110 protein-coding genes, 1 pseudogene and 2 other annotated features (1 of these 113 running past the window's edge) are annotated in these 115,343 nt (G+C 43.9%); of the genes and pseudogenes, 46 read left to right on the top strand and 65 right to left on the bottom strand.

Annotation, left to right across the window (positions count from 1 at the left end; translation table 11 throughout):
• The 3 genes in view from BMY75_RS00555 to BMY75_RS00545 are tightly spaced (each overlapping or abutting the next) and all read right to left on the bottom strand, a layout consistent with a single transcriptional unit that may run on beyond the window.
• Positions 1 to 216, bottom strand: partial view of a PaaI family thioesterase gene (locus BMY75_RS00555; RefSeq protein ID WP_074828090.1) — the 5' portion only. The gene continues 177 nt to the left of window position 1, outside the view; only the first 216 of its 393 coding nucleotides appear in the window; it begins with the start codon at positions 214 to 216; the stop codon falls past the left edge of the window.
• Positions 213 to 1,040: a nitroreductase family protein gene (locus BMY75_RS00550; protein WP_074828087.1), complete on the bottom strand. Its 828-nt coding sequence runs from the start codon at positions 1,038 to 1,040 to the stop codon at positions 213 to 215. Before BMY75_RS00550 ends, BMY75_RS00555 begins: the two co-directional genes overlap by 4 nt.
• On the bottom strand, positions 1,037 to 1,951 hold the full coding sequence (locus BMY75_RS00545) for a glycoside hydrolase family 5 protein (protein WP_139199652.1): 915 nt from the start codon (positions 1,949 to 1,951) through the stop codon (positions 1,037 to 1,039). The genes BMY75_RS00550 and BMY75_RS00545 overlap by 4 nt, the downstream gene beginning before the upstream one ends.
• A gap of 261 nt (positions 1,952 to 2,212) precedes the next feature.
• Here BMY75_RS00545 and BMY75_RS00540 point away from each other — a divergent pair, with 261 nt between their 5' ends.
• The 3 genes from BMY75_RS00540 (at position 2,213) to glgA (ending at position 5,172) form a co-directional block, all read left to right on the top strand.
• Positions 2,213 to 2,536, top strand: a complete 324-nt coding sequence (locus BMY75_RS00540) for a TfoX/Sxy family protein (protein ID WP_074828083.1) — start codon at positions 2,213 to 2,215, stop codon at positions 2,534 to 2,536.
• Complete coding sequence (locus BMY75_RS00535; protein WP_074828080.1) at positions 2,533 to 3,594, top strand: hypothetical protein; 1,062 nt, start codon at positions 2,533 to 2,535, stop codon at positions 3,592 to 3,594. Before BMY75_RS00540 ends, BMY75_RS00535 begins: the two co-directional genes overlap by 4 nt.
• Before the next feature lie 135 nt (positions 3,595 to 3,729).
• Positions 3,730 to 5,172, top strand: a complete 1,443-nt coding sequence (glgA, locus tag BMY75_RS00530; RefSeq protein ID WP_074828078.1) for a glycogen synthase GlgA — start codon at positions 3,730 to 3,732, stop codon at positions 5,170 to 5,172.
• A gap of 52 nt (positions 5,173 to 5,224) precedes the next feature.
• Here glgA and BMY75_RS00525 read toward each other — a convergent pair whose 3' ends face one another.
• Positions 5,225 to 6,271 carry a TraB/GumN family protein gene (locus tag BMY75_RS00525; RefSeq protein ID WP_074828076.1) on the bottom strand — a complete coding sequence of 349 codons (1,047 nt, stop codon included), beginning with the start codon at positions 6,269 to 6,271 and terminating at the stop codon, positions 5,225 to 5,227.
• A 205-nt stretch (positions 6,272 to 6,476) separates the two neighbouring features.
• On the bottom strand, positions 6,477 to 7,796 hold the full coding sequence (locus BMY75_RS00520) for an aspartate kinase (protein WP_074828073.1): 1,320 nt from the start codon (positions 7,794 to 7,796) through the stop codon (positions 6,477 to 6,479).
• Positions 7,797 to 8,036: 240 nt separating this feature from the next.
• Here BMY75_RS00520 and BMY75_RS00515 point away from each other — a divergent pair, with 240 nt between their 5' ends.
• A complete protein-coding gene (locus BMY75_RS00515) occupies positions 8,037 to 8,477 on the top strand; it encodes a zinc ribbon domain-containing protein (RefSeq protein WP_074828072.1) in 441 nt (146 codons plus the stop codon).
• 41 nt (positions 8,478 to 8,518) lie between these two features.
• Here the strand turns inward: BMY75_RS00515 and nrdG are convergent, their stop codons facing one another.
• The 4 genes from nrdG to nrdD form a co-directional block, all read right to left on the bottom strand.
• Entirely contained in the window at positions 8,519 to 9,043 is a 525-nt protein-coding gene (gene nrdG, locus BMY75_RS00510) for an anaerobic ribonucleoside-triphosphate reductase activating protein (RefSeq protein ID WP_074828069.1), read from the bottom strand.
• 4 nt (positions 9,044 to 9,047) lie between these two features.
• A complete protein-coding gene (locus BMY75_RS00505; RefSeq protein ID WP_074828067.1) occupies positions 9,048 to 9,365 on the bottom strand; it encodes a DUF6881 domain-containing protein in 318 nt (105 codons plus the stop codon).
• A 107-nt stretch (positions 9,366 to 9,472) separates the two neighbouring features.
• The gene (locus BMY75_RS00500) at positions 9,473 to 9,913 is read right to left on the bottom strand and encodes a GNAT family N-acetyltransferase (RefSeq protein WP_074828064.1); all 441 of its coding nucleotides are present in this window, start codon (positions 9,911 to 9,913) and stop codon (positions 9,473 to 9,475) included.
• A gap of 31 nt (positions 9,914 to 9,944) precedes the next feature.
• Complete coding sequence (gene nrdD / locus BMY75_RS00495) at positions 9,945 to 12,116, bottom strand: anaerobic ribonucleoside-triphosphate reductase (protein WP_074828062.1); 2,172 nt, start codon at positions 12,114 to 12,116, stop codon at positions 9,945 to 9,947.
• Positions 12,117 to 12,291: 175 nt separating this feature from the next.
• On the opposite strand from nrdD, the gene BMY75_RS00490 reads away from it, so the two are divergent.
• From BMY75_RS00490 to BMY75_RS00465, 6 genes are all read left to right on the top strand, one after another.
• Entirely contained in the window at positions 12,292 to 12,939 is a 648-nt protein-coding gene (locus tag BMY75_RS00490) for a Crp/Fnr family transcriptional regulator (RefSeq protein WP_074828061.1), read from the top strand.
• A gap of 127 nt (positions 12,940 to 13,066) precedes the next feature.
• Positions 13,067 to 14,338, top strand: coding sequence for a hypothetical protein (locus BMY75_RS00485; RefSeq protein WP_074828057.1), 1,272 nt, complete (start codon positions 13,067 to 13,069; stop codon positions 14,336 to 14,338).
• A 339-nt stretch (positions 14,339 to 14,677) separates the two neighbouring features.
• On the top strand, positions 14,678 to 15,679 hold the full coding sequence (locus BMY75_RS00480; protein WP_074828056.1) for a LacI family DNA-binding transcriptional regulator: 1,002 nt from the start codon (positions 14,678 to 14,680) through the stop codon (positions 15,677 to 15,679).
• Positions 15,680 to 15,730: 51 nt separating this feature from the next.
• Positions 15,731 to 16,099, top strand: a complete 369-nt coding sequence (locus BMY75_RS00475; protein WP_074828053.1) for a C-GCAxxG-C-C family protein — start codon at positions 15,731 to 15,733, stop codon at positions 16,097 to 16,099.
• A gap of 250 nt (positions 16,100 to 16,349) precedes the next feature.
• Positions 16,350 to 18,113 carry a 1-deoxy-D-xylulose-5-phosphate synthase gene (locus tag BMY75_RS00470; RefSeq protein WP_074828051.1) on the top strand — a complete coding sequence of 588 codons (1,764 nt, stop codon included), beginning with the start codon at positions 16,350 to 16,352 and terminating at the stop codon, positions 18,111 to 18,113.
• Positions 18,114 to 18,132: 19 nt separating this feature from the next.
• Entirely contained in the window at positions 18,133 to 18,966 is an 834-nt protein-coding gene (locus BMY75_RS00465) for a sugar phosphate isomerase/epimerase family protein (protein ID WP_074828048.1), read from the top strand.
• Positions 18,967 to 19,035: 69 nt separating this feature from the next.
• Here the strand turns inward: BMY75_RS00465 and BMY75_RS00460 are convergent, their stop codons facing one another.
• Positions 19,036 to 19,935: an alpha-hydroxy-acid oxidizing protein gene (locus BMY75_RS00460; protein WP_074828046.1), complete on the bottom strand. Its 900-nt coding sequence runs from the start codon at positions 19,933 to 19,935 to the stop codon at positions 19,036 to 19,038.
• Between the two features lie 284 nt (positions 19,936 to 20,219).
• Here BMY75_RS00460 and BMY75_RS00455 point away from each other — a divergent pair, with 284 nt between their 5' ends.
• Positions 20,220 to 20,744, top strand: a complete 525-nt coding sequence (locus tag BMY75_RS00455) for an RNA polymerase sigma factor (protein WP_074828042.1) — start codon at positions 20,220 to 20,222, stop codon at positions 20,742 to 20,744.
• A complete protein-coding gene (locus BMY75_RS00450) occupies positions 20,741 to 22,345 on the top strand; it encodes a PASTA domain-containing protein (RefSeq protein WP_074828039.1) in 1,605 nt (534 codons plus the stop codon). Before BMY75_RS00455 ends, BMY75_RS00450 begins: the two co-directional genes overlap by 4 nt.
• Before the next feature lie 63 nt (positions 22,346 to 22,408).
• Here BMY75_RS00450 and BMY75_RS00445 read toward each other — a convergent pair whose 3' ends face one another.
• From BMY75_RS00445 to BMY75_RS00430, 4 genes are all read right to left on the bottom strand, one after another.
• The gene (locus tag BMY75_RS00445; RefSeq protein WP_074828037.1) at positions 22,409 to 23,149 is read right to left on the bottom strand and encodes an alpha/beta hydrolase; all 741 of its coding nucleotides are present in this window, start codon (positions 23,147 to 23,149) and stop codon (positions 22,409 to 22,411) included.
• Positions 23,150 to 23,472: 323 nt separating this feature from the next.
• Positions 23,473 to 24,234 (bottom strand): class I SAM-dependent methyltransferase, encoded by a 762-nt coding sequence (locus BMY75_RS00440; protein ID WP_170844226.1) that lies wholly within the window; start codon positions 24,232 to 24,234, stop codon positions 23,473 to 23,475.
• Between the two features lie 105 nt (positions 24,235 to 24,339).
• Complete coding sequence (locus tag BMY75_RS00435; protein WP_074828035.1) at positions 24,340 to 25,443, bottom strand: SLC13 family permease; 1,104 nt, start codon at positions 25,441 to 25,443, stop codon at positions 24,340 to 24,342.
• A gap of 181 nt (positions 25,444 to 25,624) precedes the next feature.
• The gene (locus BMY75_RS00430) at positions 25,625 to 25,855 is read right to left on the bottom strand and encodes an HPr family phosphocarrier protein (RefSeq protein WP_024856564.1); all 231 of its coding nucleotides are present in this window, start codon (positions 25,853 to 25,855) and stop codon (positions 25,625 to 25,627) included.
• Between the two features lie 229 nt (positions 25,856 to 26,084).
• On the opposite strand from BMY75_RS00430, the gene mtaB reads away from it, so the two are divergent.
• From mtaB to BMY75_RS00395, 6 genes are all read left to right on the top strand, one after another.
• Complete coding sequence (mtaB, locus tag BMY75_RS00425; protein ID WP_074828032.1) at positions 26,085 to 27,392, top strand: tRNA (N(6)-L-threonylcarbamoyladenosine(37)-C(2))-methylthiotransferase MtaB; 1,308 nt, start codon at positions 26,085 to 26,087, stop codon at positions 27,390 to 27,392.
• Between the two features lie 529 nt (positions 27,393 to 27,921).
• On the top strand, positions 27,922 to 28,158 hold the full coding sequence (locus tag BMY75_RS00420) for a hypothetical protein (protein WP_074828030.1): 237 nt from the start codon (positions 27,922 to 27,924) through the stop codon (positions 28,156 to 28,158).
• Between the two features lie 1,097 nt (positions 28,159 to 29,255).
• On the top strand, positions 29,256 to 30,908 hold the full coding sequence (locus BMY75_RS00410) for a spermidine synthase (RefSeq protein WP_074828023.1): 1,653 nt from the start codon (positions 29,256 to 29,258) through the stop codon (positions 30,906 to 30,908).
• 73 nt (positions 30,909 to 30,981) lie between these two features.
• Positions 30,982 to 32,034, top strand: a complete 1,053-nt coding sequence (locus BMY75_RS00405) for a bifunctional glycosyltransferase family 2/GtrA family protein (protein WP_074828020.1) — start codon at positions 30,982 to 30,984, stop codon at positions 32,032 to 32,034.
• Entirely contained in the window at positions 32,021 to 33,172 is a 1,152-nt protein-coding gene (locus tag BMY75_RS00400) for a phosphodiester glycosidase family protein (protein WP_074828016.1), read from the top strand. The genes BMY75_RS00405 and BMY75_RS00400 overlap by 14 nt, the downstream gene beginning before the upstream one ends.
• A 3-nt stretch (positions 33,173 to 33,175) precedes the next feature.
• Positions 33,176 to 33,400, top strand: coding sequence for a hypothetical protein (locus BMY75_RS00395; protein WP_074828013.1), 225 nt, complete (start codon positions 33,176 to 33,178; stop codon positions 33,398 to 33,400).
• Between the two features lie 42 nt (positions 33,401 to 33,442).
• Here BMY75_RS00395 and glgB read toward each other — a convergent pair whose 3' ends face one another.
• Positions 33,443 to 35,218 (bottom strand): 1,4-alpha-glucan branching protein GlgB, encoded by a 1,776-nt coding sequence (gene glgB / locus BMY75_RS00390; protein WP_074828010.1) that lies wholly within the window; start codon positions 35,216 to 35,218, stop codon positions 33,443 to 33,445.
• Positions 35,219 to 35,322: 104 nt separating this feature from the next.
• Between glgB and BMY75_RS00385 the strand changes: the two genes are divergently transcribed.
• Positions 35,323 to 35,883, top strand: coding sequence for a TetR/AcrR family transcriptional regulator C-terminal domain-containing protein (locus BMY75_RS00385; protein WP_074828009.1), 561 nt, complete (start codon positions 35,323 to 35,325; stop codon positions 35,881 to 35,883).
• A 41-nt stretch (positions 35,884 to 35,924) separates the two neighbouring features.
• On the opposite strand, the gene galT is transcribed toward BMY75_RS00385, so the two are convergent.
• Positions 35,925 to 37,421 carry a UDP-glucose--hexose-1-phosphate uridylyltransferase gene (galT, locus tag BMY75_RS00380; protein ID WP_074828007.1) on the bottom strand — a complete coding sequence of 499 codons (1,497 nt, stop codon included), beginning with the start codon at positions 37,419 to 37,421 and terminating at the stop codon, positions 35,925 to 35,927.
• A 209-nt stretch (positions 37,422 to 37,630) separates the two neighbouring features.
• Positions 37,631 to 37,869: a binding site (T-box leader), on the top strand.
• Between the two features lie 97 nt (positions 37,870 to 37,966).
• Between galT and BMY75_RS00375 the strand changes: the two genes are divergently transcribed.
• Positions 37,967 to 39,631, top strand: coding sequence for a 2-isopropylmalate synthase (locus BMY75_RS00375; RefSeq protein WP_074828004.1), 1,665 nt, complete (start codon positions 37,967 to 37,969; stop codon positions 39,629 to 39,631).
• Positions 39,632 to 39,756: 125 nt separating this feature from the next.
• Here the strand turns inward: BMY75_RS00375 and BMY75_RS00370 are convergent, their stop codons facing one another.
• The 17 genes from BMY75_RS00370 to BMY75_RS00295 all read right to left on the bottom strand — a co-directional run bounded on the left by BMY75_RS00370 (position 39,757) and on the right by BMY75_RS00295 (position 55,031).
• The gene (locus BMY75_RS00370; RefSeq protein WP_074828001.1) at positions 39,757 to 40,272 is read right to left on the bottom strand and encodes a zinc ribbon domain-containing protein; all 516 of its coding nucleotides are present in this window, start codon (positions 40,270 to 40,272) and stop codon (positions 39,757 to 39,759) included.
• Positions 40,273 to 40,527: 255 nt separating this feature from the next.
• On the bottom strand, positions 40,528 to 41,172 hold the full coding sequence (locus tag BMY75_RS00365) for a hypothetical protein (RefSeq protein ID WP_074827998.1): 645 nt from the start codon (positions 41,170 to 41,172) through the stop codon (positions 40,528 to 40,530).
• Between the two features lie 174 nt (positions 41,173 to 41,346).
• Entirely contained in the window at positions 41,347 to 41,433 is an 87-nt protein-coding gene (gene spoVM, locus BMY75_RS18765) for a stage V sporulation protein SpoVM (protein ID WP_139199666.1), read from the bottom strand.
• 56 nt (positions 41,434 to 41,489) lie between these two features.
• Positions 41,490 to 42,116 carry a thiamine diphosphokinase gene (locus tag BMY75_RS00360; protein ID WP_074827994.1) on the bottom strand — a complete coding sequence of 209 codons (627 nt, stop codon included), beginning with the start codon at positions 42,114 to 42,116 and terminating at the stop codon, positions 41,490 to 41,492.
• Positions 42,109 to 42,990 carry a ribosome small subunit-dependent GTPase A gene (gene rsgA / locus BMY75_RS00355; RefSeq protein ID WP_074827991.1) on the bottom strand — a complete coding sequence of 294 codons (882 nt, stop codon included), beginning with the start codon at positions 42,988 to 42,990 and terminating at the stop codon, positions 42,109 to 42,111. The genes BMY75_RS00360 and rsgA overlap by 8 nt, the downstream gene beginning before the upstream one ends.
• Positions 42,991 to 43,002: 12 nt before the next feature.
• Complete coding sequence (gene pknB, locus BMY75_RS00350; RefSeq protein WP_074827987.1) at positions 43,003 to 45,210, bottom strand: Stk1 family PASTA domain-containing Ser/Thr kinase; 2,208 nt, start codon at positions 45,208 to 45,210, stop codon at positions 43,003 to 43,005.
• A gap of 36 nt (positions 45,211 to 45,246) precedes the next feature.
• On the bottom strand, positions 45,247 to 45,975 hold the full coding sequence (locus BMY75_RS00345; protein ID WP_074827984.1) for a Stp1/IreP family PP2C-type Ser/Thr phosphatase: 729 nt from the start codon (positions 45,973 to 45,975) through the stop codon (positions 45,247 to 45,249).
• Positions 45,976 to 45,993: 18 nt separating this feature from the next.
• A complete protein-coding gene (gene rlmN, locus BMY75_RS00340; protein ID WP_074827982.1) occupies positions 45,994 to 47,040 on the bottom strand; it encodes a dual-specificity RNA methyltransferase RlmN in 1,047 nt (348 codons plus the stop codon).
• A 4-nt stretch (positions 47,041 to 47,044) separates the two neighbouring features.
• On the bottom strand, positions 47,045 to 48,340 hold the full coding sequence (rsmB, locus tag BMY75_RS00335; protein WP_074827977.1) for a 16S rRNA (cytosine(967)-C(5))-methyltransferase RsmB: 1,296 nt from the start codon (positions 48,338 to 48,340) through the stop codon (positions 47,045 to 47,047).
• A gap of 36 nt (positions 48,341 to 48,376) precedes the next feature.
• A complete protein-coding gene (gene fmt, locus BMY75_RS00330; protein ID WP_074827974.1) occupies positions 48,377 to 49,309 on the bottom strand; it encodes a methionyl-tRNA formyltransferase in 933 nt (310 codons plus the stop codon).
• Positions 49,306 to 49,773: a peptide deformylase gene (def, locus tag BMY75_RS00325; RefSeq protein WP_074827968.1), complete on the bottom strand. Its 468-nt coding sequence runs from the start codon at positions 49,771 to 49,773 to the stop codon at positions 49,306 to 49,308. Before def ends, fmt begins: the two co-directional genes overlap by 4 nt.
• Before the next feature lie 15 nt (positions 49,774 to 49,788).
• On the bottom strand, positions 49,789 to 52,242 hold the full coding sequence (gene priA / locus BMY75_RS00320) for a replication restart helicase PriA (protein WP_074827965.1): 2,454 nt from the start codon (positions 52,240 to 52,242) through the stop codon (positions 49,789 to 49,791).
• Between the two features lie 18 nt (positions 52,243 to 52,260).
• Positions 52,261 to 52,467, bottom strand: coding sequence for a DNA-directed RNA polymerase subunit omega (gene rpoZ, locus BMY75_RS00315; RefSeq protein ID WP_074827962.1), 207 nt, complete (start codon positions 52,465 to 52,467; stop codon positions 52,261 to 52,263).
• Positions 52,460 to 53,110 carry a guanylate kinase gene (gene gmk, locus BMY75_RS00310; RefSeq protein ID WP_139199650.1) on the bottom strand — a complete coding sequence of 217 codons (651 nt, stop codon included), beginning with the start codon at positions 53,108 to 53,110 and terminating at the stop codon, positions 52,460 to 52,462. Before gmk ends, rpoZ begins: the two co-directional genes overlap by 8 nt.
• Positions 53,103 to 53,357, bottom strand: a complete 255-nt coding sequence (locus tag BMY75_RS00305) for a DUF370 domain-containing protein (protein WP_074827958.1) — start codon at positions 53,355 to 53,357, stop codon at positions 53,103 to 53,105. The genes gmk and BMY75_RS00305 overlap by 8 nt, the downstream gene beginning before the upstream one ends.
• A 12-nt stretch (positions 53,358 to 53,369) precedes the next feature.
• Positions 53,370 to 54,257 carry a YicC/YloC family endoribonuclease gene (locus BMY75_RS00300; protein ID WP_074827955.1) on the bottom strand — a complete coding sequence of 296 codons (888 nt, stop codon included), beginning with the start codon at positions 54,255 to 54,257 and terminating at the stop codon, positions 53,370 to 53,372.
• A 114-nt stretch (positions 54,258 to 54,371) separates the two neighbouring features.
• Positions 54,372 to 55,031: an HAD family hydrolase gene (locus BMY75_RS00295; RefSeq protein ID WP_074827952.1), complete on the bottom strand. Its 660-nt coding sequence runs from the start codon at positions 55,029 to 55,031 to the stop codon at positions 54,372 to 54,374.
• Between the two features lie 200 nt (positions 55,032 to 55,231).
• Here BMY75_RS00295 and BMY75_RS00290 point away from each other — a divergent pair, with 200 nt between their 5' ends.
• From BMY75_RS00290 to BMY75_RS00270, 5 genes are read left to right on the top strand one after another with little or no spacing between them, the layout of a single operon-like run.
• Complete coding sequence (locus BMY75_RS00290) at positions 55,232 to 55,837, top strand: HD domain-containing protein (RefSeq protein ID WP_074827948.1); 606 nt, start codon at positions 55,232 to 55,234, stop codon at positions 55,835 to 55,837.
• The gene (locus tag BMY75_RS00285) at positions 55,837 to 56,286 is read left to right on the top strand and encodes a YaiI/YqxD family protein (RefSeq protein WP_074827945.1); all 450 of its coding nucleotides are present in this window, start codon (positions 55,837 to 55,839) and stop codon (positions 56,284 to 56,286) included. Before BMY75_RS00290 ends, BMY75_RS00285 begins: the two co-directional genes overlap by 1 nt.
• A gap of 4 nt (positions 56,287 to 56,290) precedes the next feature.
• A complete protein-coding gene (locus BMY75_RS00280; protein WP_074827940.1) occupies positions 56,291 to 56,845 on the top strand; it encodes an immunity 42 family protein in 555 nt (184 codons plus the stop codon).
• Complete coding sequence (locus BMY75_RS00275) at positions 56,802 to 59,063, top strand: glycoside hydrolase family 3 C-terminal domain-containing protein (protein WP_170844225.1); 2,262 nt, start codon at positions 56,802 to 56,804, stop codon at positions 59,061 to 59,063. Before BMY75_RS00280 ends, BMY75_RS00275 begins: the two co-directional genes overlap by 44 nt.
• Positions 59,064 to 59,066: 3 nt before the next feature.
• The gene (locus BMY75_RS00270; RefSeq protein WP_074827934.1) at positions 59,067 to 59,936 is read left to right on the top strand and encodes a ComEA family DNA-binding protein; all 870 of its coding nucleotides are present in this window, start codon (positions 59,067 to 59,069) and stop codon (positions 59,934 to 59,936) included.
• A gap of 84 nt (positions 59,937 to 60,020) precedes the next feature.
• Here the strand turns inward: BMY75_RS00270 and BMY75_RS00265 are convergent, their stop codons facing one another.
• Positions 60,021 to 60,905, bottom strand: a complete 885-nt coding sequence (locus BMY75_RS00265) for a fibronectin type III domain-containing protein (RefSeq protein WP_074827931.1) — start codon at positions 60,903 to 60,905, stop codon at positions 60,021 to 60,023.
• A 435-nt stretch (positions 60,906 to 61,340) separates the two neighbouring features.
• Between BMY75_RS00265 and BMY75_RS00260 the strand changes: the two genes are divergently transcribed.
• Positions 61,341 to 62,258 carry a S1 RNA-binding domain-containing protein gene (locus BMY75_RS00260; protein WP_074827928.1) on the top strand — a complete coding sequence of 306 codons (918 nt, stop codon included), beginning with the start codon at positions 61,341 to 61,343 and terminating at the stop codon, positions 62,256 to 62,258.
• Positions 62,259 to 62,306: 48 nt separating this feature from the next.
• On the opposite strand, the gene BMY75_RS00255 is transcribed toward BMY75_RS00260, so the two are convergent.
• The 7 genes from BMY75_RS00255 to BMY75_RS00225 form a co-directional block, all read right to left on the bottom strand.
• Entirely contained in the window at positions 62,307 to 63,404 is a 1,098-nt protein-coding gene (locus tag BMY75_RS00255; protein ID WP_074827925.1) for a zinc metalloprotease, read from the bottom strand.
• Positions 63,404 to 64,672, bottom strand: coding sequence for a replication-associated recombination protein A (locus BMY75_RS00250; RefSeq protein ID WP_170844224.1), 1,269 nt, complete (start codon positions 64,670 to 64,672; stop codon positions 63,404 to 63,406). Before BMY75_RS00250 ends, BMY75_RS00255 begins: the two co-directional genes overlap by 1 nt.
• Before the next feature lie 11 nt (positions 64,673 to 64,683).
• On the bottom strand, positions 64,684 to 64,974 hold the full coding sequence (locus tag BMY75_RS00245; RefSeq protein ID WP_074827923.1) for a hypothetical protein: 291 nt from the start codon (positions 64,972 to 64,974) through the stop codon (positions 64,684 to 64,686).
• Positions 64,975 to 65,160: 186 nt separating this feature from the next.
• A complete protein-coding gene (locus tag BMY75_RS00240; protein WP_074827920.1) occupies positions 65,161 to 65,709 on the bottom strand; it encodes a hypothetical protein in 549 nt (182 codons plus the stop codon).
• A gap of 52 nt (positions 65,710 to 65,761) precedes the next feature.
• Positions 65,762 to 67,711, bottom strand: coding sequence for a fructose-1,6-bisphosphatase (locus BMY75_RS00235; RefSeq protein ID WP_074827916.1), 1,950 nt, complete (start codon positions 67,709 to 67,711; stop codon positions 65,762 to 65,764).
• Positions 67,712 to 67,745: 34 nt separating this feature from the next.
• On the bottom strand, positions 67,746 to 68,036 hold the full coding sequence (locus BMY75_RS00230; RefSeq protein WP_074827913.1) for a hypothetical protein: 291 nt from the start codon (positions 68,034 to 68,036) through the stop codon (positions 67,746 to 67,748).
• 136 nt (positions 68,037 to 68,172) lie between these two features.
• Complete coding sequence (locus BMY75_RS00225) at positions 68,173 to 68,730, bottom strand: flavin reductase family protein (RefSeq protein WP_074827910.1); 558 nt, start codon at positions 68,728 to 68,730, stop codon at positions 68,173 to 68,175.
• A 292-nt stretch (positions 68,731 to 69,022) separates the two neighbouring features.
• Between BMY75_RS00225 and BMY75_RS00220 the strand changes: the two genes are divergently transcribed.
• The 7 genes from BMY75_RS00220 to BMY75_RS00190 all read left to right on the top strand — a co-directional run bounded on the left by BMY75_RS00220 (position 69,023) and on the right by BMY75_RS00190 (position 74,880).
• The gene (locus BMY75_RS00220; protein ID WP_074827907.1) at positions 69,023 to 70,048 is read left to right on the top strand and encodes a glycoside hydrolase family 5 protein; all 1,026 of its coding nucleotides are present in this window, start codon (positions 69,023 to 69,025) and stop codon (positions 70,046 to 70,048) included.
• Between the two features lie 165 nt (positions 70,049 to 70,213).
• Positions 70,214 to 71,128, top strand: coding sequence for a ribonuclease Z (locus BMY75_RS00215; protein WP_074827903.1), 915 nt, complete (start codon positions 70,214 to 70,216; stop codon positions 71,126 to 71,128).
• A 23-nt stretch (positions 71,129 to 71,151) separates the two neighbouring features.
• Complete coding sequence (locus tag BMY75_RS00210; protein WP_170844223.1) at positions 71,152 to 71,526, top strand: Imm6 family immunity protein; 375 nt, start codon at positions 71,152 to 71,154, stop codon at positions 71,524 to 71,526.
• A gap of 368 nt (positions 71,527 to 71,894) precedes the next feature.
• Positions 71,895 to 73,508, top strand: a complete 1,614-nt coding sequence (gene pckA / locus BMY75_RS00205) for a phosphoenolpyruvate carboxykinase (ATP) (RefSeq protein ID WP_074827897.1) — start codon at positions 71,895 to 71,897, stop codon at positions 73,506 to 73,508.
• 71 nt (positions 73,509 to 73,579) lie between these two features.
• Entirely contained in the window at positions 73,580 to 74,017 is a 438-nt protein-coding gene (locus BMY75_RS00200) for an Imm7 family immunity protein (RefSeq protein WP_074828948.1), read from the top strand.
• Positions 74,014 to 74,499 carry a hypothetical protein gene (locus BMY75_RS00195; RefSeq protein ID WP_074827895.1) on the top strand — a complete coding sequence of 162 codons (486 nt, stop codon included), beginning with the start codon at positions 74,014 to 74,016 and terminating at the stop codon, positions 74,497 to 74,499. Before BMY75_RS00200 ends, BMY75_RS00195 begins: the two co-directional genes overlap by 4 nt.
• A 33-nt stretch (positions 74,500 to 74,532) precedes the next feature.
• On the top strand, positions 74,533 to 74,880 hold the full coding sequence (locus tag BMY75_RS00190; protein ID WP_074827892.1) for an arsenate reductase family protein: 348 nt from the start codon (positions 74,533 to 74,535) through the stop codon (positions 74,878 to 74,880).
• A gap of 42 nt (positions 74,881 to 74,922) precedes the next feature.
• Here the strand turns inward: BMY75_RS00190 and BMY75_RS00185 are convergent, their stop codons facing one another.
• The 3 genes from BMY75_RS00185 to thrH all read right to left on the bottom strand — a co-directional run bounded on the left by BMY75_RS00185 (position 74,923) and on the right by thrH (position 78,594).
• On the bottom strand, positions 74,923 to 75,567 hold the full coding sequence (locus tag BMY75_RS00185; RefSeq protein WP_074827888.1) for a M15 family metallopeptidase: 645 nt from the start codon (positions 75,565 to 75,567) through the stop codon (positions 74,923 to 74,925).
• A 194-nt stretch (positions 75,568 to 75,761) separates the two neighbouring features.
• Entirely contained in the window at positions 75,762 to 77,816 is a 2,055-nt protein-coding gene (locus tag BMY75_RS00180) for a polysaccharide biosynthesis protein (RefSeq protein WP_074827885.1), read from the bottom strand.
• A 172-nt stretch (positions 77,817 to 77,988) separates the two neighbouring features.
• On the bottom strand, positions 77,989 to 78,594 hold the full coding sequence (gene thrH, locus BMY75_RS00175) for a bifunctional phosphoserine phosphatase/homoserine phosphotransferase ThrH (RefSeq protein ID WP_074827882.1): 606 nt from the start codon (positions 78,592 to 78,594) through the stop codon (positions 77,989 to 77,991).
• 330 nt (positions 78,595 to 78,924) lie between these two features.
• Between thrH and BMY75_RS00170 the strand changes: the two genes are divergently transcribed.
• The 3 genes from BMY75_RS00170 (at position 78,925) to BMY75_RS00160 (ending at position 81,502) form a co-directional block, all read left to right on the top strand.
• Positions 78,925 to 80,079 carry a ribose-phosphate pyrophosphokinase gene (locus tag BMY75_RS00170; RefSeq protein WP_074828944.1) on the top strand — a complete coding sequence of 385 codons (1,155 nt, stop codon included), beginning with the start codon at positions 78,925 to 78,927 and terminating at the stop codon, positions 80,077 to 80,079.
• Positions 80,080 to 80,178: 99 nt separating this feature from the next.
• Positions 80,179 to 80,790 (top strand): DUF3267 domain-containing protein, encoded by a 612-nt coding sequence (locus BMY75_RS00165; protein WP_074827878.1) that lies wholly within the window; start codon positions 80,179 to 80,181, stop codon positions 80,788 to 80,790.
• A 1-nt stretch (position 80,791) separates the two neighbouring features.
• Positions 80,792 to 81,502 (top strand): IspD/TarI family cytidylyltransferase, encoded by a 711-nt coding sequence (locus tag BMY75_RS00160; protein WP_074827875.1) that lies wholly within the window; start codon positions 80,792 to 80,794, stop codon positions 81,500 to 81,502.
• Positions 81,503 to 81,560: 58 nt separating this feature from the next.
• Here BMY75_RS00160 and BMY75_RS00155 read toward each other — a convergent pair whose 3' ends face one another.
• The 14 genes from BMY75_RS00155 to BMY75_RS00090 all read right to left on the bottom strand — a co-directional run bounded on the left by BMY75_RS00155 (position 81,561) and on the right by BMY75_RS00090 (position 98,754).
• Positions 81,561 to 82,238 carry a TIGR00266 family protein gene (locus BMY75_RS00155; RefSeq protein ID WP_074827872.1) on the bottom strand — a complete coding sequence of 226 codons (678 nt, stop codon included), beginning with the start codon at positions 82,236 to 82,238 and terminating at the stop codon, positions 81,561 to 81,563.
• A gap of 27 nt (positions 82,239 to 82,265) precedes the next feature.
• Positions 82,266 to 82,934: an HAD family hydrolase gene (locus BMY75_RS00150; protein ID WP_074827869.1), complete on the bottom strand. Its 669-nt coding sequence runs from the start codon at positions 82,932 to 82,934 to the stop codon at positions 82,266 to 82,268.
• 8 nt (positions 82,935 to 82,942) lie between these two features.
• A complete protein-coding gene (locus tag BMY75_RS00145; RefSeq protein WP_074827865.1) occupies positions 82,943 to 83,314 on the bottom strand; it encodes an Imm41 family immunity protein in 372 nt (123 codons plus the stop codon).
• Positions 83,314 to 84,429, bottom strand: a complete 1,116-nt coding sequence (locus BMY75_RS00140; protein ID WP_074827862.1) for a THUMP domain-containing class I SAM-dependent RNA methyltransferase — start codon at positions 84,427 to 84,429, stop codon at positions 83,314 to 83,316. Before BMY75_RS00140 ends, BMY75_RS00145 begins: the two co-directional genes overlap by 1 nt.
• A 76-nt stretch (positions 84,430 to 84,505) precedes the next feature.
• On the bottom strand, positions 84,506 to 86,635 hold the full coding sequence (locus BMY75_RS00135) for a transglycosylase domain-containing protein (protein ID WP_242940137.1): 2,130 nt from the start codon (positions 86,633 to 86,635) through the stop codon (positions 84,506 to 84,508).
• A gap of 312 nt (positions 86,636 to 86,947) precedes the next feature.
• Positions 86,948 to 88,915, bottom strand: a complete 1,968-nt coding sequence (locus tag BMY75_RS00130) for a bifunctional 4-hydroxy-3-methylbut-2-enyl diphosphate reductase/30S ribosomal protein S1 (protein ID WP_347499919.1) — start codon at positions 88,913 to 88,915, stop codon at positions 86,948 to 86,950.
• Positions 88,915 to 90,279: a (d)CMP kinase gene (gene cmk, locus BMY75_RS18685; protein WP_074827852.1), complete on the bottom strand. Its 1,365-nt coding sequence runs from the start codon at positions 90,277 to 90,279 to the stop codon at positions 88,915 to 88,917. Before cmk ends, BMY75_RS00130 begins: the two co-directional genes overlap by 1 nt.
• A gap of 55 nt (positions 90,280 to 90,334) precedes the next feature.
• A complete protein-coding gene (locus BMY75_RS00120) occupies positions 90,335 to 91,588 on the bottom strand; it encodes a BaiN/RdsA family NAD(P)/FAD-dependent oxidoreductase (RefSeq protein WP_074827849.1) in 1,254 nt (417 codons plus the stop codon).
• Positions 91,569 to 92,465: a MurR/RpiR family transcriptional regulator gene (locus BMY75_RS00115; protein ID WP_074827846.1), complete on the bottom strand. Its 897-nt coding sequence runs from the start codon at positions 92,463 to 92,465 to the stop codon at positions 91,569 to 91,571. The genes BMY75_RS00120 and BMY75_RS00115 overlap by 20 nt, the downstream gene beginning before the upstream one ends.
• 58 nt (positions 92,466 to 92,523) lie before the next feature.
• Positions 92,524 to 92,748: a DUF3006 domain-containing protein gene (locus tag BMY75_RS00110; RefSeq protein ID WP_074827843.1), complete on the bottom strand. Its 225-nt coding sequence runs from the start codon at positions 92,746 to 92,748 to the stop codon at positions 92,524 to 92,526.
• On the bottom strand, positions 92,745 to 93,719 hold the full coding sequence (locus BMY75_RS00105; protein ID WP_074827839.1) for a ComEC/Rec2 family competence protein: 975 nt from the start codon (positions 93,717 to 93,719) through the stop codon (positions 92,745 to 92,747). Before BMY75_RS00105 ends, BMY75_RS00110 begins: the two co-directional genes overlap by 4 nt.
• 11 nt (positions 93,720 to 93,730) lie before the next feature.
• On the bottom strand, positions 93,731 to 96,361 hold the full coding sequence (locus BMY75_RS00100; RefSeq protein ID WP_074827837.1) for a DNA translocase FtsK: 2,631 nt from the start codon (positions 96,359 to 96,361) through the stop codon (positions 93,731 to 93,733).
• A 125-nt stretch (positions 96,362 to 96,486) separates the two neighbouring features.
• Positions 96,487 to 97,371: an undecaprenyl-diphosphate phosphatase gene (locus tag BMY75_RS00095; RefSeq protein ID WP_074827834.1), complete on the bottom strand. Its 885-nt coding sequence runs from the start codon at positions 97,369 to 97,371 to the stop codon at positions 96,487 to 96,489.
• 249 nt (positions 97,372 to 97,620) lie between these two features.
• Positions 97,621 to 98,754 carry a hypothetical protein gene (locus tag BMY75_RS00090; protein WP_074827830.1) on the bottom strand — a complete coding sequence of 378 codons (1,134 nt, stop codon included), beginning with the start codon at positions 98,752 to 98,754 and terminating at the stop codon, positions 97,621 to 97,623.
• Positions 98,755 to 99,087: 333 nt separating this feature from the next.
• On the opposite strand from BMY75_RS00090, the gene BMY75_RS00085 reads away from it, so the two are divergent.
• A complete protein-coding gene (locus BMY75_RS00085; RefSeq protein WP_074827827.1) occupies positions 99,088 to 100,380 on the top strand; it encodes an adenylosuccinate synthase in 1,293 nt (430 codons plus the stop codon).
• An 85-nt stretch (positions 100,381 to 100,465) separates the two neighbouring features.
• Here BMY75_RS00085 and BMY75_RS00080 read toward each other — a convergent pair whose 3' ends face one another.
• The 7 genes from BMY75_RS00080 to BMY75_RS00050 all read right to left on the bottom strand — a co-directional run bounded on the left by BMY75_RS00080 (position 100,466) and on the right by BMY75_RS00050 (position 106,863).
• Positions 100,466 to 101,437, bottom strand: a complete 972-nt coding sequence (locus BMY75_RS00080) for a glycoside hydrolase family 113 (protein ID WP_074827824.1) — start codon at positions 101,435 to 101,437, stop codon at positions 100,466 to 100,468.
• A gap of 21 nt (positions 101,438 to 101,458) precedes the next feature.
• The gene (locus tag BMY75_RS00075; RefSeq protein WP_074827822.1) at positions 101,459 to 102,280 is read right to left on the bottom strand and encodes a methyltransferase domain-containing protein; all 822 of its coding nucleotides are present in this window, start codon (positions 102,278 to 102,280) and stop codon (positions 101,459 to 101,461) included.
• Positions 102,281 to 102,292: 12 nt separating this feature from the next.
• The gene (locus BMY75_RS00070) at positions 102,293 to 102,832 is read right to left on the bottom strand and encodes an HD domain-containing protein (RefSeq protein WP_081350411.1); all 540 of its coding nucleotides are present in this window, start codon (positions 102,830 to 102,832) and stop codon (positions 102,293 to 102,295) included.
• Between the two features lie 115 nt (positions 102,833 to 102,947).
• Entirely contained in the window at positions 102,948 to 104,168 is a 1,221-nt protein-coding gene (gene tyrS / locus BMY75_RS00065; protein ID WP_074827819.1) for a tyrosine--tRNA ligase, read from the bottom strand.
• Between the two features lie 20 nt (positions 104,169 to 104,188).
• A complete protein-coding gene (locus BMY75_RS00060) occupies positions 104,189 to 104,686 on the bottom strand; it encodes a hypothetical protein (RefSeq protein WP_074827816.1) in 498 nt (165 codons plus the stop codon).
• A gap of 78 nt (positions 104,687 to 104,764) precedes the next feature.
• Positions 104,765 to 105,649, bottom strand: coding sequence for an SPL family radical SAM protein (locus BMY75_RS00055; RefSeq protein ID WP_074827810.1), 885 nt, complete (start codon positions 105,647 to 105,649; stop codon positions 104,765 to 104,767).
• A gap of 68 nt (positions 105,650 to 105,717) precedes the next feature.
• Positions 105,718 to 105,931, bottom strand: a binding site (T-box leader).
• 113 nt (positions 105,932 to 106,044) lie between these two features.
• Positions 106,045 to 106,863 carry an Mrp/NBP35 family ATP-binding protein gene (locus BMY75_RS00050; RefSeq protein WP_074827807.1) on the bottom strand — a complete coding sequence of 273 codons (819 nt, stop codon included), beginning with the start codon at positions 106,861 to 106,863 and terminating at the stop codon, positions 106,045 to 106,047.
• Positions 106,864 to 107,136: 273 nt separating this feature from the next.
• Between BMY75_RS00050 and metE the strand changes: the two genes are divergently transcribed.
• From metE to BMY75_RS00005, 9 genes and pseudogenes are all read left to right on the top strand, one after another.
• Entirely contained in the window at positions 107,137 to 109,410 is a 2,274-nt protein-coding gene (gene metE, locus BMY75_RS00045) for a 5-methyltetrahydropteroyltriglutamate--homocysteine S-methyltransferase (protein ID WP_074827803.1), read from the top strand.
• 278 nt (positions 109,411 to 109,688) lie between these two features.
• Complete coding sequence (locus BMY75_RS00040) at positions 109,689 to 110,252, top strand: RNA polymerase sigma factor (protein WP_074827800.1); 564 nt, start codon at positions 109,689 to 109,691, stop codon at positions 110,250 to 110,252.
• On the top strand, positions 110,245 to 111,216 hold the full coding sequence (locus BMY75_RS00035) for a hypothetical protein (RefSeq protein ID WP_074827790.1): 972 nt from the start codon (positions 110,245 to 110,247) through the stop codon (positions 111,214 to 111,216). The genes BMY75_RS00040 and BMY75_RS00035 overlap by 8 nt, the downstream gene beginning before the upstream one ends.
• A gap of 13 nt (positions 111,217 to 111,229) precedes the next feature.
• Positions 111,230 to 111,922, top strand: coding sequence for a hypothetical protein (locus BMY75_RS00030; protein ID WP_074827788.1), 693 nt, complete (start codon positions 111,230 to 111,232; stop codon positions 111,920 to 111,922).
• Between the two features lie 62 nt (positions 111,923 to 111,984).
• Positions 111,985 to 113,652 carry a vWA domain-containing protein gene (locus tag BMY75_RS00025; protein WP_074827785.1) on the top strand — a complete coding sequence of 556 codons (1,668 nt, stop codon included), beginning with the start codon at positions 111,985 to 111,987 and terminating at the stop codon, positions 113,650 to 113,652.
• A 74-nt stretch (positions 113,653 to 113,726) separates the two neighbouring features.
• Positions 113,727 to 114,194 carry a hypothetical protein gene (locus tag BMY75_RS00020; protein WP_074827781.1) on the top strand — a complete coding sequence of 156 codons (468 nt, stop codon included), beginning with the start codon at positions 113,727 to 113,729 and terminating at the stop codon, positions 114,192 to 114,194.
• Positions 114,195 to 114,359: 165 nt separating this feature from the next.
• The gene (locus tag BMY75_RS00015) at positions 114,360 to 114,806 is read left to right on the top strand and encodes a MarR family transcriptional regulator (RefSeq protein WP_074827778.1); all 447 of its coding nucleotides are present in this window, start codon (positions 114,360 to 114,362) and stop codon (positions 114,804 to 114,806) included.
• Positions 114,803 to 115,000, top strand: a complete 198-nt coding sequence (locus tag BMY75_RS00010) for a DUF6472 family protein (RefSeq protein WP_074827775.1) — start codon at positions 114,803 to 114,805, stop codon at positions 114,998 to 115,000. Before BMY75_RS00015 ends, BMY75_RS00010 begins: the two co-directional genes overlap by 4 nt.
• Positions 115,001 to 115,117: 117 nt before the next feature.
• Positions 115,118 to 115,343, top strand: a pseudogene (locus BMY75_RS00005) (IS256 family transposase); the annotation flags it as partial.

Here is a 115,343-nt window from a genome sequence, read left to right as displayed (position 1 = left end):
ACCAGGTTCCTGCCAGTTCGATGCCACTGCAAATGCAAAATCTGCAATAGTGAAATAAACTCCACCCATCACGCCGCCGACAGCGTTTCTATGACGCTCTGTCAGGGTAAGGCTTATCTTTGCGTATCTGTCGCCGACTTCTTCGATATATGCGCCTGTATCATAGGCGTAGAGGTCGTGGCTGAAAAACTCTCTTATCTCTTCAATTGTCTTCATTCTTCGCTCCATTTTTCTATCAAAAAGCTTGCTATATATTCAAGTCTGCCCGCATCAAGGTTAGGATCTTCGATACTGAAATGTGTTTCAATGCCGTTAGCTTCGGCACAAAGTCCGAAATGACACAGCGCTATGCCCATGTCTATCTTCTGCATATCCCAGCCTGTACTGTCGATATAACCCATATCATGTTTCAGGTAAAAATGCGCACCTATCTCGTTGATTATCACGCGCCAAGGCTGTCTGTTGACTGCCGATGGTGCCAGTCGTACCGCTTCGAGGATCTCCGAAAGCTCGGGATATCTTGCCTCGCTCAGCGGCACATTTATACTGCCATCGAAAAATAGTTCCTCGAACTTTTTGCGGCTGTCCGCCCTGATACCTTTTCTCATCATGATCTCTCTAAGTGAACGCTTTTCCGCAGGTTTGCCTATGGGGCTGACACAGGGCATGACTTCATTTGAATCCAGTTCCATTGCGTCCTCAAAAGCCTTTCTGTCCATAGTACCGCCTATCCAGGTGGTACCAAGCCCAAGGGACTGTATATACAGTATCAGTTCTTCAAAGAAATATCCGAATGCTTCTTCCGCGTGTTCCGCACGGTCTATTTTACCGGCTATGAAAGTCTCAGAACCCACTATAACAGGGCTTGAAAGTCCGTGCATACCTTTATCCAGTATGCGCACATCGACTTCCTGACCGTATGGAGTTTTTATCCCGCGGGCGTACCTCAGTATATCATCGCGTACAAGGGGAGTTATCTCATCGCTGTCAAAAGTCCTGACACTTTTGCGTTCGCTTATCAGCCCAAAAACATTGTTCATTTGTTATTCTCCTCTTCTGCAAAGGTGTTGAACCAGCTTTTGATCATCTTGCCGGATTTTTTCAGATCCTCATCTGTCCAGCCGGAAAGCTTGGTGCAATCCTTCGCAAACACGCCGCAGGTATCGCCACTGTTTGACAAACACCAGCTTATGCAGCTAATACCCAGTCTGTCGATAACTTCGCGCCATGCTTCGGATTCTTCAATGTCTATATCGCCCTTGCCGCTTGCCTCACACAGGTTGAATTCGTTGATGAATACAGGAAGTCCTGCTTCAACACAGCGTTCAAGACGGCTTCGCAGAGTACCCTTATGGGTCGCCGCATAGAAGTGCAAAGAATACATCACATTATCCCATTTGAAAGGCTTATCCAGAGCGCAGTGTATATCCTGTGACCAGTTAGGCGTACCTGTGATTATCAGCGCATCGGGGGAGTTCTGTCTTATCAGAGGTATTATCCTGTCAGCATACTCCGTAACTCTTTCCCAGGTGCCGCTGTTGTTGGGTTCGTTGCAGATCTCGTATATGACATTGTTCTTATCGGCAAATCGCTTTGACATATCGCCGAAAAATTCCTCAGCCTGATCTATATACTTCATTGGATCCTGATCACTGAGAACATGCCAGTCAACAATAACATACATATCCAGCTTTTCAGCGATGTTGACACCTTTTTCAACCAGTTCCTTGAGATGCTGCTTGTTACCGTCTTTGCAGTATCCGCGGAATTCGTCGGTATACATGGTTATCCTCACACAGTTTGTGCGCCATTCTTTTTTCAGCGCCGCAAAGGATTCTTCACATACATATTCGGGGTACCATGCAATACCGTGGGTAGATAATCCAAAAAGCCTGATTGGCTTCTCGCCGTCTGTCAGTTTACCATTTATAACTTTAAGTTTATTCAACATAGTATCCGCTCCTTAGAGTGCATCATGCTATAATTGTGTACAAATCTTTTTTTATATTATACACAATTAATGTAGACTTTTTAGTCCAATATTATTAATTTAATATTACATTTGCGAATATATTAAACTGCATAGCCCAAATAAGAAACGGCATACCCAACAATTTACTTTTCGACATCTTTACATTTGAATAAAATTATGATATAATAATTAATATGATATGAACGTGCCGTAATAAATCCAGAGAAAAGAGTGATATGTATGCCATCGACCAAAGAATACCTCGAATATGTACTTGAACAGCTTTCCGAGACCGAAGAAATAACGTACCGTACGATGATGGGAGAGTTCATTTTGTATTGCAAAGGCAAAGTTGTCGGGGGAATATACGATAACAGACTGCTGATTAAACCCACCGATTCTGCCAAAAAGTTTCTTCCAAACGGAGTTTATGAACTTCCATATGAGGGTGCTAAAGAAATGCTACTTGTTGATCTAATTGAAGACAAACAACGCCTGAAAGAACTTTTTGAAGCAGTAGCAGACGACCTGCCTGCTACGAAAAGAAAGGTGAAAAAGCAATGAGAGACCTTGACATCAGGGACATAACAGAGCACAGCTATCATGACGGTACGGTAAGCAGTGCAAGATGTGCGCTGTGGGGGACTTTTCCCGAAGAAGAAACAGAAAAATCCGGGTTAAAAACCTTTAATTTTATTTTTTCGCCTCGTCCCGAAACAGATACAGGCGCGTATCTTCCGCAGTTTGAGAACTACGACATACTTCATATCTCTGTCACCGAAAATGATAGCGGATACGAGTTTACCCTCGACTGCTCAAAGTACGTAAACGGAGAAACAGATTTCCGTCATCTGCATTTTACCTGTGAAAAAATAACGGCTTGCCTTTGTACCTTTGAGGATTTTTCATATAAGAATATTTACAATGAAAGCACTTATCCCGAGGGCAGGGAATATCTCGATGAAAAGTATTTTATCTGCACAGATGAATATGATATGGGCGACGGAATAACCGTTCGATATGAAATCTACGGCGAACAAAGTGAGAGTAAAAACAAATACGTCGGCGCACGTATTGCAAACTGCACCTATTTCAAAAACGGTGTAAAGATTTTTGAACATCTCACCGACAGACACCATCTTCACCCTTTCAAATCGGTAATACATCATTCCAACGGACATAGCTATATCCCTTTTCATACCGATCTTTACGGCATCAGCTTTTTTGAAATCGAAACAGGCAGACGCTATGACTATATCCCAGATGGACAGGAACATGATATTTCTTTTGACGGCGGTGAATCCTTCATTGTATGCGATATATTCTATGACAGCGAAAGCAATCTTCTCGCCTGTGACGGCTGTTACTGGGCTTGTCCAAATGAGATATTCGTTATGGACTTTTCCGACCCCATTCACTACGACCCACGAATGATAAGAATGCATGGCGAGATACCGATGGACTATAACGAATATGACGATATCAATTTTGTACGCTGGGAAGAGGAAAGTCTTATCCTGAAAGGCGAAGATGGCAATGAATACACCGTCACAAAGGCTCGTCTCAGGGAAATGTTAGCCGAAAAACGAAGTCGTTTTCCAATTGAAGATCTTGATAATTAATTATAAAAAAATCAAATTATACTATTGACGATAACGACAAACCATGTTATAATTAACCTAGACAGATTGTCTATTTTCTCAAATTCATGAAATTTTCTACTTTAAGTAAATCATATAAAGGAAGGAATAAATGCTATGAAAAAAGTTCTTTTTGCAGCTTCGGAAGTGGTTCCTTTTATCAAGACAGGCGGTCTGGCAGACGTTGTAGGTTCTCTGCCCAAATGCTTTGATAAAAAGTATTTTGATGTTCGTGTTATACTGCCAAAATATGCCTGCATGGCACAGAAATGGAAAGACCAACTGGAGTATATCACAAACTTCTATATGGATTTTGCAGGTCAGAGCAGATATGTAGGTCTGCTGAAAATGGTATATGAGGGAGTTACTTTCTACTTCATTGACAACGAGTACTATTTCAGCGGCGAAAAGCCTTATGGCGACTGGCACTGGGATATAGAGAAATTCATGTATTTTGACAGAGCAGTTCTTTCCGCACTGCCAATACTTGATTTCAGACCCGATGTTATCCACTGCCACGACTGGCAGACAGGTCTTATACCCGTTTATCTACACGATTCTTTCTGGGGCGGTGAATTTTTCCGCGGCATAAAGACCGTTATGACTATCCACAACCTTAAATTTCAGGGTAATGACAACGCCGCAAGATTCATGGCACTGTCAGGTCTGTCCTCCTATTACATGACCTATGACAAGCTTCTCAAGGACGTTGACGGCAATATGCTCAAAGGCGGTCTTGTCTATGCTGATGCTATAACCACGGTTTCCGATTCCTATGCAGAGGAGATCAAGACCCAGTTCTATGGCGAAGGACTTGACGGTCTTATGAGAGCAAGAAAGAATGATCTCCGCGGTATTGTAAACGGTATCGACTATGCAGAATATGATCCCGCCACCGACAAGATGATAAACTGCAACTACGACATCAACAGCGTATTTGAGAAGAAGATAATGAATAAGCGCGCTTTACAGTCCGAGCTTGGTCTTACCTGCGATGACAACAAATTCATGATAGGCATCGTCAGTCGACTTACCGACCAGAAAGGCTTTGACCTTATCGCTTACATGATGGAAAAGCTTTGCCAGCAAGACATTCAGATAGTTGTCCTCGGAACAGGCGACCAGAAGTATGAGGAAATGTTCAGATACTTCGCGTGGAAATATCCCGATAAGGTTTCCGCGAATATGTATTACAGCGAAGCCATGAGCCATAAGATATATGCGGCAAGTGATGCGTTCCTGATGCCCTCGCTGTTTGAGCCCTGCGGTCTTTCACAGCTGATGTCTTTGAGATATGGCACACTGCCGATCGTCCGCGAAACAGGCGGACTCCGTGACACCGTTCAGCCTTACAACCAGTTTGAGAAATCAGGCACTGGATTCAGCTTTACCAATTACAACGCCCATGAAATGTACAACACAGTCATGTTCGCACATTACATTTACGTTGACAGACGCGATGAATGGAACAGCATAATCCGTCAGGCTATGTCCAAGGATTTCTCCTGGCAGGCTTCCGCCAAAAAGTATCAGGATATGTACGACTGGCTCATCGGATAATATGACAAAAACAACGGCACTGCATTGGTTTGCAGTGCCGTTTATAATTATATCAGTCGTTCTTATATTCAACTCGTTCAACGGTATAGCCGTCTTTTTCAAGCTGTGAGATAATCCCCTCATCGCCAACGTAATGAGCAGCACCCACGACAAACAACACATTTTTGTCGCCTTTCAGGAAATTCTCAACTGCTTCTGTCATGACTTTGTTTCTGTTTTTATAGATCTTGTTCTCGTATTCTTCGATGGCAGCCGCATTCTTATCATCGGTCTCTATCTCCTCATTTGACGCTGTTTCAATATATTCAAGATCGCCAATCGCCCAGGCTTCGTGTAGTTCTTCAAGCGCTTTCAGATCGTCCTCGATAGTACTGTTTTCACGGGATTCAAACAGCATACTGTACACATCGTCTGAAAGCTCGGCGAAAAGATCAAACTGGAATTCCAGCCCCTCAACTTCATAGATCTCTTTATTGTCGCTGTGAGCTTTTATCAGCAGATATTTATCAAGACCCATATCACCCGAAAGATCACTCTTTGCCAGTGAGAGATTCTCCACCACGGTATACACAGCCCATGGTCTCATATTCGAGTAGGAAGAAATATCCAGCGAGTAAAGATCAAGATACTTTTCGAGAGCCTTATATCCCTTTTCTGAGATATGATTTGAAAGTTTATCGTTTGTATCATCGTAATACATTGCCGCCAGCATCGCCGACTGGAAAGTTATTGAACCCGATTCAGTCAGATCAGCTTCAACTGCGAGAATATCAGACTTATTATAAGCTTCTAACATTTGCTTCGGCATTGGATAATCGCTGTCTTTCAGAGCGTGCATAGAGCCTGTCAGGGTTATCTCTGCGCCATTTTCACCTTTTACTGTCCAAATGGCGGGAGTAATATCCGATTCACCTGTTGTGTCCAAGTCGGGCTCTTCTTCAGGAGCTTCTGTAATTGTCGGTAGTGTTACTGTTTCCGCGGCAGAAGCATCTGCCTTTTTAGATGAATCATCGTTCTTAGTACCGCAGCTGCCGAACATCACAGCAGTCATAACAGCGGCGCAGAGTACTGCAAGTTTACGATTTCTGTTTGTATACATTGTCATCTTTCCTTTTATATCTTAAATTTAAAACGATCCGTACACCCAAAGCGTTTTCCGGGTATACTTCCTATATACTGATTATACAACATATGGTTTCCTTAGTCAACCGTTTTATCTGATAATAAAATGAAAAAACAGTCCGTACAAAAATTTCTGTACGGACTGTGATCTATAAAGATCTATACTTCCTTAAAGGTTTTTATCAAAGTTTAGTCTCAACGAAGATATCGTAGATGGACTTAACAGCAGTCTCGAAATCGCTCTCGCTTACACCGATGATAACATTCAGCTCGCTGGAGCCCTGGTCGATCATCTTAACGTTTACGTGAGAGTGTGCAAGTGCGGAGAATATTCTGCCTGCAGTACCTCTGTTAGCCTTCATAGCTCTGCCCACAACTGCGATAAGTGCCAGATCTGTCTCGATCTCGATCATATCGGGATGGCAGTTTCTGTGGAGACCTGCAAGTATCTCCTGCTCCTTGTCAGCAAACTCTTCCTGAGTAACGATAACAGACATAGTATCGATACCTGAAGGCATATGCTCAAAGCTTACGCCGTTCTTCTCGAATACTTCAAGAACTCTTCTGCCGAAGCCCAGCTCAGCGTTCATCATATCCTTTTCGATATTGATAACGGTGAAGCCCTTCTTACCTGCGATACCTGTGATTGTGTATGCGGGCTTCTGAGAAGTGGACTCAACGATCAGAGTGCCGGGAGCCTCGGGAGCATTGGTGTTCTTGATGTTTATAGCGATACCTGCTTTTCTTACAGGGAAGATAGCGTCCTCATGGAACACGCTTGCACCCATGTAGGAAAGCTCTCTGAGCTCCTTATATGTGATGGTGGTGATAGGAGCGGGATCCTTTACGATCCTGGGGTCTGTTGTCAGGAATCCTGAGGTATCAGTCCAGTTCTCATAGAGGTCTGCATTAACAGCAGCAGCTACGATAGAACCTGTTATATCAGAACCGCCTCTGGAGAATGTCTTAATGGTATCGTTGGGCATAGAGCCGTAGAAACCGGGTATAACAGCGTTGTCAAGACCTTCTATCCTCTCGGAAAGAACCTTATTTGTGCGCTTTGCATCAAACTGTCCTCTGTCGTCAAAGAAAATGACATCAGCAGCATCGATGAAATTGTAACCCAGATAATTAGCAAGTACCATACCGTTCAGGAACTCACCTCTGGAAGCAGCGTAGTCTCTGCCTGCCTTACCGATGAAGCAAGCCTTGATAACGTTAAACTCGTTATCCAGATTCATATCAAGACCCAGCTCACTGATGATACCGTTGTATCTTTCCTTTATAGCCTCAAACTCCTTGGTGAAATCCTTGCCCTTAGCAGCAAGATCATAGCAGCCGTAGAGCATATCTGTAACCTTGGTGTCAGCAGAAAATCTCTTTCCGGGAGCGGAGGGAACTACAAATCTTCTTGAATCCTCTGCAGTGATGATATCCTTAACCTTCTTGAACTGTTCAGCGCTTGCCAGTGAGCTTCCGCCGAATTTTACTACCTTAGTCATTAATGTTCAGACCCCTTCTTACTTAAAATAAACTATATCATGCATTTTAGCACCTTAAAAAGTATATCTAATTTCTCTTAAATAGTCAATAGTCAAACATACAAACTTTACCAACGATTCCAATGTGCGTTTGTGAAATACGCTTGTATTTCTCTGGCGGACAAGCACAACATACGCAACAGATAGTTGCTTGATTTGATCGGACTTTGGTGTTATAATGTATTCAAAGGAGATGATACCATGGAAACAAAAACCATCATACATGAACTTCGCACAAAACAAGGACTCTCTCAGGAAGAACTTGCAGAAAAAGTATTCGTAACCCGACAGGCTGTATCCCGCTGGGAAAAAGGTGAAACCGTCCCTAATACGGAAACACTGAAACTTCTCTCAAAGCTTTTTGATGTTTCTATAAACACTATCCTTGGTTCACCGCGCACACTTATCTGCCAGTGCTGCGGAATGCCTCTTGAAGATACAAGCATCAGCAGGGAAGTGGATGGCACATTCAACGAGGAATACTGCAAGTGGTGCTACACCGACGGTAAATTTATTTACTCCTCATTAGACGAACTTACGGAGTTTCTCGTTGGTCATATCTCCAACGAAAAATTCCCGCCCGAACAGGCAAGAGAATACTTGTCTCAGGCTCTGCCAAAGCTCAAACACTGGCAAAACTGAAACATCCCGTGAACATTATGCGTGTTCACGGGATTATATTTTTAATCGAAATCAATCAGAACTGTTTCAGAACCTGACAGTGTCTTTTTCAGGTCGACTATACGCTGATTATCCGAACCGCGGAAAGCCAGCGAGATATTTCTCCTTGCCAGAATGAACTCACCATCAACAAGTACATCTATCATGGAAAGCATCTCATCGGTACATTCACAGCGCCAGTGGCTTTCGGCAAGCAAATGCTTTTCAAGCACACAGCCCGTGTAGCACCATATGCTTTTAGTCGGAAATTTCTCCCTCACTCTGCGCAGAAATGGCACCAAAGCCCGCTGATTATCTGGCTCCATTGGCTCACCGCCAAGCAGTGTAAGACCGTCGATATAGTCGGGAGAAAGCATTTCAAGAAGTTCGTTTTCTGTTTCGGCATTAAAAAGCTTTCCGTAGCCGAAATCCCATGTCATTTTATTGAAACAGCCCTCACAGCAGTGGGTACACCCCGATACGAACAGGCTCACCCTTACACCGATGCCGTCGGCTATATCGCAGTTTTTTATCTCACCGTAGTTCATAGTCTCACCTTGTTTCCTTACGATGAAAGCCTATGTCACCATCATACCTGTCGGCGTGATACACAGCTTCAAATTCCTCTTTTGTGATGTACTTCGCATAAAATTCGGGCTCCGTGTTTATCTCATCGGGTGTGGGTATGGGCGCCTCTGTAACGAACTCAAAGCCTTCCTCGATAACAGGAGCAACTCTTCTGTCGGCGTATACCTCAGTCATCCTTGTGGCGTATCTTTCGTTCTCGATATCCACTTCGTAGAAAAATACAATAGGGTCATTATCATAACTGTGTTCCCAATACCACTTGATATACTCAAATCTGTTCATACTCTTTTACAGGTGAAGCACCCTGTCCCTTATCTCCTGAATCCTGCCTTGATTCTGGTATTGTGTTTCTGTCAATCATAGTTACGACCACTCATTCTGCCAAATAATCACTTACATTCAAGCCGAAGTTCTTCCATACCAAGTTCAATAAGCCCGGTGGGTACGAATCCAACCGATCGGTACAGCCGGGATGCCACCGAATTGCCGGGGACTACACCCGTATATACAGAATCAACATCGAATTTGTCTTTCAGGAATTTTATCCCAAGGACAAGCGCCTGTCTGCCATAGCCCTTATGCTGATGTTTTTTATCAATGAGGAATTTCCACAGGGTATAATAGTGCTTGACCTCGTAGTAACCCATCATTATAAATCCAACTATCTCATCATCGCTGTACACTGCAAATGGGTATGCATTATCACTGTAGACATAAGCTTGTGCCAAAGATTCCGCCACAGTCGAAACAAAGCTTTTCTGGTCTTCATTAACTTCCAGAGCCAGCACATCATCAATATTGTTCTTGTCAACCGGTCGTAACTCTACCATACTTATCTCCTGTATACCTATATTTATTTTATCACAGATGAAGAACCCTGTCGCGGATCTCCTGTGTTCTGCCCTGATTCCAGTACTGAGTTCCTATATAACCGCAGGTACGCCTTGCAACATTCATCTTGTTCTGGTCGCGGTTGTGACACTGAGGACATTCCCAGATAAGCTTGCCGTCATCTTCAACTATCTGAATCTCGCCGTCAAATCCGCACACCTGACAGTAGTCACTCTTGGTGTTCAGCTCGGCATACATTATATTGTCGTAGATGAATCTGATAACTTTCAGCACTGCGGGAATATTCTTCTGCATATTGGGAACTTCAACATAGCTTATAGCACCACCGGGGGAGAGATGCTGGAACTCGCTCTCGAATTTCAGTTTGGTGAAAGCATCTATCTCCTCGGTAACATGAACATGATAGCTGTTTGTGATGTAGCTCTTGTCGGTTATACCCTCAACTATGCCGAACCTTTTCTGTAAGCATCTTGCAAACTTGTAAGTAGTAGATTCAAGGGGAGTGCCGTATATTGAGAAATCGATATTCTCCTTTTCTTTCCAAACTTTGCAGGCATCGTTCATGTGCTGCATTATCTCAAGTGCGAAAGGCTTTGCTTCAGGATCAGTGTGGCTCTTGCCTGTCATGTATTTCACGCACTCATAAAGTCCCGCGTACCCAAGAGAAATGGTGGAATATCCGCCGAACAACAGCTTGTCGATGGTCTCGCCCTTTTTAAGCCTTGCAAGCGCACCATACTGCCAGAGAATCGGTGCAGCATCGGAAAGAGTACCTTTCAGACGTTCATGTCTGCACATCAGCGCCCTGTAACAGAGTTCCAGCCTGTCGTCGAATATCTTCCAGAAGTTCTCCATATTCTTAGAGCTTGAAAGTGCTATATCAACGAGGTTTATAGTAACAACGCCTTGATTGAAGCGTCCGTAATACTTGGGTTTGCCGTTTTCATCAAGATATGGTGTCAGGAAGCTTCTGCATCCCATGCAGGTGTAGCAGTGACCGTCGCCGTTTTTATCGACTTTCAGCTTCTTCATGACTTTCTCGGAGATATAGTCGGGCACCATGCGCTTTGCAGTGCATTTTGCAGCAAGCTTTGTCAGGTAGAAATAAGGTGTTCCTTCGTCGATGTTGTCCTCTTCAAGAACATAGATAAGCTTCGGGAAAGCAGGAGTTACCCAAACGCCCGATTCGTTCTTAACACCCTCGGCACGCTGTTTCAGAGTTTCCTCGATTATCATAGCCAGGTCTTTCTTTTCCTGCTCGTTCTTTGCTTCGTTCAGATACATGAACACGGTAACGAAAGGAGCCTGTCCGTTGGTAGTCAGCAGAGTTACCACCTGATACTGTATGGTCTGGACACCTCTGGTTATCTCTCTGCGGAGCCTTTCTTCGGTTATCATTTCAAGCTTTTCCTGAGTTGGTGTAACCCCAAGCTTCGCCATCTCAACTTCAAGTTCCTTGCGTATCTTCACTCTTGAGATCTGCACAAAAGGCGCAAGATGAGCAAGGCTTATGCTCTGTCCGCCATACTGGTTTGAAGCTACCTGTGCAATTATCTGTGTGGCGATATTGCAGGCAGTTGAAAAGCTGTGGGGCTTCTCAATAAGGGTCTCGCTTATAACAGTGCCATTCTGAAGCATATCTTCCAGATTTACGAGATCGCAGTTGTGCATATGCTGTGCGTAGTAATCAGTATCATGGAAATGGATTATACCCGCTTCATGAGCTTCAACGATATCGTGGGGCAGCAGAAGTCTTTTTGTAAGGTCACGGCTGACTTCGCCCGCCATGTAGTCACGCTGAACACTGTTTACAGCAGGGTTCTTGTTGGAGTTTTCCTGCTTTACTTCCTCATTTGCGCACTCGATAAGGCTGAGTATCTTGTTATCGGTGGTGTTGGTCTTTCTCACCAGAGAACGGGTATAGCGGTATCTTACATATCTTCTCGCCAGTTCAAAAGCACCTTTAGCCATAAGCTGGTTTTCCACCATATCCTGTATCTCTTCAACAGTTACTGCTCTGCCAAGCTTGTTGCATTTGTACTCAACGTAATCGGTGACATCGGCGATCTCTTCATCGCTTATCCTGCCTTTTTCACCTGCTGCATTTGCTTTTTTAATGGCGTTTACTATCTTAGCCGAATCGAAAACTTCCTCGGCGCCGTTCCTTTTGATTATCTTCATTTTATATCTTCCTCCGGGATATAGTTACAATGTAAAAATATCAATCTATAATATCGGTAATTTTGATTATACTACAAAAAAATGTGAATGTCTGTTGCAAAAGCAACATTTTTGTGATATAATACAAGATATAGTATCTCTTTTGAAATTTCATCACATTATGGAGTGAACAAGAATGAGTGAAACATTGACAGGATACGGCTTTGCAGCTGATAAAGAGGGAAGTATCGCCGAATGCATTGGCGCACATACCCACAATTATTCAAAGGGGGAGATGATACTAAGGAATCTCAGCGATACTTTTTCCGAAACAGCAATAGTCAACGCAGGCACAGTACTTATTGTCAATATCAGCAGTGACGGTCAGAAAAGCATACTGGATATCTGCCAAAAGGGCGATGCATTCGGATGCGGAGTTTTCCAAAAGATAGGACTCGATGCCTGCTGTGCCATAGCAGGGAGCGTCTGCAGCGTGTCATATATAAGTTATGACAGACTTCTCGACGGGTGTGAGAAAAAATGCAGCAGACACGGTGTATTCATAGATAGTATAATAGGTGGTGCAGCACGAAGATATGCCGCCCACATGGATATCCTCAGCCGCCGCACCATACGAGAAAAACTCATCGCCGCTTTCTGCTTTTTTCTCGATACCCAAAAACGCTCACAACAGAAACTTCCGGTGTCGCTTTCAGAACTTGCGGATTACCTCTGCTGCGACAGAAGCGCTATGATGCGTGAAATAAAGCGCCTTAACGATGATTGCATACTGCGCTCCCACGGCAGCAGGATAACGCTTCTTTCCGATATATCGATACTGTGAACATATCAACTTTTTCAGACTTATACAAAATCTTTCATTCAGCTCTTGACTTATACGGATAAATGTTGTATAATGTATAAGTTAAAGTCTGTTTTCATAAAAAAGCAGGAAAGGATCTGGAATTAAAATGAATAAATTCAAAAAGGTACTGGCTGCAATTTCAGCAGCAGCTATGATGTTTACTATGTCGGGATGTTCCGATACAAGATACGTTATGACATACAATGGCGGAGAAAAAGTCAATGCAGGTGTTTACATCTACAATCTGTATTCTGAGATGTCCTACGAACTTACGATGTCTTACTATTCAACAGGTCAGGCTATCATAGACCTTGACAGCGACAGAGATGGTAAGAAGCTTCGTGATTATCTGGTTGAACAGGCAAGAAAAGACACCAAGGAATGCGTAGCTATAACACACAAGTTCAATGAGCTCGGTCTTGAGCTTACCGATGAAGAACTTCAAAGCATAAACGACAATATTAAGAGCATCTGGGATGCAAGCGGCGACCTGATGGAGGAAGAGGGTATTTCCAAGGAATCCGTCAGGACAGTTCTGAAAGCTCAGACAATGCGTACAAGACTCTTCGATTACTACTACGCAGCAGACGGCAAGGAAGCTGTGACCGATGATGATCTGAAGAAGTACGTTGAAGATAACTACGTAAGATATAAGGCTATAAGGATCTCAAAATCTTACGCCGAGGACGCTGAAGAGGCTGAAAAGGAGAACAAGGAAAACGAAGCTACTCGTGATGAATTCCTTGCAAAAGCCGAAGGTCTCTCATACGACGAGTTCGATGCTCTGATCAAAGAGTACAACGAATACGCACAGGCAAAGCTTGATGCTGAAACTTCCGCTGAGGAAGACAGCGCTGCCGAAGAAGATAATATTGTAGGTCCTATGCCTTCAGATGATACTGCAGCTGCAGTTGATGCACCCGAAGACGAAAGCACAGCTGAGGATGCAGGTCTTGAAGAAACTGAGGCTTCTGATGAATCTGCTGAAACTGTTGAGGCAGATGATCTCGCCACCGACAGTGAGGACGATGCAGAAAATTCCAACGATACAATGTATGATCTCGGACAGGAAGATGCTAAAGAATCCGATACAGGAAAGCTTGCAGCTTTCATCAACGGTCTGGAGATCGGCAAGGCAGCAGCTTATGATGACGACGGCTTCTACTATATAGTAATTAAAGGCGACGTTACCGAAAACAGTGCAAAATATGCTACTGATAATCGTGAAACTCTTGTTAACAATATGAAAGGCGACGAGTTCCAGGGTAAGATCGACAGTTGGGTAGAAGAGATAGACATCAAAGAAAACGCAGATGCAATAAAGAAATACACCGCTCAGGTAGTATACGACAAGCAGAACGATTTCTACAATAAATAAGATATATACATATCACCGGTATCAACATGATATCGGTGATTTTTTCATCTGCGATAGAATTGCCAAATATCATTTTTATAAATTTGATAATGTCAATAATTTATCAATCACGATACTTTGAAATATTTACCATAGAATCATTATATAACGAATAATTTTTAACAATTTCATTAACCATGCAAATACGCCGTTTTGCCGCTTATTTCCGCCTTACAATACAACTTGCCAATCAGAATTTACATTAATTTTATCAAATTTGAAGAAAACTCTTGACAAATTGACGAAAATTGTTTATAATAAAGTTAATATTAAGTTATAACAATCAAAGGAGTGATAACAATGAAAAAACCTGTTACCCTGATAGATATCGCTAAAGCCTGCAACACCAGCAACGTTACCGTTTCAAAGGCGCTTGCTGATAAGAGCGGTGTTAGTGATGAGCTGAGAGCTAAGATCAAACAGGTGGCTGAAGAAATGGGCTATGTGCCCTCTAAGACTGTGACCTCGCGCAAGAAGAGCAATATCGGTGTCCTCATACCAGAAAAGTATGTGGGACTCAGCGGCTCTTTCTACTGGACACTGTACAACAGCCTTGTACAAAGATTGAAGAGAGAGAACCTGTACTGCGTCATCGAGAATCTTGAGTACAAGGACGAGGAGAATCTGGTACTGCCTAATATCGTAACCGACAGAAAGATATCTGCCCTTATCTCGCTGGGTGAGATTTCCCACGTATATGCTCAGAATCTTTCCGAGAATGTTGAGCATCTTATTCTGCTGGACTACTATGTTCCCGGTCTTAAGGTTGACTCCATAGTTACCAACGGCTACAACGGCGGATACAAGCTTGCAAACTATCTCATAAGCCTTGGTCACAGACGTATCGGCTTTATCGGCTCAAAGAAAGCTACATCCAGCATATTCGACAGATACATGGGCTACCTCAAAGCACTTATCGAGCATGATCTTGAGATACGTGACGATTGGATAATCGATGACAGGGACAAGTATTCCGATCCTATCGACCTTGTATTCCCGAAGGATATGCCTACTGCTTTTGTCTGCAACTGTGATGAAGTCGCTTTCCAGACCATCAAGCAGCTGCGTGAGCACGGTTATTCCGTTCCCGAGGACGTATCTGTTGTTGGCTACGATAACTATCTTATATCGGAAGTCAGCGACCCGACCATAACTACCATCAGCATAGATGCAGAGTATATGGCTGAGCTTACTGTAAATACGCTGATACAGCGTCTAAATGACCCCAGCACCATATACCGTATGCGTACCATCGAGGGCGACCTTGTTATAAAGAACTCGGTACTGCCACTGAACAGATAATGAACTTAAGACCGCAGACAACACTCTGCGGTCTTTGCATGGAGGAAAGAGATGAATAAAAAAAGTGATCTGGCAATAGAGAACCACAAAAACGGTCAGAGCTGTTCAAGCGCTGTTCTTTGTGCTTTCATCGATGATGCAGGAATGACCGTTGATGAAGCCTGGAATGCTGCTATGCGCTATGCAGGAGGCAAAATGGACAAATGCGGAGCTGTGCTCGCAGCCGAGCTCGTTCTTAAAAGGAAATACGGTGAAGAGATAGCTTCAAAGAAAATAGCTGAACTTGAAAAGCGATTCATGGAAATGAACTCATCGCTGATGTGCCGCGAACTTAAGGGAATCGGTACAGGCAATGTACTAAGGACCTGCCGCGGCTGTGTAACTGATGCAGCTGTTATACTTGAAGATCTGCTGAAATAATTCACGATCCGACTTATAGAGCGATTAACGGCAGCTTGATAATGTCTATACTTTCACGGAAGATACTTCGTTATGAGGTATCTTCCTGTTTTTATAATGAGATTTCTTATATAGACATATAAGGTCGGCTTCTATAGGTTTATACAATTTTTCTGAAAATATGTTATAGTTTTGGAATGAGGGATTGTGCTACAATATTACAGCAGAAGGACAGATAATTATGGAATTATGAAAAGAGAGGTATTTGCATATGTACGAGATCCTTGACAGGGTAAACTCTCCCGAGGACGTTAAAAAGCTGGATATCAACGAGCTGAAAGGACTTGCGCAGGACATAAGAGACGCTATGATGAACCGTCTTTCCAAGCGCGGCGGTCATTTTGGTCCTAACTTCGGTATAGTTGAAACGACAATAGCTATGCACTATGTTTTTGATTCACCGAAGGATAAAATCGTTTTTGACGTTTCTCACCAGTGCTACCCCCACAAGATACTCACTGGAAGAAAGCTGGGCTACATATCCGATGAACATTTCGGTGATGTATCGGGCTACACAAATCCCGAGGAAAGCGCACATGATTTCTTCAACATCGGTCACACCTCAACATCTGTGAGCCTGGCGGCAGGTCTTGCAAAGGGCAGAGACCTCACAGGCGGCAAGGAGAATATCATCGCTGTTATCGGCGATGGTTCCCTCAGCGGCGGTGAAGCTCTGGAGGGTATCGACTTCGCAGGGGAGATGGACAGCAACTTTATCATCGTTGTAAATGATAATGATATGTCCATTGCGGAGAACCACGGAGGTATGTACAAGAACCTGAAAGCTTTGCGTGATGGCAACGGCAAGGCTGAAACAAATCTGTTCACAGCTATGGGTCTTGACTATGTTTTCGTGGCTGACGGCAACGATATCGAACAGCTTATAGAAGCCTTTAAGGGTGTTAAGGATTCCACAAAGCCTGTTGTAGTGCATATCGTCACCAAGAAAGGCAAGGGTTATCCCATCGCAGAAAACAACAAGGAAAACTGGCACTGGTCTATGCCATTTGACCCCGAAACAGGAAAATCTACCGTAAACTGGGGCAATGGAGAGAACTATGGTTCACTGACAGCTGATTATCTTACCAAAAAGATGGATAAGGACAAGTCGGTGTGTGCAATTACAGCGGCAACTCCAATGGTGTTCGGATTTGACGAGAAGCTGCGTGAGAAGTACAAAAATCAGTTTTTCGATGTTGGCATAGCAGAGGAAACTGCCACCGCACTGGCTTCGGGTATTGCCAGAAACGGTGGAAAACCTGTGTTCGGCGTGAACAGCACCTTTATGCAGAGAACTTACGACCAGATAATGCAGGACGTTTGTCTTAACAGTTCGCCTGTGACATTCCTTGTGTTCTCGGCTTCGGTGTACGGCATGAGTGATGTTACGCATATCGGTATCTACGATATACCCATGATATCCAATATCCCGGGGCTTGTATACCTTGCACCTACCTGTGCAGAGGAATACATTGCAATGCTTGACTGGTTCCTCGAGCAGAATACCTATCCTGTGGCTATACGTGTTCCCGGAAACGGAGTTGTTCATACTGACAGGGAAATACCCACTGATTACAGCGAGCTGAACAAGTCAGAGATGGTCAAACAAGGTGAAAAAGCAGCTGTTATCGCTGTGGGCGGTTTCTATCAGATAGGTGAAAAGACAGTTGAGATACTGGCAGAGCAGGGGATCAATGCTGCGCTGATAAATCCCAGATTCGTAACAGGGCTTGATATACCGATGCTGGATACCCTCAAGGAGAAGTGCAAAGTGGTCATCACACTTGAGGATGGTTCTCTCGACGGCGGTTTCGGTCAGAAGATCGCTGCATATTTCGGCGGCAGCGATGTTAATGTCAGATGCTACGGACTTGGCAAGGAGTTCTACGACAGATACAATGCCAGTGAGCTTCTTGACAATCTTGGTATAACCCCGGAGAAGATAGCTTCTGACATCATCGGAATGCTGAAATAATCTTACAGGAGGCATAGTCATGAGACTTGGTACATCATCCCCGCTAAGACACTCATCTGCTGAGGAATGGGCAAAAAATCTCTGTGCGTTAGGGTGTTCGGCAGTGGTTTTTCCCATCCGGAGCAATGAGCCAATCGACCGTATCGACGAATACAAAAATGCGGCAGAGAAGTACGGTCTTATGATAGCTGAGGTGGGGATATGGAGAAATGCTCTCGCCGCCGATGAGCAGGAGAGACGCAAAAATCTCGACTACTGTATAGAGCAGTTAAGGCTGGCAGACTATCTCGGGGCAAGGTGTGCTGTGAATGTGGCAGGAGCTTTCGGTGAACGCTGGGACGGCGGATACAAAGCTAATTTCACCGATGAAGCATGGAAGAAAACGGTATCAATGGTGCAGTACATAATTGATACTGCGAATGTACGCAACACATACTTCACCCTTGAACCCATGCCGTGGATGATACCCACAAGTCCCAAAGAATATCTGCGTCTTATTGAAATGGTAGACCGTAACAGGTTCGCTGTACATCTTGATGCTGTAAATATGATCAATTCGGCAGATCGGTATTTCGGCATGGAAGAATTCATCAACGAATGTGCAGAGCTTCTGGGCGGGCGCATAAGAAGCTGTCATGTAAAGGACATTCACCTGAAGCAGGAGTATACTCTTCAGCTTGAAGAATGCGCTCCCGGTCTGGGAGAATTCCCGCTAAGATACTACGCCGAGGCGATGAACAAGCTGGACAGTGATATGCCGATGATACTTGAACATCTCAATACGGACGAGGAATATCTGAAATATCTTGCCTATTTAAAGGGGCAGTTAAATGGGCTTTACAAGGTATTATGATATCATATTTTTGAACTTATGAAAGATAAGAACGACCTCTTTGGTTTGAATCCAAAGAGGTCATTTTGTTTATCGTGTAAACCTAAGCGCCGAGTCGTCGATATCGCTGACTTTGGAAAATCCTGTGAAGCTCATGACGTATCTCAGTTCGTCCCTAATATGACCGAAGCAGGATTTTACGCCCTCTGTTCCATCTTTTTCAAGATAGGGGAGCATCCCTCTGCCAACCGCAGCAGCATCAGCACCAAGGGCAATTGCCTTGTATACATCCGAACCGCTGGCGATACCACAGTCAACTATTATACGAACATCTCTGCCTTTGAGGGCTTCTTTTATTTCGGGAAGTATCATCATAGGCGGTACCGCATAGGGAAGTCTGCCGTGATGGTGGCTGACTATTATAGCCTTTACTCCGATATCAGCACACAGCAAAGCATCACGTACACTAAGCACACCCTTTACAATAAAAGGGAGCTTTGAAGCCTCAACATAAGAACGCAGCATATCCGCACTTTGGGCAGTCATTTTTTCGCCCATGCAGATATCATAGCCGTTCATGCCAAAAATGTGGTCGATATCCATTCCTATGCCGAAAGCACCGTTAAATTCCGCAAACTGCATCTGGTCGCGCACCTTGCCATTATCAGCGTATGGCTTGACTATACGCACGGTTTTCGCACCTGTGGCAACTATCTTTTCAAACATATCATTCTCAACCATGCCAACGAAATTCAGCACGTTGAGTTCCTTAGCTGCAAGAGAATACTCTTCAAGACCTGTCAGACTTCGTCCGCCGAAATTATTCAGGTGCGAAAATGCAGGCATGAAGATCGGCATAGAAAACCGCTCTCCCAGAAATTCCGTTTCGGTATCCGCCGCCACAGAACCTACAAGCCTTTCCTCAAAAAGTATGGAATCCATGTACCTTTTATTTATTATGTTTGCATCATCTGTTCTATTGTATCCCATGTTATCACTCCTTATTATATTTTAATACAGCTCTTATTTCACAAGTATATTATATCACCGCTGTTTTGGCTATTGTATAACTTTTGCCCGTGAAAATAGAACAAATCTCCACAAGTTGAGAATTGACAATATTTCCATGGATATGGTATAATCTAAAAGTCAGACTTTTCAGTCTGAATCCTATTCACAAAACGTTTACATTATTATTTTTTACGATCATGTTACTTTTCCGTTTTTAGTTTCGACTGTATATATTGAAACGTTTCAATAGTGAGGTATTCATAATGAATGACAATGAACTTCTGATCTTGCTGCAGTCCGATCACGAGCGAGGACTTGAACAGACTGTCAGGCAATACAGCGCCTACGTATATAAGATCGCCTGCACACGCCTTTCGGACGTATGTACAAGCGAAGATATCGAAGAAGCTGTCAGCGATATTTTTCTCGCATTTTACAATGTTGGACTGAACAACGACTTTAACTTCCGCTCAGTACAGGCTATCCTTGGTGTTATCGCAAAGCGGCATTGTATCGATGTATTCCGCAAAAAAAGCAAAAGCGTTGATACAGTAGATTATGATGAACTTGAAAACTGTATCGCCGCTGAAAAAGACGAAAGCAGGGAACTGCTTGAAGCTGTAAAAGAACTGGGCGAACCTGACAGCACAATATTTATACGTAAGTACTACTTCGGTCAGAAGAACATTGACATTGCCAAAGAGCTGGGCATGAGCAAAGGCATGATAAACATGAGAATATCCCGCGGACTGAAAAAACTAAAAAAGATATTGGAGGGTAGAGAATGATGAAGAACAGATTGAAGAACTTACGCGATCGAGCTTCGGAAAGCGACGCTGATATCCTTCGTGACGACTTCGCCGATTTCGGCAAAGATGCTCAGATACCTGATGATGCCCGAGAAAGGATTCTCTCCTCCGTAATGGGAAAGGCAGGATTCAAAATGAACAATACAAACGGTGTCATAAAAGGACATAAGAATATCACAGAAAACAAAACGGATAGCAATATATCCGCATCTAACGGTAAGTTGAGAATACACCGCGGAGATGCGATAGCAGCTTGTATCGCGGTACTTGCGGCAGGTACAGTGTCAGCTACAATGCTTTTCGGAAAGCAGATCAATACCACAAGTCCTTCTTCGTCGGAGGTAAATACCTCACAAGAGGAGGATATCGGCTCTTTAATTTTACCGAGTTTTGTTGGTAAAAACATCGAACAGGTTGAGATTGATTGGGGCGATAAACTCAATATCGAAGTTGAATACGGGTATACTATGGAGCACGAAGAAGGTATTATCTTCTGGCAAAGCCAGGACCCGGGTAAAATTGTTGAGGAAGGTTACACTATTACACTTAAAGTAAGTCTTGGAGTGCAGACGGCAGTTATCCCCGATGTTTCAGGCAAATCATCTGCAGATGCAGAGATCGAACTGAGAGAAGCAGGCTTTACAGTTCTTCTGAGATGCAAGTACGATGATAACGTTCCCGAGGGCATAGCCATATGCACAGAGCCTTCAGCAGGTAATGAATTTGCTGTTGAAGATATGGTCACACTTTATGTCAGCAAGGGTCCGCTGGATACTCAGGTCAAGGTACCTAACGTTGTTGGTCTGACTAAAGAGAAGGCTATCACGATCCTTAAGGAAAACAAGTTGAAAGCAAAAGTTGAGGATATGCCTCATGACGGTGATAAGGGCAAGGTAATCGACCAGTCTCTCGAACCAGACAGAAGAGTTGATAGAGACACCGAGGTCATCATTTATGTATCCACAGGCGAGACCGATCCCGTTGATCTTACTATAAGTCTCCCTATGCCCAAGGGTCTGACCGGAGAATACACAGTAAATGGCTATATAGACGGAAATATACGTTATACAAAGATGATCTCTGATGCATCTAAAGTTGCCGGCAGTTCGATACAGCTGGATGTTTCCGGCAAGAAGACAGAGAGATTAAAAGTTACGCTAAAAAACGAAGCAACCGGAGAATCGATCGACTATGCTGAATTTGTTGTAGATTATGATAAAAAGACAGCCGATCTGGTAGGTGAACTGAATAAAGACCTGCAGTATGATAAAAATAACCTGGTTGATATGACGATCAGTATCCCTATGCCCGAAGATCTGAGCGGTAAATACACGATCAAGGGACTGGTAGACGGAAAGACACGCTATACACAGGCTATCTCCGATGCCAAAGCTGTCGCAGGCGGTGCGATAAATATGGATATCTCCGGCAAAGATACCGAAACTCTCACAATTTCCTTAACAAATGAGAGTACAGGTAAATCAGTAAACTACGCTGTATTCAACATAAACTACAATAAGAAGACCGCTGAACTTAATGGTGCTTTTAATAAAGACGGTCTCCTTGCCACAATGAAGTGATAAAAAAATTCCAACCAAAATAGAAAATGCTGTGTTATCCAATAGGTAACACAGCATTTTTATTTATGCTTTTATAGAACGTAATATCTCATCCGCGATAACTGCTCGGAGTTCAGGCGGGAACCAGTGTACGTGCCCGCTGAAAACTTTGAGTTCGCAGTTCTCATAGCATTTCACAAGTTTCAGCGAGTATTCGGGATCAACCACAGGGTCTGCACCGCCGTGCCATATCTTTACAGATTTCTTGAATTCCGCTGCTTTTGCAAAAACGTCGTATCTCGGCACACCATCGTAATAAGCTCTTGTAAGCTTCACACCCATGAAATCGAATTCGCCCTGTATTGTGCTTTCATCTCTGCTAAGCCAGTCGTGTGGAATAACAAATGCAGGATAAACAAGGAACAATCCTGCGATATCGGGGATATCAGGTGCAGTCAAAGCCGAAACGAATCCTCCCTGACTTTCGCCGTACAGATAAATATCGCCTGTCTGCGGAAGACTTTTCACATACCCGATAACAGCCCTTAGATCATTCTGCTCAGTCAGAACGCTCATATCCGTGGTCTTGCCTGTGCTTCTACCCTTGTTGCCGCCGCCGTTAAAATCGTAGCAGAGAGCATATATACCGTTTTCCGCCAGCTTTTCTGCTATATCGTGAAGCTCTTCGGCGCATGAATTGAAACCGTGGCTCATTATCACACAGGGATATCTGCCATCAATTGCGGGAATAAACTCATCGATGATAATATTGCCTTGTTCTGTCGGCAGGGAAGTTGTGATCATCGTGAAATCAGTACTTTTCATATATGTCCTCCGAAAAAGCGATCTTTTGATCATAAAAGACCATAAGTTTTCAATAACGAGATTATTATATCATGATATGGTTTTTGTGTCAAGAAAAAAGCCGCGCTCTCTCACAAGCACGGCTTTGCCGAAAGGACGGCACAAACAAAAAAGAGGTGTATTATTATGAATGTCAACAAACGGAACACAAGCTTTTCCGTTTGTGTATATATTATAGCACATCTAATTTTGTTTGTGGGGAAAAATTGCGTACAGTTGATATAAATATTTTAGCCTTTTATTAAAATATTATCTAATCCAAATTATTATACATACAGCCATCTTTATTTTTTCACGCTATGAATAAGCATCTGAAAATTCTCTTTTCCAGCAGGTATATCGCTGTATCCCGCAAATGTACCCGTAACTTCCATGCCGCGGATGCACATGATATCTTTTATCTCTGTTATGGTGTAGACCCTTGTAGGATCGCCCTCTGGGATATCGGGCACTTTAAGAACCTCACCGTAGGCAATATCACAGTTACCGAAAAGCATTATCCTCTTCTCTCTGTCCCAGTCAAATTCGGAAAGAGAGAGAGTATTACTGCCGCTGTCCCATAACCTGACAGGGAAGTGAGCATCAGCATAATCTCCGCAGACAAGATCGCATACATGATGACCGCCTTGTTTCAGAGCAGCTGCTATCCTATCGAATATTTTCAGATTCTCTTCATCGTTTTCAAGATAACCGATAGCGCCGTCTGCGAGATTAAGCACCACATCGAATTCCTCTTTGTAAGCGATATCCCTGATATCACAGCATATGAACTCCGCATTTTTAAGACCCATTTCCCTAGCCGATTTTTTAGCGTCCTCAATATAGATCTCCGTGATATCCGCACCGACCACACTGAATCCGCGGCGTGCAAATTCCAGCGAATGTCTGCCAAAACCACAGGCAAGATCGAGTATACGCTCATTACCTTTCAGCCCGCATAGTTTGATGATATATTCAACTTCACTGGCAGTATTCTCTACCCAGGACATATTTTTGATATCAAGTCCCCAGTTGTATTTGTACCAATCCGATTTTTTTGCTTTCATGTTGTTCTCCTTTCAGATCTTTGATTCTAAATCATATCATACCTCAAAAAGTATTGGCTGTCAATACAAAACGGCATTTCCTTATTTTGGAAATACCGTCTTTGTTTATATAAGTGTTATCAGCATCTGAAGCAGCAGAAGAGTTATCAGCATACCGAAATTAATTACCGAGAAAACTGCAATATATCTCACCGAATCTGCGCCCTCGGTCTTTCTGTAAAACTGAAAAGAAATAAGGCTTGCCAGTGAAGCTATAAGCGTTCCAAGTCCGCCGATATTAACCCCAAGCATAAGCTGTGTGCCGCTTCCTGTAAATCCCGAAAGCATCATTGTCGCAGGAACATTGCTAATTACCTGTGAAAGAGCCGCCGAAACAAGAAGTTCTCTGCCTTTCATTATCCCGGAAAAGAAATCGTTCACCGCACCTACCCTTGCAATATTTCCCACGAAAATAAAGAAGCACAGGAATGTGGCAAGCAGTGAGTAATCCACCTTGATAAGCAGTTTACGGTTGAGTATCAGCGCGCATACAACCGCAGAAATAAGGCAGATGTAGTCGGGTATTACTCTGAAAACCGACAGTAGACAAACTGCAAACAGCACCAGATAACCCCATAGCGGAACAGCAGGGAAGTTCTCCGTTTCTGTGCTCTTTGGGTGAGTGCATTTATCTTTCGGCAAAAGCAGTGTCAATAGCATAAGTATCGCAAAGCTCGCAATGCCAGCAGGCGCCATGGTTTTTACAAACATCAGAGCTGTCATATCGTAGTACGCGTAGATAAAAAGATTCTGCGGATTGCCGACAGGTGTGAGCATGCTTCCCAGATTAGCCGCTGCCGTTTCAAGCACAATAGTCATTATTAGGCTTTTTTTGTCAACTCCATTCATGGCTATCAGCGTCAGCGGGATAAATGTCAGCAGTGCAACATCGTTTGTCACAAGCATCGAAGTGAAAAAGCATATCAGCACGAATATCTGCCCCAGCCTGCGAACCGTACCCGCCTTTTCGAGCAGTACGTCCGTGATCCGCTCAAATATCCCGATACTCCTCAGCCCTGCGACAGCAGTCATCAGCGAGAAAAGCTGTATCAGCACAGCACGGTTGACGTAGCCCGCATATCCCGCATCGGGCGGGATGATGAACATAGTCACAAGAGCCGCCAAAAAAGCCGCTACCAGTACAGGCTGTGACTTCATAAATTTTACCATCAAATCTATCCTTCTTTTAATACAGATTAAAGCTTAATCATTATACCACTGCCAGATATTTTGCTCAATGCTTAAAATATCAAGTTTTGTGGAATATATTTTTAACGGACAAAAATCACCACACATAAAAAACGGCAAACCGTCTGGTCTGCCGTTTAATATTCACTAAATGATCCTGATATTATTCAACGATGAACTTCTTGATCTCTGCGAAGAACTTGTCAGCATCTTCAGTGTGAGCTGTCAGCTGAATGGGGTTAGACAGATCAAGACTGAATATACCCATGATAGACTTAGCGTCTACTGCATATCTGCCGGAAGTAAGGTCAACGTCGAAGTCATACATCATAACGATGCCTACAAATTCCTTAACAGCCTGAATGGAATCAAGTGAGATCTTAACCTTTTTCATATTGGTTCCTCCTTACACAATTCTAACTTAAATATCCACGTAGCTTCTTGCTACATTTATAATTATAATCATATTTTCCCAAATGTCAAGGCTTATTTGCAAAAAAAAATAAAATATGGTACAATAGTCAATAGATGTAGTTCACAAAAGCTTCAATTGTGTGACTTTCACAATACAGAGCTGAATATTTTGTACATATCCTACATATTTTGAGGAGAGAATTTATTATATGAAAATATATTACTATACCTTCGGCTGTAAGGTAAATCAGTATGAAACGGAACATATCCGCGAGAAATTTGAGCAGGAAGGTCATGAAACCGTCAGGGATATTGCATCGGCTAACGTATGTGTGATAAACAGCTGCACCGTCACCGAACAGGCTGACCAGAAATGTCTGCAAATGTTAAGGCGGATACGCAAAACATCTCCGCGGGCTGTAACTGTACTTGCAGGCTGTTTTCCTCAGGCATTCAGGGAAAAAGCCGAGGGCCTTGCAGAGTGCGATATAATCGTCGGCACGGAAAACAAGGGAAGTATCCCCGAACTAACCGACAGATTTATGAAAACAGGGGAGCGTATCATAAGCATAAGCGAACATACCAAAGGTGAAAAGATCGACAGCATGACCAACAAATGCAGCGGTGAAAAAACTCGCTCCTACATTAAAATTCAGGACGGATGCGACTGCTACTGTACCTACTGCATCATCCCGTATGCCAGGGGACACGTTCGCTCAAAACCGCTGAAAGACGTGGTCAGCGAAGCTGAACAGAACATCGCCGCAGGACACAAGGAACTGATACTGACAGGTATAAATCTCTGTTTCTACGGAAAAGATCTCCCCGAAAGACCCACCCTGACCGACGTGATAGAGAGCATATGTTCGTTAAAAGGGGAGTTCCGAGTTAGGCTTGGTTCTATCGAACCCGAGATGATACTTGAAGACGATATCAAAAGGCTTGCGGAACTTGATAAACTGTGTCCGCATTTTCATCTGTCACTTCAAAGCGGAAGCGACAGCATTCTGAAAGCCATGAATAGACGCTATGATTCTGCAGAATATACAGCACTTTGCAAATTGCTGAGAGAATATTTCCCGAACTGCGCCATAACCACCGATATAATGGTGGGATTCCCGGGAGAGGACGACAAAGCCTTTGAAGAATCACTTTCATTCGCAGAAGAGATAGCTTTTGCAGATGCACATATTTTCCCGTATTCACGCAGAGCAGGAACAAAGGCGAATGATATGCCAAACCAAGTTCCTCAGCACATAAAGCATGAACGAGCAAAACGTATGTCAGAGGTCTGTACGAAAACCAAAGCGGAGTATCTGTCTAGCTGTGTCGGAAAGGTGTTTGATGTTCTGTTTGAGCGAGAGACAGAAGCTGAATGGCACAGCGGTCACGCGCCGAATTATGTCATGATAAAAGTTCACAGGGATAATTCCGAAGAAACATGGCGCAGACGGATAAGAAAAGTTCGTGTGATTTCAACGGACGGTGAGTTCTGTTATGGTGAGATCGTCCGGTAATAGAAATGACAGGATCAGTTTTGTGAGTTGAAACGGCTAACCAGCAGATCGATCGATGGGAAAGGGATAAAGTATATCCGAATATGTGTATACACAAAACCGCACTAAATAAAAACCATACGCAAAATTTAGTGCGATAAGACGCAGAATGTTCATGCGCTCCATTCGGGGCGCATTTTCATAGCTCCTTTACGCACTAGCCTGCGGCTTTTATGCCGCGAAAGTCCCTTGACATGGGTGCGGGCGGTCTAGGCTTGTAGCCGCAGGCAGGCGTGCCCTGCCTGTGCCTGTTGAATAGACTGCCCGCTCGGGTCCCATGTCAAGGGAACGTGGAATAAATGCCGCAGGCGGTTGTTGTGTGTCTCGGCTTGCTTGAATCGCCTGTGAAGCTCTAAAATAAGCTCCGCACGGCTCGCGGGGCGTTAGTCCATCCGATTACTTGAACGGTCAGACAAGCCCTCAGAGCTTCACAGACGGTTTAAGCGAATCGAATTGTTTAGCACTCGTTTACAACAGGAAAGGAATTATTATGGCTAACGATATAAAGTGCAATACCGATTTTTCTAAGTATCATTCGGCTGTTGCAAGTGAAATGATAATGATGTTGCTTGGTATGGATTATTTACCGACAAAGGTATATGAGCATTTGTCTAATGCTCTGGTTGTCCTTGATGATTCAGTAGGCGAGGGCTTTTCGTATCGTGTCATTAAGGATGAAAATGGTGATGTTGATTACGAAGTTGAAGATATATATTCAAATGGCTGACGGTCAAGGCAGTTAGCCACATAAGCGCCGCAAAAGAAAGGGGACATTCTTTGGGCGCACGTTCAGCGGTTCGGCAGCGCCCCGCTTGCACCCCGCAAGCGGGGCGCTCCGACCGCGAACGTGTGCAAAAAGTGGCAACTCTGGGCGGCGGGTGGCTATTACTTGATATTAGCCACATAAAACAATCACTTTGAAAACAGATATATAAAACCAAAGGAAAGGCAGACCACAAAACGCAAGCAAATACGCGCTGAAAGGGGAATATACATGGGTATATCCAAATGCATGAATTGCTTGTGCAAGTTCTGCACAAGGCTAGATTGTTTATATCAGTCAAAGCGGTTCTATGATCCGTGTTACATTCGTTGCGGATACAAGCTCGGACAAAGTCCTCGCTTAGTGTGCAACGAGTTTCACAACGTAGCACGGGTAAAGATATACCGTGTGACCCGAAAGGGGTCAACGGTCGAAAATATGCTTCGTAAGATGTCAGCCGCCGACTTGATTACATTACTTGGTGGTGGTCTGAATGCGGCTAAAGGAGGTGCGCCGAATAATAGAAAGTGATGAGATAATGGACTTGCTTGTGTACGCTCAATGTCTGCTTAGAAGTAATGACGAATATTTCACGCTCCGAGGGCGTACACTCATAGACACGGAGTTAAACATGATAATGCATGAGGTTATTGACCTAGTTGCAGAAAATGGGGGACACCCCATTGACAAAAAAATAAAAAGATGATATGATTGTAAACGAGCCGAACATAAAACCGCACTAAATAAAAATTTAGTGCGGTTAAGGGGAGCGGATAATTTCCAAAAAGGATAATTATAATTATATGCGTCAGATTATTATACAACCAACAAACCGTAACCCATAGATGTTTTCGGTTTGTTTTTATGTTATATCTGAGTTTTTCTGCCATTGACATCATACGATATTTTAAAGTCTCTGTTATTATCATTCACGATCTACTGTCATTCCACATAATCCGCTTGTAATAATCATTTTATTTATAAAAATTCAATTGACTTGATGCGAAAAATATGTTACTATATTTTGTATGCAGTAAATTTTTATTTACGGAGTGTCATTTATGAAAAACAAATCAGATAACAATAAAACTAAAACGCCGGGTATTCTTAAAAGCAAGCTATACCTTTATCTTACGGAGTTTTTTGCAGGAATGTCAGTTATGGCGGTTGAACTGGGTGCAAGCAGACTGTTGGCACCGTATTTCAGCTCTTCTCAGATAGTATGGACTATCATCATCGGTACTATCATGATCGCTATGGCGCTGGGTAACTATTTTGGCGGAAAAAGTGCCGATAAAGATCCTGACCCAGACAAGCTTTATAAACGGATACTATTTTCGTCAGTATGGATAGCAGCTATACCCTTTATCGGTAAAATGGTAATACTTGGAATATCTGCATTGCTGGTGGTCACGGTAAGTACGAATTTTCTGATATGGGCAGCATTTCTGGCTTGTATGGTGATATTTGTTTACCCGCTTTTTCTTCTTGGTACGGTAACACCATCCCTGGTAAAATACACCACCGACAGCCTTGAGGACAACGGCAAAACTGTTGGCACACTGGGCGCTTTCAATACTGTCGGCAGTATAATCGGTACTTTCGCTCCGACATTCATCACAATACCCACAGTCGGTACAGCTGTTACATTCCTGATCTTTTCGGGAATACTGCTTCTTCTTGGTATCGTATATTTCTTTTCCTGCAAGCGCGGATATATCCGTGTTGCCATATGCACTGTGCTTTTTATAGCTTTCTGTGTTACGGGAACTGTTCTCGGCTTTGCATTCTGGGAGAAATCACTGACATATGAAGGCGAATCCGTTTACAATTATCTTCAGGTAAAAGAGGATGAAAAACAAGCATCTTTATCGACAAACGTGCTTTTCGGTGTACAGTCGATCTACATGAAAGACGGCGGTCTTTCAGGACTTTACTATGATACAGCCATGGCAGCTCCCCTTATGAGCGATGGTGGTGATGTAACTGAAAAGAATATGCTGGTACTTGGCATGGGTACAGGTACATATGCCAAACAGTGCAGAGCTTTTTTTCCGGGAATCAAAGTCGATGGCGTTGAGATAGATGATAAGATAACCGATCTTGCCCATAAATATTTCGAACTTGACAGCGATATAAAAGTTACTACCTACGATGGCAGAGCTTTTCTAAACTCCCTGAAAGGTGCTAACAGAAAAGACCCTGATTCAGCTGTAAAATACGATGTCATCATGGTTGACGCTTATCAGGATATCACAATACCGTTCCAGATGTCATCAGTTGAATTTTTCACGCTAGTAAAAGAAAGCCTTGCACCGGGTGGTGTTATGGTCGTAAACATGAATATGCATTCGGACAAAGAAGGCAGTATCAATGAATACCTCTGCGATACCATAGCTTCCGTTTTCGGTAATGTGTACACGGTTAAGGTAGATGGTACCACAAACCGCGAGCTTTTCGCTTCAGAACTTACAGGTATGCCCGACAGACTTTACTCGTCTTCACAAAAGCTTGAAGACCCCGATCTTAAAAATCTCATGGAAGATGTTTACATGAATATGGAGAGATACGAGGGTGGCGAGCTTATCCTGACTGATGACAAAGCTCCCGTTGAACTGCTGGGTATGCAGGTCATTGACGATTTGATCTCCGAGGAACTGACATACTATAAAAAGCAGTTCAAGGAAAACGGTATCAAAGGTCTGATAGAATAAGATCAAATATTTAAGTATAATTTAGTTTTGCAGATTATAATTATCGTAAAAGAACAATAAGGAACTGATAAGAATGGATATTGACAGCATTTATATCGTCATACCTGCCTACGAACCAGATGAAAAGCTGATAGGTCTTGTTGATGAGCTTGCAGCGAAAAATACCTATAAGCTGATAGTGGTCGATGACGGCAGCAGTGCCGATAAAAAAGAGATATTTGAGAGCGTTAAAAACAAAGCTCAACTGCTTATACACGAATTCAACCGCGGAAAAGGCGCCGCCCTGAGGACGGCTTTCACATATATCAAGGAAAATTGCAAATGCAGTTACTTTGTTATTACAGCCGATGCTGACGGTCAGCACAAACCCGCAGATATCATGAGGATATCCGAGGCTCTGAAAGAACATCCAGACAAGCTGGTAATGGGCTGCAGACGTTTCAAAGGGGATATTCCACTGCGAAGCCGTTTCGGAAATAACTTAACAAAAGCCGTTTTCAAATTCGCCGCAGGCGTTGGTGTCAGCGATACTCAGACAGGTCTGCGCGGTTTTTCAAGCAGGCTTACTGAATTTATGCTGGGGCTTTCGGGCGACAGATACGAGTACGAGATGAATATGCTTCTGGAAGCCGCAAGGGACGGAATCGGCTTTTATGAAGTGCCGATCGAAACGGTGTACCTTGACGAAAACAAGAGCTCCCATTTCAATCCTATAAAAGATTCACTAAGGATATACAAGGATATTCTCAAATTTTCCTGCTCTTCCCTGCTGAGTTTCTGCGTGGATTACGTTCTGTATTCCGTGATATTCGCATTTAGCGGAAGCATTAAACTTTCAAATATTATCGCAAGAGTGTTCAGCTCCATATTCAATTTCATGCTGAATAAAAAGGTGGTTTTCAAAAACAAGGATAATCTCTATAAAACAGCACTGAAATACTTTGCGCTTGCTACGGTTATACTTGCTGTGAACACTTTCCTGCTGGAGAATATTGTAAAATACGTTATCAAAAACGAGTACATCGCAAAGATGATAGTTGAAGTCCTGCTGTTTTTATTCAGCTGGAGCGCACAGCGCAGTTTTGTCTTTAAAAAGAAAGGTCTGACTACTGATGAGCAAAAATAAAAGAATGCCTGTCTGGGGAATGATAGTCACAGATACGCTGCTTGTCTGCGCAGCTGTCGGGACGTTCATGCTTTTTGATTATGTTATGCCCCATAGCGCAAACACCAAGGGCACGGTCGTTGCGGAAGTTGACAGCTCTAACAAAACAAGCTTCGCCCTGCCTAAATCCGAAAAAAATAGCGACGAGACGGAAGCATCCGCAGTAAGCAACGACAGTGAAGATGATAACAGCAGTGTATCGGAGGACAGCAACTCCCCTGCTGACAGCGTTACTGAGGACAGCAGTCTTCCGGAAAAAAAGAAAAAGGAACATCACGAACACACAAAGGAAAACTGGTATGATAACACCGATACCGACGAATACACCGCCGACAAGAACCTGGTGGATACCGTGCTGAACGCTGATGTTCAGTCGGAGAGAGTTGTCACCTATGAGGGTGACGATGCAGTCATCTATATCGACAAAAAATGGTTTGGCGAGGGCGATGATAAGATAACTTATTATTCAGCTGATATCTATGTATCAAGCGTCGATGTTCTGAAAACAGGTCTTGCAAAGGACACATACGGCAAGAACATCAAAGATTCTATTTTCAATATGGCATCAGAGAACAATGCTGTATTCGCTGTAAACGGCGATTTCTATGGCAATTCCGAGGAAGGCATAGTTGTCCGCAACGGCATAAAGTACCGCGATAACCTTAACGATGTTGACATCTGCGTACTGTTCACAAACGGTGAGATGAAGACCTATACTTATGAGGAATTCGACACTGAGGCAGTGCTTGCTCAAGGCGTATGGCAGGCATGGTGCTTCGGACCTATGCTTCTGGACGGCAACGGCGGCGTACTTGATAGCTTCAATACAACCACCTATCTGAACAGTGCGAATCCCCGTTCAGCAATTGGCTACATCGAACCGGGGCACTATAAAATAGTCACCGTTGACGGCAGAGACCCGGGATATTCCAAGGGCGCAACCCTAAGCGAGCTTGCGGCAATAATGGCTGACGAGGGCTGTACCACCGCATATAATCTGGACGGCGGATGCTCGGCTATGATGGTCTATGATGGCGAACTTGTAAATATCCCCGACAGAGGCAGAGAGATAAGCGATATAATCTACATCGGAGGTTAAGCAATGAAACGACTTGTCAGGATACTACCCCATGCAACTATCGTCATGGTGGGAATGTTCATGTTTTTCTGGGTGCTGGATATCCTCAACCCGACGATGAATCTCATCAACCGAAAGGCTTCAAATAAACTGATGATAATAATGCTGGTGCTGGCGCTTATCACTTCTATAATGGAAATATACCACGAGCGCAGATACGACAGACTTAAAACTAAAGACGATACATGATAAAAACTCGGTGCAGATGATCTGTACCGAGTTTTGTGTTAGCTACTTCTGTTTGATTATAGCACAGCTCAGTGGTGCAAGACGGAGATTCAGCGAGAAATTAAATGCTCTCATATCGCCGTTCAGGCAGTTTGATCCGGCATAGATATCCTTATCGGAATTGAGGATCTCGATGTAGTCGCCGTTCTGCTCAACTCTGAGAGTGTAATTCTGCATTAGCCCCGAGAAATTGAAAACGAAGTATATTCCCTTGCCGAAATTATCACGCCTGATAAATGCGTAGATAGACTGATTGCTGTTGTTGGCATCACACCAGCGGAAATGCCCAGAATTATAGTCGTTTTCGTAAAGGGCGGGCTCATTCAGATAAATGTGATGAAGCTCCTTTACATAATGATGCACCGAATCATGTGAGGGATAAGTCAGCAGGTTCCAGCCAAGCTCTTTATTGGGTCGCCATTCCATATATTCGGCAATCTCATTACCCATGAAATTAAGCTTTTTTCCGGGGTGTCCGAACTGAAAAGTATACAAGCATTTTATGGTGGCTATCTTTTCCTCATGACTTCCGAAACACTTATCCAGCATTGTCTGCTTGCCGTGAACCACCTCGTCATGAGAATAAGGAAGGATGAAAAGATCATTGTAGAAATAGCTCATTGAGAATGTCATTTTGTTGTGATGAGCGCGGCGCTCATAAGGAGGAGTTTTTATGTAGTTTATGGTATCGTGCATAAATCCGAGATCCCACTTGTAATCAAAACCAAGTCCGCCGAATTCCACCGGTGCGGTTACTTTTGTGTAATCTGTGGAATCCTCAGCGAAAAGCATAACATCGGGATGACGTTTCTGTATCGCGTAATTGGTGTTTTTAAGGAACCATATCCCTGTATCATTGAGAGGTTCATCACGCCTGCCGTGCTTGAAGATAAGGTTAGCCACCGCATCATACCGCAGACCGTCAACGTGGTATTTCTCGATCCAGAAATTTATGGACGACTTAACAAAGCTGAGTACATGAGGCTTGCTATAATCGAAAAGCGCCGTACCCCATTCCGAGAACCTGTCCTCTTCCCTGTCGGATTCAAAAAGAAAACCGCCGTCATAAATATGTAGGGCAAAAAAATCAGTGACGAAATGCACGGGAACAAAATCAAGTATAACACCAATATTCGCCTGATGACAAGCGTCAATAAAACGCATGAGTCCCGCAGGGTCGCCGTAGCGGGAAGTTGCCGAATAATAACCCGTTACCTGATAGCCCCAGGAACCATCATACGGGTGTTCCGTCAGAGGCATGATCTCAATGTGGGTGTAACCCATATCCTTTACATAGGGTATCAGGAGTTCAGCCATTTCATCATATGTGTAAAAACGGTCGTCATTCTCGCTGTCGAATTTTGTGCGCCATGAACCGAAGTGCATCTCGTAGATATTCATGGGCTTGTCATAGCATTTATCCCGCTTTGACATCCACTGTCCGTCATGCCATTCGTGACAGTTGATATCATAAATAATAGAAGCGTTCTTAGGTCTGACCTCACTGTAAAACGCAAAGGGGTCTGAGCGGTAATGCTTCTGAAGCGCCTGAGTTGTGATGATGAACTGATAGATATCCCCCGCGTTGGCTGGATGAACAGTCTCCCAAACACCGCAGTCAAGACGCGTCATCTCATATTCACCGCCGTTTAGCATCAGTGTGACATTCCTTGCGTTAGGGGCATAGGTGGCAAAACGTACTCCCCCATCGACAAAATGTGCACCGAAATATTCATAAGCTGTAAGGCTCTGACCTTCTAAAAATTCATTGATAATCATTAATAATGCACGACCTTAAAAATAATTTACTAAAATTACTTGAATTTTTTTTGATTTGTGATATAATTATATTGTTGAATTATATGCACGAAAGGATACAGCAGATGTCAACATCAACTATAACAAAATCAGCGCTGTGCAACGCACTAAAAGAGCTTTGCACGCAAAAGGATTACGAAAAGATCTCCATTTCAGAGATCACAGGTTTTTGCGGAATGAACAGACAGTCCTTCTATTATCATTTTCAGGATAAGGAAGAGCTTTTGTCATATATATACTACAACGAGCTTTTCAAGAACATAACCAGAGGTGTCAACTACGATAACTGGTATGAACGTCTTGAGGGGTTCCTTGAAAATATGCAGAAAGATAAAAAATTCTACTCGAACACACTGCGCAGCAATGAAAAGACCTTTGAAAAATATCTTTATCAGAGTATGCACCGTTTGTTCCTGAGATTTTTCTATCACGCGGTAGCAAACACCCGCAAACGCAGTGATAAAGCTAAATTCTTTGCGGATTTCTATTCCCACGGTTTCTGCGGAATGATAATTGATTGGGCGGCGCAGGGAATGAAGATATCCCCTCACACAGTCATGTTACAGATGAAAGAACTGGCATTCGAGAACGTCAGCATCGGTAAGGGATTTATCGAAAATCTTTGATATCACAGGCACGGCAGATAATTTCTGCCGTGCTTTTTATGTTATCTATCATTTACGTAATCCACAAACCTGTCAAAGGCTTTTGCGCCTGACTCGTCACGTTTGAAAACACCTGCGTGTTCAAGCACCTTTGCAAAGACTTTTCCAATCTCGTCCTTTAGTATGCCGTCAACATTTTCTGCGGTGAAGCTGTACTTTTCGCGCAAACCATCAGCCCAATCGGCGTGCTTTGACAGTGTTTCATCACTACGGATATCGTCACCGCTAACAAGAGCTTCGGAAAGCTTTTCCATCTCACATTTAAGACGTGACGGCAGTACCGCAAGACCCATTACCTCAATAAGACCAATATTCTCTTTTTTGATATGATGGAGCTCAGCATGAGGATGATAAACACCGAGAGGGTGCTCATCGGTGGTGATATTGTTCCTTAGCACAAGATCCATCTCGTATCTGCCGTCCCGCATACGTGCAATGGGGGTTATTGTATTGTGAGGTTCACCATCTGTCTTCGCATAGATGAAAGCTTCTTCATCGGTGTATCCGCGCCACAAGGTAAGTATCTTATCAGCAAGCTCAACAAGGGCTTCCCTGTCTGCACTGTTCAGTCTTATCACCGACATTGCCCACTTTACTATACCCGCATCAACGTTCTCAAAGCTCTTGAATTCAAGCTTGCGTTCCACCTCTGCCCTAGCCATAGGAAACTCGTAATGTCCACCCTGAAAATGTTCATGAGAAAGTATTGATCCACCAACGATTGGCAGATCTGCATTTGAACCGACAAAATAATGTGGATACTGCTCAACGAAATCAAGCAGCTTATTGAAAGCCGAGCGGTCAATAACCATTGGTGTGTGCGCCTTGTTGAAGAGGATACAATGCTCGTTGTAATAAACGTAAGGTGAATACTGCAAGCCCCAGTCAGCGCCGTCAATGGTCACACCAATGACGCGGTGATTCTGTCTTGCAGGAGAATTTAGCCTGCCTGCATAACCCACATTCTCGTAGCACAGCAGACACTTCGGGTAGCCCGACTGCTTCGCCAGCTTTGCAGCTGCAATAGCCTTCGGGTCTTTTTCGGGTTTGGAAAGATTGATAGTGATATCCAGTTCACCGTACTCGGTTGAAGTCTTCCACTTAACATCCCTGATGATTCGGTATCTTCTGATATAATCGGTATCCTGAGAGAATTTGTAGAACCAGTCGGTAGCAGACTGTGCAGACACAGCTTTCTTCTCGGCGAATATCCTCTCCACCTCGGAGGGACGAGGCGTGATAAGACCCATCAGCTTTGTATCAAAAAGGTCTCTGTGGACAACAGTATCTTCGCACATACCTTTTTCACAGGCATAATCAAGCAGTTCTGACAAAGTGCTTTCAAGGTCGATGTCCTTGTGATCTCCCTGCGGCTCATCGTATTCTTCCAGCGCCAGAGCTTCAAGCAGACGGTTAGTCGCCCAGACCTTATCCGCAGGCTCGATAAGTCCCTTTTCAAGACCGTAAGTAACCAGCTTTTTAATGCTTTCATTTATCATATTATCACTCCTGTCCCATATCCATCGGTTCTTACCAATATACTTATATTAAAATTATTATATTATAAAACTTGCCTAAAGTCAATAAAAAAATGTGAAATAACAAAAATTAATACAGTTTTCAGGATCAGATATTAAAAAACTGTTAAATACATAAATTAACCCTTGACAAAGTTGGATAAATATAATATAATTATTTCATGATATAAACAATGGCGTTGAGAGGAAAAAAGACGCTTTGCGGAACTTTCAGAGAGCTGCCGTTTGGTGAAAGGCAGCAGTTCGATAGCGCGATAACTCGTCCTTGAGCCGGTATGGTGAACATTCAGTAGCTGTGCCCGGGATTCTCCCGTTACAGAGAGGCGCATTAGTTGATGCGGCAGAGGTGTACAGTGTGAGCTGTGCATGAATCGGAGTGGTAACACGGGTAATTATGCTCGTCTCTTGTTTTTACAGAGACGGGCTTGTTTTATTTTGTAAAGGCTGAGATACCCGTGAGCCCGTAAATTAGCTAATATCAATATTATTATATAGGAGGAATTTTGATGAAAAACGCAGAAAAGTATGCAAGAGGATATTATATGCCTCCCGTAAAATGTATGAAATGGGCTGAAAAAGATTATATCGATCATGCCCCCGCATGGTGCTCGGTTGACCTGAGAGACGGCAATCAGGCGCTTATAATACCCATGAGCCTTGAAGAAAAACTGGAGTTCTTCAAAAAGCTGGTAGATATCGGCTTCAAGGAGATAGAGATAGGCTTCCCTGCCGCATCTGAGACAGAATATGAATTCTGCCGCACACTTATCGAGAAAAATATGATACCTGATGATGTTACCATACAGGTACTTACACAGTCAAGAGAACACATAATCAAGAAGACTTTTGAGGCTATCGACGGCGCAAAGCACGCAGTCGTTCACCTTTACAACTCCACCTCTGTTGCTCAGAGAGAGCAGGTCTTCCGCAAATCCAAGGAAGAGATCATCAAGATCGCTACCACAGGTGCAGAGCTCTGCAAAGAGTATAAGAAGCACGCTAAGGGTCATATCACCTTTGAGTACTCCCCCGAGAGCTTCACAGGCACCGAACCTGAGTTTGCTGCGGAGATATGCAACGCTGTTATCGATATCTGGGAGCCTGATGCAGATAACAAGGTCATCATCAACCTCCCTGTTACCGTTGAGATGTCTCTGCCCCACGTATACGCTCAGCAGGTAGAGTATATGTGTGATGTTCTTCACAACAGAGAGAACCTGATAATCTCTCTCCACCCCCACAACGACAGAGGCACAGGCATCGCTGATACCGAGCTCGGTCTGCTTGCAGGCGGTGACAGAGTTGAGGGTACCTGCTTCGGAAACGGTGAAAGAACAGGTAACGTTGATATCGTAACACTCGCGCTGAATATGTACACCCACGGCGTTGAGCCAAACCTCGATTTCTCAGATCTTCCCTCCCTCATCGAACTTTATGAGAGAGTTACTAGAATGAAGGTTTACGACAGACAGCCTTACTCCGGTTCGCTGGTATACGCTGCATTCTCAGGCTCGCATCAGGACGCTATCGCAAAGGGAATGAAGTGGCGTGATGAGATAGACAACAAACACTGGACTTGTCCTTACCTCCCCATCGACCCCCACGATGTTGGCAGAGAATACGAGGGCGACGTTATCCGTATCAACTCACAGTCCGGTAAGGGCGGCATAGGCTATATCCTTGAACAGCAGTACGGCTATGATCTCCCCAAGGCTATGAGAGAAGACTTCGGCTACAAGGTAAAGGATATCTCCGATAAGGCTCACAAGGAGCTCAGCAGAAGCGAAGTTCATCAGATATTCAAAGAGACTTACCTCAATATCAACGCCCCGATAGATATTCTCGAAGCTCACTACACTCAGAAAGCAGACGAGCTCATCGGTGCTAAGGTAAAAGCAGTAATCAACGGCAAGACCGTTGAATGCGATGCTGACGGCAACGGCAGACTTGACGCTGTGGCAAACGCTCTGACCGCTGAGATCGGCATGGAGATAAATGTTGATACCTATACCGAGCACGCACTTGAAAGAAAGACGACTTCCGAGGCTTGTTCCTATGTAGGCATCAACGTTAACGGAAAAATCTTCTGGGGTGTTGGCAGACATTCTGATATCATCGTATCTTCTGTAAGAGCACTGGTATCTGCTATCAACAATGCTATGAAGAAGTAATTTATACACAAATAGAAAGCTCCTGCGTAAATCAATGTGCAGGAGTTTTTTTATACTATAGAAATATATCCGTAAGATACAAAAAGAGCGGTCAGATGACCGCTCTAGTGAATTATCAGATCAAATTAGTCCATCTTAGCGCCGCAGCCTGTGCAGAAAGCGTTGCCAGCGGGAACCTTAGCACCACACTGTGTGCAGAATCTTTCAGCGCCTGCAGGTGCTACAGCAGGAGCAGCAGGCTGAGGAATGCTCTGTGCGGGCTGACCAAACTGAGACTGTGCAACATTCTGAGCAGGAGCACCAGCGGTCTTCAGGGACTTCAGAGCATTGGGATTCTCATTCAGTGCGTTAAGCAGTTCAAGAACCTTGCAGCCGATGTAGATAACAGCTACTATCCAGAACAGAACCTGTAAGAAAGTGATGAAACCTGTACCGCTCGACTTGGTTGCAGCAGATGCAGCACCCTTATCGCCCAATAAAGCCAGATTAACTAAATCAGATGCTGTCAGAGCGTTCTTGCTTGCCTTGTAAGCCTGGAAACCACTGTTGCCTGCAATTGTAAGGAACAGCGCAAACAGTACGTTTACAGCAGGTCCAACAACCTTATAAAGTCCGTTCATAAATCCTTTGATCGAGTTCATTGTCTTTACCTCCAAAGATAAATATTCTGTAATATAATTATACTAATTTTTATAATGTTTGTCAATACTAAAAGTTGTTATTTTTAAATTTTTTGCATATATTTGTCAGATGTTATAAGAGAGACAATCATTAACTCGTTATCTCTGCATTCTTCAACAATTATTTCATAACCGTATGTTTTATTTTTTAGCAAAAACGTAAAAGGATCACAAGTTTCAAAAGTTCTCCAATGTCGACGACGGATTTTTTTGCTCTTATTCGACTTTTACTTTTCTGACGATAACAGGCAGCCAGTCAACAGGTTCTCCCCTGCCCTGAATCGATTCAGCCATTCGCTTGGTTTCTTCATAAGAATTTTCGATAAGACAATAGCTGTTGAATTTTACTCCGCTGATATCCTTTTGCAGACTGTTACACAGGAAAGAATGAAAATTATAAAAGTCCCAGCCAATAATATCACAGCCTATCGTTTCATCTGTATTTACCGCGCCAATTACACTATCCAAAATAAAACTATCGTCCAGATATTCCCGAAACTCCTTTTCGGCACAAACAGATATCAGGATATATTTTTCACTGTCAAAATATTCTTTGTAAAAATGCAGGGCATCTTCACGGCGCAAAAATCTGCCATCGCTGAAAAAGAGGTTCTTCTCCATAAGCGCATTAATCTCGGCACTCATTCTGATGTAGGTTTCCATGTCGGGAAATTGCTTGATGTACGCCTTATCGTCCCCGTGAGGCTTCCAGCCATGGCACAAAGCGTACTGAGGTTCATGGTTACACAGACAATCACTTGCTGAAATAAACTTATCCGAATCAAAGCCGAGATAGTCGGAACATTCGGTGTATTCGCAAATATAGTAGCCTATCGTGAATAGTTCGATATTATCATGCATACTGTTAACCTCCAAATCAAATTAATTCTATAAGCAAGATTATAGCATATATCACCTGTGCCGTCAACCATCGAACAGTTTAGAGTACAAAAGAAAACGGCTGCTCAGATCGTCTCTGCGCAGCCGAATTTTTATTAACTTCTTTCATACTGCCAAGATATTAAAGCAGTATTTTTACATACTATCCTCTTTACTGATGCCGAAGATCATTTTCAGCAGCCCCGAAAGCAGGCGGGGACTTTTCACTACTACGACTTTCATAAGTATTACCTCCCTATAGCTTGGTAATACATACTATTCGGCAAGAGGGGTTTTGGTTACAGTCTTGATTGTATCACAAGCAGTCTGCCCTCAGTAAACGAGATTTTCGCAGCAGGGGGAATGATCTCATTTGAAACACCCAGCGTGACCGAATCGGTAAGGGTGCAGTCCTGTACAGAATACTTTGCACCGCTAATCGCAAGCCCCTTGACTTCTCGGGAATAGGCAAACAGTGAAAGCGAGAAACCCTCTTTATAAGGAACAGAAAACTCACCGGGCATATGGAATGATAGAATATCATTATCACCAACGATAGTACCGCTCGCGCCTTTCTCGGCTATCAGGGCAAGGCAGGCAATATTGCCAATCATGTGATCGATCCTGCCGCCGCAGGCACCATAGATCACTATTTTCTTTGCACCAATTTCCAATGCCTTATTAACTGCCAGCATCAGATCGGTATCATCTTTCTCAGGTGGAAAGCACATTACCTTGTCACCTTTCGGCGTGTAGTTCAAAGAATCGAAATCCCCGAGAACAATATCGGCTTCAACAGCTAGAGACTCTGCCAAGGCAAATCCCTTGTCAGCGCAAATAATAAATGCATTTTCAAGCAGGGATTTATCCACAGTTTCGGCTTTAACAGGGTCGCCGCCCGCAAAGATAACACAGGTATCAGTCATTTTTATACTCCCATTCCTTTAGCTGTTTGGCGTCCTCATACATTTGCAGATAGCTGTCAAATCTCGACTGAGGTATCTTCCCTTCTTTAACAGCTTCTATAACCGCACAGCCTTTTTCCTTGGTGTGACTGCAATCGGGGAAACGACATTTATCGGTGTATTCAGAGAACTCGATAAAGCAATCCGCCAGCTTGTCCTTAAAAATAATATCGTACCTGTTGGTATCAAATGAGGAAAATCCGGGAGTATCTGCGATAAATCCGCCGCCCTCCAGCTTATACAGCTGGACATGACGGGTAGTATGTCTGCCTCTGCCAAGTTTTTTGCTTATCTCACCTGTGGCAAGACCAAGCTCCGGATACATATTATTTAGCAGAGATGATTTTCCAACGCCGGTATTGCCTGTAAATGCAGAAAGCTTGCCTTGCAGAGCAGCCCTGACTTCGGCACTTCCCTCGCCTGTTACATTATCACATTCAAAAACATCAATGCCCACGCTGCGGTATACAGCTGCTAGTTCCTCACTCGAACGCTTATCAACTTTGGTAAATACCACAACGGGTTTTATCTTCTTGAATTCTGCAATAGCGATGAATTTATCCAGTAGAAGCGTATTAGGCTTGGGCTCCACAGTAGATGATACAAACACCAGCAGATCAAGATTAGCCAGAGGCGGTCTTATCAGCTCGGAGCGTCTTGGCATTATCTCTTCGATAACACAGCCGTCCTTATCCTCTGAAATGATAACATTATCGCCGCACATCGGGGATATTTTTTTCTTTCTGAAAATACCGCGTGCTTTACATTCAAATATGCCGTCGGAGGCATCTACAGTGTAGAGACCTCCGATTGCTTTCGTTATAATACCTGTCATATATTCTTAAACTTAATATCCGCCGTTCTCATTGTTCTGATCATCAGACTGTGAGCTGTCATCAGTAGGCTGAGGAACGGGAGCATCAGTCTGAGTAGGCTCTGTAACATCAGGCTGTGACGAGCTATCCTCAGGCTTGGAAGTACTTTCTTCCTTGGTAGAAGGAGTGATCGCCAGCAGACCGTCCTTATTCAGCGAACCATTGAGTTCAGCAGTCTTTTTATCGTAGTTTACATTGAATACTGCGTAGTTTACAGACTTGCCTGTTTCTTCGTTTCTGATGGAAACTGTGATAGTCTCGGTTTTCTTACCGGAGATATCCATAGTTATCGCACCGCCCGCAACAGTTTCACCGTTGGAGATGGACTGTGTATAACGTACATTACCGTTTACGAAGCCCTGAAGCGAGTATGCACCATGCAGACCCTCAGGCATCGGGATACTGATAGTCAGATCAACTGGATCAGTCTCACCTGTGGAGACATAAATAGTGATCTCGGTGTCTCTCTCAACTCTTCTGTCAGGTTCAACAGACTGGTCGATTACCTTGCCCTTATCGCCGTCATGAGGCATATCCTCAACTTTTGCTTTCAGCTTGTTCTCTTTGAGGATCGTGATAGCCTTCTCCTTGGTCAGACCAACAACGTTAGGTACCTTTACCTGAGTATCCAGCGGACCCTTGCTGACGTAAAGTGTAACTGCACCTTCGAGAGCAAATTCAGTACCAGCTGCGGGCTCAGTGCCGATTGCTATACCCTCGGGAACATTATCATCGTACTTACTTCTCAGAACGACGGTAAACTGCGCAGCTCTCAGTTCGCTCTCAGCAACTGCTGATTCATTACCAGAAACATCGGGGATAACTGCCATCTGCTTGCCGCGGCTTACCTTCAGGGTGATGGTGAAACCTTCCTTAACGGTCTTACCTGCGGTCTGGCTCTGCCAGAAGATGATACCCTCTTCATATTCAAGATTATATTCATTTTCAATTTCGATCTTAAGCTTATCGCCAAAGTCCTGCTGTACCAGAACTATATTCTTACCAATAAAGTTAGGCAGTGTAACTGTACTTGTATGAATACCTGTACCATTGCCGTCCTTTGTGAAGGTCTTGATAACTGTCCAGCCGATTATAAAGGCGGCTACGATAACTACCGCAACTGTAACTGCCAGAAGTATCGGCACTACGTACGAGCGCTTCTTCTGGGGCTCATAGTAATCGTCGTCATCATCGTCATCATAATCGTCGTCATCGTAATCATCATCATAATCGTCATCATAATCGTTATAATTATCATCAATGACAGGCTTTCTGTTCTGATTATTGACAGGATAGAAACCTACATTATCAGCGATAGGAGCGGAACCCTGCTTATAGCCAAATACTACAGACTGGTTGAGCTTGAAGGTATCTATATCCCTTATCATCTCAGCTGCCGACTGATAACGCTGAGCTGGCTGCTTTTCCATAGCATGATAAACGATCTCTTCCAGTGCCTCTGGAATAGAAGGCATTATCTCTCTGGGAGGAACAGCCATCTCCTGCATATGTTTAAGAGCAACATTCACAGCAGTATCACCGTCAAAAGGCTTTCTGCCTGTAAGCATCTCATAAAGCATAACACCTACAGAATAGATATCCGATCTTTCATCGGTCATATCACCCTGAGCCTGCTCGGGAGATATATAGTGCACAGAGCCTATTGCCTTATCCGAAAGGGTCTTGCCGTCGATCCTGGAAAATCTAGCAATGCCGAAGTCCATGACCTTTATCGTGCCGTCGGTGAACAGCATAATATTCTGCGGCTTGATATCTCTGTGAACGATGCCCTTGTCATGAGCGTGCTGCAAAGCTCTCAGTATCTGTGTGATGAAGTGCAGTGCATCTTTCCATTTCAGTACACCCTGCTGTTCGATAAACTCTTTCAGTGTGATACCGTCGATGTATTCCATTACGATGAACTGTATCTCATCAGTGAATCCCACATCGTATATCTTAACGATATTTGGGTGAGACAGCACTGCGATAGCCTTGCTCTCATTCCTGAACCTCCTCAGGAACTCCTCATCGCCCGAAAACTCGGGTTTAAGGATCTTTACAGCCACAGGACGATCTTCCATTACGTCCTGTGCCTTATAGACATCAGCCATTCCGCCTACGCCTATAAGCTCGGTAATTTCATATCTGCCATCCAGCTTCTTACCGATATTAGAATCCATTTTATTCAACTCCTAAATATTATTTTATTGTCTCGATCAGTTGGCTACAATTGCAGCGGTTATATTATCTTTGCCGCCGCATTCGTTTGAATGGTCAATGAGCTTTGTTACTGCCTCATCGAGATTGTTCCCGAAAACAGTGCAGTATATAAGTTCATCGCTGCAATATCCAGACAAACCGTCGGAACAAAGCACAACAGCAAAATTCCCCTCTTCATAGCGTTCAAAATAATCGACCTCGACATCAGGTTCAACGCCCACTGCCCTGGTGATCACATTTCTCATGGGATGGTTCTTGGCATCATCTTCGGTTATCTGACCGCTTTGTCTCAGCACTTCCACATAAGTATGATCTGTAGTGATCTGTTCAATGCCGTCATTAGTCAGCAGATAACCGCGGCTGTCACCAACATTGACAACAAAAATATTCTTGTCAATGACCAAAGCAGCCACGCAGGTAGTACCCATCCCGTTTTTATCTATATCCTCTATGCTTTTTTCATACACGCAGGTATTAGCGTAATGAACGGCATTGAGCAAAAGATTTCTGATAGAATTAAAGTTCATATCGGGTCTGAAATTCTCTTTGACCCTTTCGATAAAACTGTCAACAGCAAGCTGACTTGCCACTGCACCAGAAGCTGCACCGCCCATACCGTCACAAACAGCAGCGATGCACATATTATCGCCAAGAACCTCGACTCTTACTCTATCCTGATTCTCTTCTCTCTTTTGACCTATATCCGTACCAAATGCCAGAAACATACAGCTCACCGCCTTTCATCATATTTCATATTCCCGCCTCAGCTGACCGCAGGCAGCATCGATATCAGAACCGAGAGTCCTGCGCACCGTCGCGTTAAGACCGAGAGCTTCAAGCCGCTTACGGAAACGTTCAGCAGCCTTTCTATCTGACCTGTAATCGCGTTCCTTTATCTTGTTAACGGGAATGATATTCACATGGCACACAAAATTTTTAAGCAGCGCGGCTAGTTCTTCAGCATCGGACTGCTTATCATTGTGGCCGTCAATAAGCGCATATTCAAAAGATATCCTTCTGCCCGTGACCTTGAAATAATATCTGCAGGCAGTCAGGAGTTCGTTTATATCATACTTATTGTTAACGGGCATTATCTCACTTCTGCTTTTATTGTTTGAAGCATGGAGAGAGATGGACAGCGTTATGCCGAGTTTCAACTCGGCAAGTTCGTAGATCCTCGGTACTATACCGCAGGTGGAAACAGAAACGTGTCTCAGGGACATATTAGTTCCCTGCTCACAGGAAAGCACTTTCAGGAAATTCACGACATTATCAAAATTGTCCATAGGCTCGCCGATACCCATGAGCACAGCGCCCGTTATCTTCCTGCCGCTGTCCCTTGCCGCTTCATATATCTGAAGCAATATCTCCGAGGACGAAAGATCTCTCTTGTACCCCGCGATAGTCGAAGCGCAGAATCTGCACCCCATCTTACAGCCTACCTGCGTTGAAACGCAGACAGTATTGCCGTAGTTGTACTCCATGATAACAGTCTCGACATGGTTGCCGTCAGGAAGCCTATAAAGATATTTTACAGTATTATCGGTATTACTTTCAAGTCTTTTTACGATAAATAGTGATTTTAAACAAAATATTTTTTCTAGCTTTTCCCTCAATTGTACAGATAGATTAGTCATTTTAACAAAACTATCGACCCTTTTGACATGAAGCCATTCAAATATCTGTCTTGCTCGGAATTTCTTTTCTCCCGCAAGAAGTATCTGCTCTTCAAGTTCCTCTGGAAGCAGACCCAAAATATCTATCTTACCATTTTCGGCGTAAGCGACCATACATTCACCTCCGACGCCTTAATTTAGCGATGAAAAAGCCATCCGAACCGTACATATCGGGAGTTATGGTCTGCATAAATGCATCACCTTCCTCGGCAGGCTCGAAATCATCATGAGAAGCAAGGAAATTCTTCACAACCTCGTCGTTTTCTGCTCTTGATACCGTACAGGTCGAATAAACAAGAAAGCCATTAACCTTTACATATCTCGAAACAGTGTCAAGTATCTCTGCTTGAATAACAGGAAGTCTTTCAAATTCCGACGGTTCTTTGTACTTGATCTCGGGCTTTCGCCTTATAACACCAAGTCCCGAGCAGGGAGCATCAACAAGCACTCTGTCTGCCTGGGGGAGATCAGGATTGAAGATCTTTGCATTGTTTACCTCAGCGGTAACACACGAAAGACCAAGTCTTTCAGCACCCGAACGTATAAGTTTTACCCTGTTAGGGTGAAGATCAAAAGCAAGTACCCTGCCCTCGTTGTTCATCATCTCGGCAATGGTGAAAGTCTTTCCGCCGGGTGCTGAACACAGATCGAGAACAGTGTCCCCGGGCTGAGGATCAAGAGTATTACAGCAAAGCTGACTTGCCAGATCCTGAACATGTAATCTTCCATGTTTATAAGCCTCGGTCTTTTCGATAGCGCCTGCATTTGCCACATTCACAGCATATTCAAGCATTTTTGAACGTTCAAATGTAATGCCATCTGCAAGAAGCATATCCAGAGTTTGATCGATGTCACCCGACAAGTTGTTTAGCCTTACGGTAGTAGGAGCCTGTCCCAGTGAAGTCTTTAAAAGTGACAAGCATTTTTCCTTGCCATATTCAGTCATCCATTTGCCGACCAGCCATTTCGGGCAGGAATACTCTAATGAAAGCCTGTCGATCTCGTTATCCGTCTTAGGCAGAGCCATTTCACGTCTGATGAATTCTCTCAACAGACCGTTAGTAAAACCAGCAGATGCAGGATTTCTGCACTTTTTTGCCAATTCAACAGATTCGTCCACAGCTGCATTATCGGGGACAGAATCCATGTATTTCAGCTGATAAAGTCCACAGCGCAGGATATTCCTGAGAGTGAAGTTCAGCTTGTTCTTTGGATTCTTAGAAAGATCTGCGATGATAGCATCAAGAGTCAGACGTCTTTCAAGCACACCGTAAAACAATGCTGCTATGAATTTTTTGTCCCGCTTGTCAAAATCACTTCTGCTGAGTGATTCGTCCAGCAGGATATTGGAGTATGAATTGTTCTCATCAAGCTTTGTTAAAAGCCTGACAGTATACCACCTAGTATTTCCCAAATTATATATCCTCCAACCGACAAGTTATAACTCTTGTCATATTCCCAGTACAGTTCCTTCAGCTATGGGCTTACCTCTGAGGTAATCAGCCGTTGCCATTCTCTTTGAGCCTTCTGCCTGTATCTCAGTAAATCTTATCAATCCTTCGCCGCAAGCAACCGTCAAATCCTTAGCCTTTACAACCATTCCTGCGGGCTTATCGGAATTTCCATCAACTATCTCCGAGTGATAAACTTTCAGCCTTTTGCCGTTTATTAGGGTGGTCGCACAAGGCCAATCAGAAAGACCGCAGATCTGCTTGTGGACTTCTCTTGCAGTCTTAGTAAAATCTATGGGAGAAAGCTCCTTTGTAAGCATAGGCGCATAGGAAGCTTCTTCCTCATTCTGTGGAACAGGTGTAACCTCGCCCTTTTCAAGCTTTTCAATGGTCTCAACGATCAGATCAGCACCCATATCTGCCAGTCTGTCAAAAAGCTCGGCTGCAGTTTCGTTTTCGCCGATTTCGGTCTCGCATTTCAGCAGCATATCTCCTGTATCAAGACCCTCGCCCATCAGCATTGTTGTGATGCCCGTGGTCTTTTCATCATTCAGCACCGCCCACTGTATCGGACCGGCACCGCGGTATTTAGGCAGAAGCGATCCATGGACGTTGACACAGCCGAACCTCGGGATATCAAGCACCGATTTCGGCAGTATCTTTCCGTATGCCGCAACAACTATACATTCGGGTGCAAGGTCTTCCAGTATCTTGATGAATTCCTCACCGTCGTTTTTAAGGCTGTTGGGCTGATATACAGGGATATTCTTTTCAAGCGCAAACTCCTTAACAGGAGGAGGAACCAGTTTGTAACCTCTTCCCTTAGGCTTGTCAGGCTGACAGAACACCGCCTGAACCTCATGACCCGCTTCATACAGCGCTTTCAGTGAAGGCACCGCGAAATCCGGCGTACCCATGAAAACTATTTTCATTTCTCATCTACCTCAACAAATTCTTCAACAACTTCGGTAAACAGATGACCATCAAGATGAGCGGTCTCGTGGCATACAGCCTGAGCAAAAAGCTCGCTGACTTCCATTTCATACCACTCGCCGTTTCTATTCTGTGCCTTGAATTTAACGCTCATAGGTCTGGTAACATAGCCCCACTCACCGGGACAGGACAGACAACCCTCAAGTACTCTCTGTGTCTCCTCTGACTTCCAGATTATCTCGGGGTTTATCAGCTCATAAACATTGCCGTCGCCAACATCGATTATGCAGAAGCGTCTGAGGATAGCGACCTGCGGTGCAGCAAGACCGACACCGTTCGCCTTAGCGAGGGTCTCCTTCATATCGTCCAGCCATGTCCACAGCTTTTCATCGAACTTCTCCACAGGTCGGCAGACCTTATGCAGAGTTTCATCGCTTTTGTTCAGTATATTCCTGACAGCCATTTCACACTTTCCTTTCTAAAGACCGATATCACCGTTGATATCGGCATATATGCGGACTTCTCTGAAGTCCTTGTTATCATTGAAGTCTTTCAGCACAGCTGCTATCATCTGCCTGAAACACTTGGTATTTTTAGATTTAAGTATCAGCCTGTACCTGAACCTGCCGTTAATAACTTCAAGCGTACATGGTGCAGGACCTATCGCACGCAACGGGAAATCCACCTTATTTGCCCTGAGGTATTCAGCTATGAACGCGGTAACATGGTCAGCCGCGGCTATCGCTCTGCTTTCCATAACAGCTGAAAATCCTATAACGCAGATATCACAGCAAGGCGGATAGATCAGCGATTGTCTCAGCGCTATCTCCTCGGCATAGAATTCATCGTAATTCTGTTCCGCCGCAAGATTTAGCACATAATGATCCGGTACAAAAGTCTGTATATAAGCAGACCCGGGCTTGCTGCCTCGCCCGCTTCTTCCCGCCACCTGAGTAAGCAGAGAGAATGTTCTCTCATAGCTTCTGAAATCTCCCGTAAACAGAGCTTTATCAAGGGAAATGACACCCACTAGCGTAACATTCGGGAAGTTCAGCCCCTTAGCGATCATCTGAGTACCAAGCATGATATCATACTCGTGGTTCTCAAATGCCTTGAATTTTTCCTCATAGGCGTATCGCGATGAAGTTGTATCCGCGTCCATACGCAGAATCCTTACATCGGGATATATCCTCGCGAGTTCATCTTCCACTCTCTGAGTACCCACTCCGCTTGACTTCAGCTTATCTGAACCACAGGATGGACACACCGCGAGATTATCCATAGTGTAACCGCAGTAATGGCACATAAACCTGTCATTCTTTTTGTGGTAAGTCAGAGGGATATTGCACTTGGGACACACCACAGGCTGTCTGCAGCTTGCACAGCTGACGTAAGTAGTGAAACCTCGCCTGTTCAGCAGAAGTATCGCCTGTTCATCCCTTTGCAGAGTTTCCGTCAGCTTGTCGGCTAACTTTCGGCTTATAAGACTGTCGTTGCCTTCGGCTGACTCAGTCTGCATATCGATTATCTCGACCTTTGGGAGTGCGGCATCGCTGTACCTGTGGGCAAGGGTGAAAAGATGGAATCTTCCTTTTTGCGCGTGATAAAAAGTTTCCAGCGATGGTGTCGCGGAAGCCATCAGCAGAAGTGCACCGTTATGTCCGCAGCGCTGAATAGCCACATCTCTGGCATGATAACGAGGATTGGAGTCCGATTTATAGGACTGTTCCCCCTCCTCGTCCATTATTATCACACCAATATTCCCGGCAGGGGCAAACACAGCGCTCCTTGTGCCGATAATTATCCTTGCTTCTCCGCGCTTTATACGCTTGAATTCGTCCATGCGCTGTCCTAGCGACAGCGATGAATGCAACAGCGCGATATTCTCGCCAAAAAGCACCTTGAATCTCGCCAGCATCTGTGGTGTAAGCGATATCTCAGGGACGAGCATTATCGCAGTTTTTCCCATTTTTATAACGCTGTCTATGACCCTGATGAAAACAGAAGTCTTGCCGCTGCCGGTAACGCCGTAAAGCAGCGCACCTGCCGGCTTTCCTGCACGTATAAGGGACATTATGCCGTTATACGCCATATTCTGCTCATCATTCAGGATAATATCCTCGGGGCTTTCTCTGTCACCCAGTTCACCAACCGCATTGCGCATGACTTCCTGCTCATAAACCCGCAGGACTTCCTTTTCGCAAAGCCTTTTGATGATGGTTGAAGTACAGCCAGTCATATAGCAAAGCTCTTTTACCGATGCTGAGCCGCTTTCTTCAAGAAGCTCAACGACTTTTTTCTGCTTCGGGGTGAGGTCGGCATTTTCATAACCATCATTGAGCACAGCCATTTTAACGCTGTCATCACCGACTTTTCTCTTGAAGCTTGGCACTTCCTCAATATAGCCTTTGTCAATCAGACTATCCAAGGGCTTTTTTCGCTGAGGATTCGCTTTCAAGTCAAAATACTTGTCGATTTCCGAAGCATCGTCACTGCTTTCAAGAAATCCGACAATTTCGGCTTCCTCTGCACTAAGGCTCTCTGTGTCGATATAAGTATTCACAAGTGCGAAATGCATATCGACCTTGTATGAGAACCCCGTAGGTACAGCACTTTTGAAAGCGTCATAATAGGTGCAGAAAGTATTCTCTTTCAGCCAGAAAATGATCTTCATCATCTCATCGGTAACAAGGCTCTCTTTGTCAATGACCGAGATAACAGGCTTCAGCTTATGTCTGTTATCATCGTCATGACCCAGCCTTGTAACAAGACCAATGACCCTGTTATTGCCGCGGCCAAAGGATACCAGCACCCTCATTCCCGCTTTTAGCACCTGTCTGTATCTTTCGGGAACGAGGTAACTGTATTCGTTGTCAAAGCTGTAAGCCGCATGGCTCAGCGCCACATACGCAACAGTCTCCCTTTCTCCCATTTCAACAGACCTCCGCTATCAGTTTTTCAGTGATGCGTCCTCAATTATCTTGTATTCTGCAGCCGCAAGTTCATCAACTGCGGTCTTTACAGGCTTTTCTTCAAGAATTTTCTCATTCTTGCTAGCCTCGTCTGTGATCTCTCTTGCACGTTTTGCAACAGCTATCACCAGTGAATAATAGCTCTCATTGTTTTTAAGAATCTGACATACTGCCGGTCTAAGCATTTTCAAGCACCTCTCGTATCATATTTTTAATCTCTTCATTTTTGGGACTGAACCTTACAGCAGGTTCTTTCTCTCCCCTTATACCATCAATGACAGCCTTGAAGTCTTCAAGTGCGGCATCAAGGTCGTCATTCATTATCACATAATCATATTTGTCGGACTTCTCTATCTCGCCCGCTGCCTGAGCAACTCGCTTTTCGATAGTTTCCTCGTCCTCAGTCGCCCTCTTGTGAAGTCTTCTTCTGAGTTCACTTATAGACGGCGGCAGAATAAACAGCGAGGACACCTCCGGTCTTATTGCCTTTACCTTAAAAGCACCCTGTGTTTCTATTTCAAGGATAACGTCCTTGCCTGCTGCAAGATTTTCCTCAACAGGCTTTCTTGGGGTTCCGTAATAGGTCTGATTATATTTTGCATATTCAAGAAAATTGTCCTCAGCTATCATCTTCTCAAACTCTTCGGTAGTGATGTAATGATAACTCTCTCCCGGTACTTCTCCGGGTCGTGGACCTCTCGTTGTACAGGAAACGGAGTAGAAAACTTCGTTTTTCTTGAAAGCCTTCTCCATTATCGTACCCTTGCCGCAGCCCGAGGGAGCTGAAACTATTATCAGCTTGGGTTCTCTTTTTTCCATCTTATCCATCTTCTTCAACCTCCTCTTCGGCAGCCCTGCCGCATACTGTTTCGGGGGATACTGCCGACAGCACCACATGGTCACTGTCCATAATTACGACAGCACGTGTCTTTCTGCCGTAGGTCGCATCTATCAGTGTGCCTTTGTCACGGGATTCCTGTATCAGCCTTTTAATCGGCGCGGAATCGGGCGCTACGATCGCAATCACTCTCGATGCTGAGACCATATTCCCATAACCTATGTTTATCAGCTGCATGAGATCACCAACTTATTCGATATTCTGTATCTGCTCCCTGATCTTTTCGATTTCAGCTTTGAGATCGACCACTTTCTTTGTGATAGTCAGATCGTTTGCCTTAGAACCGATGGTGTTGACTTCCCTGTTAACTTCCTGAACAAGGAAATCCAGCTTTCTGCCCACAGGTTCATCGGAAGCGATCAGATCCCTGAACTGGGAGATATGGCTCCTCAGTCTTACAGTCTCCTCATCGATGGCAACCTTGTCAGCGAATATAGCGACCTCTGTGAGTATTCTCTGCTCATCGATATTGTCAGCACCTGTGCCTTTGAGGGTATCCTTGATCTTCTCATAAAGCCTTTCGCTGTAGCTCTGTGCTACCGATGGCTGATGCTCTTCGATCTCGCCCACTGTCTTTTCGATATAATCAAGACGGGAGCTTACATCTTCATACATCTTTTTGCCCTCAGTCTCGCGCATCTCAACGAATCTGTCAAGTGCTATCTGAGCAACACCCTTTACCTGAGCCCATATAACCTCCTCGTCCTCGGTCTTTTTGACGACGGTGAAGATATCGGGCAGCTTCATGATGTTTGCAAGAGTAAGGTCATCGCTGAGGTTGAGTTCATCGGCAGCACCTCTCAGTGCATCGAGATAACCCTTAGCCACTGACTTGTTCAGCTCGATCTCAGCATCTGTGCCCTCCTGATTATATATAGACACAGAAACCTCCACCTTGCCCCTGGATATACCGCTTTTCAGAAAAGCTTTGAGCTTTTCATCAAGATATCCGTAAGCGCGGGGAGTCCTGGAGGTAAACTCATAGTATCTGTGATTTACCGAACGAATCTCAACAATGATCTCTCTGCCCTCGGCAACAATATGTTCTCTGCCGAAGCCTGTCATACTTTTTACCATTATCAGCTTTCCTTTCCGTAAACATGAATTATTTCAAAGCTTAATATTCAAACTTTATTATAGCATTTCCCGCCCAAATAAGCAAGGTTTTTTAACAATATTTTATGATTATTTTTACACTGAATTCATAATATTAGGGAGTGCTTCTGAAAGAGAGCTGCCAATGGCTATATTCGGGTAGCGCATGAAGGTCTCCTTATCGGTAGGACCTGTGGTCACAGCAGCGAAATCAACTCCTGCATTTACTGCTGTCTCGGCATCGATATAGCTGTCACCTACATAGAGGACTTCATCTTTGTCCACCCCCAGAAGTTCCATCGCTTTTATGATGCCCTGCGGGTCGGGCTTGGGTGCGGTCACGTCCTCCAGACCAACAATGACATCGTATGGATGAATACCAAGCTGTACTTCAAAGGATTCAACTATCCTGTAACGCATCTTGGTGGAGACGATAGCTGTCTTTATGTTATTTGCACGAAGTTTCTCAAGTATCGGTAAAGTGTCCTCGTAAAAATATGTATGCGCCGACATGACATCATTTGCCTTTTCCACATAGACTTTTCTCATTTCATCACGCTTGGGATTCATAGGAGTATCGGTAAGGATATCGAAAGCATCCTGCAAGGTAAGCCCGATGGTATTGTATATCGCCCTGTCATCCGGAACTTCATAGCCGAAATATTTCAGCGTATGCCTGAAACATTCAAGTATGCCCTTGGAAGAATCTGCCAGCGTAAGGTCAAAGTCGAAAATATAAGCCTTGTAATCTTTCATATCAGCACCTCTTTCGGATAGATTGCCGTTTTATCAGCTTTACAAAAACGGACATAAAAATACTTATTATATCATAACACATATCGATATAAAAAACATCATCACTTGTGAAAAAATTTGCAAAAAGTCTTTTCAAGAGTATAAAAATGTGATATAATAGAAACAGTAAATTGTAGATTTTTCACAACGGAGGTTTAACTATGACAAATCCAGAAGAAAACAAGGCAAGATTTGTTGAGATATACAACGCAAACATCACAAGAAAGGGCGCAGACAAGCTTTTAGCATATCTTCTCAGCGAGAACAGCGACTTTTTCACTGCACCTGCATCGACCAGATATCACAGCGCCTATGAGGGCGGTCTCTGCGAACACAGCCTGAATGTTTACGACTGCCTGAAAGATTATCTTGAAAGAACAAGGGTCAAGGACATTTACGGCATGGACTTCCCCGCTGAAAGCATCGCGATAGTGGCACTGCTGCACGATATCTGCAAAGTAAATCTTTACAGGATCAGCACCCGCAACAAGAAAAACGATGTTACAGGTCAGTGGGAGAAAGTGCCATACTATGAGTATCATGATACCCTGCCCTACGGTCACGGCGAAAAATCCGTGTATATCGTCAGCAGCTACATGAGACTCACCCGAGAGGAAGCTATGGCGATACGCTGGCACATGGGCTTTTCGGGAGAAGAGAACGTAAACACCATCGGTCAGGCGCTGGGAATGTTCCCGCTGGCTGTAGCTGCACATATCGCAGACATGGAAGCGACTTTCTACATAGAGGGCGAGGAAAACAACTGATGCGTATCTTCATCGATGCGGACGGCTGTCCTGTGGTGAAGCTGACACTGGATATTGCAAAAAAGCATGATATCCCCGTGACGATAGTATGCGATACCGCACATAATTTTTCAGGACGGGATGCTGAAGTTATAACCGTCAGTAAAGGTGCTGATAGCGCCGACTTCGCACTTGTTAACCTCATGGCAAAGAACGATATCGCCGTTACACAGGATTACGGTCTGGCGGCAATGTGCCTTGCCAAAAAAGCATTTGCCATCAATCAGAACGGACTTATCTATGACAGCGATAATATCGACACCCTGCTAATGTCCAGACATATCGCCAAAAAGCTTAAAAGAAGCGGCAAGCATCTGAAAGGTCCCGCAAAGCGAAGTGCTGACAATGACAAGGATTTCGCGGCAGCACTTGAAAAGCTTATCGCAGACGTAAACGGAAAGGACGTATAGGCAAATGTTCATAGGTGATGTAAAATATCCCTGCAATTTCGGATTTATGGTAGAGTATATCCCCGAATGGAGCGACAGCAGTTTCAAGAACGGTCTGATGTTCATGATGATGAACGATGAACTCTATCCCAAAAACGTCAGGACCACTACTTTCAACTCTGAACTTCCCGATTTGCTTTCTGAAAACTCGGCTATGAAAAAACCTGTGATCGATAAAAAGCTTTATCACACGGAAAGTGAAAAGCTTTTTGAAATAATGGCAGACAAAACTTATGGAAAAGAACGTGACGCTTGGTATGACGGTACGTTTCAGATACCCTTTCACGAAATAAACGATGACAGATGGAGCGTTTTTATAATATCGGACGGAGATAATATCAAGCTGATGTCGGGAGAATGGCGGGACGGAGATATACATTTTCACGATGAACTAGAGATACCATCAAAAAAATATTTTGAAACGATAAAAGCACTTGAAGAGTTTTACAATACACTAAGCTCAGGAAACGGAGGTCATGAAAATGAACATCAAGAAAATACTGAAAGAACTGACACTTGAAGAGAAAGCAAGTCTTTGCTCGGGAGCTGATTTCTGGCACACAAAGGCTGTTGAAAGGCTGGCAATACCTCAGATAATGGTTTCGGACGGTCCTCACGGTTTACGAAAAAACGATGAGGATTCTGCTAACCCGCAGGAAGCCATAAAAGCAGTATGCTTCCCCACAGCAAGCGCTCTGGCTTGTTCATTCGACAGAAATCTGCTAACAGCCATGGGCAAAGCACTGGGCGAGGAATGTCAGGCTGAAAAAGTTTCCGTTATACTGGGACCCGGCTGTAACATCAAGCGTTCACCCCTTTGCGGCAGAAATTTCGAGTATTTTTCCGAAGATCCTTATCTCGCTTCCGAAATGGCGGCAGCGCAGATAAAGGGTGTTCAGAGCAAGGGTGTGGGAACTTCGCTGAAACATTTCGCGGCGAACAATCAGGAAACACGCAGAATGACCGTAAACGAAAGGATAGATGAAAGAACTCTCCGCGAGATATACCTTGCCGCCTTTGAGGGTGCTGTCAAACAGGCTTCGCCGTGGACTGTCATGTGTTCCTACAACCGTATCAACGGATATCATTCATCACAGAACAAATGGCTTCTGACAGATGTGCTGAGAAACGACTGGGGTTACGACGGTCTTGTAATGAGTGACTGGGGCGCTGTTGATGACAGAGTTGAGGGCATCAAAGCAGGACTTGACCTTGAAATGCCAGCAAGTTTCGGCAAGAATGACAAGATGATAGTTGATTCAGTAAATAATGGAAAACTAAACATGAAAGCCCTTGACAAATGCGTTGAACGTGTTCTTAAACTGGTGGATAAAGCAGAAGATAGCCGCAATACATGTGAATGGGACATGGAAGCACATCACGAACTTGCTGCCAAGATTGCGGAACAGTGTGCTGTTCTTCTCAAAAACGATGATGATATTCTTCCTCTCAACAAAGAGGAAAAGATATGCTTCATCGGTGAGTTTGCTGATAAGCCAAGATATCAGGGCGGAGGAAGTTCACATATAAATTCTTTCAAAGTAACTTCCGCGCTTGAAGCCGCAAAGGATTTCTGCAAAGTTGAATACGCCCAGGGTTATATCACAACAGAAGACAAGACCGACCCGAAACTTCTTGAACAGGCAGTGGAATGTGCGAAATATAACGACAAGGTGGTAATTTTTGCAGGACTGCCCGAAAGCTTTGAATCTGAGGGCTTTGACAGGTCGCATATGAGAATGCCGGAGTGTCAGCTTGAACTGATAAGAGAAGTCAGCAAGGTCAACAAAAATATCGTTGTTGTTCTGCATAACGGTTCACCGGTTGAGCTGCCTTTCTTTGATGACATCAAGGGTCTGCTGGAAGTCTATCTCGGCGGACAGGCCATCGGCAAAGCTGCCTGCGACTTGCTTTTTGGTAAAGCAGTACCCAGTGGCAAGCTTGCTGAAAGCTGGTGCATGAAGCTGGAAGATAATCCATCATACCTGAATTTTCCCGGCGTGGGCGATGAGATAAATTACAGCGAGGGGATATTCGTTGGATACAGATACTACGACAAAAAGAAGATGGAAGTGCGCTTCCCATTTGGTTACGGACTTTCATACACACAATTCGAGTACAGCGACCTTGTTATCTCAGAAAACGAGATCAGCGATGATCAGACACTGACCGTCAGCTGTAATATCACAAACAAAGGCAAAATGACTGGCATGGAAGTAGTTCAGCTTTATGTAGGCGACAAAGAATCGTCGGTATCAAGACCTGTAAAAGAACTCAAAGGCTTTGAAAAAGTCAGCCTGAGACCGGGCGAGACAAAGAAAGTATTTTTCAGCCTTGACAAGAGGGCTTTCGCTTATTACGAAACAGCGATTAATGACTGGTTCGTTGAATACGGCGAGTTCGAGATAATGATAGGCTCTTCATCAAGAGATATAAGACTTTCGGGCTCGGTATACGTCAACAGCAAATCCAAGCTGCCTGTTCAGTTCACTTTTAACAGCACGGTAGGCGATGTTCTTTCATGCAGTGAAGGTCGCGAGGTATTCGGCGGATTTATTGAAAAAATATGCTGCAGTATGTTTGATTCTGCTGTAAGCGGTATCGGAATGGACATGGCAATGGCGATGATACGAGAAGCACCGCTGAGAGGCATAATCACAAACGACAGCAGACCTGAGATAAACAGAGTTTGGCTGCAGGAAATGCTTGACAAACTGAATGCAATGTTAGAGGAGTAAACAATGAATAACGATATGCGTGAAAAGGCAAAGAAATACGGTATCTATGCAGTGCTGGCAGCAGCACTGCTGATATCAGCTGCCGTTTCCGCAGTTATTGATAAAAAAGACAGCAAGAGAGTTATCATTTACAGCACATCTGAAACCGAAAACAATATGGCGGAAGATGAAAGCAGCAAGGCAAAATCCGAGAAGAGCAAAAAAGTCACAACGAAAAAGACTTCAAAAGTGACCGAAGCAAAGACCACAAAACAGACTACTTCCAAAACCTCAAAAACATCCAAGGTCAGCACTTCAAAAACTCATAAAGAAACCACCGACAAAAGGGCGGATATAAACTTCCCTATCGATATCAACCTTGTGACATTCGATGAACTGATGGCGATCAACGGAGTAGGTGAAAGCACCGCTTACGCGATACTTGATCTGAGAGACAGGCTCGGTTTGATAACCTACATGGAACAGCTCCTTGAAATTTCAGGAATTGGTGAGAGTAAGCTTGCTATGCTTTCGGAGTATCTTTATGTTAACGATGCAGATTATTCTCCGCCGCCCGAAACAGTTACTGAAGTACACACTACCATCCCATCTGAAACTCCACCACCAGAGGAGAATGACAGAAAATCTCCCGAAGATACCGCATCTTCCGTAGAATCAGAACCCAACGATGAACGAAAACCGGTCAACATAAACGAAGTAGATAAGGAAGAACTGATGCAATGTCTGCTGATAGATGAAGAGCTTGCTGAAAGTATCCTTGAGATACGCGAACAGCTGGGCGGAAAGTACGAAAACTCTCTTCAGCTTTTGTATGTAAAGGGCATCAGCAAGAATATGCTCTCGGAGATCAAAGAATATATATTACTTGAATAAACATAGATCCCGCGGATACAGCTTATCCGCGGGATCTTTTGCGCACAAAAAACGTTCCCGATAACGGGAACGTCAGAATCAATATTAGCCCCAGTAGGTTCTCCAGATGGAAAAATAACCCCACGGGATTTTAAAAGAGTATGCGATCTTACTGCTGTTGGTGTAGTAGCTTCTGTTGCACCAGTAGTAAACGCTGTAATCGTTCTTTATGCCCTTGTAGGAAGTAGTTCCGTAAACAGCACCCCAGACAGCTACCTTGCACTTATCGGCAACGTTGCTGTAATTGCAGCCGTCTCTTGTAAGACCGTAGTCCGACATAAATCCGCCGCTCTGGTAGATAATTGACTGGATATTGCTGTAATTCTTGTAGAAAGGAGTCCACAGGGGGTCGTTGCAGTACTTAGCAGAAACAAAGCGGTTAACAACGCAGTCGGATACATAAACGATGGGTTTATCCCACATACTGTCATTTATTCTGCCAACCTCGTGGTAAACTATACGGCACATAGCCTCCCAGCCTGCTTTATCGTAGTTCATACGCGCAGTGCGGATAGTCTGTACAGGCGAGAAAGAAGAATAGGTGTTACCCGAATAAATAGCTCTTACTTTGAATTTATACTCAGTGGCGCGGGAGAGCTTTTTAACAGATACAACGTTGTTGGTTGTAGTGCAGTATCTTGTCCAGCTCTTGTACTTTCCACCCTTGATATAAACCTGATATCTGTTTGCTCCCTTGGTCTTGCCCCAGTGGAGAGTTATGGTATCTATCTGTTTGTTGTACGGATGAGTGTAAGAAGACTCATAGGTCTTTTCGGCTGCAAACTTAGGAACTGCTGCATTAGCTGAAGTCAAAGCCGAAGCCCTGACACCTGACATATCAGTCATAACGAACACGATAGCAAGCGTCATCACGATAACTGCTATTTTCTTCAAATTCACCATTAACTTGTTTCTGTTAATAATACTCATTTCCAAATCTGACACGGCTTACCGAGGTATTATCTTTATCCCGTCGGAAAACCTGCCGTTTCACATCCTTTCTTTATTTTAGTCCAGCTTACGCAAGTAAATCGATCGTTTGTTGTCCCGAAGAAAACCCAAAATCAAAAGCTGTCTGAAATATCTGAATTTATGTAACGATTTGTAATCGTAAACACCGCATTTCACACCAAAAATTACGATTTGATTACAAACAATGCACATAGTTTATCACATTGTTGAAAATTTGTCAAGCGCCCGACAAAAAATACTATGATTTTGCACAAATCCCCAAAAGATAGTATGATTAATTTAGGACGTTTTGCATAGTATATTACAGCAAATCAAGATTTTGTATAACAGACTGATAAAGACATCAACAGATAGTGACCCCAAAAAAGTCACAAGAGAAAGAGGTGCAAAGAAATGATGAAATACTTACCCGAGGGCAGGATGTTCAACTCCCCGGAAAACAGGTTCTATCTTCAAAATGCAGAAAACATGGCAGAGGCTATGACGCGCGGACTGATACTGGAAGGACACGCTGTGATGTGTACCACAGAACACGATCTTGTGGTGGAGCTTCCCTTCGGAAAAGGCATCATCCCTCGGACAGAGGGCGCCCTTGGTATAGCCGAAGGAACTACGAGAGATATCGCCTTGCTTTCAAGGGTAAACAAGACGGTTTGCTTTAAAGTGATCGACATTGTAACAGATGAAAACGGCGTGACTGCAGTCCTATCCCGCCGTGCGGCGCAGGAAGAATGTCTGGAAAAATACATATCAAAACTTCAGTGCGGCGACGTTATCCCTGCAAAGATCACACACCTTGAACCATTCGGGGCTTTTGTAGACATCGGCTGCGGCATACCGTCACTTATACCTATTGATGCAATATCTGTATCGCGAATATCCCACCCCAATGACAGATTTTTCAATGGACAGGATATTTATGCAGCAGTTAAGAATATCTCAGGAGACAGGATATGCCTGACACACAAAGAACTGCTCGGCACATGGCAGCAGAATGCTCAGCTGTTTTCCGCAGGTGAGACTGTGGGCGGAGTTATACGCTCTGTGGAAGATTACGGCATCTTCATCGAGCTTGCGCCGAACCTAGCAGGTCTTGCAGAACTCAAGGATGGTGTCGCCGCAGGACAGGCGGCAAGTGTATATATAAAAGCCTTGATACCCGAAAAAATGAAAGTCAAGCTGATAATAGTTGACGTTTTTGAAAACCTATGTTTTCCGAGTAAAATCAATTATTTCATTAGTTCAGGCAGACTTGAAAGATGGGAATATTCAACCAAGGAATGTAGCAGAAAACTGGTTTCGGTTTTCTAAACGCCAAAAGAAATGCGGAGAAATAATTTTTTCTCCGCATTAGTAATGTCAGTAATTTTCCTTGATATACTCCATCAGAGCCATTTCGGCTTTTGCTTCACCGGGATTCAAATAATCCTCGCTCATTGTAGCTGCCAAGTTGTATTCCTTGTCAGCGTTGATCTTATCCTTCTTATATATATAATAGTATACGTACATAAGACGGTGTCTGCCTATCATCGTCTTACCAGAAACAGTGATGTATTTTTTTAGTTCATCATCATAGAGTCCATCTATCTCCTTAGGGGAAGCACCTGTAAGTATCAGACAGCATAGCAGTTCACAGGAGCTCTCAAGCCTTATGAGATTTACCGTCTTTTCATTATCTAAGATCGCCTTGAATCGGGATTTAGCAGACTCAAATTCTCTTCGTTCCAAATCCCTTGTACCGTTTATAGCTTCGATACTCGAAGCTATGATTGATCCGTTTGGATCGTCGCCATCAAACAAGCTATCGGGCATAGAGTCAAGTGTTTCACCTTGATATTGTCTTCCGTTAATGATAAGAGCATTCAGCGTTAATCTGCGAGCCGTCAGAGAACGTATCTGTTCCATGATATGCGAGCCATCGTTTGGAAGTCCAACAGCTTTCAGAGGTATCAGATTCAAAACTCCAAGAAATATTGATATTACTGCTGCCCCTTTGAAGATGGTATAAAGTATCATACTTGTAGTGTTCAGAAAAATCAAACTGTATAGTCCCGCAGTGATAAGATTAAAGAGGCCTCCACCTGCGTGATACCAAAAGTAAGGTATGTCCTCATCTTTTTCCACCATATCATGTGTAAGCAGGCACTGTCCAGCTGTTCCTGGGATCGAATATTTTCTTACAACAAACTTTCCGTTCTGCCTTAAAATGGTAAAACTCCCAATTCTGAAAGATACAAATTTGTAGCCTGTCAACAGCCCCATCACAAGATGTCCGCTCTCATGGATAATTATACTGATAAAATACCATACGATGAGGGCAGCTACAAATAACAGCATATAGCGTCCACCAGGCTTTTTGCCGCCGCCCGATGACATGATAATACCCGCAGCCGCACCAATCAGTGCGCCTATTACCATCATGAGCAGATTATTCTTTTTATTCTTTTTCGATTTCATTATTTCTCCTTGATCTTCTGCCAGTACAGCTTAGCTGCCTGCTCTGCCTTATTTTCGCCGTAATTGTAGTACACACGGTCTTTAAGCGCATCGGGGAGATACTGCTGTTTTACCCAGTGGTCGGGATAATCATGTGGGTAGAGATAGTGCTGTCCTTTCACCTTTACTTCTGCGCCGTCAAAATGCTTGTTTTGCAGGTGACGCGGAAAATCAAGCGGACCGCTGTTTTTTACATCTTCAAGTGCGGTATTGATAGCCATGTAAGCGCTGTTTGATTTGGGAGAAGTCGCAAGCATTATAACAGCTTCGGCAAGAGGTATACGTGCCTCGGGCAATCCAAGCTGAAGAGCCGAATCTACGCATGATTTTGTTATAACCGCCGCCATAGGGTATGCAAGACCAACATCCTCGCTGGCTATAACAAGCAATCTTCGGCAGAGCGATATGATATCTCCCGCTTCAATAAGCCTTGCGGCATAGTGTATCGCGGCATTCTCATCAGAACCGCGTATAGATTTCTGTAAAGCCGAAAGGATATCGTAATGCTCGTCGCCTTCCCTGTCGTAACGCATATTGCTTCGCTGGGTAAGCTCGCGGACTGTATCCATTTTTACAAGAAGCTCACCTTTTGAACCGTTTTCAGCCGAAAGTACACAAAGTTCCACTGTGTTTATGGACTTTCTCACATCGCCGCCGCAGCCTCGCGAGATATGCTCGATGACACCATCTTCAATAATGACCTCAGTGCCCATATCCTGCGCCATAAGGTCAAAAGCCCGCTTTATGGCAGGGCTTATCTGCTCAGGTGTAACGGGCTTGAACTCGAACACAGTCGAACGGCTGATTATGGCATTATATACATAAAAATATGGATTTTCCGTAGTCGAAGATATCAGCGTTATCTTGCCGTTCTCGATATATTCAAGCAGAGACTGCTGCTGCTTTTTATTCAGATACTGTATCTCGTCAAGGTACAGCAGAATACCGTTCATTCCGCCGATCATCTCTGTCTCTGCGATTATCTGCTTGATATCAGCCACAGATGCAGATGTGCCGTTGAGCTTGTACATGGTCATATTGGCATTTTCAGCTATAAATCTCGCTATCGTGGTCTTGCCGACACCGGAAGGACCATAGAATATCAGATTTGGTATAGTACCGCTTTCTATTATACGTCTCAGCGGCTTGCCCTCCCCCATAAGATGGGACTGACCAACTATTTCATCAAGCGTTTTGGGTCTTATCCGTTCCGCCAGTGGTATACTCATTATTCATTCTCCTAATCAAAAACATTCTGGATATCAGGCAGTTTCAGTTCATAAGCTCGGCTGTTTATCTTTTTCAGCAGATAATTCCTAGCCACCATGACCGCAGGCTGATACTTTGTATTTTCCACACCGATATTCACGCGGTATATTATAAACTGACCCGAGGATATCTTCATCACTATATGGTTCTGACCCTCGAATGAACCTTGAAGTATAGCATTCGACTTGACAAAATGCCACAATTCGTTATAGGTCAGATCGGTGACCTCGTCTTCAAGAAACTGCTTTATCAGCTCTTCCATTTTAAGACCTCCCCGCCTTATTCTGAAAATATGCGATCAATGCCTTTTTATGACAATTCCGCCGAAACATATTATAACATATTTTTTTACAAAATTCAACACAAAACGTAAAACCGACCCCGCAAGTTACGAAGTCGGTCATAAAATCATACCACTATAAATTATATCAGCAGAAGCGCAGATAGGCTACGCTACCGAATATGAAGATACTACTGTCCATTGATCATTTATGTATTCCATATACAACCTGTCAGGAACACCTTCATATCCTTTTCCACAGTTTTGCATTTTACCATCTTTGATATAATTTGCTTTATAGCTATATCCGTAGAAGAAAATTGCTTTATTCTTAAATCTCAAAACAGCAGTTTCTTCAAGATCAAAATCTTCATCGGTCATCTCGTACTCTTCGTTTGATAAAAAATCACGTGGATTTATATATTCAAAGATCTGAGCGGGAATTATATCTTTAAGTTCATCGCTGATTTCTCCATTGAGCCTGAATGATTCATTAATTATCTCTATCCCGAGATTTCTGATCTCTTCATTATTAAAATCTATCAGAAATCTTGTGTCCCAGACACCCAGATATTCTGCGTCGGTCTTATTGGGGAGATCTTTATTAAAATACTTGTTATGCCAGTATACATTTCTTGTTAGAACAAAAAATACCGTAAACACACATACCACCAGTAAAGCCGAAATAATGATAGTTATTTTTTTCTTCTTTGTCATATTGCACCACATATTTATAGCAATATACTATTATATATTATAATAGTATACGTCACAATGTTCTTCTGTCGATATCCTTTTTCTGCTTGATGATACCCGAGCGGTAAGCTTTCAGCAGTTCGCGGAGATCATTTATCTTGGCAAGTAGTTCCTCGCCCCTGTCGGTATCGCAGATGTTCGCACGATGATCGAAACGCTCCACAAGATGAAGAATCGGAGTGTGTTCGCTCTCACCTGCTATAAATGGCTTATGCTCGGCAAGATTAAGGCTGTGGCTGTCGCAAATAAGTGTGTAGCCCGCGATTCCTGTAGCTTTCTGATAAGCCTTTGAGATACCGCCGTCAATGACAAACAGCTTTCCGCCCGCCTTTACAGGACTTTCGCCGTTCTTTATCTTCACAGGCACATGACCGTTGATGATATGTCCCCTTTCAGGATCTATCCCGAACATTTCAAGTATTCTCATGCAGACATCAGCGTTCTCGGAGAACTGATAATAAGGGTTATAATTCTCGGTGTGAAGAGATTTGTCGTCTATGAAATATCTTTCAAAGAATGCCATCTTGTCCTTGCCATAAAGGGGCGAACGAGGTCCGCACCACAGATACCACAGCAGGTCGGCAGAGTTCTCCTTTTCTTCACCGCTATGAAGATAATATGCCTTGTTAGCAACTTCGTCCAGCTTATCAAGAAGTGCCTTGCCCGAATATTCTTCGCCCTCTATCTTTACGGAAAGCAGTTCACCCTTATCATCAAGAGGGATACAGCCGTGGAAAAGCAGATTGCCATTGATGGTGTTGTACATTGAACCGTTGGTATACAGAAAACGCATATGGTCGGCGAGCTTTTCACTGTGCATAAAGGAATTCGCAAGGACGGTCATAAGCTCGTTTTCCGCATCGGTCAGGGCGAGAGGATCATCCTTGTTGACTGTGGGGAAATTCTTGTCGAGAAGTTCATAGGTCTTTCCGTTAAGCTTAACTGTGCCGTTTTCGGGGTCGATATTGCTGAACAAATCGCGGTCATCCATATCCCATTCAGGGTGACGTTTTATCAGCTGACTTTCAAGCTTAAGCTGTATGATTGTTATCGCCTTGTGCATTTTCGCAACAAGATCGGTATCCACAGGGTCATAAATATTATCATCAAGAGTATGGGGCATAAAGATTGTGCAGGGGTCGTCCTTGTAGACTTCGCCAGCAAAAACCGCAAGGGCTCGGAGATTCAGACCGTAGCCGTCTTCAAGGATATCAAAATTGTTATACCTCATGGAAATGCGGATAACATTGGCTATCAGCGCTCTATTGCCCGAAGCCGCACCCATCCATGAAATATCGTGATTACCCCACTGTATATCAACATCGTGCATCTTCATCAGTTCATCCACGATGATATCTGCGCGTGGACCTCTATCGAAGATATCACCGATAATGTGCAGGCTGTCTATCGCAAGGGACTGTATCACCTTGCAGAGTTCCTTGATGAAATGGTCGGCTATGCCTGTATCAAGGATCGTGGTGATTATCTCGTCGTAGTAATAATCCTTAACAATATCATCGGTGACATTGAGTAGTTCATCGAGGATATAGACCATATCCTGAGGGATACTGTTTCTCACGCGGGAACGTGTGTACTTTGCTGAAACAGCTTCAAGCACGATTATAAGACGGTATATAGTCAGACTGCGCCACTCATCGGTGAGAAGTCCTGCTTTTTTAAGGCGCTTCTGCTCCTTGTCGGGATAGTAGATAAGGGCGGCAAGAGCCTCTCTTTCAGCGGAAGATACAGTTTTTCCGAGAGTGAGGTCTATTTTGATCTTTATCATGCCAGAAGCACTTTTGAGCATATGCAGAAAAGCTTCGTACTCACCATGCATATCACTGAAAAAGTATTCTGTGCCTTTGGGCAGACAGCGTATAGCCGAAAGATTGACTATCTCACTGGCGGCACTGTCTATATTTGGGAACTCCTTGGACAGGAGCTGTAAGTATTTCTTGTCCATTTATGTCACACTTTCTTAAGGATTATTCGGGTCATCAGCTGAGGTCATAGCTCTTATAGCCTGCCTCACTAATGATAGACTGAAGTTTTAAAAACTCGCGCTCATTAACTGTTTTGCTCAGCAGACCAGTTCTGTCGAAAACGACCTTTGTGTGTCTGTCCGAGGTATAAAACTCAAAATAAGGCGGTTTAGCGCATATATCCCGCTCAGCTACACAGCTGTCCTCCCCGCATTCGGAGTAAACTATCCTGTCACCCGAAGAAAAAGTTATACCGTCATCATCGAAACTGACGATATCGGTATAGCTCCTGATGCGTTCTCTCATAATATCAGCCTTTCTTATAATTATATCACTGTAAATGAATAAATTCAACCGTTGACCGGCATATTTTTACAGAAGAAAAAAGAGTTCTTAAAACAATGAAACCGCAGCAGAAAAGCATCTGCCGCGGTATAGATCATTACATGAATCTCTTGCCTGCGTTCCAAGCACCGCCCACATTTTCACCGATAAGTCTATATGTTTTGGAAGAGGAATCATACATTATCGGCTGAAGCTTGGTAAGATCGACTTTTCCAACGGTCAGCACGGAATCATCTGCCACCATGCCGACTATCTTTGCGGTAACTCTGGTCTCACCGTACTCCTGCATGATGTCTACAACTTCACATTCGATAGCAACAGGAAGTTGATCGATGATGGGTGCATTTACCTTTCTTGAAGGTGTAACGGTAAAGCCAGCCTTTTTTAGCTTCTCGGGCTCTTTATTGAAAGAGACTATACCCACATAATCACATTCAGCAGTGTATTTCTTAGTGGCATAACTTACCGTGAAAGCTCGGTTGCGCTTGATATTTTCGGTACTGGGATGGTTGCCGAGACTTATGGATATCATATCTCTGCCAACCTGACCGACCCACGCAGCATTCATGGCATTGGGAATGCCCTCGGGACTATAGGTAGCGATAATAAAAACAGGCAGTGGAGTAACAAAACTCTTTTCAACATCAACTTTCATAATAAACAGCTCCTTTTAATATAGTATATGAAAAATCTCATTATTGACATTATACTAAATCGTGATTCATTTGTCAAGGTCAATTGTTATAATAAACTAAATCACGATAAAATTATTAGTTCAAATCGATATATAATGATAGATAAAAATCTTATCAAAATAATATATCCAATACAATTAAAGTATTGACATTAATGTTATAAATGTGGTATTATAAAAAAGGAAAATATGTTATCCTAACATTAAGAAATGATTAGGATAAAACTAAATAACATTAGGATGGAGGGCTTATATGAAAATATTTGAAGGATACCAGAAGGGCGTAGACCTTGGAGGCTGGCTCTCACAGGGCAGCTATGACAGAGAACATCTTGATACATTCATCACAAAAAAAGATATTGAAAAGATAGCAAGCTGGGGCTGCGACCACGTGAGACTTCCGATTGATTACAATATATTTGAGACCGATGAGGGAGAGCTCAAAAACGACGGTTTTGAGTACCTTGACAAGGCTCTGGAATGGTGCAAGGAATACAAACTGAATGTCCTGATAGACGTTCACAAGGTTTACGGTTATTCTTTCTATTCCGGCGATGGTCAGGAGGGCTTTTTCGATAACGAAGACCTCCAGGAAAGATTCTACAAGTGGTGGGAAAGACTTTCAAAGCGCTACGGCAAGCTTTCTGACAGAGTTGCTTTTGAACTTCTGAACGAAGTAAACGACAAGGAACTCAGCCCCAAGTGGAACAAAATCGCTGAAAAAGCTATCAAGGTGATACGCAAGGATTCTCCAGATGTTAAGATAGTTCTTGGCAGCTACTGGAACAATTCCATAGATGCTCTGGCAGATCTTGATAAGCCTTATGATGATAATATCATTTATAATTTCCACTGCTATGACCCATTTATGTTCACACATCAGGGTGCATACTGGGTAGATGAGATGCCTCAGGATTTCCGCATCGGCTACCCCGGTGATATCAAGGACTACCGTGAATCTGCAAAGGCTACAGGTCTCACAAGGATACAGGATTATCTGGACGTTCCCGACAGCGGTTTCGACCCCAGCTACTTTGAAAAACGTTTCGCATACGGTATAAGCGTCTGCAAAGAGAGAGACGTTGCTATGTACTGCGGCGAATACGGTGTTATCGACAGAGCTGATCCTAAGGAAATACTTAAATGGTATAAAGAGATCAACGCAGCATTCAAAAAGTATGGCATTGGCAGAGCCGCATGGAACTACAAGGAAAAGGACTTCGGTCTTTCTGACGAAAGAATGGCAGGCGTTATCGACGAGCTAATAAATTATCTCTGATCATTGCATGATAAGATCATAAATTTTCTCCTCTATCACCCGCAAAGTAACCCGACTTTGCGGGGATCTTTTTGTTCTAAATATTTTTCACGGTATTGATTTCTGAAGTAGGCTATGGTATAATAACAGAGTATGATATAAAGTAAAGAACAGGAGGAGATGAAAATGCCCGATATTTGTCTTGCAGGAACAGGCGGCATGCTGCCGCTGAAAAACAGGTTCCTGACAGGGTGTTTTATTGAATACAGTGGCAAAGCCATACTTATCGACTGCGGCGAGGGTATGCAGGTGGCGCTGGCAGCAGCTGATATAAAGATAAGCCGCATCGAGATGATACTTATTACCCACAATCACGCCGACCATGTGACAGGTCTGCCGGGACTGCTGCTTTCTATGGGAAACTGTTCCAGGGAAGAACCTCTGGATATCTATTTGCCCGAGAGCGCCGAGCGGGTTGTACGAAATCTGATATCTGTATGCGGCAGACTTCCCTTTGATCTCAGGCTTCATTTTCTTTCCGATAAAACGCCATCAAGCTTCATCGCGGATAAAATTGACCCCATGCTGACAGTATCTGTTTTGCCACTAAAGCACAGTGTAAAATGTCTGGGATACAGCCTGCTGCTGGAAAAGAAACCTGTTTTCCAACCCGAGAAAGCACAGGAGCTGGGAATACCTGTAAAAATGTGGAGAGTTCTCCATTCGGGTGAAGCTGTAACCCTTGATGACGGCAGAGTTATCCAGCCCGAAGACGTTACGGGAGAAAAGCGTCAACCTGTCAAGGTAACTTACGTGACAGATACTCTTCCCATAAAAGAGATAGTCCCCTTTGCTGAGGGTTCCGACCTGTTCATCTGCGAGGGTATGTACGGCGATGCCGAAAAAAAGCAGAGTATGAACGAAAAAGGTCATATGCTTATGCAGGATGCCTGCCGACTGGCTTCAGAAGCTAGTGTCAAGGAATTATGGCTGACACATTACAGTCCCGCAGAAAAGCACCCCGAGAACTTTGAAAAAGAGCTTAAAAAGCTGTTCCCGAATGTGCTGATTTCCAAAGACGGTGAGAAAAAAACATTATGATCGAATATGCGACAGGATACCTATTGAAAATTACCGAAATTAAAAAAGATATCATAGGCTCAGACCGTGCAGACTATTGCCGATCGTTGATCGAAAGATTCAGCTGTAAAACATACACAGCAAATGAGCTTTATGGCTTCGTAACTGATGAAGATGGTCTTTACACATTTGCGGAAAATTCTGCCAACAAGGCTGAAGAAGCTTTCTGGCAGGCGTTCCTTTCGGTATCCATGTGTATTATATGTGCAAAATATCAGGAGAAAGGACAAAAATATCTCCCTGAAGATATAGAATCGATTCAAGCAGAAAAGCTTGACAGTTTTTTCGCTTACCTAAAAAATGAAGAACCGGAGCCTAAGGACTGTTATACCATTTTTTGCGATACGGTATGCCTATAAAGTATAACGGTATTGCAGGATTGATATAATACAAATTCAAAGATGTACTGTTTCAAAAGTTTCGCGAAACAAACTTTTCATCGTATATAGCAGCCTTATTTCGACATTTTTCCTTATAATAGCTATATGTTTATCAGTATTAAATTTTGCATACACAACGGAATATACTTGCAAAATGCAAATAACATGGTCTTGATTTTATATGGTAAATTGTCATAATGTTAAATTTTTGTCTTATGTTTTCAAAATGCTTGACAAAGGCTGAAAATATGGTATAATAGAAATAATGAGTGCCACAATATATTGTTGTCAATACAACAGTTTTCGTGCTCAATTATACAGTTAATTATTTTAAGGAGGAAAATAAAATGGCAAATCTTGATCTTACAAAGTATGGCATTACCGGTTCAGTTGAGATCATCCGCAACCCTTCCTATGAAGAGCTCTTCAAGGAGGAGACCAAGGCAGGTCTTGAAGGTTTCGAGGTTGGACAGGAGACCGAACTGGGCGCTGTAAACGTTATGACAGGTATCTACACCGGTCGTTCACCTAAGGATAAGTTCATCGTTATGGATGAGAACTCCAAGGACACCGTTTGGTGGACAACTGACGAGTACAAGAACGACAACCACGCTGCTTCTCAGGAGACTTGGGAGGCTGTTAAGAAGATCGCTGTTGAAGAGCTCTGCAACAAGAAGCTGTTCGTAGTTGATGCTTTCTGCGGCGCTAACAAGGACACAAGAATGGCTGTTCGTTTCATCGTTGAGGTGGCATGGCAGGCACACTTTATCGAAAATATGTTCATCAAGCCCACAGCTGAGGAGCTCGAGAACTTTGAGCCTGATTTCGTTGTATACAACGCTTCCAAGGCAAAGGTTGAGAACTACAAGGAGCTGGGTCTTAATTCTGAGACAGCTGTTGTATTCAACATCACAAGCCGTGAGCAGGTTATCATCAACACATGGTACGGCGGTGAGATGAAGAAGGGTATGTTCTCTATGATGAACTACTATCTGCCTCTCAAGGGCATCGCTTCCATGCACTGCTCCGCTAACTGCGATATGGACGGCAAGCACACTGCTATCTTCTTCGGTCTTTCCGGTACCGGTAAGACAACTCTGTCTACCGATCCTAAGAGAAGACTTATCGGTGACGATGAGCACGGTTGGGACGACAACGGCGTATTCAACTTCGAGGGCGGCTGCTATGCAAAGGTTATCGGCCTTGATAAGGAATCTGAGCCTGACATCTACAACGCAATCAAGAGAGATGCTCTGCTGGAGAACGTAACTGTTGATGCTAACGGCAAGATCGACTTCGATGATAAGTCCGTAACTGAGAACACTCGTGTATCTTATCCTATCGATCACATCAACAACATCGCTTCCGAGGTAAACGGCGTTTCCGCAGGTCCTGCGGCTGAAAACGTGATCTTCCTCTCTGCTGATGCTTTCGGCGTACTGCCTCCTGTTTCTATCCTGACTGCTGAGCAGACCAAGTACTACTTCCTGTCTGGATTCACTGCAAAGCTGGCTGGTACTGAGCGCGGTATCACTGAGCCTACTCCTACATTCTCTGCTTGCTTCGGTCAGGCATTCCTCGAGCTGCATCCTACAAAGTATGCTGAAGAGCTCGTTAAGAAGATGGAGAAGAGCGGTGCTAAGGCATACCTGGTTAACACAGGCTGGAACGGCACTGGAAAGAGAATCTCCATCAAGGATACCCGTGGTATCATCGATGCTATCCTGAACGGCGATGTTCTGAAGGCTCCTACCAAGAAGATCCCCTTCTTTGATTTTGAAGTTCCTACCGAGCTGCCCGGCGTTGACTCCGGTATCCTGGATCCCAGAGATACATATGCAAATGCTTCTGAGTGGGAAGAGAAGGCAAAGGATCTGGCTAACAGATTCATCAAGAACTTCTCCAAGTACGAGGGCAACGAGGCTGGTAAGGCTCTGGTTGCTGCTGGTCCTAAGCTCTAATATTTACTTAGACTATAATTTAAAGCTCCGCATATCCTGCGGAGCTTTAATTGTATAAAAAAGGTACAGATATGCTTGAATTACATGGTTGGCTCACGATACATGAATGCTACGGGAATGAAGACGCTATGTCCGACTGCGAACTTAATGCCGTGCACGATAATATCAAAAAAATCCTTAACAGCCACGACTGTGGTATTACGCATCGTTACGTAAATGGCGGGAGTTTTCTTAATGTGCTTCATTGCAGCAATCACCGAACTCCAGAGGCTGATGAGATCATAGGTGTTTTCACTGAGATATCAAAAGCGGCTGACGGAAGTTACGGTGTGATATATCTACGTGATGACGAGGACAAAAATTTTTGTAATGAATTTCAGGTATTTGTATTCAAGCATGGTAAATGTTCCAAAGTTAGAGACGATAATCTTTCACCGTGTATACCTAAGATAGAATCTGACATCAACAACACCGAGAAGTATAAGCATATAAAGGAAGTGACTGTATGACTGACAGATATGAACTTCTGCCTGAAAAAGATAAATTTCCGTTTGAAATAATATCCATGCTGATACTTCTTGTGATATTTATTATTGTAGGAGTGATATTGTGCATTCAACACGGAAGTCCGATCTCTGACCTTTTCAGTATCAAAGTCCTTAACCCGTCACTATACATGTTCGCATTTATAGTTCTTTCTATCATCTTTGATTTTGTCAAATATATTATTCGCTGTATCAACAAGAATATTGTGCTTTCAAAAGGCGAGATAAAAAAAGGCGAGATCATCAGCACTTCGGAGGTACCGTTCAAAAGTATAAGAAGAAAAAGTGTTATAGGCTATAGATATATCTATGGTGTAAAGCTTGGTGACGGTAGTATCGTTTATACCGAATGTTACGAAAATGATATTGTCAGAAAATATCGGTTCAGAACTTGCAAAGTACATGAATACAAAGGCAGATTCAGGTTTGACGATTTCCAAAGATGAGAAAAACAACAATACATATAAGGAGGAAAACACATGAAATTCATTTGCTACCCAAAATGTACCACCTGTAAAAAAGCACAGAAGTGGCTGGACGATAACGGCTTGAAGTATGAACTTCGCGATATCAAGGAGAACAATCCGACTTATGAAGAACTGAAAAACTGGCACGCAAAGAGCGGTCTGCCGCTGAAAAAGTTCTTTAACACCAGCGGACTGCTATACAAGTCAATGGAGCTCAAAGACAAGCTACCCACAATGTCCGAAGAAGAACAGCTTAATCTGCTTGCAACTGATGGTATGCTGGTCAAAAGACCTATCCTCGTGAGCAACAACACAGTCCTTGTTGGATTTAAAGAATCTGAATGGGAAAAGCTGAAATAACGAAAAAACGTACCAATGGATAACACATTGGTACGTTTTGTTTTATTCTGAGACAAGTTTCTTAATCTTATCAACTGCGGACTTTACCAGATTCTCCTTGTTCTTGTAAAAATGCTGGTAGTCCTTGGAATTAGTCCAGTCACCGCCCCATTGCCAGCCTTTGCTTGCAAAGACCTTAAAAGCAAGATCGTGATGGTTGATCTTGTGGGGGAAATCGGCTCTTCTGTCAGCGAATTCTGCTGAATTTGCAGGGCTGATCTTTTCACCTACGATATAGGGATTGTACAGCGGGTTTATATCTATCGCTCTGCCAAGTGCGTGAAGCGAAAGCTCCTGGGTACCGGCAACATTCCTGAAATTGAATGCAGATGAATTATTATCAGCCATAGAACGCTCGTCATCGCCGTCATACTCATCGCAAAGACGTATCTTCTCGATCTCGTACTCAGCTTCAAATAGCATCTCAAATATCTCAAGAACCTCTTTAGCCAGAGATTTATGCACTATCATCTCACCCTCGGCGATATTGTGAGAAAAATCAAGATACCTGATATTCAGGTACGAAAGATCATCCATATGTATCTCACTGTTTTCCTTGTAGGTCACGCCCTTGATACGTTCCTTTACATCATCGGGAACAGGGCAGGCAGAAAAGCCCTCACGAAGCATGATAACTTCATTTTTCATCTTACTTCCTCCAAACCAAATGACATGATACCTACACCATGTCTATATCAGCATAGGATATTTTATCAGATATATCCCCTTTTGTCAATACCTTTTTCATTAAATAATAAATTACTTAAGACAAAATGGTACTTCTGCATTGATGATGCAGAAGTACCGAAAGAATTTTAGTGTATTTCTTCAAGCCGATTCCATCATACATTGACAGCCTGTTTAACATTTGAAGAAGAAAGCATGGGTTTTACAGGTGCAGAGGTCGGGTGGAAAGTAGTAACGACTTCACAGACCTTTTCGTAAACACTGTACTCGTCCTCAGTGTAGGCAACGTCCATAAGTTCCTTGATATCTCTTATGAATTTATCATACTTAAATGGTATGGGTTGTCCAATGTGGATCTTCTGGTTCTTGGTACGTTTAAGACCTTCCTCGGACATCAGCTTTTCTTCATAAAGCTTCTCGCCGGGGCGAAGACCTGTATATATGATCTTGATATCTACATCGGGCTTATGACCCGAAAGCTTGATAAGGTTACGCGCGAGAGTATCTATCTTGATGGGCTCGCCCATATCAAGTACATAGATCTCAGAACCGTTGCCCAGGATACTAGCCTGCAGTACAAGGGATACAGCCTCGGGGATACTCATGAAGAAGCGGTTGATATTCTTGTCCACAACTGTAACAGGACCACCCTCGGCTATCTGCTTTTTGAACAGCGGAATTACCGAACCGTTACTTCCCAGAACGTTGCCGAAACGAACGGCACAGAACTGAGTATGAGGAGTAAAGTTTTCAAAAGCTTCATCTGCTTCCCAGTCCTCCCCTGTCATATGAGCGTGAAGTCTGGGCAATTCACTGCATCTGCCATTTTTGACCATATAGTCAAAGGTCTGGATTATCATTTCACACAGACGCTTGCTGGCACCCATGATATTTGTGGGGTTAACCGCCTTATCGGTGGAGATAAGAACAAATCTCTGACATCCGCTGCGCATTGCTGCATATGCGGTCTTATATGTGCCAATAGCGTTGTTCTTTATAGCCTCACAGGGGCTGTCCTCCATAAGGGGAACATGCTTGTGTGCGGCTGCGTGGTAAACTATATCAACGTGATACTTTTCAAATACTTCGTTTATACGCTTATTATCTCGAACAGAACCTATAAGCACAACAAGGTTGAGATCGGGCATATTGCGACGAAGTTCCATCTGTATCTCATAGGCGTTATTTTCGTAAACATCGAAGATTATAAGCTGTTTCGGATTATGCTTTGCGACCTGACGGCAAAGCTCACTGCCTATGGAGCCACCGCCGCCCGTAACGAGTACGACCTTGCCTTGGATACTGTCATAGACCTCAGACATATCCATCTCGATAGGTTCTCTGCCCAGCAGATCTTCAATAGCCACGTCTTTCATCTTTGCAACAGAAACATCGCCTGTAACAAGCTGGTATATACCGGGAAGATTTTTCAGCTCACAGCCCGTCTCCTTGCAGATGTTCAGCACATCGCGCCTGTCCTCAGCTGAAGCGCTGGGAATAGCAACATATATCGCATTAACGTTATACTTCTGCACCGACAGAAGTATATCATCACGTCCGCCTACTATCTGAACGCCGTCAATGTATCTGTCCCATTTATTAGGGTTATCATCGATGATACATACAACTTTTTCATGCAGTGTGGTAGACTGCTCGATATCTCTCATTATCATCTGACCTGCGTTACCAGCACCGATCAGCATAACACGCTTATATCTTCTGTCTCCCTCTTTACCCCGCTCTGAGATCCTTTCGCGCTCAAGCAGGATAAATCTGTAACAGAACCTGATGCCGATGATAAAACAGAATTGCAGCATAGCACCCACGATATAGTACGATATCGGCATACGACCGAATATGACACTGATCAGCACCGTATGGAGGACTGCAAGTTCGGCAGTCGCAAGTGATACACGCTTCAGTTCGGAATAGCTTGCGAATCTCCATATACTCCTGTAAAGCTTATTATAACCGTGTACAAAGAATACCGCTACGATGTAAATCGGCATAAAATACGCATATGCTTTTAGATGTTCACTCGGTATCTTTGTGAAACTCAGGTCATATCTCAGCCAAAGTCCTGCAAAATAGCTGCCTGCGCTTGCTATTATATCGTACAAAACCAGGTACATGGAAATGATCTGCCAGTGCTCAAACCTCTTTTTAGTTCTGAGCTTTACTTTTTTTACTATTCTGGACTCATCTGCCATTATAAAGCTCCCCCCCTATTTTTCTAATTTAACATATTATAACATATTAAACCAATATATGTCAAGTATTTGTATATAAAATAAAAGTTCATATAACTTCCAATAATTGGTCATAGTGGCATAAAAGGACACCGACATGATAAAATGTCGATGTCCGTGATGTCGCTTTATATTATTTAGCTATCTCAGCCTTGATAGCAGCGAGAAGTTCGTCGTAAGTCTCGAATGCGGGAAGCTGAGGATAATCAGCCTTGATCTTATCTGTGCTTCTGAACAGATAGCCAGCACGGCTATTCAGTATCATACCGAGATCGTTGAAGCTGTCACCGCTGGCAATAGTCTCAAAACCACAGGACTGCAGTGCCTTAACGGTAGTAAGCTTTGACTTTTCACAACGCATCTTGTAGCCTATGATCTCGCCGTTATCAGCAACTACCAGTTCATTACAGAAGATGGTAGGCATACCAAGCTTCTTCATAAGGGGCTTTGCGAACTGTGTGAAAGTATCGCTGAGGATAAGTACCTGGCAGCAGTCTCTCAGTTCATCAAGGAATTCCTTAGCGCCAGGCATAGGATCGATCTTTGCAATAGTATTCTGGATCTCCTTCAAACCAAGACCATGCTCCTTCAGTATTGCAAGACGATACTGCATCAGCTTATCGTAATCGGGTTCATCTCTGGTGGTCTTTTTCAGTTCGGGGATACCGCTTGCTTCTGCAAAAGCAATCCATATTTCGGGAACCAGAACGCCCTCAAGATCAAGACAAGTAACTATCATTTTAAATTCCTCCATAATATCTTAAATTTTCCGAATCTAATTATACAACATATTTATGAAAATGTAAAGAGGATTTTTGCATTTTTTGATTACCAATAATGCAAAAATATACTCTATCACAAAATGCACATAGCATTTTAGAAGGTATTCGATTTTTGTTATAACTAACTGCAAAAATTGTTTTTGTAAAAAAGTATAATTTTGGTCAAAAGATGAAAAACTGTTAAATTTCTGAAAAACCCCTTGTAAAAGAACAGATTATAAGTTATAATGTTAATTGGAATAAGGCGGACAAATTTCGCCATGTATAATATGGAGGTATGTAAGATAATGGGCAGTGCTGACAAGATCTTATTTGACAACGATTCCAGAGTGGCTCCTCTGGGACTTATCCCTATGGAGGGTGCAAAGGAACTGGGAGAAAAAGTCAACGCTTATCTGGTAAAGTGGGCTAATGAGGACAATTTCTTTAAGGAGACATTCCTCGTTGATGCTGAGTGTCCCAGATTTTCATCCGGTGACGGCAAGGGTCTTATCAAACAGACCGTAAGAGGAAACGACCTTTTCATTCTCTGTGATATGGGTAATTACAGCGTAAAGTACAATTACTTCGGCCATGAGAACTATATGTCGCCTGACGATCACTATCAGGATCTCAAGCGTATCATCCAGGCTGCAAGCGGCAAGGCTCATCGTATAAACGTTATCATGCCTTCCCTTTACGGCGGCAGACAGCATCGCAGAAACTACCGTGAATCTCTTGACTGTGCTGTAGCACTGCAGGAACTCCAGGCTATGGGCGTTTCAAATGTGCTTACATTCGATGCACACGACCCCAGAGTACAGAACGCTGTTCCTCTGATGGGCTTCGACAACATTATCCCCTCCTATCAGGTTCTGAAATCCATGTTCAGAAGTCTGGACGATTTCAAGCCCGACAAGGCACATTTCATGATCGTATCTCCCGATGAGGGCGCTATTAACAGAAATATGTACTACGCTTCCGTACTTGGCGTTGACATGGGTATGTTCTACAAGAGACGTGACTACTCAACTGTTGTAAACGGCAGAAACCCCATCGTAGCACACGAGTACATGGGCAATGACGTTACCGGCAAGGACGTATTCATTGCTGACGATATCATTTCTTCCGGCGAATCCATGCTGGAAGTTGCTGCAGAGCTGAAAAAGCGCAACGCAAGCAAGATCTACTGCTACGCTACCTATGCTATATTCACAAACGGTCTGGCAAGCTTTGATAAGGCTTATGACGAAGGTGTTATCGATGGTGTTTTCGGTACTAACCTGACTTACAGAACTCCCGAACTGCTGGATAGAAAGTGGTTCCACGAAGTTGATGTTGCCAAGTATATCGCTTACTATATCGCTGCCCTCAATCACGATGCATCTATCTCAGAGGTAATTGATCCTCACAAGAAGATCACCGCTCTGCTGGACAAGTACGATATCAAGAAAGGCAACTAATCTAGTTTAATTGAACGGGCGGTAACTCGCCCGTTTGTTGTATTCGTGGAAATTTCTGCATAACGAAAATAAACAGATCATTAAGAAAGGAGCAGGATCATGCCGAAGATAAAATGGATCGGAGTTATAGATCAGGAAGACATAAAAAAATATCAGACGGCACCTCTGCCTGATAATGCTGTTAAAACAGATCTGCCGAACTCTATGGGCGAGATGATGTTAAAAGCTGCTCCGTTTGCGATCGGTTCATTTATGATATGCATGATATCAATGGTGATGAAATGTTCGGCGGCAAAAATGAATGTCATAAGTATGCCATGGACATTTGCAGGACTTCTGATCGCGCCTGTTTACCTGATCCTACATGAATTTCTTCATGCCATAGTTTACCCAAGAAAAGCGACCGTAAGCATTGGCATACTAAAGCAGTTCGCTGCGGTGGCGCTTGCATTTTATCCGCTGAAAAAGGGTATGTTCGCACTGATGTCACTTCTGCCGTATCTGCTGGGTCTGGTTCCGCTGATACTGTTTCAGCTGGTGCCCGCCGATAACGCAGCACTGAACAGCATACTGTTCATACTTTCTATGATAGGCATGATAAGCCCTTATCCCGATGCATACAATGTTTGCTACATGATACGAAAAATACCCGCAGGCAGCAAAATAGTCTTCTGCGGTGACGATACCTATTATATACCGAAGGAGGGATAGTATGATCTTTGCAGGAATAGTTGCTGGCGGAAGCGGCACACGTATCAAAAATGCCGACAAACCCAAGCAGTTCATCGAAATAGGCGGTGTGCCTATACTTATCAGGACGATCCGCGCATTTGAGGAGATAGGCGAGATCGAGCGTATCTACGTGGGAATCAATCCCGATTGGTATGACTACGCCGACAAGCTTCTGGAGGAATTCAATATCAGCACAAAACGTGTCAGGCTTGTAACGGGCGACAAGGACAGGAATGGAACTGTCTTGAATATCCTGCGTGAGATAACAGCCCTGTTCGGAATTAACAAAGGCGATGTGCTGGTAACTCATGATGCAGTGCGACCATTTGTCAGCGAGAATATAATCCGTGAGAATATTGATACGGCAATGAACGCAGCAGCCTGCGGCACTTACATACCCTCAGATGACACTGTTATCAGGACGACCGATGGTACAACAGTGACGGAGAATCTCCCCCGTAAGCAGCTTATGCGGGCGCAGACGCCTCAGACATTTGAGATATCCACTTTATGCGACTGCATACGAAAGCTTGGGGACGAAAAGCTTGGCTCACTGACGGATACCTGTGGTATCCTTACGGAGTGCGGCTATCCCATACATATCGTAAAGGGAGAACCCATGAATTTCAAGATAACAACCGATCATGACCTGATGATCGCGGGACTAATGGCAATGAGCGAAAGACAGTAAAAAACAAGACGGAAAGACTTGATCTTTCCGCCCTTTTTTGTATACAAATATGTAGTTATCAGGCTCCGGTAGGAATGTAAGGTCTGATAGCGCCTGCAAGATTGCTGACAGGCATTGTCTGGAGCCAAACATGACCTGGACCGGTAATTCTTGTATTGAAGAAGCCCTCGCCGCCGAACAGCTTGTTCTTTAAGCCTGCAACCTGTTCGATATCGATGGAGCAGGAAGCTTCCATAGCAGCAAGACAACCTGTGTCAACCAGCATGGACTGACCCTGAGCCAGCTGATACTCAACGATAGAACCGTCAAGCTCAAGGAAAACAGTACCCTGACCCGAGAACTTCTGCATGATGAAGCCCTCACCGCCGAAGAAGCCTGCACCAAATCTCTTCTGGAAGAATATCTCCATATTAACTCCCATCTCACTTGCAAGGAAAGCTGACTTCTGAGCAACTATAGGCATCTGAGAAACGTCCATGGGCTTGATAGTGCCTGGGAAATTTGATGCCATAGCGATCATGCCGTCACCATTTGTAGCAGTGTAAACATTCTGGAACATGGATTCACCCGAAAAAGCACGGGAAAGTGCCTTTCCTATTCCACCGCCTGCATTGGTGGACATATTCATGTTGGGGCTCATCCAGCTCATAGCTCCCTGCTGACATTTGATCGCCTCGCCGTTGTTCAGATAACAGATAACAACTGGCATCGGCTCGCCTTGGATTTCGTAACGCATTTTTTGTACCTCCTTTATTTGTCAGGTTTATAAACCTGTACTTAACATTTTATCTTTGAATTCCATCAAGCTGTCAAGCTTGACGTATGCCTTTTCAAGCATGATCTCATCAGGTTCGATGAGATCGGGGATAAGAATCGGCATCATACCTGCGGCACTTGCTGAGATTATTCCGTTGCGGGAATCCTCGACTGCGAAAGTATTCTTGGGATCAAAGCCAAGCTTTTCGCAGGCGATAAGGTAGATATCGGGTTCGGGCTTTGATCTCTCCACCATATCTCCACCGATTATCGCATCAAAGCAGTGCAGCAGACCAACTTCTGTCATCTCTCTAACTATTATATCGTAGCGTGTAGAAGATGCAAGACCGATCTTAACTCCGCTTTCGTGAAGCCATTCAAGAACTTCCTTTGCGCCATCTTTGAGTGGGACACCTTTCCTTAAAGTCGCCTGAACTTCCTCATTTACTTCTGCACGAAGCTTTTTAATATCATGCTTATCACCGTAAGCTTCGGTGACTATACGCTCGGTATCCTTATCGTTTCTGCCTGTGCAAAGACGCACATAATACTCGACATTTTCTAGTCCGTGTCTTTCACCGACTTTCAGCCAGCACTTCATACAAACTGCTTCAGTATCAAATATGACACCGTCCATGTCAAATACTATACCGTCAATATTATCTAATGTATACATTTTTCTCCTTAACCATATCTTTCCAATTCAAAGTAACGGTCATCCAACAATTTATCATAACCGCGATAAAAAGCTGTTACTATATAATCCAACCGATCTATATAAACATAAAAATTTTCAGGGAGATCAGCTAACCCGTGAGAATCACCACCATCACAATGATAGATAAGTTCTTTAAGGAAACGCTCATAACAATAGCTTACCTGTTCAGCAAGTTCACGGGTGAATACCTTATTATTCACAAGAAATTCGATACTGTCATAGACCTGCCAGAATTCTTCTTTTGGAAAACGATTCTTTTCATACATGATATATGTAAATGTGTTTTCCTTGACATTAAAATTATCAGAAAGAATCTGCTTTGCTGTTTCAATATCCATTATTTAAAATACATATACAGATCACATTTGATCATGCCGTTATACAGCTTGCGCTTTTTATCAGCCTTTTTGCCGAAGAATTTTTCAAACTCCTCATGTGGTGAGATTATATAACAAGGTCTTTCCCTTGACGGCTGCAATCTTTCACCGAGACGCTTGTACAGTTCCTCAGCATCGCGAATCTCCAGCAATCTTTCGCCGTAGGGAGGATTGCAAAAAGTGATGCACTGTTCGGGCTGAACAAATTTGCTGATATCCTGCTGCTTGACTGTAAGCTTAGAACCTACACCAGCCTTTTTGGCATTATCTCTTGTAAGCTCCACCGCGATATCATCGACATCAAAGCCGAAAGCCTTGAAACTTCCCTGCTTGTCTATCATATCCATAGCTTCTGCGCGGGCATTCTGCCAGACCTTTTCAGGAATCTGATCCCATTTTTGCGCCGCGAAATTCCTACGTATACCGGGAGCAACCTTAAGCGCCTTGTAAGCGGCTTCGATAAGAAAAGTTCCCGAACCGCACATGGGGTCGCATACGATGGAATCAGCTCTGACTCTTCCTAAGTCGATAATACCTGCGGCAAGAGTTTCCTTGATAGGTGCAGCATTGGAATTTCTGCGGTATCCGCGCTTATGCAGACCCTCACCGGTGGTATCGAGATAAAGAGTAAAAACATCTTTCATCAGCGAAAATTGCAGCTGATGCTTAGCACCTGTTTCTTCAAAATAGGAAATACCGTAGACTTTTTCAAGCCTCTTGACACAGGCTTTTTTTATAATCTTCTGACAATCGGGCACGGAATGAAGCTGTGAATCCAGCGAATGCCCTTTTACGGGAAAAGCATCATACTTTCCGATAAATTCTTCCAGCGGTATATTCATAACACCCTGAAACAGCTCTTCAAAACTGCGGGCAGTAAATGAAGCAAGCTCAATAAGCACTCTTTCACCTGTGGAGACCCACAGATTTGCTTTTGCAACGGTATTATAATCGCCGCTGAAAGTGACCTTGCCGTCAGTAACGGTAAGGTTCTCCCCTCCTATCCTTTCGATCTCAAATTTTAATGTCTTTTCAAGACCGAAGTGACAAGGGATACATAGTCTTAAATTATTCATAATTGACCTTTCAAAATAAGACCTCCGTACTTATATGGTACGGAGGTCAATACCATCAACTTAACGGTAAATAGCTTTAGTGGTAACAATAATCAGGAACGTTTGATGCCTTAAAATAGCCTACCTGCTGACTTGCGCAGCGATCAGTTGCTATAAGTCCTGTACTTGTACAGAAGTTAAGCTTTACAACAGTATCAGGCATGGGGAAACAGCCTTCATCATCAAAACTCTTATGAGGCTCTGAATCAGCTATATCACCGAAGATATTCTTCCAAATGGCACCGATATTCTGATAATCATTTGTCGGTATGGTCTCAAGTTTCTCATAACCTATCCATATACCCGAAACGTAATCGGGAGTACAGCCTACAAAGTTAAGATCGTTCCAGCTCTCAGACGTACCTGTCTTACCAACAAGATCTGTCTTCTTCAGCTTAGCGTATCTACCAGTACCTTCTTTGTCGTTGATGACATACTGCATCATTCGATTCATTATATAAGCTGTACTGTCAGAAATAGCCTGTTTGTAACCGTCAGTTTTCTCGTAAACAACTTTTCCGGCAGCATCCTCTATCTTATAAATATAGCTCTTTTCGTACTTTCTGCCTCCGTTTCCGAAGATCATATATGCACCAACAAGCTCATCAAGATGAAGACCATAGCCGAAAGCACCTACAGTAAGAGGAGCATAGTCATTATCGGTATCTAACAGGTTAGTTATATCAAGTTTAGTTTTCAAGAAATTATATGAATACGATGGTGTAAGCTGATCGATAAGCTGTGCGGGCATGGTATTAAGAGATTTAAGCAGCATCTGATATGTGTAGAAATTCTTATATGACCAGTTACCCTGAGTAGCATCAAATTCAGAATAGTTTACAGGCCAGTCTTTACCATTTAATTTTATGGGCTTATCGTTATATGCCGATGTCATGGTGATAAGATCCTGATCCAGGGCAGGTGCATAAGAAGCAATAGGCTTTATACACGAACCCGGGGATCTTTCACCATTAACAGCCTGGTTCCAACCCAGCATCTCATCTTTTTCTGAACGAGAGCTGCAGACGGCTTTAACATTGCCTTTATAGTCCATACAAACAAAGGCAGACCATAGTGTATCATCCTCAGGATCCATATACCAAGTTGTAAAATTACTTGCATCCTGCATTTTCTTTTCGATCTCATGCTGCATATCGATATCTACACAAGTATAAATAGTATAGCCACCATTAGAGATCTTCTCTGCTGCTTCATCAATCGAAATGCCTCTTTCGGAAGCAATTCTTTCCCTGGCTTCCAGAATAGCAGCATCAAGATACCAGTCAGTCATACCCTGCTCTTCAAGCTCACCGTCATAAACAGTTTCACTTGAATAATCAAAATTACCAGCAAGCTCCAAAGGTTCATTAAGAGCGTCATTATACTCCTGTGAGGATATCGCTCCGTTTACAAGCATACGCTCAAGACAGTGCTGCCTTCTGATATCATTATTTTTGATATTATCGATAGGGTTATTCCAAGCCGGGGCATTGTTCATTCCTGCAAGACAAGCTGCTTCGGCAAGATCAAGTTCTGAAACATCTTTACCGAAATAGAAATTAGCAGCTGACTGTACACCAATTATATCATATTTCTGAGTACCCTGGGGAACAACATTAAGATAAGTCTGGAGAATATCTTCCTTAGTGTAGTTCTTCTCAACGTTTATCGCACGAAAAACCTCACGGATCTTACGCTCGATACCCTGCACGCCTGATGCCGCATCATCGCCGGTCAGGTTCTTGATGGTCTGCTGAGTAATAGTAGAACCGCCTCGTTTGGAACGATTAGGCAGAAACGCATTTACAAAAGCAGCAAAAGTACTCTTGAAGTCAACACCATCATGGGCATAAAAACGTTCGTCCTCGGTATACACAAAGGCATCCTGTACAACCTGAGGTATCTGATCAAGATCGACCCACAGTTGATGCTTGTACTCGTTCCTCATGGTATAATACAGCACATACTTGTCCTTCGGGTCATCGGTATCCTCATCATAATCAGGGTTATCGTAAAGGAATCTCGTGATATTGCTTTCAACGTTCTTTTCAAGCATGATATCTGTAGTGGTATCAGCAAAATTCAGAACGTAGATGGTAAGTACCGTGCCAAAGATGGACAGAGTAATTATTATTATCAGAAAAATCGACAGAAGAAGCGTACCCATAGCTTTAAGTATATGAACAACAGGGTGTGTTCCTCGTCTTCTATGTTTTGTTTTATTTCTTCTTTTTTGTTCCATATAATAAGACCTTCCAATACTGACTGCGTTTACCGCAAACATTACATATCAATTATAGTATACCATATTTCCTAGAATAATGCAAGACTCTTGCTTACAAAATATGGAGCGGTAAACAAACAAAAACCGTACAATATACTTATTTAACTCGCTTAAAAGCACATTTATAAACGGTTCAGCTCTCTATTTTTCACAAAAAAATGGGGACGTTGACCGTCCCCATTAAATTAATGCTGATTATTCAGCGTCGGTCTCCTCAGTTTCCTCATCATCAAGCAGAGCTCTTCTGGAGAGGCTGATCCTCTTCTTATCAGCATCTATCTCAGTGATGCGGCAGTCAACAACATCGCCGACAGCAAGTATATCAGCAACGTTATTTACTCTCTGATTAGCGATCTGAGAGATGTGGATAAGACCATCGATACCATCAATGATCTGTGCAAATGCACCGAAGGAGGTGATAGAAACGATAGTTGCCTTAACGTCCTGACCTACCTCGTAGTTGTTAACAAAGATCTCCCAAGGATTCTCGGAATCCTTCTTGTATGTAAGGGATACCTTCTTGGTCTCAGGATCGATATCCTTGATTTTAACAGTAACGGTGTCGCCGATAGAAACAACATCGGAAGGATGCTTGATCCTGTTCCAGCTAAGGTCAGCTCTTCTTACAAGACCGTCAACGCCGCCCAGATCAACGAATACACCGTAATCTGTGATGGACTTAACAACACCTTCCATCTCAGCGCCAACTGAAGCAGTATCGAAGAACTTGGACTGTGCAGCAGCCTTCTCTTCTCTAGCTACAGCTCTTACAGAGCCAACAGCTCTCTGCTTAACGTCATTTACTTCAAGGATCTTGAACTTAACAGTCTGCTTGAGCAGATCGTTGAGATCGAAATCTCTTCTGGGAGCAGCCTGAGAAGCAGGAACGAATACCTTTACGCCGTCAGCGGAAACAAGTACGCCGCCCTTAACTACGTTGGTAACGATACCCTCAAGGATCTCGCCGCTCTCAGCAGCATCCTTGATCTTCTGGAAGCTCTTGTCAGCGTCAACTCTCTTCTTGGAGAGCATTACAGTACCGTCGGTATCGCTGGTCTTGATAACGATCAGCTCGATGGTATCGCCAACACTTACGATATCCGCAGGCTTCTTGCCGGGGTCATCTGTAAGTTCGCTCAGTGATACATAGCCTGTGTGCTTGGTTCCGATGTCAACGATGACTTCGGTTTCGTTCACAGATTCGACAGTGCCTTCTACCTTCGCTCCCGGATATATTTTTTTGAGGGTCTTATCGATCGCCTCCAGATTAAATTCTTCGTCAACAGTATTGTCAACATTGTTCAGCAGTTCACTCATAGTGTCCTGTACCTCCTTTATAATATAGCCGGGTGTCGAAGCACCGGCAGAGATCCCGATAAATTTTGCACCTGTCAGGTCAAGACCGCATCTTCGCAGATCTTCGGCATTCTCCACGAGAACACATTTGCAGTGCTGTTCGCAGATAGCCTTAAGCTTGTGGGTGTTAGAGCTGTGTTTTCCGCCCGCTATCACCATTATATCCGCTTTTTTTGCCAGCTCTTCAGCCTCATTCTGGCGGATATTGGTGGCATTGCATATCGTTTCACATATCTCCGCATGGGGAAGATATTTTTTGAAAAGCGGTACACATTCTTTCCACATATTCTTATTATACGTCGTTTGAGCCAAAATTGCAACCTTTTTTGACAAAAAATCTTCATTTTTCACCAAATTTTCAAATTCGCCACAATTTTCAAACACATAACACTCGCCATGACAGTGTCCCATTATCCCTTTCACCTCAGGATGACTGGCATCACCTGCTATCAGTATCACATGACCCTCGGCAGATTTTTCACCGGCTATATTATGTATCTTTGCAACAAAGGGACAAGTCGCATCAACGACCTCGGTGTCAAGCTCAGCGAGCTTATCATAGACATCTCTGCCTACGCCGTGGGAGCGTATCACAACTGTCTGACCATTTCTGACCTCATCCAGTTCCACGGGATAAACCCCTCTGGCTTTAAGGTCATCAACGACGTTCTGATTGTGAATGATCGGACCTAACGTTACAATATTATTTCGGTTATCTAATTCATTATACACCATTTTTATCGCTCTGTCTACACCAAAACAGAATCCTGCGCTTTTAGCAACAGAAATTTTACAATTAGTTAACATCATTCATTCACCAGACTAGTAATTTCTTCCATTACTTTATTTTTTAAAACTTTGAGAGACTTGCTGTCGGTATTATTCGCTCCGATCTCGGCGGGAACAATTGGCTTGCCGTAACGAACGATCACTTTCTTACGGAATTTCAGCTTGCCCTCAAATGTAATACCAACAGGAATTATCTTAGTCTGTGCGACAGCAGCGATAAGTGCAACACCGGTTTTGCCCTTTCCGACCTTACCGTCACGAGAACGGGTGCCCTCGGGGAAAATCGCAAGATTTCTGCCGTTCTGGAGCTTTTCAATAGATGTATCGATCGCGCCCGTATCGCCCTTTCCTCGACTGACAGGGAATGCACCCAAAGCTGTTATCAGATGTTTAAAAGCCTTGTTTCCCTGAAAAAGCTCCTCCTTAGCCATATATGACAAAGGAACGCGGGCGTGAAGTGCAATAAAAACGGGGTCCTGATAACTGCGGTGGTTGGAAGCGAAAATATTTCCGCCGTCCTTGGGGACGTTTTCAACGCCCTCCCACTTAATATCATAATAAAGATGATAGATGCCAATGGTTATCCATCGCAGCAGACCGTAAACCAAGACCCGCAGTGGGTTGACCTTATTGGTCTTGTTTATGGGTCGGACTTCCATTATCGCCTTGGGAGCCCTTTCCTTTTTCTCGGTCACGGGAGTATCATTTTTTTTTTCACCGAGCTTCTCGGTAATAACTCGGCATATCTCATCTATTGACTGCTGAAGATCAAGCTTGGTAGTATCTACCTCTACCGCATCATCGGCCTTTTTAAGAGGAGCGGTCTCACGGTGAGTATCGTTGAAATCGCGTTGTTCGATATCACGGAGAACTTCCTCGTAAGTTGATGGGTCGCCTTTCTCCTGAAGTTCCTTGAAGCGGCGTTTCGCTCTTTCCTCGGCGGAAGCAGTAAGGAATACTTTTACATCAGCGTTAGGCAGAACTACCGTACCGATATCCCTGCCGTCCATGATGATATCGTTCTCCTTAGCCATGGTCTGCTGGAGATCAAAAAGGAATGTTCTTACCTCGGGGATAGCAGAGGTTTTTGAAGCAGCCATGGATATCTCGGGCGTTCTTATCTTATCGGAAACATCCTCGCCGTTAAGAATAACGTGCTGAGCGCCGTCCCTGTATTCAAGCTTAATAGATATATCATTCAGTTTTTCGATGATTGCGGAAGTATCATCCAGGTCTGTGCCGCTGGTTACCATATAGCAGGCAACAGCGCGGTACATAGCGCCTGTATCAACATAAACATACTGCATTTTAGCGGCAACTGCCTTTGCGATAGTTGATTTTCCTGCGCCGGAAGGTCCGTCAAGTGCGATATTAATTCCCATATTTACAACTCCTTATATAGTATTCAGCTGTAATTAAGCTGAAACCAGAATTCATTTATTGATACGTATACTCCACAGCCTGCGCACAGGCATATGCAGTAGACCATGCTATCTGCAAATTGAAGCCGCCTGTGTATGCATCAAGGTCGAGTATCTCACCGATAAAGTATAAGTTATTACACAGCTTGGACTGCATAGTTTTCGGGTCTATCTCGGATAGCTCAACACCGCCTCGGGTGATTATGGCTTCATCTATGGGACGAAGCCGCTTGACCTTAAAAGTAAGCTTTTTGATGACTTCCACAAGAGAACGCCGTTCATCACGGGTTATCTGATTCACACGCTTTTCCGAAGGTATGCCGCTTCTTGCAACGATGACAGGTATCATCTTTGCGGGAAGAAGTTTTCCGAGAGAATTGCCGAACTCGCGGTTCGGAAAATCAGAAAAATCCCTTAAGATACGCGCATCAAGCTGTTCGTTAGAAAGTGCGGGTTTCAGATCGATATCAATATGATAGCTGTGCTTTTCGATATCGCGTATATGCGCGCTTGCAGAAAGCACGAGAGGTCCCGAAAGCCCGAAATGCGTGAATAGCATCTCGCCCAGTTCTTCGTACAGAGGTTTTGTGCTGTTGTCCTCGCGAAGAGAAAGCGTGCAGTTTTTAAGGCTAAGACCCATCATTTCAGCACATTCTTCTGATTCCTCGGTTACTATTGGACAAAGCGAGGGTGTTATAGGCGTTACGTGATGTCCTGCTGATTTTGCGAGCTTATAACCAAAGCCGTCAGAACCCGTTTTAGGGTAGGAACGTCCGCCTGTGGCGATTATCACACTTCCGCCGCGGTATTCCTTATCTCCGCACTTAACGCCAACTGCACAGCCGTCCTCAATGATAAGTGAAGTCACTTCCCCGCTGACAAGTTCAGTTCCGCAATCCAGACAGAACTTCACCAGTGCATCGGCGATATCATGGGCGCTGTCGCTAACAGGAAAGACCCTGTTACCGCGCTCGGTCTTCAACGGAACACCAATTCCCTCGAAAAATGCCATAGCATCCTCAGGGGTGAACCTGCTGAGTGAAGAATACATAAAGCGATTATTGCGTGGAATATTCTTCATCACGGTTTCAACATCACAATTATTGGTTACATTACATCTGCATTTTCCTGTGATACGGAGCTTTCTTCCAAATCGCTCGTTTTTTTCGATAATAACAGTGCTTTTGCCAAGTGTTGCAAGCTGAGCACCGCAGAAAAGTCCTGCCGCGCCGCCGCCGACTATAACTGCATCATACTTCTTCGTCGGCATCGTTATTCTCCGTATTCTCAGAGTTTTTTGCGTATACGTCAAAATCTTCCCAGACCTTTTCAAGCTTGCCGAAAGTCTGTGTCACAAGATCAACATTTCTGATAGAAATTGCGGCGATAAGTGCATTTACAAGACTAAGGGGCGCAACTAATGAATCGGCAAATGAAGCCATATCGCTCTTAGCAAGCAGAAGTGCGTCCGCATAATCGGTAAGGGGCGAACTTGTGGAATCGGTTATGGCGATAACTTTCGCACCATTGGTCTTGGAGTATTTCAGCGCTTTCACCGTCTGATTTGAGTATCTCGGGAAAGAGATACCTATCATGACATCATCTTTGTCGATGCGCATGATACGTTCAAAAAGCTCAGATGTTGTGGTGCTTGGAACGAGCTTTACGTGGGGGAAAAGCAAGTTCAGATAATAGTTCAGAAAATAAGCCAGCGCCGCAGAGCTTCTTGTGCCGATGATATATATGGTATTAGCCGATGTGATAAGATCAACGGCATGATTGAAATCGTTCTTGTTGGTCTCATTCAGTGTTGCGCGGATACGGTCGATATCCTGGTTAAGCACTCGCTGGAGAACGTCCTCGCCGTTCATTTGCTCAGAGCTGACCTCGATACGCTGTACAGCAGTCAGCTTGTTGCGCATAAGATCCTGGAGCTGCCTTTGCAGTTCGGGATAACCGTCATAACCCAGTTCGGAAGCAAACCTGACCACCGTCGATTCGCTAACACCTACTGTCTTGCCCAGTTTCTGCGCGGTCATAAAAGCCGCCTTATCATACTGCGAAAGTATGTAATTTGCAATAAGCTTGTGACCCTTTGAAAGGCTCGGAAGCTTAGCCTTTATGACCGAAAACAGATCTCTGTTCATATATATCACTCCATTTCAATGCATATTGCGTTATCTGTTATGATAATGGTATGCAATTTCAATCGGTAGACTTTCCCAACAATTTTTCCTGCAATGCTGAGATCTCAGCACGTCTTTCGGACATTGCTGTTTTATCATTAAGAAAACGTCCGTCTCTGAAAACTAAAATATCTCCGCTTTTCACATCGGGTGGAAGTTTTTTCAGATCAATATTTATCGTAGCGCCCTCGCTGTCCTCACAGACTGCAAATTCGCCTTCAATCCTGTCAACCGCGAATCTCATTTCTTGTCCCTCTCACATTCAACTGTAAGTCCTTCGCCGTCCGAAATGAAAACCACACTGCCGTCTCGGGCGGTGATATAGGTATTTCGTGCGTATTTTGAAAGCCGCCTTACTGTCTCTTTATGGGGGTGCCCGTAATCATTGGCTTTTCCACAGGAAATAACAGCGTATTCGGGATCGACAACATCGAGAAAATCAGCTGAGGAAGAAGTCGAGCTGCCATGATGAGCGGCTTTGAGTACTTTCGCTTTAAGATCAACGCCCTTATCCAGCAGAGTTTTCTCTTCCTCATTCTCGCAGTCACCTGTAAACAGGAAACTGTTTTTCTCGTGAACGACCTTGACAATTAGAGAATAGTTATTGAGATTATCCGAATCCTCTACACCCGAGGTGTATATCTGCACATCACAGCACCCCAGATGAAAACTCGTATCCTCAGGGGACATTACCGAAACATCCCTTACATCAACTGCTTTCAGCATATCTTCGTAGCACTTGGTAGTAGGTACGTAATCATCGGGGATACGCGGCATCATGAAGCTGTCAACATCGAAAGTGTAGATTATCTCAGCCATTTCGCCAATGTGATCCGAATGAGGATGTGTAGCTATAAGACGGTCGATATGGTGGATGCCGTGTCTCAGAAGATAAGACTCGACGGCATTGCTTTCATCTCGCTCGCCGCTGTCAATCAGCATTATCTGTCCCTGCGATGCCACAAGTATGCAGTCGCCCTGACCCACATCAATGATATGGACTTCAAGATCTGAGCGGGTGGCTGGTCGGTCAGCAAGACCAAGCTTCACCATAATATCCTGAACGGATATTATTTGAAAATAATGTAAGAGCCAGACTACTCCTGCGGCAAATAATACTAGTATCAGCAGTATGAGCCGCACTCTTTGCTTTATGGAAAGCCCACTTACCTTTTTCGGGGGCGGACTGCTCTTTTTACCTTTTTTATCAGCCATTGTAAAGCACCTTATCTTCTGGCACGCATTTCAAGCCATTCTTCCTCGGTAAGGTTGATCTTTCGGGGCTTTGCGCCTTCCTGAGGTCCGATTATGCCCATTTCCTCTATCTGATCCATAATTCTGGAAGCTCTGGAAAAGCCCAGTTTCAGCTTACGTTGTAAATATGATGTTGAAGCATTACCAGTGGAAACAATAACGGTTATTGCCTGATCGATCAGATCATCATCAGGATTGATAATAACGTCTTCGGAATCACTGTTTCCGCCGCTCTTCTTGTCTTCCTTGGGCTTTGGCATATTCTCCTCGACCTCTGCCATGATATCAGCGCTGTATTCCGCTGAATGTTCACTTTTAAGGAATTCTACGACAGATTTTATCTCGGGAGTATCAGCAAAGCCCGACTGTATACGTATAGGTGTCTTGACACCCACAGGCTTGTACAGCAGGTCTCCGTTACCCAGAAGCTTCTCAGCACCGCCCTGATCCATGATAACTCGTGAATCCACGTTACTGGATACGCTAAGGGAAACTCGCGAGGGGATATTAGACTTGATTAGTCCCGTGATAACGTCCTTTCTGGGGGACTGTGTAGCGATTACCATGTGAATTCCCGCCGCACGTGCAAGCTGTCCCAGCCTGATGACAGAATCCTCGACCTCACTGCCCGCCGCCATCATAAGATCGGCAAACTCATCGATAACTATGAGTATTTGTGGCATTAGCTTCATTTTAGCAAACATAGGATCAATTTCATCGACAGGCTTTGAATGTTCGGCGGTAAGCATCTCGTTGAATTCTTCAAGATTCTTGACGTTATTAGCTTCGAACATCTTGTAGCGCTTGTTCATCTCGTTAACTGCCCAGCCCAGTGCGCCTGCGGCTTTAAGCGGGTCGGTTACAACAGGGATAAGCAGATGAGGTATCCTGTCATAAAGCTTGAATTCGACCATTTTAGGATCGATAAGGATAAGCTTGACTTCTTCGGGAGAAGCGTGATACAGCACACTCATGATAATAGAGTTGGTGAACACTGATTTACCTGAACCGGTAGTGCCCGCAACCAGTAGATGGGGCATTTTTGCAATATTTCCCACAACTATCTTGCCTTCTATATCCTTGCCGACAGCAAAAGTAAGCTTGCCCTTGGCATTACGGTATTCGTCACTGTCAATAAGCTCACGAAGAGAAACAGGGTCTCGTACATCATTCGGCACTTCGATACCAACGCATGGCTTTCCGGGAACAGGTGCTTCGATACGTATACTCAGCGCCGCAAGATTAAGTGCGATATCGTCAGCTAGGCTGAGTATCTTAGCCACCTTGACACCTGCCGCCGGCTGTAGTTCATATCTTGTTACCGAAGGGCCTCTGAAAATGCCTGTGATTCGTGTCTTTACTCCGTATACTTCCAGAGTTTCCACCAGTTTGCGGGATTTCTCCTGTATCTCGGCTTCTATTATCGCCTTATCGATCTTCTTTTTGGGATATTTAAGCACATCAACAGGCGGGTTCACGTACACAGGTATCTTTTCGTCCTCTTCAAACATCGTAGTCTGACCCTTGCTGTTTATATTTACAACCTTGGGAAGATCGGGCTTGTCCTCGTTATCCGAAGCAGGAGAATTCTTACGGTTAACTGCCGCTTCGATGATCTTTTTGAGTTCTTCTCGGTCTTCGCTGTCATCGGGAGTTTCTTCCTCAATTATCTCAACGGATACTTCCTCAGCCTTGGAAAGATCTCGCTTCTTTCTTGAAGGCTTGATATCATCGGCGATAGTTTCGCCATTATCGATTATCTCTTCAACTTCATGCTCAGGCACCTTATCATCATCGGTGACAAATTTAGCGAAATCAACGCGCTGTTTGCCGCGAGGAACAGTTTCTTCCATAGCGGCAGGCGCCGGAAGTCCCGGTCTGCGTCTCATTTCATTATCGCCGTTACCTAACTGACCTTCCCTCTCCTGCCTTGCAACTACACGCTCAACTCTATCGGTGCGAACTGCTTCGACCGATGCAACAAAAGGTCTTGAAAGGAGCTTGAACAGCTGCGGAAGAGTAAGATCGGTAAGAAGAAGTATAAAAGTAAATGCGATCAGCAGGATAATAATAGATGCACCCAGCCTTTTGAAAGCCGCAAGAAGAGGCCAGCCAAGCACAGCGCTGGCAAGTCCGCCGCCGCGGAGTTCAACGCCGTCATCGTACAGACCTTTAAGCTTTTTGAAAAAACTTCCGCCCTGTACAGAACCTACCTGTAGTATCTGAACCATACCGCTTGAAAGCAGCATAAGTACACCGCCCTCGACACACTTGGCAACAACGGTATTTTTCTTCGTATTTGACGCTATCATAAGCGCAACATATATCATCATTGGGGCAAACAGAAACACAGCTAAACCGAAAAGTCCGCGATTGAGATCATGCAGTGACCGCCACAGACCATCTCCCCTGATGAACGTGATGAAAAGCTCCAGCACGCCTGTGAAGAACAGTATGTATGACCAGAAGCGCCTGAACTCCCTTTCTCTGGCAGCATTAAGAGCATCCTGTGCTGCCTTGCTTACTTTCGGTGAGCTTTGAGCCGTCTGTTTTTTTAGAGCCGGTCTTCCGGTTGTTTTAGACCCCGGGGCATTTGCTGCCATTTAAACACTTTCCTTTCATCAAATATGGTGAATTTTCTTATGGTTCAAAAAACCGCAAAAAGCCTGAATCATCACAAGGGTCGATATTTCAGCCCCAGATATCAAGCTTCTTCGCAGATATGTAATTATTTAAAACTGATTGGATGACCCATGCAGAATTCGATGAATGCGACAACAAGTACTACTGTGCCGAGACAAAATGTATAGTATGAAAACACCTTGAACTTATCGCTCTTCACCAGCCAGCTGACAAGTTTTATAGCAAGTACGCCTACTATTGCTGCCACAATAAATCCGACAGCACAGTTGGTAAAGCCTACTTTTTCAACCTTGACATTTGAGTCCATTACATTTTTAAAATACTCTGCCACTTCAAGCAGACAGCTAAGCAGTATAACGGGTATTCCGAGAATAAACGAATACTTTACAGAGGTTTCACGCGAGAATCCCGAAAACAGTCCTGCGGAGATAGTAGAACCGGATCTCGATACACCGGGAAGAAGCGCAACACCCTGGAAAAGACCAACTGTTATGGAATCCTTAACTTTAATATCCCCTGCTTTTTTATTTCCCTTTGTACATCTGTCAGACATAAACAGGATAGCACCTGTATAAAGGAAGCAAAGTCCCTCGGCAAAAATAGAGCTATCCTCGCCTATGGATTCAAACCAATCCTTGAAAATAGCAAAAGGCGCAAGGCACAAACAAGAAACGATTATCATAACGATCATTCGACGCTGAGGGTTCATATCTTTAAGGGTAAACCTGCGGTTAAAAATATCAGAGCAAATATTGCCCAGCTCTTTAAAAAGCTCCAAGATATCTTTTCTGAAAGCTATGAAAACAGCGACCAGCGTACCCAGATGCAGTACTGCCGAAAACAAAAGCGCACCCTCGCCATTATTGCCTGTGAAATGCTGATACAGTGAAAGATGTCCAGAACTGGAAACCGGCAAAAATTCTGTCAAACCCTGAAGTATCCCCTGTACGATCGCATCAAATAAACTCATTTTGTCCTCCGTATATAACTCGCCGCTTCCACGACTTTTTTCTAAATATATTATTACAGCCGCAGATATCACAATGCTGTTCGCAGACCGATGACCTTGTTACTACATCATATGCTGAAATTATTTAAACTATCATCAAAAAGACCTGCACATAATATAATAGCACAATAAAAGGTACTTGTCAATGCTTACAGCGCCCAAAACAGAAAATTTTGCAGGAAAAACTGCATTTTCCTGCAAAATCAGTCCTCATTTTTTGTATTCTTCCGAAAGCACCTGATCTACCCATTTTACAAGGCTGACAAAGCTTTCCTTATCGAGTATGGTGAAATACTTCTGCGGCTGCTGATCACCGCTGCCAAGATGTTCTGTAAAGCAATAGCCATCGGCTGAAATAGTCATGGTAACAATATCATCAGTGCCATAGCCAGTTTCTATCTGAACATAATCAAGCCCCGTATCCTTGCTTGGTGATTTAACAGGACCAGATTCGCCGAAACTTTCGATCAGCTTGTTGAGTTCTGAATAATCCTCATGGTCAAGTATATAGCATCCGCCGTATCCCTCGCCGACTTTCATCCTTACGAAGCCGTAAGCTCCGTTATATATAGTATAGTTATAGAAACGGTCGAAGCAGATATAATAGATTTCCTCACCTTTCTGCACCCTGTAATATGCATTATAAGGACGTGAAGTATTTATCGACTGAGCTGAAACGCTCTCGATCTTATCCCAGTCAACATACGCCGAACCCTCTCCGACTGTTATACCATCACCCATTGTCAGATTATACGCCTTATAACGTGCTTCATCTTCATTGGATGCGACCGGTTTATATTTGGTCTCCTCTTCAATGCTTATATTATCAGGCTTAAACTCTGGCGTGGATACCGCTCTGACAGTACCATATATATTGAACGCCATATACTCATCAGGAGCATTTAGTTCTTTATCCCTTGAAAGCATGAGCGTACCCGGGCTGCACAAACTGATGGAAGTATAGGTATCTGCTTTGAGTACAACTCTTCCTTTTATATTAAGTAGCCCTTTATATTTGCCCTCAGAAAAGACATAAAGTGAATTCTCTATCATCTGGGAACATTCATATCCCTCAAAAGGCTGTTCAGTGACCTCACTTACGTACTCGGACAAAGCAAAGCTCACGTAAACAGGTCTACTGAGAGAATCCGGCTGTTTGATATCGTTAAGAAACTCGGGAAATTTATAATCTTTAAGTTCCACCTTATCCGCCACTGCCTTAGTTTCTTTGGCAGATGATGCATTATCCGAGCCGCTGCTGTCACCTGTTTTATTAGAACAGCCGACAAGCGGCAGCATAAGCGCTCCTGCTATCAAAAGCGCTGAAATTCTGCATGTTCTCATTCATACTCTCCTTATGAAAAATGCAGCTTAACACAACCTTAGCTGCACGAATCGCATTGTGTGGCATATATCTTTATCTGCCGTTCATTTTTTAGCTAAATACTATTATAATATAACATCCGGATTTTTGCAAGGGTTTTTTGAAAATTTTTTACCTAAAACCTAATCATCAGCAGAAATTATTATGAAAATGTTAAAAATCGTTTCAAGTGTTTACAAGGCAGGAATTATGTGCTATAATATATTGGTGTTGGTATGGGATGTTTTCACATAGCAGCACGCTAAATCATTAATTTACATGATCCCGCTTAACAGCAAGGAGGAAATTTACAAATGGTAAGAGCAATTGTTGGCGCAAACTGGGGCGACGAGGGCAAGGGCAAGCTCACGGACATGATGGCGCAGGAATCTGATATCGTTATAAGATTTCAGGGCGGCGCAAACGCAGGTCATACCATACATAATCACTATGGCAGGTTTGCACTTCACACTCTCCCGTCAGGCATATTTTACGATCACACCACAAATATCATCGGCAACGGTGTAGCATTCGATATCCCCAAGTTCTTCAAGGAACTGAACGAAGTTACATCACAGGGCGTACCTATGCCCAAGCTGCTGATTTCCGACAGAGTTCAGATGATCATGCCTTACCACGTTGATTTCGATAAATTTGAGGAAGAAAGACTGGGCAAGGCAAGCTTTGGTTCTACAAAGTCCGGTATTGCACCCTTCTATTCCGATAAGTATGCAAAGATAGGTTTCCAGGTTCAGGAGCTCTTCGATGAAGAAGCTCTCAAGGAGAAGATACACAGAGTTCTGGAGCAGAAGAATATCCTGCTGAAATATATGTACAACAAGCCCGCCATTGATGAGAATGAGCTGTTCAACACACTGATGGAATACAAGAAGATGGTCGAGCCTTATGTATGCGATGTATCCGCTTACCTCTGGAATGCTATTCAGGAAGGCAAGAACATTCTGCTGGAAGGTCAGCTGGGTTCACTGAAGGATCCCGATCACGGCATCTATCCTATGGTAACTTCTTCTTCAACTCTGGCGGCTTACGGCGCAATCGGTGCAGGTATACCTCCTTATGAGATCAAGAAGATCGTTACGGTATGCAAGGCTTATTCCTCCGCAGTTGGCGCAGGCGCATTTGTTTCCGAGATATTCGGCGACGAGGCTGAGGAGCTGAGAAAGCGCGGCGGTGACAAGGGCGAGTACGGCGCAACAACAGGCAGACCCAGAAGAATGGGCTGGTTTGACTGCGTAGCTTCCAAGTACGGCTGCCGTATCCAGGGCACAACCGATGTAGCTTTCACTGTTGTTGATGCACTGGGCTATCTTGATAAGATCCCCGTATGCGTTGGCTACGAGATAGATGGCAAGGTAACAACTGACTTCCCCACCACAGGCAAGCTTGAAAAGGCTAAGCCTGTTCTGGAAGTACTGGACGGTTGGAAGAGTGATATCGGCGGTATACGCAAGTATGAAGATCTTCCCGAGAACTGCCGCAAGTACATCGAGTTTGTTGAGGAAAAGATCGGCTTCCCTATCACAATGGTATCCAACGGTCCTAAGAGAGAGGATATCATTATGAGAGAGAGCAAGCTGAGTAAATAAGCTTTTCACAAGAGCTGACCGATAAAAGCGGTCGGCTCTTTTTGTATTAAAAAGCTGTCCTGTCAAAAAGAACAGGACAGCATATTTATTTTGAAGTATACCATTTTTTCAGAGTTTTCTCTGCAAGCTTTCCGTAAACAGTAAAATCGCGGTTTTCCTTTGCCTTATCCTCTGGAGGGATGACTGCTTTCCAGTCCCACCAGAAATATCCGCAGAACCATTGTTTATCCCAAGTAGCTTCCATGGTACTCTCGTAAAAATCGGATTGTTCCTGTTCGTCCGTCGGCTTTTCGGGACGGTCATGGAAATCCCATGGATAAGCAGAACAGCCTTGTTCACTGCGGACACCGATCTCTGCAAACATAATAGGCTTGCCGTACTTTTCATGACATTTTTCCAGCCGCAACACAACTTCTTCCCAGCGTTTTCGCATAAATTCAATGCACGTATTTACACCGTCTGTAACAGGATAGTAGCCGCTTATGCCTATGACATCGACATCCTCCAGCCAGTCAAATCTGAACTCATCGCCATGATTGATATTGTGCATGATGATTCCATGGTAGACATTTCTTACTTGACTTATCATATCACGGCAATAAGCGCTTTGCTTGTCCATGCCTGCCATCTCACAGCCCGTGCAAAACATGTCGCAGCCCAGATTTTCAGCCATTTTTGCGTAGTACAGCATAAATCTGTTGTAGGAACTGAACCACTTTTTCCAGTAGTCACAGCCATCTTCGGTGGGGAAATCTATCCTCGCCCGCCATGAATGGTCAAGGCAGTTGACCATGGGTTTCAAGCAGACTTTCAGCCCGAGGGATTTTGCAAGCTTTACTGCGCGCTCTATTTCCGCGTCGGTCTGTGTCAAACCGTATAGAGAGAATACTGTGGTGCTGTAAAATGTTTCCTGCCAGCCATTGACAGTTATGCATATCCAGTCAAGACCATTTGATGCAAGTCTTCTCATGGACTGCTCAGCGCTATCGGTGAGGAGCTCACCTTCTCTGCTGAAAAATCCCCATGTATAGCCTTTGCAGAATAATTTCCTATCCATAAATCCCCCTCTTTTCCTCCACTATTTTCTTCGGTAGACCTGTATCACAAATCCGCAGTTGACCTCGATGCTTTCAAGGGCTTTCAGCCTTGATATGCCCTCTTCTGAAGTCTTATAAAAATACGGTGTCATCATGAACAGATCAAAGATGTCTTTCTGCGAAGAAAGTTCTGCCGTGTACTCAAAGACTGTCTCATTCTCCTTTACGAAACGATCGAGATGATAATCATTGGGGCTGTTCTCGTATGGCTTATCATAGACTGCCGCTTTCAGTTCAAACAAATGCCTGGGCGATGGCGAAACAACAATCAGTTTACCGCCCTTTTTCAGCACACGGTGATACTCGTCGTTGCAGACAGGTGCAAATACACTTATCACTGCATCTGCGCTTTTATCGGCAAAAGGCAGATCAAAGGACGAAGCAACGGCAAACTCGCAGTTTTTTATCCCTGCAAGATTTACTCTCGTCATGCAGTGAGCCACCGCGTGTTTTGAGATATCTATGCCGTAGATCCTCGCGTTTTTCATGTTGGAAAGCTCGGCCGTGTAGAAACCTTCGCCACATCCGCTGTCAATGATAACAGGAGTTTTGTTGCCCTGAAGTTCAGCTGATACGATCTCTCTTATCTTCTCAGCGAGAGGTCTGTAGTAACCCTTATCTAGAAATTCGGTACGCGCCTTGACCATTTCAGCGTTATCACCTGCGGTCTTTGGGTTGTGCTTCGCTGTGGTCAGCAGATTGACATGACCCTTTCGGGCAATATCAAAACTGTGACCGTTAGCGCATTTCCATGAATTTCCAACCTTATTGAGTTTCTTCTTACATACGGGACATATATACATTTTATCACCTGTTTATTCTGCTATATCATTTGAAAGCTCATTATAAAAATTTTCCGTGAACTCGTTCATCTCTTTGCAGAGTTCTTCCGTCTCGGGAAGATAACATTTGTTGGCGCCGAGAACATTACGTTTCATATAATCAAGTGTCTGCATAAGAGATTGACCGCGAACAGATCCAGTTATCAGCGTCTTGACGACTGTATAGGTCTTTCCGCCTTCAAGCACATGAGCATCATGGAGTATCTTCCCCTCAAGTGTTTCAGGTATATCGCTTCTCTGTGATTCCCACGCTATAGTGACTATCTTTTCAATATCTTCATCGGAACAGCCATGCTCTTTTAGAAAATCCCGCACACGCTGTTCGTCGGAATATATGAATCCGTGAAATGCAAGAGCTAGTATCAGATGTTCTTCGTTGACATCATAGCAGCCTGCACTTATGATCTTTTTCATCTGCCGTCTTACCAGCTCGATATGCCACATATCATGCATTATATCCTTATCTTTATAGTAAGGCTCAATGAATCTATCAAGTTCAGCATCACTTATCATGACCATCCCCCCTAACATATTTTATATTATACACCATACTCCTATGACTTGTCAACGCAAAAAAGTCCTTCCGTTCCAAAGAACGAAAGGACTTAGTTAACTCATATATCTCACATCAGCCACGAACGACCTTGTGGAATACCTTCTTGCCCTTCTTGATGATAACCTGCTCGGAAAGGTCTACCATGCCCTTGGGGTCGGTGAACTTCTCACCGTTAACAGCTATACCGTTCTGCTGAACAAGTCTTCTTGCCTCACCGTTGGAAGGACAGAGACCTGCCTTTACCAGCAGATTCAGAATACCGATCTGTCCGTTTTCATCAAGATCATCAGCAGTAAGAGTTGTGGTAGGCATATCAGCGCTGTCAGAACCGCCGCCGAAGATTGCCTTAGCTGCAGCATCAGCCTTGTTAGCCTCCTCTTCGCCGTGGATCATCTTTGTCAGTTCATAAGCCAGCAGAGTCTTAGCCTTATTGTACTCTGCACCCTCCATGTGCTGTTCCATCTCTTCGATCTCCTCGATAGGAACGAATGTCAGCAGCTTCAGGCACTTGATAACATCAGCGTCATCCACATTTCTCCAGTACTGGTAGAAATCGTAAGGAGAAGTCTTTTCTGCATCCAGCCATACAGCGCCCTTTTCGGTCTTGCCCATCTTCTTGCCCTCGGAGTTGAGCAGCAGAGTAATTGTCATAGCGTAAGCGTCCTTGCCCAGCTTCTTTCTGATAAGCTCGGTACCGCCCAGCATATTTGCCCACTGGTCGTCGCCGCCGAACTGCATATTACAGCCGTAATCCTGGAACAGTCTGTAAAAGTCGTAGGACTGCATTATCATGTAGTTGAATTCCAGGAATGTCAGACCTCTCTCCATACGCTGCTTGTAGCACTCGAATGTCAGCATCTTGTTTACAGAGAAGCAAGCGCCGACCTCACGGAGAACGTCAACATAGTTGAGGTTCAGAAGCCAGTCACCGTTGTTTACCATCAGTGCTTTGCCGTCGGAGAAGTCGATGAATCTGCTCATCTGCTTCTTGAAGCACTCACAGTTGTGCTGAATGGTCTCAGGAGTAAGCATCTTACGCATATCGGTCTTGCCGGAGGGGTCGCCTATCATACCTGTGCCTCCGCCTACCAGTGCTATGGGCTTGTTGCCTGCCATCTGAAGTCTCTTCATCAGGCAAAGTGCCATGAAGTGACCTACGTGCAAACTGTCAGCGGTGGGGTCGAATCCGATATAGAAAGTAGCCTTACCATTGTTGATAAGCTCCTCCAGCTCCTTTTCATCGGTCATCTGTGCGATGAGTCCTCTTCTTTTCAGTTCTTCAAAACAAGTCATTTTTATTTCCTCCATTTATATTAATTATCATTAACCAATGCAAGCAGCACATTTCTGTTATCAAGTATGATACTGCGTTTGAGAGAACAAATTTCATTGTTCCTCTCGTCTATCCAATTGTCGATATTCTCTGAATCAGCTAACCATTCATCGGGATAATCATAATTACCATCCTTGGTATACTCGGGGTCGGAATAATCATGTATGCCCGATGCATAGGTATCAGCAAGTTCTGTTTCACCAAGATTTCTTAGGTATTCTGTTACTTTCTCAAAGACTCCATCATCAAAGGAACGGCTCTCATAATACTGCCATACCCCAGACCTCTGGCTTGTGCCCTGCCAGTTATCAAGCTCGTTAAAGACCATCAGCGGCGCGGGCATTTCAAGCTCGGGTTTATCATTATAGAACTGATACAGAAATTCACTTATGTAACATTCCCATTCAAAAAGCTCATAAACTTCGCTTTCTTCATAGGATAATAGAATATCTTTCAATGCTTCAAATGTCAAATTCATAGACCTCTCATGTATCTTTCATATACAATGATATCCGCGGAGAATATCATTTTTATCACAACCTTTCGGTGAGTCAGATCAGTCGAAAAAGCTCAGCTGACCATCATCATATCCTGCTTTGTATGAATAGATTATTGCTTTCATATCATAAAGAATGCCGTATTTTTCACACTCTTCGGTAAATACCTGCCACAACTTTTGGGCATTGAGCGAGGCACATTCATATCTGTTGCCGAAGTACCTGATGTACTTTTCTTTCAACCCGGGGAAGCTTTCATCAAGCTTCTGGTAAAAGTACTCCCTGTTTCCTGCTCGGAGCGTCATGCCAAAAGCTGGATAGATACACCGCACTCCACATTCATGCGCCCTGCGGACTATCGACCTGATGTTATCCTCAGTGTCTTCAATGAACGGAAGAACAGGCATCAGCGTGATACCGGTGAACAATCCCGTATCGGACATTTTTGCCAGCGCATCAAACCTTTCAGAAGACACAGCAACTCTGGGTTCGACCAAGCGCGAAAGCTTATCATCTGCGGTGGTTATGGTCATTTTGCAAAGCACGGGAGAATGCTCGGATATCTGCTTGTACAGAGGTATATCCCTTGTTATCAGAGGTGATTTTGTTATCACTGTTATCCCGAAATTGTAAGCATCAATAAGCATCAGCGACTTCTCGGTGAGTTTTTCTTCGCGCTCAAAAGGGTTGTAGGGGTCTGACATAGAACCTGTGCCGATAATGCCCGTCCTGACTTTTCTGCGAAGTTCATCACGCAGTATCATCAGCGCATTTTCCTTGGCACGTACTTTGTCGAAATCCTCTATCTGATAACATTCACTACGGCTGTCGCAGTAGATACACCCATGACAGCACCCGCGGTACAGGTTCATATTGTAGTCGTTGCCGAACCACGAATTATCCTTACACTTTTGCAGAATAGTCTTTGCCTTTATGTAATCCATAATCAGCACCCATGATTGAAATCAGCCGCGGTATAAAAACAAAAAATCCCTCGAAAGACACATAGTCCTCCGAGGGCGTTATTATCAAACGCGGTACCACCTCAGTTTATCGGCATACACCGACCTCTTTGCCCTTAACGCGGGTAACGTCCGACCCTACTGTAAATTTCAAGCCGACCACTCGGGAAGGTAACTTCACCGCCGCTCGCTGTCTGCTCACACCAACCGCAGACTCTCTGAAACACGGTTTCAGCGGTTACTTCATTCCGTCATTGCATTTAGTATATTTTACAACATTTATCCCGATTTGTCAAGAGCGAACGGCAAATTTGGCAAAATATTCACAAAAAGTCCCCTGACCTTTCGGTCAGAGGACTGTAACGATCAAATCAATATCACAGCTCGATTATATCAACTGCTGCGATAGTATCATTCTCGATTATCTCGATCTTACCGCTGTCGCAGAGAGTAGCTGTAAGCGGATCGATAGGCAGTTTGGCGAGAACTTTCAGGTCGTACTCCTTGGCTATCTCGTCAACATGGCTGTCGCCGAATACTTTTATCTCCTTGCCGCAGTCAGGACACTTGAGATAGCTCATGTTCTCAATAATACCAAGTATCGGGACATTCATCATCTTAGCCATCTTAACTGACTTCTCAACAACCAGCGATACCAGCGACTGAGGCGAGCTTACGATAACGATGCCATCAACAGGCAGAGACTGGAAAACAGTCAGAGGAACATCGCCTGTTCCGGGAGGCATATCAACGAACATATAGTCAACATCGCCCCATGCTACATCTGTCCAGAACTGTGTAACAGCGCCTGCAATAACAGGACCGCGCCAGATAACAGGGTCAGATGTGTTCTCCATAAGCAGGTTTATGGACATTACCTTAGTGCCGAATTCGCTCTCGCAAGGGAAAAGTGCATCCTCTGTGGTGACGGGTCTTTCGTTTATACCAAAGATTTTAGGGATAGAGGGACCTGTGATATCAGCATCAAGCACAGCTGTCTTAAAGCCCTTTCTTGCAAAATCAACAGCAAGCAGAGATGTTACCAGTGACTTGCCGACACCGCCCTTACCGCTGACAACAGCAATTACCTTTTTAACATTTGACATATAATGAGGGGCAGCTTTCTCGATGCCCTGAGATCTCGATGAACAGTCAGCCGAACAGCTGCTGCAATCGTGTGTACATTCTTCGCTCATTTTTATACTTTCCTTTCTGTATAAATATACATTTATTATAACACACTTATATTAAAAAGTAAAGACACAGGCAAACAAATTCTCACATATGCTCTATTTATAAGGTATAGTGTCCTTTATAAGAGTTATTTATACCAAATAAGTGTAAGAATCCTGTGCAAATTATCCTGATATAGTTTTTGGCTATATCGCAGCATAAAAAATCAGTACTTCCCTATTTCAAAAAAGTGTGTTATAATATAAATACAATAAAGCATATCGGAGGAATAGGAAATGAACACATCAATTATTGGTTATCCCCGCATAGGAAATCTTCGTGAGCTCAAGTTCGCAAGTGAGAAGTATTTCAGAAATGAGATCTCAGCTGACGAACTGGAAAAGACAGCAAAGTCTATCCGTCTTTACAATCTGGATATACAGAAGAAAAGCGGTCTGGACTTTATACCCTCAAATGACTTCTCGTTCTATGACGGTATGCTGGATACAGCTTTCCTGCTGAATGCAGTACCCGAGAGATACACAAGTCTCGGTCTTTCCACACTGGATACATTCTTTGCTGCTGCAAGAGGATATCAGGGCGAAAAGGGTGACGTTAAAGCACTGGCTATGAAGAAGTGGTACAACACCAACTATCACTACATGGTTCCCGAGGTAAGCGATTCTACAGAGATCAAGCTTGCAGGCACAAAGCCTTTCGACCTTTTCAAGGAAGCACTTGACAACGGCGTTAAGACAAAGCCTGTTGTTATCGGCGCATACACATTCCTGAAGCTGGCAAGATACACAGGCACAAAGACTGCTGCTGACTTTGCTGATGCAGCTGCTGCAGCTTACGTTGAACTGCTGAAGAAATTTGCTGAACTTGGTGCTGAGTGGGTTCAGATAGACGAACCTTCTCTGGTTAAGGACATGACCGCTGAGGACACAGCACTGTTCGTATCCCTGTACAAGAAGATACTTGCAGGCAAGAGCGGTGTCAAGGTTCTTTTACAGACATACTTCGGCGATGTACGTGACTGCTACAACGAGCTCACCGCACTTGATTTTAACGGTATCGGTCTTGATCTTGTTGAGGGCAAGCGTACACTTGAACTCATCAAGGCTAATGGTTTCCCCAAGGACAAGATCCTGTTTGCAGGTGTTGTAAACGGCAAGAACATCTGGAGAAACAACTACGAGAAGACAGTAAACATCGTTACAGAGCTGAAAAAGTATGCTGAGAATATCGTGCTGAGCACTTCCTGCTCTCTGCTGCACGTTCCCTGCACACTTGCTAACGAGACAAAGCTCGATGCAAGCTACCTGAAGCACTTCGCTTACGCTGAGGAAAAGCTGGGCGAGCTGGCTGAGCTGAAAACTATCCTCTGTGCTGACAAGCCTGCCGAGACATCTGAATTTAAAAACAACAAGGCTCTCCACAGTGAGCAGAGATCAGGCGGTAATGCTGATGTCAGAGCAAAGGTAGCTTCACTGACAGAGAAGGATTTTGTAAGACTTCCCGAATTTGCAGAGCGTGAAAAGATCCAGAAGGCTCGTTTTGAACTGCCTCTCTTCCCCACCACAACCATCGGTTCATTCCCTCAGACTGCTGATGTCAAGTCTAAGCGTTCCGCTTTCCGTAAGGGCGAGCTTGGCGCTGATGAGTATGAGAAGTTCGTTGAGAAGAAGATCGCTGAATGCGTTGCACTGCAGGAAGAGATCGGTCTTGACGTACTGGTTCACGGTGAGTTCGAGCGTAACGACATGGTTGAGTATTTCGGCGAGTGCCTTGACGGTTACATCTTCACTGAGAAGGCTTGGGTACAGTCCTACGGTACACGTTGCGTTAAGCCTCCCGTTGTATGGGGCGATATCTCCAGAGCTAAGCCTATGACCGTTAGATGGTCCAAGTACGCTCAGAGCCTTACAAAGAAGCCTATGAAGGGTATGCTGACAGGTCCTGTTACCATCCTTAACTGGTCATTCCCCCGTGAGGATATCACTCTGAAGGAGTGTGCATTCCAGATCGCACTTGCTATCCGTGAGGAAGTTCTTGATCTTGAAGCAAACGGCATAAGCATAATCCAGGTCGATGAAGCTGCACTTCGTGAGAAGCTCCCTCTGAGAAAGTCTGACTGGAGAGAGGACTATCTCGACTGGGCTATCCCTGCATTCAGATATGTTCACAGCGGTGTTAAGCCTGAGACTCAGGTACATACTCATATGTGCTACAGCGAATTTGCTGACATCATCAAGGATATCGACGATATGGATGCTGACGTTATCACATTCGAGGCTTCACGTTCCGATCTGACTATACTTGATGTTCTGAAAGAGAACAATTTCCGCACAGAAGTTGGTCCCGGCGTATACGATATCCACTCGCCCAGAGTACCTTCCAAGGAAGAAATCAAGGCTGCTATCGCAAAGATGACTGACCGTATACCTCTTTCCAAGCTGTGGGTAAACCCCGACTGCGGTCTTAAAACAAGAGGCAACGAGGAAACTATCCCCAGCCTGAAAAACCTGGTAGAAGCAGCTAAGGAAGCAAGAGCTGAAAAAGCATAAAAACTGACAGCATAATTTATCTTCCGATATAATTATAAGAACCGCACCGAATTTCGCTTTCGGTGTGGTTCTTTTTATGATCAAAAAATGACAGAACACGTTTTTCCGAGAATTAATAGCCTAACATCTTTACTTTTGATCAGATCCGTGTTATAATTATTATCGAATTATGTCTATATTCATTTTCGTGATAACTCACAAATCTCACGTACAAAGTTTGTGCATTATCACACCAAAAATATTCGTAAGACCAAACGTATATATTATGTCGAAGGGTGATGATAGATTTGACCGACAAGGAGTTCGACCTGTGTATCCAGCGGATACTCGGGAAAGACAAGAGCGGTCTTAAAGACATCTACTCATGCTATGGCAAGCTGATATATCAACAGATGCTTGCTGTGGTGAAAAGTCCTCAGGACGCTGAGGACCTGACGAGCGATATGTTTTTAAGACTGTGGGAGACAGCGGCGCAGTACCGTTCCGGAACGGGACATAAGCGCTACATAACGGTGATGGCACGAAATATGGCTATCGACTTCCTGAGAAAGAGAAAACACGAGGAATATACGATAGACGATGACGGCATCTATACCGAGGAACAGGCAGACCCCGAAGATCCCGCTGATGTTCAGGTAGAAAGCGGAATGGCATTTAAACAGGCGCTGGAAACTCTGAACGAAGCTGAAAGAGAGATCATCAACCTCCGCGCAGGTCTTGATATGACCTTTAAGGAGATAAGCGAAACGCTGGGCGTTCCTCTTGGCACTGTTGCATGGAGATACAAACAAGCTTTGAACAAGCTGAAAAAAACAGTAAAGGAGGGCAGTATTTATGGCTAACTTAAAAGAAGAATACACACAGCATATCCAGGATACTGCACCCGATATGGATAAGCTGTGGAACAGAATATCCGATGAGATAGACAAAAAAGAAACAGAGACAAAAAGCGAGACAACTTACACAGAGAACAGAGAACAGATAAAGCGTTCGGGCGGATACATGAAGATAGCAGCAGTTGCAGCGGCGTTCATAGTTGTATTTGCTGGAGTAAATATAATGAACGAATCCAAAAAGACAAAGGCTGCTATGGATAAGATACCGCTCTCCAGACCCGACAGAACAGAGGAGACAGCGTCGGAGAATAAAAATGATGAAAAAGCAACTACAACAACCGGATCAGACAACAAAACAGGTATAAAAGCAGAAGATGATCAAACTGATGGAGTCTTTCCTATTGACGGTCACGCAAGTATGACCGACGAAGCGCCGGAAGCTGTAAAAACAACAGTAAAATATAATCAGCTGAGATTTAATTCTACAGATACGGTATCATACGTGGCAGACTACGTTGCAAAGGGCGATGAGTATTTCGTTGAAGACAAGGTTTTCAAGTCGACAGACTGCTTTGCAGATGTTACTGTTGTTGAAGCCGACCTTTCATCTGAGGGCGCGACATACGTTTTGCAGGTAAATTCGATGTACGACAAAGACGGCGAGCTTATCGTATCTGAAATCGTACTGAACAGCAGCACACCGTACATCCTGCAGGAGAACAGGGAGTACCTGCTGCCGCTCAAACGCACAGGCGCGGACAGTTACAGCATAGTATTCGAGAACGCTCCCCAGATAGAGATAACTATTGACGGCGGTGCAGTATTCCAGAACGGCTGGACAGCTCTCAGCGGCGGTGCGGAAGATCTTGAAAAGGACAGCCTTAACGTGAACGATTTTTACTTCGATAGAATGAAGTACACACCAAGTCTTGATCTGGAAAGCTTTTTGGATCAGTGGAACAATGCATAAGGAGGCAATTAAGATGAATAAAAGATATGCTGCGGTTATCGCGACGGCAATAATGGTACTGGGCGGATGCGGAAAAGTAAACGAGCCAAACGACAGTGAAGCTCCTGTAAAGGCTTCCGCAAACGCGCAAACTTCAACCGATACAAACGTTACCGATGAAGAAGAAACAACAACAGAACAAGACGTGGAAACAACAGCAGAGCAGGATGACTACGATTTCGATTCATACTACAATTACATCATAGGCGACGGTGCATTCGGATTTGATATGTACAACAACGGCCACATTCGTCAGAGCTGGGATAACCGTCTGGCAGGTGCTGAGTATATCCTTAAAGGAATGGCGACCCCCGGCATGGAAGAAAAGGCTCTCGATCTTGCAGTATCTGTCGAACAGCTGAACAGTTTAGAGACAGACGGCTTCATGGCTAACATGAAATTTGAGGATACAAAGTCATTCAGAGTTGGCAGTGAAAAGATCGACGGAAACGGCGTAACTCTGATAGGCTATGAGAACAGCTTCATATTCTGCATAAGCTATTTTGATGAGAATGACGAGTACCGCGAAACTTGCTACTACGAATTTCCCATCGACCTTATCCCCGATCTGGTAGAAGCAGTACAGTATGCCGATGGTTACGATGTGACCGAATCGGTTGATGATCCAGTTGTGGAGATAACAGGCGGAATATCCATTAATGATTAATTTACGGAATACTTAAAATCAGGCATTTGATATCTGAGACCCTTACAGAAAGGAAGATAACTATGAAAGAAAACACTAAAAAAATAACAGCAATGGTGCTTTCACTTATAATGGCAATTGGAATGATGACAGGCTGCGGAGGCGGCAAAGATGCATCAGTCAAGAAATCAGGCGCAACTAGAAACGATGCAGTGGCAGATAACGGCGGCGATACCCGACCGTCTGTGGAAAATGAAACTGACAAGTCGGAAAAAGAAAGATATTATACCGATGATGTAGATATAGATGTCAACACAGAGGAATACAACTACTACGCTGAAAATCAATTTCTCAGTGTTGCCGAGCACCCGCTCTCAACATTCTCCACCGATGTTGATACAGCTTCATTCACCAATGTAAGACGTATGCTGGAAAACCGCCAGAATATCGACCCCAACGCTGTAAGAACAGAGGAATTCATAAACTACTTCAACTATGAATACGAATATCCTACGGGCGATGATAAGATAGCTATAAATACCGAGCTTTCCGACTGTCCTTGGAACAGCGAAGCAAAGCTTATGCAGATAGGCTTGCAGGCTAAGGATATCGATGTACAGGATATTGATTCAAATATCGTTTTTCTGATAGATGTCAGCGGTTCTATGGCTGATGCGAACAAGCTTCCTCTTGTTACACAGGCTTTCGCGATGCTTGCTGAGAATCTTGGCGAGAATGACAGAATATCCATCGTTACCTACGCAGGCAGAGATACCATCGAACTCGAGGGGGAGAGCGGCGCTAACTATGAGACCATAGCTTCAACACTTGCAGGTCTGACAGCAGGCGGTTCCACCGCAGGTGCAGCGGGCATAAATACCGCTTACGAGCTTGCTGAAAAGTACTTCATCAAGGGCGGAAACAACAGAGTTATCCTTGCCACCGACGGCGACCTGAATGTTGGTCTGTCTTCCGAAGAAGAGCTGAAATCCCTCATCGAGGAAAAGCGAGACAACGGCGTGTTCCTCTCAGTACTGGGATTTGGCATGGGCAACTACAAGGACAACAAGCTTGAAGCTCTGGCTGACAACGGAAACGGCAACTATGCTTATATCGACAGCGTTGAAGAAGCTCAGAGAGTTCTCGTTACCGAGATGAACGGAACTATGTTCACCGTGGCTAAGGATGCTAAGATACAGGTGGAGTTCAATCCTGCAAATGTAGCTTATTACAAGCTTGTAGGCTACGAGAACAGACTTCTTGAAGATCAGGATTTTGAGGACGACACCAAGGACGCAGGCGATGTTGGTGCAGCTCAGCAGGTTACAGCTCTTTATGAGATAATCATGACCGACACCAAGGCTGACAGCGACGACAGCAAGCGCACACTCAAATATCAGGATGACGTTGAATATCCCGCTCCCGAAAAAGCGGATGAGACCGATCTTGACAAGGAACTTCTGACAGTATCCGTAAGATACAAGGAGAAGGACGAGAACGAAAGCAAGCTGGTGGATAAGGCTGTGAAGCTGGCAAGCTATGTCAGCATGGACGAGATGAGTGAGAACATGAAGCTCGCTTGTGCTGCTGCAATGTTTGCAAAGACACTTGGCAACTCCGAGGATAAATTCACAATGGCTGGGATCAGAGATTATGCAAAGGGTCTTCACCTTGACGCTGAAGAACTGCTGAAGATGATCGCGATATATGAAGAGGATTACGAGAATTCAGCAGCAAACAATCTTCAATAAAAGGTAATATATAATTAATTGCGGCGCACCCGATAATATTCATCGGGTGCGCCGCCGCTGAAAGAGGTGATAATATGAATATCCTGATTTTTATAGCTTTGATAGCTGCTGTTATCTTCGCAGTGCTGACCATTCTTGTAATAAAGAAACACAAAAAGATATATGCCGCCGTATTATGTGTGTTTGGTGTACTTTTTTGCGTCGGAGCGATTTGGTTCTTCATGCCTTTTAAAATGCTTGATGTGCCGTCAGAACAGATAATCGCAGTGCGTTTATTCAGTGGAAGGACAGGTGAAGGAATAAATATCACAGACAAAGAAGATATCGAAAAGATAGCAGAAGCCTTTGACGGCGTTGTACTCAGGCGAAAAGAAGCGTCATGGCGATCGGGTTACTATATACACATATCCTTTGAGCTTGAAAATGGCATAACTAAAGACTATATCGTCAACGATTCTGATAATGTCACCCGCGGAATGATAATATATGATGTGACTTCCGGCAGCGTGGATATAAGCACGCTTGAAGAATACATTCAATGACAAAATACAATGTTTAACAAAAATACAGTTTAGCAAAATCAAATATTGATAAACATAGTACATTGACAAATGTTCCTCTCATATAGTATAATAATGACAGCACCTTATAAAAATGTCAAAAGAAGGTACAGATTCAGAACAAAAAACATTCGGGAGGATACAAAAATGAACAATGAGATCAGAACAGGCTGCATAATGCAGTTCTACGAAATATACCCTTTGAGCCGCAAGCTGGTATTCGATACATTTGACCAGAAGAAGTACCATGTTACACGTACTCAGCAGATAGTCCTGCTGTCACTTTCGGTATGCGGACAGATGAATATGTCTCAGCTGGCTTCAAAGATCAACACATCTAACGAGCAGGCTACACGCGCGGTAGCTCAGCTGGTAGATATGGGATTCATCGAAAGGACACACCAGCCCGATAACAGGCGTGTTGTTAACATATCCCTGACCGAAAAAGCCGAGAGTTTCCTGATCAAGATGAAAACAGATATCCGCGAAGATCTGCTTCAGCTGTTTTCTGAGGTATCCGACGAGGATATGGGTAAGCTCTTCAATGCGCTGGTGCAGGTCAACGAGGTACTAAAACAGGTGATGGATATATGAGCAAGAAGAAAAAGCCGGGCTTCACTTCCTGCGACAGCTGTGTGAACAACGTTTATGATGAAGAACTGGAGTGTTATTCCTGCGAGATAAATCTTGACGAAGACGAGATGTACAGGCTTTTCAATGAACCACACTATGCCTGCCCCTATTACAGACTTGACGATGAATATGCCATTGTCAGAAAACAGAACTGATAATATCACAGACCCGATATGAGCGGGTCTGTTTGTTTTTGCGAGTCTATCCTAAAATTTGTGTAAACCTCTGAAGTAGTGTATAATAGAAGAGACACTACTTTGGAGGTTTTAATTATGAGCAGAAGACGAAGAAATGAAACAGAAGAGCAGCGAGCAAGAAGAGAGCTAATAAGTGATTTTCTTTCGGCAGCGAATATTCAGAGCATGGACGATATTCAGGAACTTTTCAAGGAGGCACTTGCCGGATTTATGGAAGGTAGCCTTGAATCAGAGCTTGATTCCGAGCTTGGATACGAGCCGTATGACGTTAAGAACAAGGCTACCGACAACAGTCGTAACG

The sequence above is a fragment of the Hominimerdicola alba genome (assembly GCF_900109655.1).
Classification (GTDB): Bacteria; Bacillota; Clostridia; order Oscillospirales; family Ruminococcaceae; genus Hominimerdicola; species Hominimerdicola alba_B.
Note: the sequence above shows the minus strand (reverse complement) of the source record. Positions and strands in the feature narration are given on the sequence as shown.

Coding starts and splice junctions, on each gene's coding strand:
- BMY75_RS00075 (WP_074827822.1), bottom strand. CDS start 102,280: ATGTATATATGTCCCGTATGTAAGAAGAAACTCAATAAGGTTGGAAAT.
- BMY75_RS00095 (WP_074827834.1), bottom strand. CDS start 97,371: ATGAGTTTATTTGATGCGATCGTACAGGGGATACTTCAGGGTTTGACA.
- BMY75_RS00305 (WP_074827958.1), bottom strand. CDS start 53,357: ATGCAGCTGATAAACATAGGTTATGGGAATATGGTCTCAGCATCGAGA.
- BMY75_RS00345 (WP_074827984.1), bottom strand. CDS start 45,975: ATGTTTCTGGCATTTGGTACGGATATAGGTCAAAAGAGAGAAGAGAAT.
- nrdG (WP_074828069.1), bottom strand. CDS start 9,043: ATGAACTACGGTGAGATAAAAAACTGCGATATAGCCGACGGCATCGGT.
- mtaB (WP_074828032.1), top strand. CDS start 26,085: ATGAAAATATATTACTATACCTTCGGCTGTAAGGTAAATCAGTATGAA.
- BMY75_RS00275 (WP_170844225.1), top strand. CDS start 56,802: ATGAAAATGAACATCAAGAAAATACTGAAAGAACTGACACTTGAAGAG.
- BMY75_RS00160 (WP_074827875.1), top strand. CDS start 80,792: ATGATCTTTGCAGGAATAGTTGCTGGCGGAAGCGGCACACGTATCAAA.
- metE (WP_074827803.1), top strand. CDS start 107,137: ATGAACACATCAATTATTGGTTATCCCCGCATAGGAAATCTTCGTGAG.
- BMY75_RS00540 (WP_074828083.1), top strand. CDS start 2,213: ATGCCATCGACCAAAGAATACCTCGAATATGTACTTGAACAGCTTTCC.
- BMY75_RS00120 (WP_074827849.1), bottom strand. CDS start 91,588: ATGCCGACGAAGAAGTATGATGCAGTTATAGTCGGCGGCGGCGCGGCA.
- BMY75_RS00515 (WP_074828072.1), top strand. CDS start 8,037: ATGGAAACAAAAACCATCATACATGAACTTCGCACAAAACAAGGACTC.
- BMY75_RS00135 (WP_242940137.1), bottom strand. CDS start 86,635: ATGGGTACGCTTCTTCTGTCGATTTTTCTGATAATAATAATTACTCTG.
- BMY75_RS00280 (WP_074827940.1), top strand. CDS start 56,291: ATGTTCATAGGTGATGTAAAATATCCCTGCAATTTCGGATTTATGGTA.
- BMY75_RS00230 (WP_074827913.1), bottom strand. CDS start 68,036: ATGAGAGAACGCATCAGGAGCTATACCGATATCGTCAGTTTCGATGAT.
- BMY75_RS00400 (WP_074828016.1), top strand. CDS start 32,021: ATGAGCAAAAATAAAAGAATGCCTGTCTGGGGAATGATAGTCACAGAT.
- BMY75_RS00450 (WP_074828039.1), top strand. CDS start 20,741: ATGATGAAGAACAGATTGAAGAACTTACGCGATCGAGCTTCGGAAAGC.
- BMY75_RS00105 (WP_074827839.1), bottom strand. CDS start 93,719: ATGGCTGATAAAAAAGGTAAAAAGAGCAGTCCGCCCCCGAAAAAGGTA.
- BMY75_RS00300 (WP_074827955.1), bottom strand. CDS start 54,257: ATGGTAAAAAGTATGACAGGCTTCGGCAGAGAACATATTGTTGCCGAG.
- BMY75_RS00285 (WP_074827945.1), top strand. CDS start 55,837: ATGCGTATCTTCATCGATGCGGACGGCTGTCCTGTGGTGAAGCTGACA.
- BMY75_RS00365 (WP_074827998.1), bottom strand. CDS start 41,172: ATGCATGATAATATCGAACTATTCACGATAGGCTACTATATTTGCGAA.
- glgA (WP_074828078.1), top strand. CDS start 3,730: ATGAAAAAAGTTCTTTTTGCAGCTTCGGAAGTGGTTCCTTTTATCAAG.
- BMY75_RS00545 (WP_139199652.1), bottom strand. CDS start 1,951: ATGTTGAATAAACTTAAAGTTATAAATGGTAAACTGACAGACGGCGAG.
- BMY75_RS00025 (WP_074827785.1), top strand. CDS start 111,985: ATGAAAGAAAACACTAAAAAAATAACAGCAATGGTGCTTTCACTTATA.
- BMY75_RS00485 (WP_074828057.1), top strand. CDS start 13,067: ATGAATAAATTCAAAAAGGTACTGGCTGCAATTTCAGCAGCAGCTATG.
- BMY75_RS00050 (WP_074827807.1), bottom strand. CDS start 106,863: ATGAGCGAAGAATGTACACACGATTGCAGCAGCTGTTCGGCTGACTGT.
- BMY75_RS00110 (WP_074827843.1), bottom strand. CDS start 92,748: ATGAGATTCGCGGTTGACAGGATTGAAGGCGAATTTGCAGTCTGTGAG.
- BMY75_RS00440 (WP_170844226.1), bottom strand. CDS start 24,234: ATGAAAGCAAAAAAATCGGATTGGTACAAATACAACTGGGGACTTGAT.
- BMY75_RS00260 (WP_074827928.1), top strand. CDS start 61,341: ATGATGAAATACTTACCCGAGGGCAGGATGTTCAACTCCCCGGAAAAC.
- BMY75_RS00115 (WP_074827846.1), bottom strand. CDS start 92,465: ATGAACAGAGATCTGTTTTCGGTCATAAAGGCTAAGCTTCCGAGCCTT.
- BMY75_RS00395 (WP_074828013.1), top strand. CDS start 33,176: ATGAAACGACTTGTCAGGATACTACCCCATGCAACTATCGTCATGGTG.
- gmk (WP_139199650.1), bottom strand. CDS start 53,110: ATGGATAAGATGGAAAAAAGAGAACCCAAGCTGATAATAGTTTCAGCT.
- BMY75_RS00145 (WP_074827865.1), bottom strand. CDS start 83,314: ATGGATATTGAAACAGCAAAGCAGATTCTTTCTGATAATTTTAATGTC.
- BMY75_RS00195 (WP_074827895.1), top strand. CDS start 74,014: ATGACTGACAGATATGAACTTCTGCCTGAAAAAGATAAATTTCCGTTT.
- thrH (WP_074827882.1), bottom strand. CDS start 78,594: ATGATAGTTACTTGTCTTGATCTTGAGGGCGTTCTGGTTCCCGAAATA.
- BMY75_RS00270 (WP_074827934.1), top strand. CDS start 59,067: ATGAATAACGATATGCGTGAAAAGGCAAAGAAATACGGTATCTATGCA.
- BMY75_RS00200 (WP_074828948.1), top strand. CDS start 73,580: ATGCTTGAATTACATGGTTGGCTCACGATACATGAATGCTACGGGAAT.
- BMY75_RS00420 (WP_074828030.1), top strand. CDS start 27,922: ATGGCTAACGATATAAAGTGCAATACCGATTTTTCTAAGTATCATTCG.
- BMY75_RS00525 (WP_074828076.1), bottom strand. CDS start 6,271: ATGTATACAAACAGAAATCGTAAACTTGCAGTACTCTGCGCCGCTGTT.
- BMY75_RS00055 (WP_074827810.1), bottom strand. CDS start 105,649: ATGGATTACATAAAGGCAAAGACTATTCTGCAAAAGTGTAAGGATAAT.
- BMY75_RS00500 (WP_074828064.1), bottom strand. CDS start 9,913: ATGGTAGAGTTACGACCGGTTGACAAGAACAATATTGATGATGTGCTG.
- BMY75_RS00370 (WP_074828001.1), bottom strand. CDS start 40,272: ATGAACTCGATCAAAGGATTTATGAACGGACTTTATAAGGTTGTTGGA.
- BMY75_RS00505 (WP_074828067.1), bottom strand. CDS start 9,365: ATGAACAGATTTGAGTATATCAAGTGGTATTGGGAACACAGTTATGAT.
- BMY75_RS00165 (WP_074827878.1), top strand. CDS start 80,179: ATGCCGAAGATAAAATGGATCGGAGTTATAGATCAGGAAGACATAAAA.
- BMY75_RS00235 (WP_074827916.1), bottom strand. CDS start 67,711: ATGGACAAGAAATACTTACAGCTCCTGTCCAAGGAGTTCCCAAATATA.
- BMY75_RS00100 (WP_074827837.1), bottom strand. CDS start 96,361: ATGGCAGCAAATGCCCCGGGGTCTAAAACAACCGGAAGACCGGCTCTA.
- BMY75_RS00080 (WP_074827824.1), bottom strand. CDS start 101,437: ATGGATAGGAAATTATTCTGCAAAGGCTATACATGGGGATTTTTCAGC.
- BMY75_RS00090 (WP_074827830.1), bottom strand. CDS start 98,754: ATGAGAACATGCAGAATTTCAGCGCTTTTGATAGCAGGAGCGCTTATG.
- pckA (WP_074827897.1), top strand. CDS start 71,895: ATGGCAAATCTTGATCTTACAAAGTATGGCATTACCGGTTCAGTTGAG.
- BMY75_RS00465 (WP_074828048.1), top strand. CDS start 18,133: ATGAGACTTGGTACATCATCCCCGCTAAGACACTCATCTGCTGAGGAA.
- BMY75_RS00455 (WP_074828042.1), top strand. CDS start 20,220: ATGAATGACAATGAACTTCTGATCTTGCTGCAGTCCGATCACGAGCGA.
- BMY75_RS00480 (WP_074828056.1), top strand. CDS start 14,678: ATGAAAAAACCTGTTACCCTGATAGATATCGCTAAAGCCTGCAACACC.
- BMY75_RS00430 (WP_024856564.1), bottom strand. CDS start 25,855: ATGAAAAAGGTTAAGATCTCACTTGATTCCATTCAGGCTGTTAAGGAA.
- BMY75_RS00435 (WP_074828035.1), bottom strand. CDS start 25,443: ATGGTAAAATTTATGAAGTCACAGCCTGTACTGGTAGCGGCTTTTTTG.
- BMY75_RS00245 (WP_074827923.1), bottom strand. CDS start 64,974: ATGGAAGAGCTGATAAAGCAGTTTCTTGAAGACGAGGTCACCGATCTG.
- def (WP_074827968.1), bottom strand. CDS start 49,773: ATGGCTGTCAGGAATATACTGAACAAAAGCGATGAAACTCTGCATAAG.
- BMY75_RS00290 (WP_074827948.1), top strand. CDS start 55,232: ATGACAAATCCAGAAGAAAACAAGGCAAGATTTGTTGAGATATACAAC.
- BMY75_RS00475 (WP_074828053.1), top strand. CDS start 15,731: ATGAATAAAAAAAGTGATCTGGCAATAGAGAACCACAAAAACGGTCAG.
- BMY75_RS00520 (WP_074828073.1), bottom strand. CDS start 7,796: ATGACTAAGGTAGTAAAATTCGGCGGAAGCTCACTGGCAAGCGCTGAA.
- rpoZ (WP_074827962.1), bottom strand. CDS start 52,467: ATGCTTAGACCGGCAGTATGTCAGATTCTTAAAAACAATGAGAGCTAT.
- BMY75_RS00040 (WP_074827800.1), top strand. CDS start 109,689: ATGATAGATTTGACCGACAAGGAGTTCGACCTGTGTATCCAGCGGATA.
- BMY75_RS00215 (WP_074827903.1), top strand. CDS start 70,214: ATGCCCGATATTTGTCTTGCAGGAACAGGCGGCATGCTGCCGCTGAAA.
- BMY75_RS00190 (WP_074827892.1), top strand. CDS start 74,533: ATGAAATTCATTTGCTACCCAAAATGTACCACCTGTAAAAAAGCACAG.
- BMY75_RS00035 (WP_074827790.1), top strand. CDS start 110,245: ATGGCTAACTTAAAAGAAGAATACACACAGCATATCCAGGATACTGCA.
- spoVM (WP_139199666.1), bottom strand. CDS start 41,433: ATGAAAGTCGTAGTAGTGAAAAGTCCCCGCCTGCTTTCGGGGCTGCTG.
- BMY75_RS00250 (WP_170844224.1), bottom strand. CDS start 64,672: ATGAGTATACCACTGGCGGAACGGATAAGACCCAAAACGCTTGATGAA.
- rlmN (WP_074827982.1), bottom strand. CDS start 47,040: ATGGTCGCTTACGCCGAAAATGGTAAGATAGATATTTTGGGTCTGCTT.
- BMY75_RS00060 (WP_074827816.1), bottom strand. CDS start 104,686: ATGAATTTGACATTTGAAGCATTGAAAGATATTCTATTATCCTATGAA.
- BMY75_RS00535 (WP_074828080.1), top strand. CDS start 2,533: ATGAGAGACCTTGACATCAGGGACATAACAGAGCACAGCTATCATGAC.
- pknB (WP_074827987.1), bottom strand. CDS start 45,210: ATGGATTCTAATATCGGTAAGAAGCTGGATGGCAGATATGAAATTACC.
- BMY75_RS00070 (WP_081350411.1), bottom strand. CDS start 102,832: ATGATAAGTGATGCTGAACTTGATAGATTCATTGAGCCTTACTATAAA.
- BMY75_RS00490 (WP_074828061.1), top strand. CDS start 12,292: ATGAGTGAAACATTGACAGGATACGGCTTTGCAGCTGATAAAGAGGGA.
- BMY75_RS00385 (WP_074828009.1), top strand. CDS start 35,323: ATGTCAACATCAACTATAACAAAATCAGCGCTGTGCAACGCACTAAAA.
- BMY75_RS00410 (WP_074828023.1), top strand. CDS start 29,256: ATGAAAAACAAATCAGATAACAATAAAACTAAAACGCCGGGTATTCTT.
- BMY75_RS00140 (WP_074827862.1), bottom strand. CDS start 84,429: ATGAATAATTTAAGACTATGTATCCCTTGTCACTTCGGTCTTGAAAAG.
- BMY75_RS00220 (WP_074827907.1), top strand. CDS start 69,023: ATGAAAATATTTGAAGGATACCAGAAGGGCGTAGACCTTGGAGGCTGG.
- BMY75_RS00550 (WP_074828087.1), bottom strand. CDS start 1,040: ATGAACAATGTTTTTGGGCTGATAAGCGAACGCAAAAGTGTCAGGACT.
- BMY75_RS00445 (WP_074828037.1), bottom strand. CDS start 23,149: ATGAAAAGTACTGATTTCACGATGATCACAACTTCCCTGCCGACAGAA.
- BMY75_RS00085 (WP_074827827.1), top strand. CDS start 99,088: ATGGTAAGAGCAATTGTTGGCGCAAACTGGGGCGACGAGGGCAAGGGC.
- BMY75_RS00015 (WP_074827778.1), top strand. CDS start 114,360: ATGAACAATGAGATCAGAACAGGCTGCATAATGCAGTTCTACGAAATA.
- rsgA (WP_074827991.1), bottom strand. CDS start 42,990: ATGACAGGTATTATAACGAAAGCAATCGGAGGTCTCTACACTGTAGAT.
- BMY75_RS00240 (WP_074827920.1), bottom strand. CDS start 65,709: ATGACAAAGAAGAAAAAAATAACTATCATTATTTCGGCTTTACTGGTG.
- BMY75_RS00265 (WP_074827931.1), bottom strand. CDS start 60,905: ATGAGTATTATTAACAGAAACAAGTTAATGGTGAATTTGAAGAAAATA.
- BMY75_RS00150 (WP_074827869.1), bottom strand. CDS start 82,934: ATGTATACATTAGATAATATTGACGGTATAGTATTTGACATGGACGGT.
- BMY75_RS00010 (WP_074827775.1), top strand. CDS start 114,803: ATGAGCAAGAAGAAAAAGCCGGGCTTCACTTCCTGCGACAGCTGTGTG.
- priA (WP_074827965.1), bottom strand. CDS start 52,242: ATGGGAGAAAGGGAGACTGTTGCGTATGTGGCGCTGAGCCATGCGGCT.
- BMY75_RS00295 (WP_074827952.1), bottom strand. CDS start 55,031: ATGAAAGATTACAAGGCTTATATTTTCGACTTTGACCTTACGCTGGCA.
- BMY75_RS00185 (WP_074827888.1), bottom strand. CDS start 75,567: ATGAAAAATGAAGTTATCATGCTTCGTGAGGGCTTTTCTGCCTGCCCT.
- BMY75_RS00155 (WP_074827872.1), bottom strand. CDS start 82,238: ATGCGTTACGAAATCCAAGGCGAGCCGATGCCAGTTGTTATCTGTTAT.
- nrdD (WP_074828062.1), bottom strand. CDS start 12,116: ATGAAGATAATCAAAAGGAACGGCGCCGAGGAAGTTTTCGATTCGGCT.
- BMY75_RS00020 (WP_074827781.1), top strand. CDS start 113,727: ATGAATATCCTGATTTTTATAGCTTTGATAGCTGCTGTTATCTTCGCA.
- BMY75_RS00405 (WP_074828020.1), top strand. CDS start 30,982: ATGGATATTGACAGCATTTATATCGTCATACCTGCCTACGAACCAGAT.
- BMY75_RS00130 (WP_347499919.1), bottom strand. CDS start 88,915: ATGTTAACTAATTGTAAAATTTCTGTTGCTAAAAGCGCAGGATTCTGT.
- galT (WP_074828007.1), bottom strand. CDS start 37,421: ATGATAAATGAAAGCATTAAAAAGCTGGTTACTTACGGTCTTGAAAAG.
- BMY75_RS00360 (WP_074827994.1), bottom strand. CDS start 42,116: ATGACTGATACCTGTGTTATCTTTGCGGGCGGCGACCCTGTTAAAGCC.
- BMY75_RS00255 (WP_074827925.1), bottom strand. CDS start 63,404: ATGAAATCGAAAAAGAATAAAAAGAATAATCTGCTCATGATGGTAATA.
- BMY75_RS00180 (WP_074827885.1), bottom strand. CDS start 77,816: ATGGCAGATGAGTCCAGAATAGTAAAAAAAGTAAAGCTCAGAACTAAA.
- tyrS (WP_074827819.1), bottom strand. CDS start 104,168: ATGACTTGTTTTGAAGAACTGAAAAGAAGAGGACTCATCGCACAGATG.
- BMY75_RS00225 (WP_074827910.1), bottom strand. CDS start 68,730: ATGAAAGTTGATGTTGAAAAGAGTTTTGTTACTCCACTGCCTGTTTTT.
- BMY75_RS00170 (WP_074828944.1), top strand. CDS start 78,925: ATGGGCAGTGCTGACAAGATCTTATTTGACAACGATTCCAGAGTGGCT.
- BMY75_RS00375 (WP_074828004.1), top strand. CDS start 37,967: ATGAAAAACGCAGAAAAGTATGCAAGAGGATATTATATGCCTCCCGTA.
- fmt (WP_074827974.1), bottom strand. CDS start 49,309: ATGAAAATAGTTTTCATGGGTACGCCGGATTTCGCGGTGCCTTCACTG.
- glgB (WP_074828010.1), bottom strand. CDS start 35,218: ATGATTATCAATGAATTTTTAGAAGGTCAGAGCCTTACAGCTTATGAA.
- BMY75_RS00470 (WP_074828051.1), top strand. CDS start 16,350: ATGTACGAGATCCTTGACAGGGTAAACTCTCCCGAGGACGTTAAAAAG.
- BMY75_RS00030 (WP_074827788.1), top strand. CDS start 111,230: ATGAATAAAAGATATGCTGCGGTTATCGCGACGGCAATAATGGTACTG.
- BMY75_RS00460 (WP_074828046.1), bottom strand. CDS start 19,935: ATGGGATACAATAGAACAGATGATGCAAACATAATAAATAAAAGGTAC.
- cmk (WP_074827852.1), bottom strand. CDS start 90,279: ATGGGAATTAATATCGCACTTGACGGACCTTCCGGCGCAGGAAAATCA.